Here is a 114363-nt window from a genome sequence, read left to right on the forward strand (position 1 = left end):
CCGATACCTTGAGTAAAGAGCTCTAAAACTACTACATCGGAATAGGGTTGACCAAAGATGTCTGATGACTTACTGTTTTTAGATATGAATAGAAGTTTCTCTCTATATTTCTCTATAAGCAGCGAGATGGCATAGTGATTTTCTGCAACTAATAACTTGTGCATTTTCTCCTCGCTTTCTCCCTCCTTGAGGGAAATAATATCATCAACAGTAAATACATCATCTATATCCGAAATTTTCTCAGTTACCTTATGTCTTCCTATCTTTTTTGCTAAACTTCCGTCCAATAGGATTAGGTCGGCTTTGTCCCCATTCTTTATTGCCAGTTGCAATTCCATTAATTGCATAACAAGCGATATTCTTTCCTTAGCATGATTACCGGGCCTGAAAGCATCAATTAGTGCCCTATCGTCTAATCTCTCTATATTTCTTCCATCGTACAATACAGCTTCAGCATCAACGATAAACACTACTCCTGATCTAGTCTCTTTAGACCACATTCCACCGTCAATAGCTAAAATGTTTTTTGAAGGTATGTTAGTTGGAGGTAGATATGTAATCCACTTGGTATCTAATTTTTCTTTAACCATGGCAAATAACTGATTTTTTAGTTCAGCAGTGCTTACTAGTATTCTTTGTTTGTTTTCTAGTATTTCGTTATATAACCTGCTGATCATTAGATACTACCTCCACCTTGCTTATGCCGCCTTTCTTTTCTAACTTGAGTACATAATCTCCAGCCTCCATTAACTCCTCTTCGTGAGTTACAAGAATAATTTGGTGAACTATTTCAAGAGATGATCGTATTATGTCTATTAACTCTCTCCTTCTGTACTCATCAAGATTAACCGTTGGTTCGTCCATAATCAATACTCCGGCATCTTTCATTAGAGATTTAGCTATCGCAAGCCTTAAGGCTATTGCAATAGCTGTTCTTTCCCCACCGCTCAAAGCATTTACAGGAACTTCGTCTCCTTTATCATTATACACTACTATTGCGCTAGCTTTGTTCTTTCCCTTAACTCCCTGCTCAAAATTAAGTTCTAAAGCTCTATATGTTAGATCAAATTTAGAAAGTATGGTTATGAGATTATTCTCTATGGATGTTTTTGCATTATTCTTGAGGTAAGCCTGAAGTTTCTTCTCGCTTAATATCTCCCTAAGTCCCTCTAGGTTCTTCTTTGCATCGGTCAGCTTTTTCTCTTTTTCCAATTTCTTTTTAATCTCTTCCAGCTCCTTAAGGTCGTTATCTATGGTAGACTGTAGTGCTTTTATTTCTCCCTCTAGCTTTCCCATCTCTAAAGACAATCTGTTGTATTCGTCATTCATTTTTTCCACTTTATCTTTTAATTCTTGGTAATAGGCTACATCAAACTTAATTGTACTGATTTCCTCTTCCACTTTCTTCAGTTCATTTTCTAGTGTAGTCTTTCTTAGCTTCTCGTTTTGTAGAACAGCTAGCCTAGCTTTTACATCCTCTAACTTTCTTTTCAGGTTCTGAATCTCAGTAATCTTATTCTCAATTTGTTTCTCGATCTCTAATAATTTTTTATTATCATTTGGTAATTCAAACTCTTTAAGTATTTGTGATAATTTTTCTGTGTCTTCAGCTTTTTGTTTCACCTTCTCAGCTATTTCTCTATTTAGATCCTCGATCTCGTTTTCTGACACGCGGCTTACCTTCAAATATCTGTTATGATACTCTTCGAGTTCCTTTAGTTGTTCCTTAATCCTATTGTATTCCTCATGAGCAGGCTGGTAGTTCTTAACCTTCTCTTCATAATCCGCTTTTTGTTTCTCCAATTTTTCTAACTCTTGCTTGAGGTTTTCGAACTCTCCCTTTAGCTTCTGTAAACTCAGTATTTGAGATTGAAGTTGCATTATAGTGCTTTGTAATCTGTTAATATAATCAGACAAGCTAAGGTATTGCTTGTTTAGTTCCAGTTTTTGTTTATTTAGTTGCTCAATTTTTTCGGAAAGTTCTTGATAGATTTTTGACCTCTCATGTTCACTTAAGTCTCTTCCACAAACCGGGCATTTACTTACACTTTCAAGGGAATGTAAGTTGTTCTTAATAGATACTAGCTGCTTGATTTCTCCTTCTACCTCACTTTTCCTTGAAGTAATTTCCTCTTTTTCTTTTCTTTTCCTCTCTAACTCTTCATTTAACGATTCTAACTTTATCTTTAGTTCTTCATCATTAATAATTTTAATTTCTGACAGTCTTCTTTTCTTTTCCTCAATATTTCTTTTGATATTTTCTAGTATACTAATCAGCCTAGTATACTCGTTTTCCACATTCTCTAATTCAATTTTCTTTCTGTTAAGTTCTTGATATGTCTTCTCTTTATCTTCGAGCTTCTTCTTTTCCTCTAAATCAGATTTCTTTGAATTAAGTTGTTTAATTAGATTATCAAGGAATTGTGAGGTTTGTTTGATAGAACTGATTAGCACTTTAGCTTCCTTTATGGCATTCAGTTTGTTATTTAACAGCTCCTCATCTTTAACTTTCGCTTCTAAGTCTTCTTTTTCTCTAAGGAGAGCAGGTAATTGTTTTAACTTTTCTTCTATTTCTTGAATCTCCTTTTGTATAGAGAGCTTAGTTTGAAATAAAGCCTCTACTTTTGCCTTTTTGTCTTCGAGTTGTGTTATTTCTGTTTTTTTCTTTTGTAAATCTTCTTGAATTCTCTTTACTCTTTCAATGATGTCTTGTAATTGTTTTTGGTCTTCTTCTATCCTCTTCTTGTTATTATTAATTCTTTGCTCTATAATTTTATACCTTTCTTTTTCCCCCTCTAGGTACTTTAGTTCGTTATCTATATCCTTTATTAGTTGATGAATAGGACCATTAGTCTCTCTAAGTTCATTCATCCTTTCAATTTTTAGAATTTTATTCATTATTTCAGAAATATTATCAAAAATTTCCTCTATTTTGCCTTGTGCAATAAACAAAGTAGACGAGAAGACTTCTTCATCAGCGTTTATTAACTTATATACTGTAGCATCAACTTCTTTGGCTCCTCTAGCTAAGGTCTTATACCCGTTTGGAAAGATTTCCGAAATTGTATCCGTTATACTTCCCTTGATTAAACGTCTAATTTGATAGGTCTTTCCGTTTATTTCAATATCTAATTCTACTTTTGCTTCTTTGCTTCCTTTTCTAATTAAGTCATCTTGGTTTACTTTCCTTACTGGGTCTCTAAATAAAGAAAAGTAAATGGCATCTATTATAGAACTCTTTCCAGCGCCGTTATGGCCTATAATTACGTTAATTCCAGGCTTAAACTTTACATCCGATTTTTCATGACTTAGAAAGTTTTCAACATAAATTCTTTTTATCTCCATCATTTTAATCTAACCCCGCAAATTTCCTAAGGAGCTTATATACTTCATCTTCGTTTTCTTCCTTAAGTATTGAAAGTACTAACTTCGCGTTAGACTCTGTGTATTTTGCGACCTTGACTAAATACTCCATAATCATTTCATCTAGGGACGAAGTAGGAGAAACTTTAGGGTTGTTTTTTGTCTCGTCTATATATGACGTATTATCCTTCGCTATTCTGTAATACTCTGAGACTTTAGATAATTCTCTCAACTTACTTACGATTTCACTTTTCTTTCGTGGAGTTCCCTCAAGTATAATATGTAAAATTGGTTTTTTCTTGTACTCGTTTATTAAAGACGTAAGCTTGATAACTAAAGACTTAACATCTTTTTCTAGATTATCTGTATTAATCGTAACTTCTAATTGCGGTCTAATATCGGTATTAATGTAATGTATAGAAGGTTCACTAGTGGAGTAATCGATAACGGTTACACCTTTCTTATTCTTTTGGTATCCCTCGAGTTCTGCTACACTTATAATATCTGGTGAACCAGCTATCTCTATGAGCGTTCCTCCATCTAGAACATGTTTTATTCTATCATGGAAATGTCCTATAGTTATTATTCCAAATCCCTTGGGAAGATCTGATACCTCCAGCTGATAACTGTATTGGTAAGGTAATAATGGATTTACACCTTGATGAAGCATTAAGATGCTCTTCCTAGAGGAAGGTTTCATTTTTTCTAGTTTCTCTTTTAACGCGTTGGCTCCCGTCAAGGGAACGTGGGAGATGCCAAAAATTTCAACGTCATTTAGCTTGTAATAGTTCTTTTGATGATCAAGAAGTATTAATAAACCCTCTTCTTCTAATATTCTTTGCGGGAAAATATTACTTCCTCTCTTCGGAGAATCATGGTCACCGGCAATAGCAATCAAAGGTATTTCTTTCTCTTTTAATCTCTTAAGCTCTCTTAAGGCTACCAACATAGCTTTATTAGGTGGTTCGTTCTTGTCGAAGAAATCACCTGTATGTATGACAGCGTTGACTCTTTCTTTAATACTTATATCAATTATTTGCCTGAAAGTGTCGTATATATCTTCTTCCCTGAAGTCCTTATCATATTGTCTTTTCCCTAAGTGTGTATCCGAAACGTGTAAGATCCTCATGGTTATCCCCAGAAGGCTGTATCTATGTGCTTATTTTCATCCTCTTTAACACTCTTCCATTCTGAGATTAGATCGGGGTCATTTCCAGCTAATTTTCCTTCGAACTTATCTATTTTAACTAAAGCAGGTAACTTAACGATATTACCTACTATTATAGCCTCCCCTGTATCCAAGGACGATAACTCTTCTACCAGATCTTCACTTAGATTATCACTTGTTTCCAGAACGTATTTTTTGTCTGTAGGTTCTACTATCTTAAGAATTATTTTATTTGTCATCTGGCTCAGTATATTTTCGTCAAGACCTTTAGGTCTCTGACTGACTATTATCAAGCCTACACCGAATTTCCTGCCTTCTCTGGCTATTCTACCCGCCCAATGTTTAGTTAACGTGTTTTCATCTTTCGATAATAGAACATGAGCCTCTTCTATTACAGATATGATAGGGAACTTGAGACCGCCGGTTCTCTTAATCTTATTCTCCTTTCTGGCATGTAAAATTCTTCTTAAGTAATGGGCGACTACAGCGTCTATACCATCCTCGTCTAGAGAGCTTAGGTTAACTACATTTACTCTACCCACTTTTAGTCTATTTATTACGTCTCCGAAAGTGAAGTCTATTACCTCGCTGTACCTATCCGCAAAGTCCTCTATTTTATTCAGTACTTCATCTCTACTATCTTTTCTTTTTTCATCCTTAGATACTTCATTAACTTTCTCTGTCAACAGCTGAACGAAATTTGTGTTTAGTTCAGCGAAACTAATGGTATTCTCGGTTATGCCATTTTTGACTTCCTCAACAAACTGCTTGAATGCCCTCCTTAAAATTCTATATTGAATTATAGCGTTCTCTCTCAGTTCTAGCAAGGTTGCAAACTCACTAACTGTTAGAGACAATGGATTAATCTTCGGTTCTATTTGGTTTAATCTAGGAATCTCACTATCGTAATATTCTCCGTGATAATCGAAAATCAGAACTGAGCCGCCGTTCTCGGCTATCCGGGATGAAAGCACGGCTACGGTATTGGACTTTCCAGATCCTGTTGCAGCTAAAATTGCTAAGTGTCTAGCCAGAGAGTTAAGTTTGATTTTAACTTCTACGTTAGTTCCTATCACTCTACCCAACCTTATTTCACCATTAGAAAACACACTTCTTAGCTCTTCATCTGTTGCAAGCCTTATAGGTGACCCAGCTACTGGAGGTATATCAGGTCTTGATAACGTACTGTTTAACTTGCAAAGTAATTTAATCTTGGCCTTTACAAAGTAGGGGATCGAGTTATTAAATTTCTTAATTTTTTGTATGAATTCTATATCGCTTAAATTATTATCAAGGAGTGGGCTGCCGGTAAAAGTCTGGGTGACTAAACCTAAAACTTTTTCGTCATCGTATTCTATTACAACGTAATACCCGTTTCTTATCTTCTTTTCAAGAAGGGCTGTTGCTTGTTCGGTAGTTGCTGAACCTACTATATATCCTATCGTCATATCAGAATAATAGGCTCGATAAACATTTAATAATTTTGCGAAAGTATATAGTATTACCAGATCTCAACTGATCTAGAACAAATAAAACTTATCCAAAAGAAAAATAAGAATAAAAATCAATCGTTTATGCAGCTACGTTCTTTGCTGTTTGGGCTATTTTTGCTTCTTCCTCGGCGTATGCGCAGAGCATTGCTTCTACGTCTGCGTAGCCTTCAGCTTTTGCTGTTAGGGCTACTTTGTTGTAAGTATCTACGTGTTCTTTTCCTTCTTTCTCAGCAAACTCGCTGAGTAGTGCTTTGACCTTTAAGAGCTCGCTTACGTTCTTTGCTGTTTTGGCTATTTTTGCTTCTTCCTCGGCGTATGCGCAGAGCATTGCTTCTACGTCTGCGTAGCCTTCAGCTTTTGCTGTTAGGGCTACTTTGTTGTAAGTATCTACGTGTTCTTTTCCTTCTTTCTCAGCAAACTCGTTTAATATTTTTTCGAGGGCGAGATAGACCATTTAGGTACCCGACTTATCTTTATCTTAATCGGATATATAAAGATTTGTTAAGCATTTTTCGTATATATCTAAAAAAATTTAGTGAAGTTTAGGCTATATTTACGTTAGATTCAAGAAGTTTATCGTAAATTTCCTTAGCTTTTTGATAGTAAATCTCCGCTTGTTTCGTAAGCTCTTCTTTCTCTTTTATATCACTGACTTTTTCTGACAAGAGCTTGCTTAAGAGGTATACAGTAGACGTAAGCATAAATTCCTCTTTAACATCTTCACCTTTCTTATTCTTGATTTCATTTAACCACTCTCTCATACTGTCAACTCCCATATATTTTATGAGTTTTTCAAGTATTCCCCTCGCGTGACCTAGCTCTACGAGGGACTTCTCTTTTACCATTTGAGACTCTTCCTTTTTGTTAAGTTGGTACAATTTTTCTGACGTGAATGAGAGAAGTAGGTGGTCTTCAGAATTAGCCATAAACAGCCCTTTTAGTCCCATTTGTGTTTGTGTTCCTTTCATTTAACCCTCAATAATTAAAAAGCTCTCGTGTTATAAAAATATTTGAAAAAAGGTGATGAATAACTCCAATGCTGAAGAGTGACGAGGTAACCCGAGTCTGAGAAAGAATTTTCATATATTGACGGATAATATTAATTTGCTATGATCTCCTCAAAGAAGATGAGGGCTCTGGAAATAAACAGCGAAGCCTTAGGAGTACCTACATTATTACTCATGGAGAACGCCGGCAGGAACATTAGAGATGAAATAATAAAGAGGTTTAATCCTGAAGGCCTTAAGGTCAAGGTATTTGTGGGACATGGTGGAAAAGGTGGAGATGGATTAGTAGCGGCTAGACATCTTGCAGGAGATGGGGCAGAGGTAGAGGTTTTCTTATTTGGGGAAAATAAACACAAGGATGCTGCCTTAAACCTTAATGCAATAGAAGAGATGGACTATTCCGTAAAAATAACAGAGGTAAAAGATATATCCCAACTTTCTCCAGTCCAGACTGACGTATTAATAGACGCAATGCTCGGTACTGGATTCTCTGGTAAACCCAGAGAGCCTTTTGCGACAGCAATAAAAGTTTTCAATGAAAGCAAAGGGTTCAAGGTTTCCATAGATGTACCATCTGGAGTAGATCCTGATACTGGTGGCGCACCAGGAGAATATGTAAACCCCGACTTGATAGTGACATTCCATGATCTAAAGCCCGGTCTTCAACGTTTTTCGGAGAAAACGGTCGTAAAGAAAATTGGAATTCCGAAGGAAGCAGAGATCTATGTGGGACCTGGAGACGTTGTCATAAACATAAGGAAGAGGGATTACAGAGCCAAAAAAGGCGATAACGGGAGGATTCTAATTATAGGTGGAAGTCATACTTTCAGTGGTGCTCCTACGCTATCAGCACTAGCTGCTCTGAGAACCGGAGCCGATTTGGTTTATGTCGCCTCTCCCGAAGAAACAGCAAGGATAATAGCTGGCTTCTCACCTGATTTAATATCTATAAAACTTAAGGGTAGAAACATATCAAAGGAGAATTTAGAGGAGCTTAGACCGTGGGTAGATAGAGCGGATGTTGTGGTTATAGGCCCCGGTATGGGTATGGAGCCTGAAACAGTTGAAGCCTCTAGAGTCATCGTAGACTACCTTAAGTCATTAAATAAACCAGCTGTAATTGACGCCGATGCTCTCAAAGCCAATGCTGGGAGGGAACTTTACCCAAACGTTGTAATAACTCCTCATGCTGGTGAATTCAAGATTTTCTTCGGAGAGACTGTAAAGGAATCTATAAGGGAGAGGGTTAAACAAGTTATTGACGCTGCTAAAAGGTGTAAATGCACAGTATTACTGAAAGGTTATGTGGATGTAGTAAGTAATGGTTCGGAGTTTAGGTTGAATAAAACTGGTAACCCTGCTTTGGCGATAGGAGGTACAGGTGATACACTTACGGGAATCGTGGCTACGTTTATGGCTCAAAGGATTGATCCATATACTTCAGCATATATGGGGGTCTTTGTGAACAGCTTAGCAGGTTCTATAGCATATCAAAAACTCGGTGAACACTTAGTAGCTACAGATATAGTAGATCACATACCTGAGGTGCTGAATAATCCGGTAGAGGCGTTCAAAAACAAAGTATATAAAAGGATAATCAAAGACTAGGATTTAAACGCTTTTTTATTTCCCTCTCATTTTCTTTACTATTTCTAAGGCCTTATCTGCGTGTTCTTCTGCTTTCTTTAACTTCTCAAGAACCTCTACGATTTTCCCATTTTCATCTATTATAAAAGTGACTCTTTGTGCACTTGTTCCCTTTTCATTTAATACTTGATAAGCCTCGCTTATCTTTTTCTCTTTATCTGAAACAACTGGGAATTTTGCGTTGTATTTCTCAGCGAACCTCTTTTGAGTGCTTAAAGAATCTACGCTTACTCCTATGACTTCAGCGGATAGTTCCTTGAACTGATCATACAGTTCAACAAACCTCTGTATTTCCCTAGTACAGCCTGGTGTGAATGACTTAGGGTAGAAGTAAAGAACTACTATTGATTTGCCTTTATAATCGGATAGTTTAACTTTACCAGTGGTTGCTTCAGCTTCAAAATCAGGGGCATCTATACCTTTACTTAACGGCATAAGTAATCATCTAACCCACAAGTTTTAATAATTTAAGCTTTTATATCATATTTTCACACGCGTTACTAATATGAGGAAAATACCTAAGACTATGTCAACTCAACACCCTGACAATGCCAGAGTGCCTGAGTGGAATAAGGGCGAAGTAATAAGCGGTGAAGGCGAAGTAATTGAGGCTTTTTTAGCGTATTCCCATTATGGCGTGGATGAGGTCATGTGGGACGCAGAGGGAAAAGACGTAGATACTCACGTAGTTAGAAAACTACTTTCCCAATACCCTGAGTTTTTCAAGGAAAAAGTATTAGGTAGGGACATATTCCTAACATACAGAATTCCGAACCCGAAGATTGAGGGAGCAGAAAAGAAGGTATTCGCGGAAACTCTTCAAAGTATTCCGATCACCTATGACTTGGCAGAGAAATTCTATGATACAAAACCTACCCCTCCGGTATTCGAGGTGATTCTTCCTTTCACTACTGATTACAAAGAGTTGATCTCTATCGTAAAATACTATGAGAACGTGATAGTCAATACAGAGGACGTAAAACTCGTCGATGATATTTACGTGAAAGACCTTATAGGTGAGATAAACCCTAAAAAAATCGAAATAATACCGCTCATCGAAGACAGAGATTCTATGCTGAGAATAGATGAGATACTAGGCGGTTATGTTAAAGCGCTTAGACCTCCTTATATGAGGGTGTTTCTGGCGAGGTCGGACCCTGCAATGAACTACGGGATGATATCCGCTATACTTTCGGTGAAATACGCACTTAGTAGGCTAGGGAAGATAGAGAAACAACTTAACATATCTTTCTTCCCTATGTTAGGGGTAGGAGCATTACCGTTTAGAGGTCATTTTAGTCCTGAGAATGTAGATAGGACAATGGACGAATATAGAGGTGTTTATACTTATACAGTTCAGTCGGCTTTCAAATATGATTATGAAGACGATCAAGTAGTGAGTGCCATAAGGAAAGTTAACGAGAGGGAAGTTCAGGAGAAACCTATACTGAGTGATGATGAGGAAGAGATTCTTAAAAAGATAGCTAGATTGTATACTGAGAGTTATCAACCTATAATAGAGAACTTGGCAGATGTTATAAATAAAATAGCTCTTTTACTACCAAGAAGAAGAGCCAGAAAGTTACATATAGGATTGTTTGGATATTCGAGAAGTACAGGTAAGGTAACGTTACCCAGAGCGATATCGTTTACTGGTGCGCTTTATAGCCTAGGTATACCTCCTGAAATAATTGGAATTTCCTCTTTAGGCAAACTTAACGAGAAGGAATTCGAGGTATTTTCACAGAACTACAAATACTTTAAGTATGACATTCAATGCGCTGCCAGATTCATCAGCTTAGAGTCCCTTGAACTAATCAAACAAATTTGGAACGTGGATAAGGATACACTGGATAAGATAAAAGGAGATATCGACTTCGTAGAACACCAGTTAGGGATACACATTGGGGGAAATGACTACGTAAGTAGAAAGCATAACTTAATGACAAGTCTGGCGTTATTGGCGTTGAAAGAAGGACACGTAGATGAAGCTAAGAATTACCTTTTAGAAATGGCTAAAATAAGAAGATCATTGGGATGAGAGTATTAGTAAATGGATTATTACAGTTTGACTCGGGTAAAACTACTTTTTCCTTATCTTTATTATCAACCTTAATGCAAAATGGAATAGAAATTTTTCCTCACAAACCAGTGGCTGGTCATAACGCTTGGTACAGCTTTTCGACACTCTTGAGAAGTGAGGAGTTAAACGCTCTAGTTGGGAATGATGCGCTAAAATATTATGACGAAATAATGCGATATAAAAGTGAAAAGAGCGGAATAACAAACATAATAAACGAGATTAACCCATTTGCAGTATTACTAGCACCTCCAGATTTACAAAAGATAAACTTTGATGTAAGGCTTTACAAGGAACTGATAAATGAAGGAGTTATTGTAATGTTACGTGTCTTCGACTGTGAATCGGTATTTCATTTCTCACTACAAGATTTCGAAAAGGTTATCCCAGAATCATTAACGGCAAAAATTTTACACTTACAGAAGATTTTTAAGGCTACCGAAGTTTCTAAGGAAAAACTTCGAGAGCTTGTTGATTCTTCGCCTATGATAACCGAGAAGTGTACACGGAGAGTCTTTCAGAATTACAAGAACGTATTAATCGAGTCATATAACGATGCACTTTCCCCTAACTACGCATCTTTAGATGTAGATTTAATGTTTGTAGTTACACCGGGTAAAGTATTCTTAATTGAGGAATTTAAAAAAGTTATAGGTCTCTTTACTTATCCTCCATGGATAGTTCCCGTTTCATCATTTATGAAATATGTTAGGGTGGTGAGGTCATGGAATATCGAAGTAGGTAGGTATCAATTAAATGATAACCTCTTGGATTTCGTTCTCAAATTTATTGATAAAAATGAGTAAATAAGAAAACAAAGTATAAAATTAAGGAAATAAGTTTTTAGATGATGTCAAATATTTTAAATTATGCAAGACAAATATGTCGATGTAAAAGGTGCTAAAATACACTTTATTGAAGAAGGAAGTGGAAAACCTTTTCTCCTATTTCACGGTGCGAGATTTAACGCTCATACATGGGTCGAAACTAAGACAGTAGAAAGTATATCCAATGCGGAATATAGAGCAATCTCGGTAGATTTTCCAGGCTTTGGTAAGTCTACTAATGGAGACTTTGAATCACTTTCATCTTTTATAAAGGACTTTATGGACACCTTAGGGATAAGCAAAGCATACTTATTAGGTGCTTCCATGGGTGGAGAAGCAGTATTAGGATTCGCTGTAGATAACCCGGACATGGTAGATGGATTGGTATTAGTCGGAGCTGTAGGTGTTCCCGCTTATAAGAACAAGTTGAAGAACTTAGTAGGCAAGAGAATTCTTCTGATTTGGGGTGAGAAAGATTCAGTATCTCCTAGAAGTAATGCTGAGCTTATAATGAAGACCTTAAACACGGCGAAGCTTGTGATAGTAGGCAAGCAACACGCATGTTATCTAGATGATAATGTAAGGTTTAACAACGCTATAGTCAACTTCCTGAAGGGAGAGTGAATTATGGATGAGGAGTTGAGAAAAAAACTAATGGAAGTTCTTAAGGATAAGAGACTTCTGGAGGTAATGAAACATTTAAGGAAGGCTAATGTTGACTATGGAAAGTCAATAATGTTGAATACAAAAATTCCCATTCAAGAAGTAGTCGAATTACTAGACCGGCTAGAAAGGTTGGGATTAATTGAAAGAGTTCATGGTGCTACGCTGAAAAATACAGAAGCAAAGTTTAAGCTCAGTAAAGAAGTTCATAAACACCATACTTACTACACTTTGACCAGAGAAGGAGACCACTTATTAAGACAGTTAGATGAGAAGGAATTGATAAAGGCATATATTGATTTAGTTAAAAACGACCAGTTCGCCTTGGATATTCTTAAGATAGCTGATGAGGTAAATGCAGATCACGCTCTAACTTATTCAAAGCTTTTGCATAAGCCGTTAGAAGAGATAACACATAAGTTAGAGGAATTGGAGAGAATGGGTCTACTAGAAGAGGCTCAAGCTAAAATAATAAAATTTAGGGAGAGAAGGTCTAAGCCAAAAAAGGAGACTAGAACACATCATAAGTACTACGGTCTTTCAAGGATAGGAGAGTTAGTAGTCAGGGAGCTAAAAAGGCAAGGCGTAATACCAAAGTAGAAGACTCACATAGTTTCCTTAACTAGTTTATACATTTTATTTAGAATACCTATTATATCGCGTTCCTCATTAAGCTTCTTCGATATTATCTCGTCGTTTTCCCTAATGATTTTTGTTATAACGTCGTTTACTTTCTTCCTCAATAATAACTCCATCATCTTAATTCTTCTTTCTCTTATTCTCTTATCGAAGATACCTTTTTGCTTCAAATATTCCAGATGTTCCTCAAAAATATCTACAGTTTCTTTAATCCCTACTCCTTTAGTAGCTATCGTCTTTACAAGCTTAGGCTTCCATCCGTCTCTATAATCAACTTCTGCTGTGTCGATAGCAAAGCGTAAGACGTTAAACAGCATTTCTGCTTCTACTTTATCAGCTTTATTTACTACGTATACATCCCCTATTTCCATAATTCCTGCTTTCAAAGCTTGTATTTCATCCCCAGTCCCCGGAACGTTTACTACAGCGATCGTGTGAACTCCGTTTACTACGTCTGTATCTGTCTGTCCAGCTCCTACAGTTTCAACTATAATTCTGTCGAAGCCAAGACCGTCTAATGCTTCAATAAGCATCAGTGCCTCAGAAGATATACCTCCTAGATGGCCCCTCGAGGCAATACTCCTAACGAATACATTCTTTTCCTCAACACTTGTCAATCTTATCCTATTGCCCATGAAAGATCCCATGCTAAACGGACTTGAAGGATCTATCAGTATTACACCTACTCTATGACCTCTACTTACATATTCTTTGATTAACTCTCCGATTAAGGTGCTCTTACCACTTCCGGGAGAACCTGTTATTCCCACTACATGAGCTTTTCCTGATCTCTTCATTAATTCTTGTAAACTCTCTAACCCTTCACTGGACATATATTCAATCTTTGTTAAAAGACGTGAGATTGATAGCTCGTCTCCCTCAAGCGCTCTTTCAAGAAGCAATCTTTAAGCCCCTCTTAGTAGCTACCGCTTTGGTTATTTTCTCGGTAATCTCCTTCAAACTTGATCCGGGTAAAAATACTTCGTCAACTCCAATCTCTTTCAACTTAGGTATGTCTTGTGGGGGAATAACTCCTCCTACTACCAGCACTACGTCGTTTAATCCTTTTTCTTTCATTTGTTGAACTACCAAAGGAACCAGTTCTAAGTGTGCCCCGCTTAGTATGCTAACTCCTATGACATCCACGTCTTCTTGCAAAGCTGCTTTAACTATTTGCTCAGGTGTTTGTCTTAATCCCGTGTAGACTACTTCCATACCCGCATCTTTCAAAGCCCTTGCAATTACTTTAGCCCCTCTATCATGTCCGTCTAAACCTAACTTAGCCACGAGAACCTTAATTCTTCTCTCTTGACTCATCAAATATAATACCGCTTATACTGTTTAAAATCTTTATATGCATGAACAGAAGAAAAGCCAAGTATTAAAAATAATGGGCCCGCGGGGACTTGAACCCCGGACCACCGGGTCTCTCTCTTCCAGATACCGCTCATCCCCCGTAAAGGGGTCGTTAGACCCAATGTTCTCCATATCTGGAGCCCGGCACTCTACCTTGCTGAGCTACGGGCCCATTATCGATCATGTACTAAAATCGATTTGGAGACAAAGAAAATAAACTTAACTGAAATGAAGGAAAGAAGTTTTGGGAGGATAGTAGAAAAGCAAGACTACGTAAATCAGCGCTTGCAATCTATCTTCACGGTTCCAGAGCCTGGAAGCTCATCATATATCATAAGGACAAGCCGAATCCTGTTTTAAGACTTTTCTCCTAGCGTAACTGCATAGAGGGCATAGTGAGATCACAACATCCTCGTTATCTTTCTCATTTAATAGTTTATTTACAAAGGAATTTATTAAATCGACGAAGTCTTCATCGTTTTCCAGCTCTTTCTTTATTTCTAAGTCTCCTCTCTTACCTTTAATAAGATAGTTTACCTCCGCAACAGATATACCGAGTAGTTCAGCTATATCTTTTTGAGAATAACCTCTTTTAATTAACTCCTGAGCTAAAATACTCCTAATTGCAGGTATCACGTCTTTTATAGCAGTCTCGCAAGGAGCTTGAGTCTTTTTGCTTATTAGCTTTTTTCCAGTAATGGTTGTTCACTACAATAAACATTCGTATTATAATTTAATAAAAGTTACTTTAAACTTTGTTAATTTACTCTCTCATAATTTTTAATTATTTTTAACTACAATTTAGCTTTAAATAACCAAAAACCTCATCAACATCTTCACTAATCGTAAATCCGAGCTTTTTCCCTATTCTTATCATGGGATAATTATCTGGTAGAGTGTAAAATTTCACTCCACACAATTTATCTTCTTTAGCCTTCTCTATCAATTTTCTCACAATCTCAGTTCCTATCCCTATTCTTCTATAATTTGGGTGAACGACTAGAGCGAATTCACCATCATTATATAAAGTTCCTTCTCCTATTATTTTTCCTTCAGATTCGGCTACTATAGTGTAATGATCCCCTCCGCTCACTATCTTTTTTGCTTCTTCGGGTGCAAGCCTATGATAAGAAAAGAAACGTAAATAAAGATCTTCAGGCGATAAAGAGTTATAAAGTTCTAGAACTTTTTCCCAATCTTTTTCCTCCGCTTTACGATAATTTACTTGTAGCTCCAAACTCATATTTATACTTTAGTAATCTGGTATAAAAACACTTACGATAATAAAAAAGGTGTAAAAACATGGTTATTTATAATCTACTTTTTTCTCTCTTACATGATGATTAGTAAAATAGCTGTAGTTGGAGCAGGTACAATGGGACATGGAATAGCTGAGGTAGCTGCACTTTCTGGGTTTGAAGTTGCTCTAATAGACATATCTTGGGATTTTTTAAATAAGGCTAAAGAACGCATTTCAGAGTCCCTGAACAAGCTAGCAGAAAGAAAACAGATAAGTGATGCTAAAGCTGTCTTGGATAGAATATCCTTTAACACCTCTTATGACATTGCTAAAGATGCAGATTTTGCCATTGAGGCTGTTCCTGAAAAGCTAGAGCTTAAGAGAACTGTGTTCAGGACTTTAGACACTGTTATGCCGTCACATGCAGTCTTGGCAACTAACACGTCGTCTATCCCCATTTCAGATATAGCAGAGGCGACAAATAGAAAGGAGAAAGTGATAGGGATGCACTTCTTTAATCCTCCAGTTATAATGAAACTCGTGGAAGTAATTCCAAGTAAATACACAAATCGAGAAACAATAGACTTAACAATAGACTTAGCTAAAAAAATGAATAAGATCCCCGTGAGTTTAAAATATGAAATACCAGGCTTTGTCTCTAATAGGATATTTATCAGACTACTTCAGGAAGCATGTAGGGAAGTAGAGAGCGGAGAAGCTAAAATAGAAGAAGTTGATAGTACTGCTAGGAATAAACTTAAGTTACCAATGGGCTTATTTGAACTTGCTGATTACGTAGGACTCGACGTGGTAGTAGATATTTGGAATGTACTGGTTGTCAGAGGAACTCCTGATGTAAACTGCTTAATGTTCAAAACCAAAGTAAACGAGAAAAACTTGGGGGTTAAAACAGGAAAAGGATTCTATACATACCCCGCCCCCGGTAAATACGCTAAAGTCCAACTGCCCGAATCAAGCAAGGTCGATCCTGCTAGGTTGCTCTCACTTGCCGTTAATGAAGCTAGTTGGATGATAGAAAATGGTATAGTGTCTGCTAAGGACGTAGATACGGTAATGATATATGGTTTCAACTTCCCAAAGGGGTTAATGGAGATGGCAGATGAAGTAGGTCTAGATAAGATATTGAAGAACCTCGAGGACATATATTCTAAGGGTTATCAAGCGTATAAGCCCACGGAGCTTCTTAGCAAACTTGTGTCTGAAGGTAAGATCGGGAAGAGCAAAGGAGAAGGCTTTCACAAATATTAATACTTTTTAAATAGTTTATACAATCTAAGTATATGTCAAGTGTATTAGCCGAATATGAGGCGATTCATCAAGAACTCAGGAGAGAGAATTTTATAAGAAACGTATATCCTCCAGACCCCTCTGAGAAATTGTGGAACAAAAAAGTGATGACAATGCCCAGAGAAGAGTTAGAAAAGCTGAAGACATTCAGGCTTAAGAGAATAGTCAAATGGGCTTGGGATAACATTCCGTTTTACAGAAACTATTGGAGGAGTAAAGGCTTCGAGCCAGGCATGATCAAGGGCTGGAAAGATGTTGTGAAGATACCGATTCTGAGAAAAGATGAACTGAGAAAAGATCTTCAAGCTAATCCTCCGTTCGGAACTATAATGCATCCCGAGCTTGCCAAGAGAATAAGATTTGTAGGCGCTACATCTGGTTCTACGGGTCTTCCGACCTTCCAAGGTTGGGGTGCTTTAGAACTAGACTACTTCCAAGAGGGACAAGCTAGGTACCTTTGGTCTTTTGCTGGAGTAAAACCAACAGTAGTTTATGCCAATTACCTCAACATGAGCGGCTTCTATAGTTGGGGTCCCCCAGTAGTTGAAACTGCAATGTGGAGATGTGGTGCTACAGCGATTGCTGGAGGAGGAGAGACTTTCTTCTCATGGAAAAACAGACACATGTTGATATTCAAATTGTGGAAAGTCGACGTATTCGCAACAACCCCATGGCTGCACAGACTTATTGGAGAGGAAGCTAAGCTTGAAGGATGGGAAACACCATTCAAAGTCCTACTACTCCACGGAGGGGCTGCGGCAGAAAATACAAAGAAGAAACTATTCCAAGTACACCCTAACGCTAAGTTAGCCATAAGTGTTTGGGGTACTACTGACGGCCATATGGCCATAGAGGTACCTGGTTCGGAAGGACAATTGGTAGTGTGGGAGGACATGGAGATATTCGATATAGTAGATCCTAAGACCGATGAACCAGTTTCCGAAGGGGAGAGAGGAGAGCTAATAGCAACATTGTTAAATCATTTCACCATGCCTTTGATCAGGTACAGCCTAGGTGATTATGTAAAGAACGAGTTCATAACAGATCCTGATCCAGTATATGGTATTACTCACATGAGATTCGCAGAACCTATACCTGGAAGGGTTGAATGGATGTTCAGAGTGAAAGGTAAACTATTATTCCCAATATATGTTGAAGACGCTGTAAATGAGATACCTGATACGACCGGTATGTTCAACCTTGTGATTTACGATAACGAAATGGATAAGCTGAAGATTAAGATAGAGACAAGAAAGGAATTAGTTGATCCTCAATACGACAGACAAGCTAAGGAGATTCTAGCCAGTAGATTAGGTATAAATCCTGATGACGTAGAGATAGAGTGGTTAAAACCTGGTCAGAGCGTCTGGACTGGATATAAGTTACAAGTCTTCCTTGATCAGAGAAAGAAGAAATAAACGTGTAATAGATAGAAAAAATAAAAAGATAAGGTAAAATACACTATATTCTTGCTCCTTTTTTATTTATTATATCCTATTTATAAAATTGATAATTTTGGTTATACGAAAGTTTAAAAACTTTAAACACCAATGTATACCCATGGGACTAAGAACTGGTGAGCAATATTTAGAGGCAATAAAAGTTAGGAACAAGGCTGAAATTTACGTGATGGGTAAAGAAGTAAAAGACGTAACCACTCACCCATTTCTTAAACCTTCAATAATGGCATTTAAGGCTACCTTTGATGCTCCGTGGGAAGAGGATACCAAGGAGCTTGCAAGGGCATGGAGTCCTTTCATTAACGAAGAAGTAAACAGATTTAATCATATTCACAGATCGTCAGATGACTTAGCCGCTAAGGTAAAACTCTTAAGAAAAATAAGCCATAAAACTGGAGCTTGTTTCCAGAGGTGCGTAGGTTTTGACGCACTTAACACATTGTATATCATAACGGAGTTAATGGCACAAAAGGGTAAGACTGAGCCTAAAGAAAGATTTGTTGAGTACTTGAAGACTGTTCAAAAGAAGGACTTAGCATTAGCCGGAGCGATGACAGATGCAAAAGGAGTCAGGACATTGAAGCCGAGTCAGCAAAAGAACAAAGACGCTTACGTGAGAGTTACAGAAGTAACAAAAGATGGTATATACGTTTCCGGTGCAAAAGCAAACATTACAGGTGTAGCTGCCAGCGAAGAAATAGTAGTACTCCCAACTAGGGCAATGGGTCCTGAAGATCAAGACTACGCTATAGCATTCTCTATACCTACTGACACAGAAGGGATTAAGATCATAGTTGGAAGACAATTAAACGACGCAAGGAGAATGGAAGGAGGAGACATAGATGCATTACCTTATTTCTACAATCATGAGGGGCTGGTAATATTTGACAACGTATTTGTTCCAATGGAAAGGGTGTTCTTACTAAGGGACTGGCAATACACTTCACAGCTCGTGGAAATATTCTCTGCATACCATAGGCAAGGTTACGGAGGATGTAAAGCAGGTCTGGGTGATGTAATAATCGGAGCCACATACAACTTAGCAAAGCAAGTTGGAGTTGAGAAAGCTTCTCACATTCAAGAAAAGTTAACAGAAGAGATTTTCCTCACTGAGACAATGTATGCTGCAGGAATTGCCGCAAGTCTAAATGCGGTTCAGCCTTGTCCTAACTGCTGGTGGGTAAACCCTATGCACGCAAATGTTACAAAGCACCTAGTAGCTAGGTTTCCCGCACAGATATCACAATTAGCAATAGACGTAGCAGGAGGAATTATAGGAACTGCTCCAAGCGAGTGGGATCTAAAGAACCCTAAACTAAGAGAGTATATTGCAAAATACTTACAAGGAGTAGAAGGTTATACTGCTGAAGATAGATTAAGAATGGTAAGGCTTTTAGAGAACGTGAGCATTGGTGTTGCTTTTATGATAGAGTCAGTTCATGGTGCTGGTAGTCCAGCTGCCCAGAGAATAATGTTCAGTAGGCTCTATGACTTAAACTATTCAGAAGAAGTAGCAAAGAAGTTAGCTGGAATGAAATCTAATGTGAAGTTCACTGAAAAAGCAGAACCGTGGAGAGAGAGTGAAACCGAGAAGTTAGCGAAAAGTAAGTCAATTGAAGAGAAAAAGCAACAGTAAAGTATTTTGTTTCTTTCCCTTTCTTTCTATTCAGTAGTTATTTTACTCTAACTAACAAATCAAATATGAGAAAATAATCTAAATTTTCTCTAGGGGGTTAATTTCTTTTTTACTAGTTTGAAATAAATAAGGATGTTAGACACAGTCTTCATACCCTACGAACGCGTCATAATCTATGTAAAGTAACCGACAGAGGGAAAAAGAGCATTGTTAACAAGATCAATTACATTAACCTAAAACCATAGTGGGCCATACTACCTTAAGCTCATCTACAAGAATTTATCTATTTGTACAGATATTGTGTTTTTCCGAATGCACAGTCAGAGATTACATCAATTAAATTTCCGGAATGTAAGGACTAGAAATTCATTTTTGGCTAATAGGCTGGTTTTCTCAGCTGAGCAATACAAGATACGTCAAAGAGGTAAGAAGTATTATGTTTACAAGGCAGAGAAGGTTGATGGCAGTAACATAAAGGAAACTTACATTGGCCCCTTAGTTAAGACAATTGAATCTTAATTAGCGGGGAGGGGGGTTAGGGGAGTACCGTTTGTCCCTACACTCTCATTTCACTCATTTATGTTCACTCATGATCAAGTGTAGGGACTTAGCCCTCAACCACCTACCAAGTTGGTCATGGGTCTCCTTCGAGCCCAACGGCACGGGGCTCACATCTCCGTGTACGGGGCTTGGGGCATTGCCCCCATCGGGTTGATAAACCTCCTTAGTTCTCATCATCCTCTTCACGAAATTAGTCAATAAATGAATACAAAAAGACTTCTATTGTTATGAAAAAGGATTTAGCCCCTTAATGTGGGGGCGGCGGGATTTGAACCCGCGACCACCAGGGCCCAAGCCTGGCATCCTAGTCCAAGCTAGACTACGCCCCCATACTGTTGTTTTTATTAACGCGTTATTAGTTAAAAACGTTTCGCTCTAGCCTTCTCGGACTAATAATCACTTGACTCGTAATAGATGTAAAAACAAGATTTTTATCTCAAAGTTTTAGCATGTGGCTTAGATGGTGAAGTAAGTTAGTGGTGCGATTATTTAATATATGATGCAACAGCTCAATACGTGATTACGGCTTTATTAATTTGTTCAGGTTCACAGTATACTATAACGGAATTATTCTAAACGTTTATTTGGTTGATGTGATTTGGACTATTAGGAGGCTTAAGTCTTCAATCTCTAAACATTAAACCTGAAATGCTCTTTACATTAAACGATTGTTAATACTATAATAGTCCAAAAATTTCAATTAGGTCTTTGTTTCATCTCTAATTCAAGAATTAAATTAGACAAACCAATTATTACAAATGGCTCCAAATTAAAATTCATTCCCATATTTAGGGGAAAATTATTAAGAGAATATCATAAGTATGACTCAACTTAATACCGTAAGGTTTATTTATGATAGTATCGTAAGATACCATGATAAGATATGGCGAAGGTAAAGTTCAAGTATAAGGGAGAAGAGAAAGAAGTAGATACTTCAAAGATAAAGAAGGTTTGGAGAGTAGGAAAAATGATATCCTTCACTTATGACGACAATGGCAAGACTGGCAGGGGGGCTGTAAGCGAGAAAGACGCTCCCAAAGAGCTATTAGACATGTTAGCAAAGGCTGAGAAAGGAAAGTAAATATAGAGTAAGTATATATCAATGTTTTTACTTTTTTATGTTTTCTTGTTTTTTCCGTTACTCTCCTTTATATGATACGCTGAATTGAGCACTAGGCTTATTTCTGATGTATTTAGATTATAGTGATCACACTTGAAATGGGATGAACGAAGGATAGCCATCATAGAGGAGTTGAAGAAACAAGGGATAAATCCCTATCCACAAAAATATGAAATAACCCACACTATCCCTGAGATAAGAAAATTTGAAAGGAGTGATAAACCTACTGAACCCTTCATATTCGATATTTCTACTGCTGGTAGGGTGGCTAATGTAAGGCGTCACGGAAAGATATCTTTTGTAGACATATTTGATGAGGGTGAAAGGTTACAACTACAGCTCAGAGTGAATGACCTAGGAGAGAAATACGAGAACTTCTTTAAGATCGTAGATCGTGGGGATATAATAGGTGTAAGAGGAGACTTATTCTACACAATGAAGGGAGAGCTAACACTTAGAGTAAAAGATTACGCTATGTTGGCAAAGGCACTGATAGAGCCTCCGGATTGGACTAAGATGTCCCCAGAGTTCCGTTACGCCCACAGATATGTAGATTTTCTCTACAATGACTCAGCGAGAAAGGCTATGGAAATCCGTCATACTACTATAAGAACTATTAGAGAATTTTTGTACTCTAAAGGTTTCGTGGAAGTTGAGACCCCAATTTTGCAGCCAGTATACGGCGGAGCGTTAGCAAGGCCTTTTAAGAGTCATGTTAACTATCTCAATGAGGACTGGTATCTAAGAATATCATTAGAGCTTTACCTCAAGAGGTATATTGTTGGAGGTTTCGATAAGGTCTTTGAAATAGGTAAAGTCTTCAGAAATGAGGATATAGACGTTACTCACAACCCCGAGTTCACGTTGTTAGAACTCTACTGGGCTTATGCAGATTATAATGATATTATGAAGTTAACCGAACAAATGATCCAAGAGGTTGTCAGGAAGGTTAAAAGTAACGATCTTAAGCTAACGTATACGATTACAGGAAAGGAATATACAATAGAGTTTTCCCAGTTCAGGAAAGTACCCATGTTAGATGCGGTATCGGAAGCTTTGGGCAAGAACGTTGAGGAGATGACTGATGAACAATTAAAGGAGCTTATGAAGAAGTACGAACTGAGACCCAGAGGTGACACCTACGTTAGGGGACTTATGATAGAGAAATTATTCGATAAGTTAGTAGTTCCCAATTTGATTCAGCCTACGTTCGTAATAGATTATCCGATAGAGACTACGCCCCTTTGTAAGCCTCATAGATCAAAACCGGGACTTGTTGAGAGGTTCGAGCTTTTCATAGCTGGTATGGAGTTAGCTAACGCATACACCGAGCTTAATGACCCTATCCTACAAGACCAGTTGTTCAGACAAGAGCAGGAAATGTTTAAGAGAGGGGACGAAGAGGCTCACCCCTACGATAAGGACTTTATCAGGGCGCTAAGTTACGGGATGCCACCGACTGGTGGGCTTGGTATAGGTATAGATAGGCTCGTGATGCTGCTCACAAACAATATGAGTATCAAAGAAGTTATACCCTTCCCGATGTTGAGTGCTAAGCTTATTGAGGAGGACTGAGAGATAGTAGTATCGCTCCTATCAATACTACTAAGAGAAGTCCTTGAATAGTGTAGGACACGTTCTCATTTAATCCAACTTTTTTGACCAGCTCAGTGAATATTTTTCCTCCGTCAGTAATTATTAGAGGTGCACCGTTAAGTAGCGCCAAACTAAAGTTTATTGTGAACATCCAGTACGCAAAGTCTAATATAGCATAAAGTATAGGTGGGTAATAGTAAGTTAAGTAAACTCCTATTTTGTGGTCTGGGGTCGTATTCAGAGTTTTAGTTACCACGCTACCGTTTGGAAGTAGTAAAGTTATGTTAACATGTGTTAATTGGCTCAAATAGTAGTCGAACTGCTCAGGAGTATTTACCTTATGTCCGCCAACAGCTATTATTACTGAATTAACTGGTATTGATGCATTGTAAGCTGGGTAATGAGGTATTTCAGAAACTATTTGAAGTCCTTGGGAGATTAAAGGCGGTAGGTAAAACACAAAGGGAAAAACTATTCCAGCTAATATTAGGTTCACTGCTATCCCTGCTGAGATTACTTTCAGTCGTGCAGACATTGGAGAGCCCATGAATTCGTCTTCATCTGGCTCAACGAAAGCACCAGGGAAGAAAAGAATTAGTAAGACACCCCCTCCTTTCACTTTAATTTTATTTGATGTAGCAGATATTGCATGAGCAAGTTCGTGGAGAGTCACTGATATTCCGATGGCGAGCAATAACCAAGGTACTTGATTGATCCCTATAGTTACACCCGGGATAATTGGAGTTAATCTCGGTGCTTGAGATTGTGCTATCTGACTAGGTGATATGAAATAAGCGTTAATTAAATTCAGAAACACGTATACCACTAGTGATATTCCACCCACCATTGACATAAGTCCTAAAATAAGAGCTACTTTCTCGAAAATTTTGTAGTACCCTTTATTGGCAATATTTGGAAACCACTCACTTCTCGTTCCCTTTTTCCAGAGCAAAAGGAAAGGATATATTTGGAATCCGTGTCTTTCAAGTTTATTCTTAATTAGGTATAAAGCCAACCAAAATACTACTAGCCCTACGAAAAATAACTCGGTAGTGTTCATATTTTATAACTAATTCCAGCCACTATTAAATCAGATGGAAGTAGAATATAGTGAGAGGCATTGGAAGTTGTTAGCTGAAAAGAGAGATAGGGCTTTACGTATTCTCTCTACACTACGTATGTTGGGGCAAGAAGGTTTTGCATATGGTTCCGTTGCAAGAGGAGACGTTCATGAGGATAGTGATATAGACGTGGTGGTATTTTCGCCGGACATCTTGAAACTTGACTTGTTAAATGCTGATCACAAGTTCATTGTTCAAGCTACACCTTTTTCGACTCCGAAAGCTTATATTTCTTTAGACTCCGATGAAAAAGAGGTTATCTCTTTCCCGTTATCCAAAATGTCGAGAAAGGAAGTAGAGTTTTATTATTTTGGTGGGCTGGTTTCTACTCAAGATATAGAAAAAGGAATAAGAGTTCCTGGAGTAAACAAGAAGTTAATGATAATTATCCCTACGGAAAGAGGTCACATGGAAATACCTCTCAGAGGTAACGAGGATTATGCAGCAAAAGTTTTGAAGAACGTATCTTACGACACAATTTTAGAACGTGAAAGACTATTGACTAAAAGAGAAGATAGGGGTCACTCAGGTGTATTTCTTAAATACGAATTGGACAGAGAGGAGAGTTTTGAGAACGCTATCAGGAATTTATATAAGGCTAACAAATATTTCCGTAGAGCTCTTGATGTTAAGAGGTAGGGTAGGAAATCGACTCGAGATAGAAAGTAAAGACGTTAGACCTACGCACATTAAGGAATTAAAAACATTTCTAGTGTTTATTAACGGGAAATTGTTAGGTAAAGCTTACTACTTTTCTGGAAGGGGTTATTACACTCCTTGGCTAGAGATAGATTATGATCCATGGTTGAGAGATGAAGGACTAGAAGACGAATTTTTCTCCTTTGTGTATCATTTCTTACCACCTGGTGGGAAGTTTTTCGTGACCTATTTGAAAGACCCAGAAACCAGGAAGATGCTAATTCAAGGATACAATCCTGCAGATACCCCACTGGGTTTTTCCCTAATTAAAGCGGGGTTTACTTGGTTTAAGGACTGGTATTTTCCCGAAGGCGGTAACGAAGGGATTCCTAAATTACAGGCTAATAAGGCTTACAATGAAGAGGACGAAATGAGGGAGTTAAAGGAGCTATTAGGTGAAGTTAAAAGGGAGGATGTAAGGAAATATATTGAAGAGAGAATTGCTAAAGGGAAATCCTGACATAGGTGTTTATACTGCATTACCCAAAGGTTGCGAATTATGTAGGTTAGGGGGTAAGCTCGTAGTTTATATAACCGGAGAGTGTGGAGATAGCTGCTATTATTGTCCTGTAAGTAAAGAAAGGTTCGGTAAAGATGTAATGTATGCTAATGAGGCGAAGGTAGAGACACTACGTGATTTCCTATATGAAGCTTACAGAATGAACGCCTTAGGGGCTGGGATCACTGGTGGAGATCCAATATTAGCACTCAACCGAGTTGTAAGATTGATCAGAATGTTAAAAGATGAGTTTTCTTCAGACTTTCACGTTCATCTTTACACTAGTGGTAGGTATGTAACTTACGACGTTTTAAGAGAGTTACAAGCTGTAGGTTTAGATGAGATAAGATTTCACCCAGTTAAAGATGAGTACTTTAAAGCTATTGAGAAGGCTCTTAACTTCAATTTTGACGTGGGAATAGAAATTCCCTCAATACCTCATGAAAAAGATTATCTCGAAAAAGTCATTAAGTGGGGTATTGAGAAGGGAGTCAAATTTATCAATATAAATGAATTGGAGCTTACGGAGAGGAATTTCCAACCCCTTAACGTTCAAGGGTATAAGGTTAACCACGGTCTTACGGGGGTAAAGGAGAGCGCTGAAGTAGCGTTATCACTACTCAGAAAATATGAGACGTGTAATTTAGCATTACATTACTGTAGTTCAGTCTATAAAGACGTGGTTGAGACTAGAACTAGATTTTTGCGGATAATCAAGTATTCCTCCAAACCTTACGAGCAGGGGACTCCTGAGGGAACAGTAGTAAGGGCTATTGTCAGGAGTAATATGGACTTGTCGGATTACGGAGAGAAGATAGGCGAGGGTGTATGGGCTATTTCACCTGAGTTCTCTAACCTTTTTTCGGAGGTATTATTAGTAGAAGAACACCCAGACCAGAGGAGATTAAGAATATCAGAAAAGTTAGTTTATCCTAAATCTGAGTAGTGCAACTATTCCAGTAAGGTTTTTCACTTGATAATAAATAGTTGAATCCTTTGGTACGATCATTACTCTTCCTTTTTTCCTTTCGACATCTTCCAATACTGGTTCTATTTCTTCTCTCGTATCAGCTGATAGGTAATCTTCGATTACAAGCAACGTGTCCACTGCACCATACTCTACAGCTTTTTTAACATCGTCCTTCCCATAAGCTATAAGGCCAGTGTCTTTCGACAGATTTTCCATGATCTTTTCCATAACTTTTACCTCTTCTGCTAGTTCGTAATCTCTGTAGACTTGGTTAATAACATCTCTTCTCAGGATCTCATTCAAGCCGTTTCTGGTGGCTGAAGATACGCTATCCATATAGACCTTTACGTTTTGTAAATGTTTTGCAACTATTTCCTTAAAAGGACCAGGACCGGCTAATATCACTACGTTAGTAAAGAGAGTGTTTAGGTAGCTCTTTATCTCTTCAGCGACTTCTTTAGCGTTCTCTTCTATTATTCCTTCATTCTCTTTGTTAGGAGATGGTAAACTTCTCTCTTGTAATATTCTAACCCCTTGAGCCATCGGTATTGCTATTAAATACTCGTCGAAGTCTACTAATGCAATAAGTAATTTCCCTTTTTTCTCAGCTTGTCTCTTTATTTTTTCTAATGAGAACTCAGACCACTTTTCCTTTATTATCATTATTTCGTCTCCTAGATCTAGGTTAATAGTGTGATGAGCCCCCTTTATTCCGAACTTCTCTGGTGCATCTAGGATTATTCCATGTATTCTGAGCCTTGACGTATATTGTTGAAATTCAGTATGATCTACTTGAAGTTCTACTGTCATGGGTATTCTCCTACTCTCCTTTCCTATGCTTACGTCTCTTGTAGTTCTTGCTATTACTATATCTCCTTTTTCAAGAATCAAGTGTAATATCCATAAGTCGTCCTCGTCTTCCACGTGTAATTTTATTAGGTTTTTCTTTTCGTCAATTTCTAAAATCCTCATTGCTAAATAAATTAGTGTGGAAGTTTGGTAATTATAACTAATGCGAACGAAGACGATCTTAACGAGATCTACGCAATAGAACTTGAGAGTTTTGAGAATCCTTATCCTTACTCTTTACTAAGGGCTTATTATTTTTTAGCAGGCGACTTATTCTTAGTTGCAAAGGACGAGAAAGGTAAGGTATTGGGATATTCTTTAGGCGTGATTCAATACGGTTACAGAGGTCATGTGGTATCTATTGCAGTAAAAAAGACGGAAAGGAAAAGAGGGGTGGGCTCTATGCTTTTAATGCAACTAGAGTCGAAGTTTAGATTAAAAGGTTGCTCTCACTCGTATCTTGAAGTTAATTACAGAAATAGAGCTGGAATCTCTTTCTATAATAAACTTGGATATAAAGTGGTAAAATTACAATTAAATTACTATGGTAGAAATCAACATGCATTTATTATGGTTAAAGATTTGCTAGATAGAATTGGATTTGAGTGATTGATTGCCTTTATAATACATGAGAAGTGGTATATAATTTATGATTAAAGACTTTTTCATACTTGATTTTTCATATGACGTAATTGACAATATACCAGTCATCTTTATCTGGGCAATTGACACTGAAGGACAAAGGATTGTTCTTCTAGAGAAAAGTTTTAGACCGTATTTCTATGTTGTTGTTGATGAAAAAGAAGTAGAGTATATTATAGAGGAAATAAAAAAGCTTAGTAAGTCTGGGTCTCCAATAACTAATATAATTCCGATCAAAGGAAAGAAATTATTTGGGCAACCCGTTACTGTATTAAGAATAGAAACACTGATACCCGCTTACGTTAGAATATATAGGGATGAAGTTCTTAAAGTTAAAGGAGTAAAGCAAGTGTTAGAGGCTGATATAAGGTTTTACATGAGGTACTCAATAGATAAGTACATAAAGCCATTCCATTGGATTAAAGCTGAGGTAGAGGAGGTAGAAAATATTAACTTCAGGGTTAATAAGGTCTATGAGATCAAGAACATAAAAGAACAGTACGTAGGTTCCATACCGAAGCTTAGAAAGCTTTCTTTTAGCATTCAAGTGTATTCTAAACAAGGCTCTCCTAATCCTAGAAAAGACCCTATAGTAGTAATTGCAGTTAAAACCGACGATAGTGCGAAGCAGTTCGTGGCTTCCGATTCTGACGATAAACAAATAATTAAGGAGTTTGTTGCTTTCTTTCAGGAGTATGATCCTGACATTGTTTATGGCTTTAACACTAACTCGTTTGATTTGCAGTATCTTTTGGAGAGGGCTCATTCTAAGGGCTTAAAGCTAGATATTGGTAGAAGAGTTAATGGGGAACCCTCACAAGGTGTTTACGGGCACTATTCGATGACTGGAAGATTAAACGTTGACTTAGCTGGCTTCGTGAACTCTGTATCAGAGGTAAAAATCAAGACGCTGGAGAACATATGTGATTACTTGGGGATTGTCAAAAAAGAAGATAGAGTTAACTTAGAGTGGTATGAGATACCTAAGATGTGGGAAGATAAGGATAAGAAAAACAAGGTGATTCAATATGTAGCGGATAATGCAAGGTCTGTATATCTTCTTGGCGAATCCTTCCTACCTTTTGCAATAGAGTTAACGAGGATCACTGGACTCCCACTAGACCAGCTATCTATGGCGAGTGTAGGTTACAGAGTGGAGTGGCTATTAATGAGAGAGTCGAATAAGTACAACGAGCTTATACCTAATAAGGAAGAGAGAACTGGCGAAAGTTATGAAGGGGGGTTAGTTATATCACCTATTCAAGGAATTCATGAAAATGTAATAGTCCTCGACTTTTCATCAATGTATCCCTCTATAATGATCAAATATAACGTAGGCCCCGACACGTTAGTTAAAGGTGAATGTAATGATTGTTGGGTCTCGCCCATAGGTCATAAATTTAGAAAGGAACCACCTGGTCTATACAAATTCGTATTGGAGAATTTGGTAAAGGAGAGGAGGGAGATTAAATCTAAGTTGAAAGAAACGAAGGACGAATATGAAAAACGATTGTTGGATGAAAGACAAAAGGCGTTGAAAGTTATGGCAAATGCTTTTTACGGCTATATGGGATGGATCAACGCAAGATGGTACAGTAGAGAAGGTGCTGAGGCTGTAACGGCATGGGGGAGGAGTATAATAAGTGATGCTGCTAAGATCGCTACGGAGCATGGGTTCAAAGTGATTTACGGTGATACGGACTCTATATTCATAAAAGGAAACGGGGATATAAATAAGCTCCAAGAAATAATCTCTCAGAAGTTTGGTATAGAAATTAAGATGGATAAAGTATACAAAAGGGTACTCTTTACAGAGAGTAAAAAGAGATATGCAGGAATAACAGAAGACGGAAGGATTGACATTGTAGGATTTGAAGCTATCAGAGGAGATTGGTGTGAGTTGGCTAGAGAAGTGCAAAGGAATGTAATAGAAATCATACTCAGGACGGGGAAGGTTGATGACGCTGTTAGATACGTGCGGAAGACTATTCTTTCCCTAAGACGTGGAGAGTTCAAGATAGAAGATCTCATAATTTGGAAGGGCTTGGATAAAGATGTTAATGAGTACGCAATTACAGCTCCTCACGTAGTTGCAGCAAAGAAGGCAATTAAAGCAGGATACTTGGTGACTAAGGGAAGTAAGATAGGTTACGTAATTGTTAAAGGTACTAATAAACTTTCGGAAAGGGCTGAACCTTATTTCCTTGTGAAGGATAACTCTAGAATTGATATTTCGTACTACGTAGATAATCAAATAATTCCATCAGCTATGCACGTGTTAAAAGTATTTGGTGTAAAAGAAGATTCTCTTAAAAGTGGTGGTACGGACATACTAAGCTTCTTTAAAAAATAGAAAGTGTCTTAGGATATAACATCAGAGATACTCAGCAATTCAAGGTTTTTAGGTCTCTTTGAAATACCTCCTATTCTAGCTCCTATCAGCATACTTATATTTTTGGAGGAAGCTAAGTCTACCAATCTTTGTGTTATTACCCCATCAAACACGATATATTTGATCCTGTTATCGTTTGTATTCTCCAGCTTTTGGACTATATCTCTAACCTGGATTTTTTCTATTATGTTCCAGTTCTCATCATAAAGTATACCTTCTAACGTCCCAGGCAGTTTCTTTATTTCTTCAACTACATTAGGCGGAATGTTTATGGTTATTTGTTGTTGTCCTGACTTTTGAATCTGTTCCTCTTTAATACTTACGTTAGTTACAGACACTTGTTTAGTCTCTGGAGCTATCGCCTCTCTTATGGCTTGCTGAGCCTCTTGTTGCTTCTTTAAGTATTGAGATACTGTCATCATGTTAGACAATGCTTTAGCTATCTCCTTTCCAGTTAGTTCTTCAACTTCTTTTCCTGCTGGAGCCCTAGCGACATAATCAAGTTTTATGTTGCTCATCAGTAATTGCTTAAGTATTAAGTCTCCTCCGTGATCACCGTCTAAGAAAGCTATTACTGTTTTCTTTTGTTTTGCTAGGTCTATTACGCTTTGAGGGATCTTACCAGTAGCTCCTTCAATTGCAATGGTATTTCTATACCCGTATTTGAGTAAATTTATTACATCGGCTCTTCCTTCAACTATTATGAGTTCTGGATCCTTTTCTATATCTGGGCCTGCGGGCAATTTTTCGGGACCATATTCTATTATTTCTCCGGTCTTTACGGCTGAAGATATTTCATAAATAACTTCTCTTATGTCAAGTGTTCTTATCTTAGACCAATTAGATAAAATTTCCTTTGCTCTGTCAATTATTCTCTTTATCTTTTCCTCTCTTATATCTTGAATTTCTACTAACTGGAATTTTGCATTATAGGGTCCCACTTTATCTACGTTTTCGACCATAGCGGCTATTAATGCAGTTTCAATTCGATCTAAGTTAGAAGGAATTATTATTATTCCTTCGCTTCTACCTTTAGTAGTATTTATCTCAACTGATATTCTACCTAATCTACCTTTATCTTGTAATTCTCTTAAGTCGAAGTCCTCTCCAAATAAATTCTCTGTTTGTCCGAAAACTGCTCCTATAACATCAGGCTTATCTACAATACCCTCTACTTCAAATTTAAGGACTATGTTATATTTCATTTTTCCACACCTTCTATTTATCTACTTACACTCTTTTCAAGATCTGAGATAAGGGATTCGTATTTGGTCTTCGAATAGAGTCTTTTTCTAATTGGATCTAGGATCTCATTTAGTCTTCTCGCTGTTGCAAGCTTTAAGTCTAATGGATGTAATTTGCCTTCAGCGAAAGTTCTTTCTAGTTCTTCATAAGTCTTAAACTCTATATCTCCTCCATACTTTACATCCCTTTCCACTTTCAGGGTAGCTCCCTTGTTCGCAAATATAATGTACTTATTAATTTGTAGAACTGGATTATCTTCTATAACTCCTTTTGGACAATACGCGCTTCTCAGTTTAGCTTCCACTAGTTCGGGTGGGTCATGAACGAAAATCGCAGTTTCTGGTTTGGACTTGCTCATCTTTATAGAAGCTAAATAGTCATCTTCATCCATCCCTTGAACGTTCATTCTTTGACCTCCTTGAAGTCCTACTAATAAAGGAGTGTGAATCGCTACTATCTTCTTCTTGCCCAATTTATCAGCTACATCTCTGGCAAGCATGTGAGCCTTTCTCTGGTCAGTTCCTCCTAGGGCTATATCTAGGTCTTGGTAGAAAATATCAGAAACTTGCATAGCTGGATAAATTAATTTTGAAGTATCAAGCTCAGCTTCTTCGGCTTTTCTTCCCATTATTGTAAGAGCTCTCTTCATCCTCGCAAGGCTAGTACTCTTAGCTACTTTAATTACTAGAGCCCAGTAATTCGGGTCTTTCACGAATTCATCAGCATAAACAACTTTTACTTTACTCATGTCTACTCCATAAGAGCTTAACACCTCTATTGTGTATTCTCCGGCTAAGCGAATTTTCTCTAAATCTCCTCCTAGCTTGTCATTTATCCATGCGTGCCACGTGGCAACTAATATTGACATATCAATGCCTGCCTCGATTAAGTCCTTAACCTTCTGTGCCCATATTAGCCAACCTATGTGGAATAGCCCACTAGGTTCAAAGCCAATATATCCCTTTAATCTATTTCCTTCTTCCAGTTTTTTCTTTAATTCTTCTAGTGTTACTATTTCTTCCGTATTTCTCTTTATTAGATTCAGCTTTTCGTCTACGTTCAAAGTAAGCATCCCCAAAATAAAGAGACTAAAATAAAATAAAAAATCCTATTCTTCAGTGAGTTGCTTAAGGAATAGAACGACAGGATGAGTCTTGCCCAATTTTTCAACTAAATCGTTGATTATGAAATTAAGATCTATGTCGTTTTCTATCACTTTTTCGATAAGAGCCTCTGTAAACTTATAATAATTAAAGAATTCCCTTTCATTAACCGATTCTTCTCCCTCATCAAAAAGCCTGAAGCTGTCTATTGCTTTCTCGCTTTCTTTTATCTTTCTCATCAGGGAGGTAAGATATTCGTCCACAACTTTTTCGATACATAAAGAAGTAGTACATAATTCGACTTTATCGATTATCGATAAGGGCGATGGTGGCATAACTGGAGCCCGAATAATATTGTAAAAATCAACTAAAAAAGCTATTATTCTCCCATCACTTTAACAAGAACTGTTCGAGTTCTTGGCCCATCGAACTCTAATAAGATTATTCTTTGCCAAGTTCCAAGATCCAACGTTCCTCCAGTAATTGGTACTACTCTTGAATTTCCGATTATAGAAGATACCACGTGAGCATGTCCGTTATTATCAATTATATTATGCCTGAATTCCCCCTCTGGGGGAACTAACTTTTTAGCCCATTCTATGTAATCACTCATTAATCCCCTCTCGGCTTCATTAATAGTTATTGCACAAGTTGTATGTTTTACTATAACATAGGCTATACCTTCATTCACACCTTTTATACTCTCTTGAACTAGGTCTGTTATATCTATACTTTCAAAACGACTCTTGGTCTTTACTTGAAACTCCTTTGAAAGTATTTTCATATGCTTAATATTGCAATTCCTTTTTTATATTATATGGACTTAGAAGGTATCGCTAGGAGATTATATCCTAATATAGAAGAGATAAGGAAAAAAATTATAGAGGAAGTTGAGTTCTACAAAGGGAAAGATTATCAACTCAAAGAACAGTTAACAGATGCTTTAATAGAAGAAGTTAAAAAGTCTATAATTGCATCAAAAATAGAACCACTCCTTTCCTACCCGGTAACCGGTCTCAAGGCTGGTGAGGCGGGATTAGGCTCTAGGGGGAAAGGCGACCATATAATTCATGAAAAGATCCTGAGTTTAAGTGGCTTAAATAAATTCGAAGATGCTAGAGTTAACAAGAATGTAGTAGTCTCGATTGACGGAATACATTCCCGATTAGCATACTTTCCCTTTTTAGCAGGTTTTCACGCTACAAGAGCAGCATTAAGGGACGTTATGGTAAAAGGTGCAGAACCGATAGGAGTTCTGGTTGATATACATTTGTCTGACGACAGTGATTTAGGAATGCTATTGGATTTTGAGGCTGGAGTAATGACCGTTACGGAGTTTTTAGGTATTCCTATTCTTGCGGGTAGTACGTTAAGGATAGGAGGGGATTTAGTTATAGGGGAAAGGATCAGTGGAGGTATAGGAGCCGTGGGTTTATTGAAGAGGGTCTTCTTTAGCAGGGATAAGATCGAAGAGGGCGACTATATAGTTATGACCGAGGGAAATGGAGGAGGTACTATAACTACTACTGCAATTTATAATGGTTTTTATGATGTAGTGAAGGAGACCTTATCTCTCGTAGATTTAGTTACATGTAGAGTAATTAGTGAAGAATCTATCGTCAACAAGGTTCACAGTGCTACTGACATTACTAATGGCGGAATACGTGCCACGGCTTACGAGTTGCCTGAAAACTTTGGTATTGAACTTGAAAAAGAGGTTTTTATCTCGCTTATAAACCCTAAAGTTTACGAGATGCTAAACTCTTTGGGAATAGATCCTTTGGGTTTATCCATAGATTCTATTGCGATTTTCACTAAAGAGCCTGAGGTGATACTGAAAAAACTTGCTGAGTCTGGTATAAGAGCTGGTATAATTGGCCGAATAGTGAGGGCAGATAAGGGTAAGCTTGTCGACGAAAGGGGAAACCGATTAGAAATGGGATTTAGAGAGTCCCCTTACACTCCGATTAAAAAAATTATAGGAAATAAGACAAGTTATAGCGAGGAATTAATTAGACAAAGGTTAAACGAGGCGTTAAAACTCGTAAAGGAGAAGAAAGAAAATGTATTGAAAACTTTAAAAGCAAGTTAGTAATTAGGTGTATAAGCTGATATTAATGTCGGAACAACAGCAGTTTAAATATATAGTTAGGCTTTTCGGGCAAGACGTAGATGGTACTATGAAGGTTCCTTATGCTCTTGCAATGGTTAAAGGGATAGGTTATAACACTGCAAGAGCTATTGCTAGTAAATTAGGTCTTGACAAGGACAGAAGATTAGGAGAACTTTCTGATGAGGATATAAAGAAGATCGAGAATTATTTGACTGATAAGAAAATCCCTGAGTTACCTACATGGCTGTATAATAGAAGGAAGGATTACGAAGAAGGTGTAGACTTACACTTAGTAACTTCTGATTTAATATTTTACGTCAGGAACGATATAGAGAGGGAGAAAAAGATTAGAAGTTGGAGAGGAGTAAGGCATTCTTTAGGACTTAAGGTTAGAGGGCAGAGAACAAGGACTACGGGTAGGACTGGAACTACCGTAGGTGTGAGAAGGTCAAAGGCTGCTCAGGCTCAGGCTCAAGCTCAACCTAAACCACAATCTTCCGGCGGTGGAGGTTCTTCTGGTGGTGGACAAGCTAAGAAGTGAGGTGGAATAGATGGGAGATCCAAGAAAGAGTAGAAGGAAGTGGGCAGGCCCGGGTCATCCTTGGATAAAGGTAAATCTAGACAGAGAACAAGTTTTAATAGGTAAGTACGGTCTAAGAAACAAGCGAGAGTTATGGTTAGCACAGACGATAATAAGAAACTTTAGGCATCAGGCGAGGTCTTTATTGGGTTTACCTCCAGCTGAAAGAGCTGTAAGAGAGAAACAGTTAATTGCAAAGTTATACAGAATGGGAATATTAGATAAAGAAAATGCAACAGTTGATGACGTATTGAGCTTAACAGAAGAGAGCTATCTGGAAAGAAGATTACAGACAATAGTTTACAGAAAAGGTTTAGCTAGGACAATATATCAAGCTAGACAGCTTATAGTTCACGGTCATATAGCACTAGGTGGCAAGAGAGTTACGTCTCCCGGTTACATAGTTCAAAGAGGTGAAGAGGATATGATAGATTACTATCCTACTTCACCGTTTAAACAACATCCACCAACACAAACTTCTGGAGGTGAGGTAAATGTCCAGCAGGCGTGAAATTAGGTGGGGTCAAGCAAGGATTTATGCGTCACAAAACAACACAATAATAACGATAACCGACCTTACTGGGGCGGAGATAATATCTAAAGCGTCTGGTGGCACTGTAGTAAAGGCTGATAGAGAAAAACCATCACCTTATGCAGCTATGTTAGCTGCCAACAAGGCGGCAAATGATGCGTTCGAAAAGGGAATTTCTGCAATTCACATAAAAGTAAGGGCGCCAGGTGGTTATGGCTCTAAAACACCTGGACCTGGAGCACAACCAGCTATAAGAGCGTTAGCTAGGGCTGGATTCATAATAGGAAGAATAGAAGATGTAACGCCTTTACCCCACGATACTATAAGGAGACCAGGCGGAAGGAGAGGAAGAAGAGTATAAAAAGGAGTACGAGTGTTTTACTATGTCTATTTCAGTACTTCGTAAAGATAATCTTTCTTTGTCATTAATAGTCTCAGAGTATCCTCTAGAGTTTGTAAATTCCATACGCAGAGCTTCAATGTTGTTTGTACCCACAATGGCGGTAGATGAAGTATATTTTATAGAGAATAACAGCCCCCTTTACGATGAGATTTTAGCACACAGGTTAGCTATGATTCCATTTACATCTGACGAGGCTTTAGAGCATTATCGTCCACCTGAAGAATGTGTGGACTGCAAGGAAAATTGTGATGGATGTTATTCTAGAGTATATTTACAAGTTGAAGGTAATGACCAAGGCTCTATAATGGTATATTCTAAAGACCTCAAATCCGAGGATCCTGCAGTAGTTCCTATAAACGACTCGATTCCTATAGTACTGTTAGGTCCAAAGCAGAGGATATCACTTGAAGCTAAACTTAGGCTTGGATACGGTAAAGAACACATTAAGTATAGTCCGGTTTCAGTTGCTATCCTGAGGTATTATCCTAAGGTTGAAGTCTTGGATAATTGTGAAAAAGCAGTAGAAGTTTGTCCGGAAAGAGTATTCGCGACAAAGGACGGTAGGGTTGTAGTATCAAATGAGCTTGCTTGTACCTTATGTGAAGAGTGTCTTAAGTATTGTAAGGGTAAAATAGAAGTATCAGCAGTAGAAGGAAAGTACATACTTGAGATCGAGTCAACCGGCAGTTTGAAGCCAGAGAGAATTTTAATAGAGGCAAGTAAAAGCTTAATACGTAAATTAAATGAATTAAAGGGCAAGTTAGAGGTTGGATGAAAATGGCAAGCACGAACGTTATGCTAAGAAAGCTTATATACACTCTCGAAAAGCAAAAAAAGAACCTTTGGTTAGCGGTAGCTGAAGAACTTAAAGCTCCTAGTAGAAAAAGAGCTTACATTAACTTATATAAAATAAATAAGCACACGAAACCCAATGATATTGTGGTAGTACCTGGTAAAGTATTAGGTATAGGTTCACTCGATCATCCAGTTACTGTTGTAGCATTGTCCTTTTCTAAGTCAGCCAAAGAAAAAATTGAGAAAAGTGGGGGTAAAGTTATGAGTTTGTATAAGGCAGTTCAGGAGTTAAAAGACTTTAAAGGTAAAACCGTGAGGTTGATGAAGCAATGAGTGAACAAGTTCAGAAGAACCAAAATGAAGTAATAGTTAATGCAGAGAACCAGATTCTAGGAAGAATGGCAACTCATATTGTGAAACTCCTTAAAGAAGGAAAGAAGGTAATAGTAGTTAATGCAGAAAAGGCAGTAATAAGCGGTCCTAAATCTAGAGTTATACAAGGTTACAGCCTCTTGTTCACTGTTAGGACTATGCAGAACCCTGCAAAGAACGGTATAAGAAGACCTAGAAATCCTGTAAATATAGTGAAGAGGACTGTAAGGGGTATGTTACCTAAGAACAGAATGGGTAAACAATACTATAAGAACCTAATTGTGTATATAGGTGTTCCTAAGGAGTTTGAAGGTAAGCAGACGATTAGGTTCGAGGATGCTGATGTGAGCAGATTAAAGGGTAAATATATAACTGTAGCGGAATTATCTAAAGCCATAGGAGGTTATGTAAATGGCTGAGCAACAAAAGACTGTTATAATTACGTCAGCAAGAAGAAAAATGGCAAGAGCTAGGTGTTATCTAACTTCAGGTAAAGGTAGGGTCTATATAAACGATACCCCCTTGGAAATTCTACCGATAGAGGTATTTAGAATGAAAATAATGGAGCCTTTGTTACTAGCAGGACAGAATATAGCATCCTCGATCGATGCCAGAATATATACTAGCGGTGGAGGAGTAATGGGGCAAGCGGATGCTGCTAGAATGGCTTTAGCTAGAGCTCTAGTTAAGTTTACTGGGAGCAAAGAGCTTGAGCAGATATATAAAGCCTATGATAGGACCATGCTAGCTGGCGATCCAAGACAGACTGAGTCAGAAAAGTGGATGAGATACAGTGCGAGAAGATGGAGGCAGAAGGCATATAGGTGAAGTGTTATGATTATTCCGATTAGATGTTTTACGTGTGGCTCTGTAATTGCCGATAAGTGGGAGCCCTTTATAACTCGAGTCTCAGCAGGAGAGGAACCAGGAAAAGTGTTAGATAGTTTAGGAGTGAAAAGGTATTGTTGTAGGAGAATGCTTTTATCCCACGTAGATATAATTAAGGAGGTCATACATTACACCAGGCCGATTTGAGGTGGAGAAGATGAGTGAACAAGAAAAAGGTGGTCAATTATCTGAGGAGGAGAGGGCAGAACTTCAGAAGACAGAGAAAGGTCAACTAATTGAGTTATTAGTGCCTCTAGATATGTATCTATCATCTGGAGTTCATATAGGGACGCATACGTGCACGGCTTACATGGAGAGATTTATCTATAGAGTTAGACCGGAAGGTCTTTACGTATTAGATGTCAGGAAAATCGACGAAAGATTAAGGATAGCAGCTAAATTCCTTGCTAAGTTTTCACCTCAAGGGATATTAGCCGTAGCTTCAAGACCTTATGCATATACTCCTACTCAGAAGTTTGCGCAGATAGTTAGAGGTAAGGCTATAGTAGGTAGATTCCCGCCAGGAACTTTAACTAATCCATACCTATCTAACTATATAGAGCCAGAAGTTTTAGTTATAACAGATCCAAGAACTGATTTGCAAGCAATTAAAGAAGCTTCAAAGGTAGGCATCCCTATTGTAGCCTTCTCAGATACGGATGCTAAAGTGGACTTTATAGACGTGGTTATACCCGCAAATAACAAGGGTAGGAAATCGCTGGCATTACTTTATTGGGCTTTGGCTAGACAAGTATTAAGAGAGAGGAAGGAGATACCAGCTGACGGCGATATACCAGCAAGGGTCGAAGACTTTGAGACGAGGCTGGCGGAATGATAAGAATACCAGCAGTTGCTGGTGCATTTTATGAGGCAGATCCCGAGAGACTAAAGGAACAGATCAAGGGATGTTTTTTACATCCTTTGGGTCCTGGAGAATTACCATCAATTCCTAAAGAAAAACCTCAGAGAAGAGATAATTTATTTTTCATAGTCCCCCATGCAGGTTACATGTACAGTGGACCGGTCGCAGCACATTCCTATTACTATTTAGCACGAGAGGGTAAACCGGACACAGTTATTATACTGGGCCCCAATCACACGGGCTTAGGTTCTTTTGTATCAGTTTGGCTTAAGGGACAGTGGAGGACTCCTTTAGGTGAAGTTAAAATAGACGAGGATATTGCTATGGAATTAGTGAGGCTAACGGGTATTATTGATATAGATGAGAAGGCCCATTTGTACGAGCATTCTGTGGAAGTTCAGGTTCCTTTTCTCCAATATTTGTTCGATTCAGAATTCAAAATAGTTCCGATAGTTATAATGATGCAAACGCCCGATGTTGCGGAAATGTTAGCAGATGGTATATACAAGATAATGAAGATATACGAGAAAAAGAAGGATATTGTAGTGATTGCAAGTAGTGACCTAAACCACTATGAACCTCATGATAAGACGATCGAAAAGGATAATATGGCGATAGCTGAAATTGAGAAACTTGATTATAAAGGTCTTTTCAAAGTTGTTGAAGAGAAAGACGTTACTGCTTGTGGTTATGGGCCTATAATGACTGTATTATTACTAGCCAAAAAATTCGGTAAGAAACCGTATATATTGAAACACGCAACTTCCGGTGATACTTCTGGGGATAAATCAGCAGTAGTAGGTTACTTATCAGTGAGGTTCGGTGATTAGTCTTCCTATACCCCTTTTCGGAATACCCCTTAAGGGTATAAATAATCCCATCCTAGTTGTGTTCTCTGAATTTAACGTGAACGTTACAAAAGACGGTAAGATGAAACTACCAGAGAAATTTTACGATTTATTCGAAGAGGCTACAGGGTTTAAGTGTAATATATCCTTAGCATTTGATAAACATGTTCCCTACTCTTCCTCATACATATACTTGTCGGATCTGTATTTTAGAAGGAGCGTAAAGGAATGTGAGATACCGATATCAGAGGAAGAGATCCAAGACACATTATTAATGATAGATGACGCTCTTTTTGACTCGGAACTGATCAGAGCTCTTAGGTATGCGTTTAAGGTAGGTGTTCCCGTTCTGTATAGAGATGAAGAAGAGCCCATAAGGCTATCGTTACCTAACTTCACCTCTACTTATCTCTTCAGTTATCCAGTAGACCTTTCCTCTGTGCGTTATATAGATAACTCTTTAGTTCATTTAATAGGGATGATTCCGTTAGATTTTGTAGAAACCAGAGATCTCAATTTACTGTATGTCGAGAACGGTTTGTGGGAGTCTCTATATGGAATTCCATTCGTGACCAGAAAGGGTTGGAAATTAATATGGGATTTAAATTATGTTACAGCAATAGATGTAAGGGGTGCCTGAGATTACAATAAGTAACAGAAAAATAGAGCACGTTGAGATCTGCCTTTATGAGAAAGTTGAAGGATATACTTCCACATTACTGGAAAACGTGAGGCTAGTTCATCAATCATTGCCTGGTTTTTCGCTCTCTGATGTAGATACGTCAGTAATGTTTTTAAAAAAGAGGATGTCAGCACCAATAATCGTCACCGGAATGACTGGAGGAACCCCGGAGTTGGGGAGGCTAAACGGGCTCATTGCAGAGGTTGTTGAGGAGTTCGGCTTAGGAATGGGAGTTGGTAGCCAAAGAATAGCTATTGAGAAGAAGGAAACTAGAGAGACTTTCTCTATTGCAAGAAAATTGGCACCAAGTGCCCCTATCATTGCTAATATTGGGGCTCCTCAGCTGATGAAAGGTTATGGTATAAAGGAAATAGAGGAAGCCGTTAATATGATAGAGGCTGACGCAGTAGCGATACATTTTAACCCTGCACAAGAGGTTTTTCAACCTGAGGGTGAGCCTGACTATTCTATGGAAATTCTATATAAATTAAAAGATATTTCACGTAATTTAGGGGTTCCGGTAATAATAAAAGAGACTGGTTCTGGGCTTTCAATGGAAGTTGTATCGTTATTTTACTCTAACGGTTTTAGGTATTTTGATGTGTCAGGACAAGGAGGTACAAGTTGGATTTCAGTCGAAATGTTCAGAGGTGAGAGAAAAAACAACTGGAAGACCGAAAGTGCTAGACTTTTTTCTGATTGGGGAAATCCTACAGCCGCGTCAATTGTAGAGACCAGAATTAGCGCTCCAGACGCCTATATAATAGGTAGTGGGGGAATCAGAAACGGCCTGGATGCAGCTAAAGCAATAGCCTTAGGTGCAGATATAGGGGGATTTGCATTACCAGTACTGAAAGCTGTTATGAGCGGAAAGGATTCCTTGAGAGAATTTCTGAAAAAGAGTATTTTTGAAATAAAGGCAGCAATGTTCCTAAGTGGTTCTAAGACAGTCTCCGATTTAGCTAAAGCCCCTCTAGTTATAACGGGTGAGCTGAAAGATTGGCTTGAGTCAAGAGGGATAAGCTTATCTACTTTAGAGAGTGTTAGAAAGAGAAGAAAATGATTGATGCGTACTTCAATGAGATCCTGAAGGATATTAACGCTACGATAGCTAATTACATTAAAGGTAACGTCAAAGAGTTATACGAAGCGTCTTATTATCTCTTTCAAGCTGGAGGAAAGAGATTAAGACCGTTAATGTTAGTCGCTTCTTCTGATCTCGTCGGTGGTGAAAGGATACGAGCGATCTTAGCTGGCTCTGCCGTAGAAGTATTGCACACCTTCACGCTTATCCACGATGACATAATGGATCAGGACACACTCAGAAGGGGGATGCCTACCGTTCATGTAAAATACGGAGTGCCTATGGCAATCCTTGCTGGAGACTTATTACATGCTAAGGCTTTTCAAATTCTTAACGATGCTCTCTCGGGAATGGAGTCAAATCTGATAACCAAAGCTTTCCGCATTTTCACTGACGCTATTCTGGTAATCTCTGAGGGTCAAGCCCTTGATATGCAATTCGAAGATAGAAAGAGCATAAGTGAAGGAGAATACCTAGATATGATTAACAGAAAGACCGCTAAACTGTTCTCAGCGTCTACAGCTCTAGGTGCATTGATAGGAAAGGCAAGCGATGATGTTGTAAAGAAACTGGAAGACTTCGGATTATTACTGGGAATATCATTTCAAATTGTTGATGATATATTAGGTCTTACAGCAAATGAAGAAGAATTGGGTAAACCATTATACAGTGACATTAGGGAGGGCAAGAAAACTATTCTTGTGATAAAGGCGTTAGAAATGGCTAATGAAGAAGAAAAGCGAATAATTCTACAAAACTTAGGGAATAGGAACGCCTCTAAGGAGGAATTAAAGCAAACTGCGGATATTATAAAGAAATACTCTCTTAATTATGCTTATGAATTAGCCGATAACTACTATAAGCAAGCACTAGACAAATTAGATTCAATAGAATGGAAAAACGAATTAGCGGGAAAGGCTTTAAAATATATAGCTGAATTTACCGTAAAAAGGAGAAAGTAATGGAATACATAGAAAGGTCGTTTTTCCCGATAATACTTTCAATAGTAGTAGCTTTTCTAATTACCATTATATCAACTAAGTGGGTTATTGAGGAATCCAAAAAGAAGGGTTTTGTAGGAAAAGATATCAATAAACCTAATACGAGCGAGGTACCAGTGTTGGGAGGAATTGGAATAGTAGCGGGTTTCATAGCAGGCTCTTTTACATACTTAGTTAGTGATATAGACTTTTCCGGCTATGTTTCGGAAGTGGATAGGACAGTAGTTTCAGTATTAATCTCCTCGCTGGTTATAGGGTTTTTAGGATTACTAGATGACATATTTAATTTAAGACAGTCTATAAGGGCTTTCTTACCAGTTTTCGCTTCGGTTCCACTAGCAATATACAGTATCGGGCACACAAAAATATCAATACCCTTTTTAGGAATAGTCGACTTCGGGGTTTTATTTTACGTGTTAATTCTACCGGCTACACTAACAATAACTTCAAACGCTTTCAACATGTTAGAGGGTCTTAATGGATTAGGCGCAGGAATGGGTCTTATAATGGCATCAGCATTAGCATATATCGGTCTCAGATCAACTGGTCCTTCTTTTCACTCAGGAGTATTGGCACTAATTATGGTATTTGTACTTCTAGGGTTTCTCATCTTTAATATGTACCCGGCTAAAGTATTCCCGGGAAATATCGGAACTTATTTCATAGGTTCCGTAATCGGTTCAATAGGCATCGCGGGTTTTATGTATACGGCATTATTTTTCTTATATATACCATATGTGTTTGAATTCATACTCAAAGCTAGGACCAAATTTAAAGGAGTATCCTTTGGAAAAATTTCCCGTGAAGGTTATTTATACTGGGACGGTACACCTAATTCCCTTACGCATGTAGTTATGAAAATGGGAAAATTTAAGGAATATCAAGTGGTTATAATATTATGGATTATTGAACTGATATTTGCTATATTAGCAATAGTGTTTCAAACGACAGTGATCAGGATATGAAGTATTGCTATTTGTTTAAGTGTTCTTTAATTGAATAGGTAGTCAAGTTAATGATTTTTTAGTGTGTTAAATAGGTGCCTTAGTCCATTACAACTTCATAAAGAACAATTAGTTTAAGTGTCTATTCAGCTAGAGGCTCGGAACTAAACTCTTTTATACTCTAAGGAAGATCATAATAATTGCCGGGGTCGCCTAGCATGGTAGGGCGGCGGCCTGCTAATTTGGAGAGTTGAAAGCCGCTGGGGTTACTCCCCGCGCGGGTTCAAGTCCCGCCCCCGGCGCCATTTTGGGTTCTTTTAACTCATGATTTTTACAGTTATCAAAACTTTTTACTTACTTAAAGTAGTTTATCTTATGCGTGCGGCTGTTCTCTTCAACTACAAGGAGCCGTTAACAATTCAAGATATTCAGATAGATGAACCTAAAGATAACGAGGTCTTAGTACAAATTACAGCTACCGGTATGTGTCATTCTGACGTTAATGTATTTGTAGGTGCTACTCCAGTCCCACCTCCAGTAGTGGCAGGTCATGAAATAACCGGAGTAGTCAAGAAAGTGGGAAGAGGTGTTACGAGGGTAAAGGAGGGTGATAGAGTAGTATCAGCTTTCATTCACCCGTGCGGAAAATGCAGAAATTGCATATCAGGAAAGGAAAACCTATGTGAGACACAAGCCTCAGTCAGGCTTAAGGGTGTCATGTTTGATGGCACTACGAGATTAAAGTTGAAGGACGGTAGAGAAGTTCACATATTCTTAGGTGGGGGTTTTGCCGAATATGCGATAGTTCATGAGAACGCGTTAACCGTTGTTCCTAACGATATACCCCTTGAAAAAGCTGCACCTCTAGGGTGTGCTGGAATAACTGCTTATGGTGCAGTAAATAACGCGAAAATTGAGCCCGGGGAGACAGTAGCTGTAATTGGAGTTGGTGGAGTAGGTCTTTCAGTGATACAACTGCTAAAGGCAAGCGGAGCTGGAAGAATAATTGCATTAGGTACCAAGAAATGGAAGCTTGAAAAAGCCATGGAGTTAGGAGCTACTGATGTTATTAATACTAAAGAATCTGATCCAGTAAAGACCTTAAAACAGATTACGAACGGAGGACCTGATGTAGTTATTGAAGCTGCGGGTACTCAGGAAACTATTCAAATGGCTGTGGATGGAGTGAGAATAGGTGGAAGAGTTGTCTTAGTTGGTTTACCCCCAGTTTCAGCACAAATCCCCTTAAGGATTGCCTCTATAGTTAGAGGAGGAATCACGATTATAGGTAATTACGGTGGTAGGCCTAGAGTAGATATGCCTAGGCTACTGGAGCTAGTAAGGTTAGGGAAGTATGATCCTAGCAAACTGGTAACTGGTAAGTTCAAGTTAGAAGAGATCAATGAAGCTGTGAAGGTATTAGAAGAGGGCGAAGCTATAAGGAGTTTAATTGTACCATGAGGATTTCCGCTGCCATTTTCGATCTTGATGGAACTCTTGCTAATACTGCCTTAATTCATAAAGAGGCATGGGAAATAGGGCTAAAAAAGTTAGGAATTGTTACGAATGTAAAAATCGAGTACTTGCTAGGGAGAAAGACGTCAGATATAGCTAAATTGCTTGCAGGCGAAAGATGGAAAGAACTAGTCGAAGTAAAAAATAAGGAGTATCTACATCTAGTAGAGACAAAAGCGGAAGCTACGAAATGCGCGAAAGAAGTTACTTCTTATTTAATTCAAAAATTTGTTAAAATAGCTGTTGTTACTTCATCTAACAGAATCTCAGCTACGAAAGTCCTAAGTAAAATAGGAGTAAATTACGATGTTTTAGTCACGTCTGATGATGTAATGAAAGGAAAACCTGATCCAGAGCCGATAGTAACCGCACTAAATAGTCTTGGTGTCATGCCGCATGAAAGTATCGGAGTAGGGGATACTGAAGTAGATGTAGAGGCTTACTATAATTCACGGCTTTCTCGGATATTTCTCGTGAAGTCTGGCGTACCTTTTAGCGAGGAGAAGGTCAGGTCTAAAAACGCGATAATAATAGATTCTTTGTGTGAGCTGTTTGAGTTAATTTCTTAATCTTAAGGGATAAATTAGTAGATGGTCGGGGAGGGTGGGGGGTCTAGCCAGCCCCTGTAACCCGCATGGCTTAATGCGGGCACCAGTAACTCCCATACCATAATACCTGTTACCTCCAGATCCTAGCCTAACGATGAGTGCCGCCCGATGGGGCGAGATAGTTGCGGGTCTTCCCTCTGGAGGGAGGGAAGATACCGCATTGGCCGGGGGAATCGGCCAGGTCCGGAAGGGAGCAACCGTGCCCGGCTATCCGCGTTCATCGGTCACCGGCATGAGAAGGGCTAGGGAAAGTCTGGGGTAATAAGGGTTATGGTATGGGAGAGCCGACCGCTGCATTTTATTTTCCTTTTTATCTTTTCATTATTATTATTAGAAAAATAACAAATTATTTTGAATTAAACTTAGTTAATTTAAACTTGTAGGGTTTTACATAAGTAAATTTATAAAATTTTAATATTATAATGATAGCTGAAGTGACGCATATGGGTCTAAGGAATTTTATTGTTGCACTTTTCCAGTTAGACAAGGATTGGACTACAAGAATAGTAATGGGAATGCTAGTAATGGGTGTAATATGGGGATTGTTAGGTGTAATAGACTCTTTAATGGTTAGAATCCAAGAGAGTATGTGGACTACTTTTGGTGTGTTACCATTAACTCCACAAGAATACTACGCAAGCATAACATTACATGCTGAAAGAGATCTGTTCGGATTTGCACAACAAGTAATTTACGCAATCATCATATACTTTACGATTAAACTGTTAAACCTACAACCTAGAGCAAAGTGGCTGCTAAATCTGGCATTCATAGCGCTTAATATATCTATGATGTTCATGGAAGGCCCTATTTTAATAGTAAACCAACAAGGATTTGACAACTACTTCTCCGCTACTTCTTGGTACTACTTATCTCCTATAGGAATACCAGGTTATTCTCTCTATGTAGTTAGTCCGTTCTTCTTCATAGGATGGTTACTAAACGACGCATTCGTTTATCTTGCAGGAATATGGATCGTTTATCACTACTACCTAGCATCAAAGCAAAGTAAAGAGAAATTACCAGTTCCGCTAGTATTCTTCTTGATGATTATATTACTATTCATGATAGGTTATTCTGGAGTAACTGTAGCTGATGTATGGGATATACTAGCGTTTGCTGGTCTTGTAGGCTTAAATGCAATAGCTAATCAAATCGCATTCTGGATATTTGGCCATGCTGTAGTTTACATGGCATGGCTTCCAGCAGTAGCTGCAATGTACCTATTAATACCTACACTAGCTAACAAGCCTTTATATAGCGATAAAATGGGTAGAGTGGCCGCTGTACTATACTTAATATTTTCTAACAACATTCCAATTCATCACTTATACATGGTTAACTTGCCGATTGATCTTAAAGTACTTCAGGAGATATTAACATATGCGGTAACTGTACCAACTTTCATGACATTCCTTAACCTCTTTGCTACTGTAAAGGGCGCTGATGTGAGGTGGAACGTGATAACTGCCTTTACAGTAACTGGCTGGGCTGGCTCGATATTTGCCGGTGTAACTGGAATCTCTAATGCTACAATTTCAGTTGACGCAATAATTCACAATACGGATTGGGTAGTAGGTCACTTCCATGCAATGATTTTGTTAGGTATAGTACCAGAGGCTATGGCAGTCCTATACTTCATGTTGCCAATGATGACCGGTAGGTCTTGGTATTCTATTAAAGCTGCATGGACTCATTTCTGGGGTTATTTAATAGGTTCAATATTGTTTGTCATAGGCATGGAACTTGAAGGTCTAGATGGTATATTAAGAAGAGCTGAGATAATACCCAGAGTCCCATACTTAACTGATGCTGTGAACTTAGCTACTGCAGGTGCTCTTATAGCTCAGTTAGCCACTTTAGTATGGTTCCTGAACCTCGTAATGACATTAGTTAAAGGAAAATTGCTGAGAGCTGAAGGCTTAGGCTTAGGTCAACTGATCAACACTGTAGCAATGCAATTAGATTGGTCTAATACCGGCATAAGTTTAAGAAGTCTTGAAAATAGATTAAATATGAGATTTATGAGAAAAGCTTTATCAACGTGGTGGGGTCTTGCAATATTCGGAGGAATATTGATCATAATAAGTGCTATACCTCTATTGCTGGTCGGTGATGCATCAAATCCATCTAATCCATTAGAATGGACCTGGATTTCTTTATTAACACTTGGTATCATTTTAGCTGGTGTTAGCTCATTAAAGGCAGCTAACACAGTTTAAAGGGAATAGTTACTTTTTATTATATGAAGTTTATTTTAAAAGTTGTAAAAAATTGGGGTGATTGAATGGTTAGTAAAGAACAATTCGAATGGATTTGGACTGGATTTGCTATTGTACTTCTGGCAATAGTTGTAGTTACTACATTACCTCAAGTTTTTACAGTAGGTGGAGATGCAGCAGTAGTAACTCATGATATTCCGAGTAGTATTCCTCCCTCTGATGTTATTGCCACAACTGTAAATGCAATGCAATATGTATTTACTGTTAGCGAGCACGGGGGCGGTATAAACTCTGAATTAGTATTACCTAATGGTTCAACATTATCGTTCTACTATAATTTGATGGTAGTTCATCCAGGTCAATATCTTAATATGACAATGTATGCTGTTACGGGTAAGACTGCGACGGAAAACATGTATATACCAGTATATAACGCTAAATATGTAGTTGATACCCAGATTGTTCCAGGCTTAACACAGTATGCTGTGTGGTATGCCGGAAATGTTAGCGGATATCCAATAGCCTGTGGAGCTTATGCCTTTTTGGACGGTGAATATAATGGTCCTTGGTTCTCTTATCAGGTAGGTGAAATATTAGTGATTCCACAGTCTGGTTACGCTTCTCCAGCAGCAATCCAGAGGTATATTACAGCGTCAAATATTGCTCATACAAGTGCTTTGGTTGGTGATCCTTATAATCCACCAATAATAGTTGAGAACACTCCAAACCCTATACTTACAGTTGTCTCTGATAAATATGCTGCATTTAACGACAGTATACCTGGGCCAACATTTGTAGTTAATGCAAATTCTACTGTAACAATGAACATAATAATTCCAACTCCATCTGGAGACCATAACTGGCTATATAACTATTCAACTACTGGTGTAGCTTCTCCCATGACGGACTTGTATGTTGATGTGTATGCCGTATGGTGGAATGGTACTATAACTCCAGTTGCTACTCCTCAGAACATACAGTACAATACTCCTATGACATTCACCTTCACTGCTAAGGCTCCAGCTTATGTGTATGGAATAATTTATCCAGCATTCTACAATTACGATTTAGACGGGATGTCTAATTTACTTACTGGAGAAGATATGGGTTATGTTATGTCCTTATGGGGAAGTATTATTGTTGAGGGGTGAGATAAATGGTCAGTTTCTTTAAACTCTTAACTTTAGGATATGTCTTAGCTATAGCAGGGCTAGTATGGGAGATAACTGAAATAACTTTACATGCTGCTGCAGTGCCCTATGTATTGCCGTTTACTATATCGGCGTTTATAGGGTTTATTGCTTACTATCTATTCGTTTACTTCGCTCCAACAGAGGAGAAGGAGTCTAAACACTAAGGTAAAATTTTTTCTTCAAAATTTTTCCTTATTCTTTGAATAACTTCTTTCTCTTCAATTTTCTTTAATTCGCTTATCTTTTTAATTGTTAAAGACACGTTACAAGGTTTATTTCTTATGTACTTTTCGGGACCGAGAAATGGGGAATCGGTTTCCGTTACTAGATAATCTAAGTCGATCTCTTTTACTACCTCTTGTCTGTATTTATCTCTTATTAGTACTGGAGGTACTGAAATAAGACCCCCAAGATCAACTATTCTTTTTGCGTCTCTAATGCTGCCTTCATAAGCATGAATAGCAAAACGAACCTTGTAAGATGGTAATAAAGACAATAAATCATTCATCCCTCCTCTGACATGGATTATAGCAGTTTTTCTGTGTTTTTCGGCTCTCTCTAGAAAGAGAGAAAGAATCTTAATTTGCTTCTTTCTTAATTCGCTATCCTTTATCCAATAATAATCAAGGCCTATTTCGCTTATGATTTTAGCGTTGTTTGTTAGCTCCAAACATTTCTCTATCTCATTTTCCTTATCTTTAATGAATTCAGGATGGAAACCTACAGCAGCTATAATGTTCTTATATTTCTTTTCTAGTTCTAAACTTCTAAGATTACTTTCAAGGTCTACTCCTGCATTTACAATTGTTATTTCACATTCATTTACTATCGCATCTCTATCCTGATCAAATTCCTTTGAGTCTATATGAGCATGGACATCTATGTACATAAATAGACATGTATAGGAGCAATAAAAATGATTTATGAAAAAGAATGTGTTATAAAGAATAAAGATATTACTTCCAAGGTTCCTTAAGCACTTGTATCTTTACTACGTTTTCGTTTTCGTCGTAGATCACTCTAACTAGATCTCCTTCTTTTATCTGGAATTTTTGCCTTATTTTAGCCGGTATTGTCACCTGATAGTTACGTGAAACTTTAACTATTTCCTCTACACTCATTTAATTTACCTCCGATTTATCATATTAGTGCACTCAATTTAAAACTTTACTATAGTGATGAAAAGTCAGATTTAAAAAGATCATTAATAATACCACAAACAAGAGTAGAATTAGTTTTGTATAATAACTCTATTTTAATAATCACTGGCATAATTTATGAATAGAAAGTATATTAGTCTTGTATTATGAGAAAAATTTTATTGTGAAAAAATATAAATACTTGCATGATAAGAATCATAAATTGTGATACAAATGTCTCAAACACATATTTCTGGTGCTAGAGTAAAGCTACCTTCAGGAAAAGATGCGGGGCTAGTAGATATACTATCTTTCTGCTATGGACTATCCGAAACAGACGTACAAGTACTAGTTGCCTTGGCTAAGGCTGATGCTAAAGGGACTGAGGATCTTGAGGAAGATCTAAAGCTCTCAAAGGCTTCGATCAACAGAAGTTTAAATAAATTACTCGAAATGGGTCTTGTTATGAGGATAAAGGAACCTGGAAATAAGGCCGGGAGGCCAAGATATCTGTATAAGACAAGAGGATATAAGGAACTCAAAGAGAAAATCCTTGAAGATATAAGGAATTGTGCCGAAAGTATGGCAAAGCTTGTAGATCAGGAGTTCAGTATCTCAGAGACCTCTGAAGATATAGCGAGTGCTAAAAATCAGGGATTTGTAGAGTCTAAATAGCTATTTTCGAGTAATTTTACCTTCTCAGCTAAAATTCTCAGGATATTGTCCTTATCGTGAATGATACCGTTAACTATCACCTTACTTACGTATCTGCCGTCTACATAGTAAACTAAATGAGAGAAAAGTTTGTCTTGTGAAAGAGGGTAAACAAAATGACTGTCAATCAGAACCAAGTCACCAACGTACCCTTCCTTTATTAACCCTCCTTTAATTCCCAATAATCTATAGCCGTTTATTGTACTAGACTGGAATAGGTCAATTGCTTTGGTTTCCACATTCCAATACATCTGTCTCTGAAGTAATACGCCGATTTTCATTTCCTGAAACATGTCTAGTGAATTATTACTTGCTGTACCGTCAGTTCCCAAGGTAATGTTAATACCATTTTTTAGCATTTCTTTAAACGGAAAGCTACCTCCGGTGGCGAGTTTCATGTTCGATGTAGGACAGTAAGTAACGGTGGAACCATTCCTCTTAATAGTCTCTATTTCCCAGCTCGCTACCCAGCCTAGATGAACCATCTGAAGTTTCTGGTTAACTAATCCAAGTTTAGCTAGATACTCGACGGGAAATAAGCCATTTCTCTTCTTAATAGTATAGAGTTCTTTTCTGGTTTCTGATACGTGTATATGTATCCAAGTTTGTAGCTCTTCAGCTAACTGTTTTGCAATTTTCAGAGTATTTTCCGACACAGCGTAAATGCTATGTACGTTAATTATGGGTACAAAATACTCGTTCTTTTTTAATCTCCTTTGTTTTTTATCAATCTCATATGGGTCGAATAAACTATCTAAAAAAGTGTATCCTGCAAAAGCTCTTATCTTATACTTCTCAGCTAGTTCCGCTACTTGATCTGGGTTAAAGTACATATCTACAAAAGCTGTCGTCCCATTCCCTAACATTTCGAGAATAGCGAGCTCACTTCCAATTTTCATTAGCTCTTTTGTGAATTTGGTTTTCTCAAATTCCCATATCTTGTTTAACCAATCTTCGAGTTCAGCATCATCATAATAACCTCTTAGGACTGTCATCGGAGAATGAGTATGTGAATTTACCAGACCGGGGATTACAATGTAGTCAGAGCAATCTATCTCGTCTCCTTCTAATTCCCTACCGACACTTTTAATGATACCATTCTGAATTACTATATTCTCGCTCTTTCTTATCTCACCGGTAGGGTTTACAATATACCTGCAGTTCCTTAACGTATATGTGTTATTACGAATCTCCACTCGTATTCACTTATCTTAATTTTCTCGCCTTCTATCTTTAATTCTCTCTTAAAAAGTGGGGCATACACTACGAATGTCTCGGCCTCTCCTCCCTCGAAAGCCGGATTGAAACCGTATTTTTCAGCTGCTTTAATTATAGTCTCTACGTCTTGACTTTCTATAACTTTACCAACTAGTTCAAATGGAAAGCCGTAAGCAGAGGCGGATGTTATAATAAATTTAAAACCGTTTCTTATTAACTCCCTCATATACTCCTTTTGATCTTTCCTCCACAGGGGGGAGTAGGTTTTCAGTCCAAGTTCTTCCGATATTATATTAATGTTTAGCCTTTGGTAATCCGAAAGTAATGCCCCCGTTATTATTCCATCTATCCCTTTTACCTCTTTAGCTAATTTTAAAGCTTGTTTTAGATCTTCCAATTCCTTATCTTTTTCTCCAGATGTAGGATATTGGATTATGTCCAGGCCTAGCACTTCAGCTTGATATTTAGTAAACTCAACATTAGGGACTTGAAACATCCACGAATAATCCTTTTTCGGAAGGAGAGTTATAAGACAAGTTACTTCAAAACCTTTGAATACACCCCAATGAAGTGCAAAAGTGCTATCCTTTCCACCAGAGAAGAGAGTACAAACTCTCATAGCTCATAACAATATATCGTGTGTTCTGTAGGCCCTAATATACCTTCAGCCGTAACTCTTCTTTTTTCAACTAGTCTTAAGTTCGGATATTGAAAATCATTAGAGGCAATTCTTAGTCCTTTTTTACCATTCTGAATTATTAATGGTTCTAAAAGCTCGTTTGTCCTTGTTGATAAGTAAGAGACTAGTATGTCTGCTTTTGGTAGTAAGATCGGGGCTAGAGTTAACATATCTCCGCAAATTATTTCAAATTCTCTATTGTTATTTTTGTAAGCTTCTCTGCATAGTTTTCTATCGATTTCTACTCCTACAGCTAATTTTACATTAAATTCCTCCTTAGCTATTTTCAAAATATTTCCTATTCCAGCACCTAAATCTAGGACAACGTCATTTTTACCAGCCTTTACACACCTCAACATTTCCCTAGCGACTTCGTATGGTGTTGGTACAAACGGAACTAACACAAGTAATAATAATTAGGGAACCTTAAAAAGACGAGAATATTAATCTACTTTCACTTGCCATGATATTCCTAATACTGAAGTTTAGGTCTAACCATGTGTTAACGTTTTTTACTGCTAGTAAGTTTATCTTATTTAATTCCAGCTCACGTGTTCCAACTAAGTATGTTTTCTTGCTTAAAGAGAGTAAATCCATCATCCTCTTACACTTACTCAAATTCTGGCGAAGAAAACTTGTACTGTAACAAGCCAACAAGGGCTGGGGCTCGTTAACTAGTACAATCGAGATGTCGAACTCAGTCTTACCGCATAAGAACTCAGCTAAATTGTGTGTTACGAACGGAAAATCGCATCCCGTGACGAAAACTTTTTCAGATTTGACGTATTGAATTCCAATCTCAAGCCCCCTAACTGGACCCTTCCGCACATGATCTATGATCTGCCTTCCGTTCAGATTTGCTCTTAACTTATTAGCAATAATTATGGGATTACTAAACTCTTTGCTAACTCTCTGGAGAAAAGTAATACCGTTAAACTCGTGATCGCACTTATCTTCTCCAAACCTCTTAGATTCACCACCGGCTAATATAATCACGTCAAATGAGGAATTGCTGTAACTCAACGGTTTCTCCTCTTTTATATGTTTTACCTCTAGTTAATATACCAAAAGCGTTTGCCTTAGCAAGTTCACTATAAAGACCTGTACCCCACCTCAATGGCTTTGCATATACTCCCTCAGTTCTGAATAAGAAGACGGAATCCATCTTGTGCTTTACGCTTATATCCTGATCAAGGAAATAGTAGGAGAATTTCCTCACTTCTTTTCCTATCATTCTCGATAATATATGTAAACCGTGCTCGTGGAATACTGTGATTGCAGAAACCACTTGCCCAGGAAGGTTAATTACTGGAATGTCTCCTATCACACCTACACCTCCTCTTTTTATTACGTTTACAGCAACTCCTTCAAATAACAATGAACCCATCTCCCTTATTACTTTCTTTGAGTAGTCCTTGTCTCCCATTGAAGACCCGCCAATGAGGACTATATAGCTGCATTCCTCCGAGAGTTTTTTCATAGCGTTAATGATCTCTTCTTTATTGTCCTTGATGACACCAAAGTACTTACTTTCTCCGAATTTCCCTAATAAGTACAGAAGAATAGGTGAAATAGAATCAGGGATCTTTCCATTTTCATAATAAGGTACTATCTCGTCTCCTGATGCTATGACACAACTTTTCACATTTACTACATTTATTTCTCTGATCCCTTGTATTGTTAGAATTCCTAGATGGTAAGGAGTTAAAATTTCTCCCTTACTTATTATAAGGCTCCCTTCCGATATGTCTTCTCCAACAAATTTAATGTCCTTTCCTTCGAACACTTCCTCTACAAACTTGACCCTTTCGCCCATTATTTTACTAGCTTCGATTCTTGCTACTGCGTCTGCACCTTTCGGTATGGGGGAACCGGTAGTTACATAATACGCTTCTCCTTCTTTCAGTTCTGGAATTTCAGAAGAGGAGGGGTGAAGTGAGCCTACGATTTTTAGTTCTCCATATTTCTTGTAGTCGCTAACTCTAAATGCAAAACCATCCATGGCAGAGAGGTTTGTATCCGGTATATTCTTAATTGCATATACGTCTTCACCTACTACCTCGCCTACGGCATCATATATGCTTTTTCTCTTAGTAGGAGCTTTTCTGAAGTCAGTATTATCTATAAGCTTTCTCGCTTCGCTTAACGGTATTAGCATTTATTTTAAAATATGATTGGTTGAAAATAAAAGTTAATTATGAATAAATGCATAATTCAGGTAATAGGAAAGAAGGACTCAGGTAAGACTCTAACGATAGAAAAAGCAGTTAAGGAATTAAAGAGCCTTGGGTTCTCTATTGCTGTAATTAAGCATTCTCACCACGAGATCGATCTTCAAGGCAAAGACACTTTCAGGTTTTGGGAGGCAGGATCTGATTATGTGGTATTTCTTAACCAAAAAGGCATAATAATGGGCAGGTTCAGCGTTAAGGATATATTAGAAATAATCCCCGCGGATGTCATCTTAATTGAGGGTTATAAGGATGAACAGTTTGGTAGACTCTTTGAGATCACCAAACCGGAGGAATCCGATCTTATTTCACGAAAAATAATTGATTACGTTAAAGAATGCACTACCAAAAGTTATACTCATCGGTATAAATTGGTAGGCGACAGTGGAAAGGAACTCGACTTTAAGGATCCGCGTGTATTAACGTTATATAATTTAATGAGAAGCTTAAACTTAAGTGAAGTTAGGATTGATAAAGGGTCATGATGTAATAGCGATAACAGAGGAGTCATATATTACAGATGCCATATTTTTTATGAACACAAACAGGATAAGAAGGATTGCTGTGCTACGGGATAGGGAGATAATAGGTCTGTTCACAGTAGAGGAAGCGTTATACCACATCTTATATAATGAGGCAGATGAGAGGCTTAAGGAGGCAAGGCTTAAACCTGTCATAAAGTCTAACCCATCGTTAAGTGAGATAATTAGGGACATGCTAAGTAACAAAGTAGATGCAGTATTTATAGAAGGAGATGGTGGGCTAAAGATCGTTACATATAAGGACGTAATAAAAGAGGTAAAGTGGGATAACGCACATGATAGTATATCTTCAATATCTAAACAAGCTATCGTAGTACCCCCTTATGCTAGGATCAGGACAGCAGCTAGTGTTATGATAAATAACGGAATTAGGCATGTTCCCGTATACGAGGGGGATTTGTATGGGATAGTATCTGCAAGGGATATTGTGTACGGTTATCCGGAACTGGACTTAAATAGTGATGTAAGTAAGATTATGATCCCTGAAGTTTACAATGTCTCGGGAAATACGCCAATTAATGTTGTAGTTAAGGATTTATTAAGACTAAATATAGGTAGTGCTATTGTGAATAAAAGAGAGATCGTAACTTTAAAAGATCTAATAGAATATGCCTCAAGAAATTTAATAAAGGAATAAAGGTTAATTAGATTATGCTTAATCTTTTTCGCTGTCCTATTGACGGCTCACGCTTTAAGGACAAATGGATTTGTGAGAACGGTCATTCGTTTACGGAAATAGATGGGATAATAGACTTCATGAATGACGAAAAAGTCGAGAACCCTGACATATTAGAGAAAGTAGCAGGGGTTTATGAGCAATTATGGGCTCCTATTGGTATGTTTTTAACTTCTGGTGGGAAGACATACTCGTCTATAATGAGAAGCACAGGAGAATATGTATCAGGAAATCTTGTAATTGATATAGGAACTGGTACTGGAAAATTATTCGACTATACTAAATGCGAAGTATGTATTGGAATAGATATTTCGACTAAATTTCTGAGAATTCTGAAGAGAAAAAGAAGTAATGTAATAGCAGTTAGAGCTAATGCAAATAGATTACCCTTTAATAACGAGATAGCTGACGGCATATCGGCTATGTTTGTCTTGCATATGATCCCTTCGAAAGCCGTAGTGTTAAATGAAATTTTCAGAGTGTTAAAGGGAAAAGGTAAGTTTGTCTCATCTGTATTGACTAATAATAATTCGTTCAGTAGGTTTCTTGCAAAATGGTGGAAATTAGAACTGTTTTCAGTAGACTATTATGTCAAATTATTAAAGGAGGTAGGATTTGAAAAAATAGAATATCAGAAAATCGGTGCTTGGACTTTATTTAAATGTGCCAAGCCTTAAATAGGCTCAGGGAGTACAGTAGAAAACTTACACCGTTTAGAGCATTGAGCATTATTAAGATAGGACTTGTATATAGGAGAGAGTAAGCTAATACATATATTCCGAATGTTAGGAAGAACAGAAATATCGCAATATTGGTAAATGAGGAGAACTCTCCAGACCCCGTCATTAGAGAGAAAAGTTTTGTACTACCTGTTATAGAGTAAAATAACCTTTCTATACCAAAAAACAGCCCTAAAAAGTAAAACGGATAAGGATTTAACGTATATAGAACCTCCGTAAACGAGACGTGAACTTTTATAATTAACACTAGCGATGTAATGAACATTAATGTGCCAATGAGGAGATTTAATCCTCTTTTAGTTATTCTGTCAATTGTTGGATTGGCCATGCTAATAACCCCACCGGTGTTTGACCTAACTCGATATCCAGTAACTCACCTAAAAATATTCCCCCTAAAGTTCCTAGAATTAATCCTGCAATACCAGCTAATTGATAACCTAATAACGCACCTAAACTCCCACCAGCTACTTTGCCTAAATACTGGTCTTCTATTTTGTATATTTTAGCGAAGTCATAGCCACCGCTCTTTCCTTCCTTTGATAATAAATAAGCAAAATCCATAATTGCTTCTTTCACTTCATTTATATCATTACTTCTATAGACAGCTGTATATTCTTCAATTCCTCTATCCCTCTTAAAGTAAATTGGAATAAATCCAGATTTTGAAAGTGTTTTCAATGAATTTGTAAATTTACCATTACTATTAACTTTAAAAATCACTTTATACATATACTGTATTCTACGTTTAGTAGTAAATATTTTTTCATCCCCGTTTCATTGGTACGAAAATAAAACCTTAACCTTTAATTCTTGTTATTACAAACTTAACTATGGATAGTTATGGAGACAAATGAAGAGAAGAAAAAATACTATGCTGTTACTGAGATCGAATCGGTGGAAGTTCCCTCTAAATTTAGCAGTAGCAGATATCATGAGCACATTTCATCAGCTATTGATGAGGCTTTAAAAAAGACTGTGGACTATCTAAAAGCTGAGGGTTATGAAGGTAAGTTCAGTGCAAATATCAACGTATTCGTTAGAGAGGACAAATCAGTAAGGTTAATACAAACAGTCAAGACAAAATTAATAGTGAAATAATGGAAACCGAGGAATTATCGGAACCTCTGGAAAATTATCTGAAAGAAATTTATGAGCTTGAGGAATTGAGAGGCTACGCTAGAGTCTCCGACCTGATCACTATTTTTCGGATTTCCCCCGGGACTATAAGTAAAGCTTTGAATAGGCTGGAAAAACTAGGATTAATCATCAGAAAAGATAAGAAAATTTTACTTTCAGACGATGGAAAAAGAATAGCTGAAAGGCTCATCAAAGCTCATAGGCTTTCAGAGAGACTCCTCACTGACATTTTAGGTTTGGACTGGATAAGAGCTCACCAAATAGCTCACAGGCTCGAACATATATGGCCTGACGATGTGTTGGAGAAAATAGATTCAGTATTAAACTATCCCAAGACATGTCCTCACGGACATCCGATACCAGGAAGAGGAGTTATAAAAGGAGAGATAATGACTAATATTAAACCAGGAGAGGTAGTTGAGGTTCTAATGATCGTTAAGGAGGAAGAATGGATTCTAGCTAAAGCTAGTGAAGTAGGTCTTCTTCCTGGCAGTAGGTTCAGAATTGTAGAAAAGAAAGATAATGGTGATATAGTCTTAGAGGATATGAGCGGAAAAAAGTACGAGATACCTAAAGTTCTAGCTGAACAAGTGATGGTAAATGGAAAGCCTAACGGAGCTTGAAAAGAAGATATTAGTTCATATTTATAAATACGGCCCAGATAACCCTTGGTATATGGCTAGAAGACTGCTAGGAGAGTCGGGATGGGCACCTAAATATAACGAAGACGAGATCGAGAAAGCCTGTAAAGACCTAGAGGACAAAGGTTTATTACAGAGATTTCAAGGGGCACTTAAGAGAAGCGTAACATCCTCGGTTAAACCTTGGCTTAAAGTAAAAGCTAAGGAGTTGGATCATAAGCCTAAAGGGATATATTACGACTTAACTAAAAAGGGAAAGAAACTAGCGTCTGAGCTATATAAGGACTACTTTAAGAAGGATTAGAAATGTTTTTGGACAGTAAAGTGAAAGAAATTGTGAAAAGAATACTTGATTATAGTGACTCTTATAAGGCTTTATCAAGCAAGGTAAGAATTTCCAACGGGGAAATAAACGTAGAAGGTCACTCTTTTAGAACTCAAAAGCCTCTTCTCGTGGCTGTTGGTAAGTCTGCCTTAAAAGTGACAAGATTTTTCCTCGATAAAATGAAAATAGAAAACGGTATTGTAATTACACCGAAAGGTCACACTAACGTCAAACTACCCTTAGAGGTGTTAGAATCCTCGCACCCGGATATTACAGAGAGTAGTTACGAAGCGGGTAAAAAAGTCATCAATTTGTTACTTAAGGAAGATTATGACTTGTTGATTTTCCTTATCTCTGGTGGAGCTTCAGCTCTAATGGAGTATTCAGATATTTCTTTAAATTATCTTAAAGAAATTAATAAGGCTCTGGTTACATCGGGTTTAAGTATTGAAGAAATAAATATTGTAAGGAAACATCTTTCTCTCATTAAAGGTGGTTGGTTAGCACAGTACTCAAAATCTCCTATTTTAACGTTGGTTGTCAGTGACGTACCTGGAGGTGATCTTTCGAGCGTGGGCAGTGGGCCTACAATTTTAGACTTCTCTACAAAAGAGGAGGCAGAGAGGATTATGAAAGATATAGGCTTAGAAAAATATGCGGGGTTTCTGAAAGAGACACCGAAGACGTTAAAAGTAAAAAGCTACATCTTTAAGATTCTCGACATCGAAACTGTGTTAACTAGATTAAAGTCTGATATAGAGAATTCAGAGATATTAAGTAGCGAAGTGAGAGGTGATGCGTATTCGTTTGGTGTTCAATTAGCAGGTATAGCGAATACTCAGTTCAGGGTTTCGAAAGGAAGAAAAGTCCTGTTATTTGGAGGCGAACCCGACGTAAAGATAACCGGGAAATATGGAAAAGGAGGAAGAAATGGTGAAGTTTGCTTGGGCTTTCTTAAATATATTAAAGCTAATGCAAGGCTTTATGCCATCGCCACTGACGGTATTGATGGAAATAGTGAATATGCAGGTTGTTATATGAATAACGAGCTAAAAATTAGTAGTGTAGATATCCATAATGCGTTAATAAACCATTCGTCCTATGAACTTCTTGAGAAATACGGTGTCACAATAAAAACTGGTTTTACGGGAGACAATGTTAACAATGTGTATATATTGGAAATAGGAGAGTAAACTCAACCTAATCAAAATAGAAGTTTTAACATAATTTCTACTTAATCTTTATTCGTCAGATAAGTAATATTTACCTCTGTGCTTTTTAAATCAACAGACTTTAACTACACTTTATCTATTAAAGATTTCAATTTCGACAAAGATTCAAAAAATGTTAATTATTCTTTATTTACTTTATAATATTTAACCTTTTCTCAAAGTAATATTTATTAACGGGAATATATCTATTTGGTAATATGAATAAACGTACAAAAATCTTTAAGGCAATATCTTCCTATATAATAATAGCAATAGTTGTTATAGCAGTAATAGTAATAGCAGGTGTTCTATTACTATATCATCCATCTAGCAGTTCTAGTATCTCTTCAACATCATCAATGTCATCTACGTATTCTTCTTTGATGACCACCAGTTCAACCTCCTCTAGTTCATCGGTTACAACACCTCCATCAGCTAATAATACTGTAGTAGTTTATGTTGCTGGTGCCTATTTATCGATATTTAAATATTTAGCTCAACAATTTGAGAAGCAATACGGTATTCCAGTTGATATTAACCCCGGTGGTTCTTTTGGACTAGCGGCTGAGATTGCACATGGAGCTCCTGCAGATGTCTTTGTTCCGGTAGCTTATATTCAGGCTGTTGAGTTAGAAGGGCAGAACAACCCAGGTTGGGCAATTGCCTTTATATCAGACCAGATGGCTTTAGTATATTCTAACTACACTACGATGAACCCATATTGGAACCAGCTATACAGTAACTATACAATGGCAATGAAGACTAACAGTACTAAGTACTGGTATAACTTCTTCTATCTACTAACTACTAAGTTTAGTCTAGGTATATCCAACCCTAGCTCGGATCCAGAGGGATTATACGGTTATCTGATCCTAAAAATGGCTGGCTACCTCTATGCAAATAAGTCCTTTGATTACTTTATACACTTAGCTAATGAAAGTAATGTAATTCATAGTGCACTTACTACTGCTGACTTTGTAGCCCCATTAAAGGCTGGAGAACTCGACTTTGTCTTCTCCTATAAGTCCTATGCAATATCTCAACACCTAGACTATTTGCAATTACCACCATGGCTAAGTTTCGGTTATTATCCTAATGAGACAAGCTGGTATAGCTTCTTCTTCTATAAAATAACAGTAAACGGACAAACTCTAAAGATATACGGTAACCCAGTGTATTTGTATATAACCATACCGAAGAATGCACCAAACCAACAGTTGGCACTAAAGTTTATACAATTCGTGATTACAAATGTCAATGAGTTAGCGATGTTCGGCGTTACTCCTATAGTCCACCCAGTTTTGTTCTACGAATCACAGTCAGATGTACCACCACAAATTATGAATTTGTTGAATGAGGGAGTATTAACATATGGTGGTAACTTCACGGCTGTCTAAGGTAATATCTTTTTTTCTATCCATCCTTTTAGTAATCCCAATAATATATTTAGTAATTTACGGTTATGGACCTTTTTATGTTAGATCAGTAGCCTTTGGAAAGGAGTTAATAAGTGCTATAGAACTTTCCTATTTTTCCTCCGCTATCGCTATAGGCGTTATTATTTTCTTGTTTACACCATTGGCTTACTTTCTAGCCAGAAATAGAAACCCTATAATAGAAAGTATAGTAGATATCCCAGCTTCAATACCTCACCCGCTCGTGGGAATAGCCTTAGTATTCATAGATAGTCCCACTAACATAATAGGTAAATTCTTAACTTCTCATGGTATCAATTTCTACTACTCGTATCTCGGGCTTATCCTAGCCTTAATTATAGTCTCAGCTCCCGTGTATATCCGATCGATGCAGAGTTACTTCGAGGGCTTACCGTTATCATATGAGCAATACGCTATGAGTTTGGGTTACTCTGAACTCAGTGTTTACTTTAAAATGATCTTTCCTATGTCTGTTGGAGGAATAATCTCATCAGGACTGACTTCAATGGCTAGAGCGATAAGCGAATTCGGTTCTATTGCAATCATCGCTCCGTTCGTTCAAGGATGGATCTTTAACGGAGATTGTGTAGCCTCAGTATATATTTATAACGAGTATCAGACGTATTTTAATGCGTCTATAACTGCATCAGCGACTTTGATTCTCTTCTCCTTAATATTGTTAGCTGCAGCAAGAGTATCTAGGCTACTTCTCATTAAGAAGGGATACATTTATTACTAATTAACTTAATTTCATACTAAATGAAGAACCCAACCTTATCTGAACTAGTGATGAAAGGGTTGTTCAACGGATGGCGATAAAGTTGATATGTAGAGAGATAGAATGTGTTGAAGGAGTAGTGAGAAGGATATTAGAGGAAAACGGTTATTCTCTTGATAATGTTAAGATTAACGTTTCCGATATGCCTTATAACGAGATAGTTAGATTTGACGGAAGTAATATATATATTAACTCTGTGAAATTCAGAAGTTTCGCTACAGAAGTTGGAGGGGATTCTAAGCTTGTGTCAGCGTATCTAATAATAGTGTCGCTCTACGCCGTAATAAATGACAAACAGAGAGTAAGAGAGTTAGTTAAAAAGGTATTTGGAGATGGATCTCTGGAATCTACTATTTTCAATTTGTTATTTAGCTAACCCCCAGCTAAAATCCCCTCTTATCTATTGCTTTTAAGGCTTGAGACACCAAATCGCTTACAACCTTTTCTGGGTCTTTAGCTTTCATTACAGCACTTGCTACTCCTATTCCATCAGCACCAAGCTCTATAGCCTTGTATACGTCTTCACCGCTCGTAATTCCAGCTCCCGCTATAAGGTAAACTCCCTTAACTTTCTTTATTTCGTCTACCGCCCTGGTAATAACTTCAGGTTTTGCTTTAGAGACAGCGATTCCGGTACCAATAAGTTCTGGTGGTTCGATGAGTATTGCGTCAGGGTTTAATATTCCCATAGAATGAACTAATTCGTATCTATCTACACAAACTACACTTTCCATTCCTAGTTTTCTCATCCTTATAATTGCATCATGGATTTCGTCTAATCTAATTCTCCTTTCGCTGTGGTTTAGTAACGAGCCTTTCCCTCCAGCGTCCTTTACCATTTCAGGAAGAATTGATCCAGTTTTAGCACCGTGATCTAATCCATCGACATGCTGTGCGTATACTATTAGTTCAGTTTCTTTACTGAGTCTATATATCATTGTTGCTGGAACAGAAACTATTATAGGAACTCCATACTCCTTACTTACCTTCTCGATCTTCTTAGAGATTTCCATCCCTTTTTCTCCGTAAGAATTCTCATACGCTTTGTAATTTATTAAAATAATTGGCGGTTTCATAACTTTAAATAAAGGGATTAATATTGAAGTTTTGCGGAATAGATTTAGCTGTAAAGAGACCTTCAACATTCGGAGTCCTGAGAGGAGACATAATAGAAGTTTATGAAGGAGACGAAGACCTTATTCTTCAGCTTTGTGCTACTTCTGAAATCGTAGCTATAGATTCTCCACTATCGTACAGTAAAGGATTTAGAGATGTTGACAAACAGATGATTAAGCGAGGCTATCGTGTGTTACCACCGAGTTGGATGGAGAGCCTCGTGGCCAAGGCAATCAAATTATCAAATTTGTTAAGGGGGACAGTGATTGAGACTCATCCCACTTCATCTCTTAAGAATATAGGTTTAGATTGGAGGAGATATAACGTTAAGAAAGATGTAATAGACGCCGTGGTCGCTACTCTAGTTTCATTATTTTATGCGAAGGGTGAAGCGATGGAAATCAGAGGTTTGGACGGAGCTATATATCTACTCCCTAAGAAAAAGATCGAGATATTTAAATTGTCTAAAAATATTTTTACATTCCTAGAATAATTTATCTAATTCCTCTATTAATTTATATATTTTACTATAGAAAAATATAGCTATAAGTGTGCTGACTAAGATCGAGATAATTATATCAAGTAAAGGTGAGGCGGCTATTATCCTTGCTAGTAATACAGTGTAATTAATCATTATCAGCAGAAAGATTCCCCACATGAATATTTGTATTATTGGCCTAAACTCTTGATTTTGAGTTTTTCTAGTGTAGTAAAGAATGAAGAGTATTAGTAAAAATGGAGTCAGCACTATTAAAGACAAGGAAAACAAGGCTAAGTAAGGAGAAAGAGTAGCTATTAAGTCAGCTAAGTATATTGAACTAAAAGTCAATGTTACACTTAGGATTGAGAATTTCAAGAATGACGTAAGAATTTCTGGTGATTTAAATGTTATATGACCTAAGTTTTTAATTAAGCTATCAAATCTATCTAACCTTAACCTTAAATACATTTTACTTATTGTCTTTAGGACTATCTGGTTTCTTGAAGTTAAAACGCTAGCTATTGTGGAGGATACAGCTACGAGTACTGTTGATATATTATAAATTGTAGCAACGGGAAGTCCCAGCTGTAATGCGGTAAGAGATATAACTATTCCGAATTCGCTTAATGAAGTCATAAATAATCCAGTTCCATAAGCCCTCAAGAAATCGACTCCTGAAAACCAATAGGCAGTACTAAAGGCAAAGAGTTTTGTTAAAACGAGAATTACAGAGATCAGTATGTAATACAATATAAATCCAGAAATTTTGAGATAACTTCCGGCAATAAAGAAGAAGAAAATTAGGGTAAAGTCAACTAAAGGTTTCATATACCTTATTATCTTTTCAGGATCTGTTGACGCATAAGAAGTACCTATACCCAGTAAAAAGTTAGCTAACGTTGAAGGTAAGCTCAGTATGGAACTTAGTAAGTTGAATAAAAAGACGGATGCTACGCTAGATAAAATTACAGACTCTTCAGACTTTGCATACTGTAATGTAGGGTTTATGAGAACTTTTGATACAATATAACCAAGCGCTAATGAGGAAAGAGAGGTAATGAGTAGATTGAAAATATTCACGTCTCCTGAGGTTATAATGCCTAACGCGACGAAAGCTAATGTGTCTTCAAGTGAGGCAACAGAGAGAATAAGTTTGAAGTCGTTTTCATCTAACTTACCTTCCCCGAGCTTAAATGCAATTGATGTACTGGTGTTAAAGCCTATTATGGCAAGTAAAAAAGTCTGGATTAAAGAGAGTTTGATCGCTAAACTAATTATAGAAATTACAATATAAACAAATAGAAATTCTATAATCACTATAAATAGTGCTCTTCTGAACATCTTCTTGAGATCTACGAGGTTAACGGAAACTCCCATTTCAAATGACAATAAGTTTACAGCGAGAAAAGAGATAAACTGGAATTCTGGATTATTATAATTCAACCCTAAGAGTTCTCCTATTAGACCGGACACAAGGTATGCGAGAACGGGGGATATCCTAAGCCTTCTAAGAACTAATCCGGAGAAAGTTGCTATTACTAGCGTTAGTGTAAGGATTGTATTAGTGCCTTGTATCACGAATAGTAATATTGATTTTATAAGTATATAAGTAAAAAATGGTTGATTATAATGGTTATTGTAAGAGTTGAGAATGTAGAAAGCGAGGCTTTAAGAGATAACCCTTTAAAAGACCCTAATGTAAGGAATGTCGTTCACATAGTCTCCGACAATATTTCTAAACCCTTAATAGTTATCTATCTAAGCGGTTTTCTGTCTTCTTCCATTTCACTACTGAACTATGATCCTTTGGGGGGAAATATTGTAGAAAAAGTGGAGAGGCTTTCTAAGGAGGGTAAAATAAATAATACAGTTGTAATACTTCCAGATCTCTTTACTAAGTTAGGCGGTAACCAATATATAAATTCAACTGCAGTAGGCCTATATGAAGATTTCTTAGTTAAGGAATTAATACCCTATCTAAAAGAAAAATACGACAGTGACAAGATAGTTCTCATGGGCAAATCTTCTGGAGGTTACGGTGCAATAGTGCTAGGAATGAAGTATCCCGGTCTAATTCAAGGAATAGTAGACCATTCAGGCGATGCTTACTTCGAGTATATTTACATTCCTATGTTTCCTTCTGTTATCAGAACCCTGAGAAAATTCAAGGACTATAAGGACTGGCTACAGAAGTATTGGAGTAAGGAGAATAAGAAGGAAAAAGAGGATTTAAACGCACTAACCATCGTGGCAATGGCTGCATTTTACTCACCTAAGGGGGAGTATATCGAGTTACCCTTTGAAGTGGAAACGGGTGAAATTATAGAAGAAGTCTGGAAAAAATGGATAGAGAAGGATCCAGTTAGAATGATAAACCAGTATCACGAGAATTTGCGAAAACTCAGGATGGTATACCTTGATGTAGGTCTAAGGGATGAATTCAAGATCAATTTCGGTATGAGGATTTTACACGAAAAGATGAAAAAACTAAACATCCCCCATATCTATGAAGAATTTGAAGGGGGTCATTTTAATACTAGCTTTAGATATGATATATCTTTATCTTTAGCGAGTAGAGTATTTAATGAGGAAGGTAATGAGAAGTGATAATACGCTTTCAAAGAACGGGAGACTGTTATTCATTAAGTGACGTTGTTACAGAGAGAATAGGACAGTGCGAAAGGTACGACGTAATCGTCATAGAAAAAATAGACAAAGAAGTGTTGAACAAAATAAAGGGAACTGATATCAAAATTTTCGAATGTGATAAAGGAGAGGAATAGTGCATAGAAAAAATAAGAGACTCAGTATATAGAGTTACAAAATCATGTAAATTCACATGAATTACAATGACCTCCCTTAAAATAAGTCCAGTCAGCGGAGAAGTAAAACTCACAACATACATTTTCTCCATTCAGAACCTTTGGTAACCATATTTTATCGTCAGCCCACATCTCCTCATAAATAGGTTCATTTAACCACATAGGTATAGCTTCATCAGTTTTAGTAGGAATCCCGGTGAACTTTGTAATAAGGAACACGTGCATCTTTTCTGCTTCTTCTCCGTGTATAAACAAGATCTCGGCTACCTTCCTAAAGGACTCAATATTTACTTTGATTTCTTCATTGACTTCACGAGTGATACATTGCTCGGGCGTTTCACCTTCCTCAACTTTTCCCCCAGGGAATGTTAGATATCCAGCTCCTAAGCCTCTGATTTTTCTTATAAAGAGTAAAAAATTACCATCCCTTATTATTCCTAGGCATGTCTCCTTCATTTGGCTGGAAACCCAGGTTTAACTAGTCTTTTCAAGTCAAGTATGGTATTGATTTCTTCATCCTTATATCCTAATTCTCTCAGTGCTTCCCTTATTGACATTCCCTTAGCTAATTGTTTACCTATTTGAGATGCCTTATCATATCCGATTATCGGAGATATGATAGTAACTAATGAGGGGCTACTTTCGGCGTACCTTCTCATCTTTTCTACGTTTGGAACCATACCGTTAATAACTAAATCTGACATTTTACTAAATGCCTCAGCTAATAAGGTCTCCTCCATTACGAGATCGTAACCTACTAGTGGAACACCCATAGCCAACTCAAATTCACCTAGCATTGAAGCGAACTGTATAGCATGATCTAAACCTACAACTTGAGCACTTACTAGAAGAGAAGCCTCTACAGTTACCGGGTTAGTTTTACCAGGCATTATACTGCTTCCAGCTATTTCCTCTTGGCTGGGAAGTTCAATCTCATTAAACCCTGTCATAGGTCCTGAAAACATCAATCTTATGTCTTGCCCTAGTCTATATAAGTTCACTGCAGAAGTCCTCAGGACTCCACTTAGCATTAACATATCGGTGAGAAGTTTCAAACCCCTGAATTTATTTGCGGGTTTGAAGCCCATAGAAGTGATTTTGTTTATCTCATTGACTACTCTCTCCTGAAACTCAGGATGTGCATTCAGCCCAGTACCTACAGCTGTACCTCCTATGGGAAGTTCTTTTACGTATTCCAGTATTTCCTTCAACTTTCCTAAGTCGTGTTGAAATGCATCAGCGTATGACAATAATTCTTGACCTAAAGTTACAGGTAATGCATCTCTCAAATGAGTCCTGCCTGATTTAACTATATCGTTATATTCCTGACCCTTTTTATTCAGAGACGTGATGATCTTTTCGTATGCGGGAATTAGAAGTTCATATGCTGTTTTCACTGCTGCAATGCGTATTGCAGTAGGTACGGTGTCATTAGAAGACTGCCCAAGGTTTACGTGATCGTTAGGATGAACTTTCTTCCCTGAAATTTCCGTAGCTCTCTCAGCAATAATCTCGTTTATGTTCATGTTTAACCCGGTTCCAGAACCTGTTTGAAACACGTCTACAATCACTTTAGAGTCAGATTTCCCTTCCATTACTTCTTCAGATGCTTTCATAATAGCTTGTGCTATTTGTTGATCTAATAGTCCTAATTCAGCGTTAACTTTAGCACACGAGTACTTAATAGCTCCCATAGCCCAAATAATTTGCCTAGGGAACTTTGTCCCAGTGTTCATAAAGAGTTTCGGAGCTGTTTCGGTGTATTTCATATTGATTCTATTTAAAGAAAGAGTGTTACTTAATAATTTCGATTTAATATGCGTAAAAGATGGATTACTGATAGCATGACGATAATATTATTAGATCAATCCTTAAGTTTAGAGTGATGATAGTAATAAAGAAATTCGAAGTGAGTTACCTTAACACTAATTGTTATTTAGTGACTAAAAATAATTTAGGGATATTAATCGATGCAGGAGAGAACCCAACAGAAATTATATACTACGTTAAAGATAGAGGAATAGAATTAAAGGCAATCCTTGCTACTCATGGTCACTTTGATCACATTTTGGGTGTGCCTGAGTTAAAGAAATACCTAGGCGAAGTTGTATTCTACTTACACAAGAACGATGAACCGTTGGTTAAAAACGATCCCCGAACCTCTCACATTTCCGTAGACGATTATGTTAAAGAAGGAGAGATGGAATTTGACGGTATCAGGGTTAAGGTGATCGAGACTCCGGGACACACTCTAGGTAGTGTTACGTACTTAATAGAGAATAACTTATTTACCGGTGATACTCTCTTTAATGAGAGCATCGGTAGATACGACTTAGGAGGAGATAAGGTTCTCCTAAAGAAGAGCCTAAAAAGGTTAATGGAGCTTGATGATTTACTAACAGTGTACCCAGGACATGGTTTTCTTACGACATTAGGTTACGAAAAGTTGCACAATCCGTTTTTAAACGGGGAAATAGATTGGTAAAATATGACTTAGCATGAACGTAAAGATACTTAAAGTGGAGAAGTTAAACGACGTTATAGAAGTCGAGGGTTTAGTACCTGCAAAATGTGCTGTAGGGTACTACGATGTAAGAATTAAAATACGCGGTTTTAAAATCATAGAAAGCAATTGTCAGTGTGGTCAACCAATTTGTCCGCATGCTGTAAAACTGCAGTTAGCATACCTAAGAGTCTCTAGATGACCAGTTCTGTTTCCAAAACGTGAGTAATGCATAAAATGAGGCGAAGTATTGTATTACTAACGCTATTGTACCTATTAGGAAAGTCTTAAGTTTTTCCCTCATGATTAATTTTGCCAAGGCATAGGAAAATGGTATTATGGAGATTGTAGGTAGTATGTGGGTTATTATTAATATCGCTATTAATGATGGTCTAAGTCGTAAAAAATGTTCAAAAATTTTGACTGAGATTAGTGATAAGTTAGTTCCCCCAGTTAGTAATACGTTCAAGATACCTTTCTCTACTATCCTCTCAAACAAATGCGAGTTTAATATCGAATGTATATCAAGAAATAAGAATAGAATTGACAACAAAGGTAGCATATTTAGGTAGGTTACGTTAAAGGAATATATTAATCCTCTTTTATTTATAACTCCTTCTTTTATTTCCTTTATAAAGATTAGGTAGTTAGCTCTAGTCCAACGGGTTACTTGTTTGGCGAAAGCCATAACATCATTAGGGGGTTTTGTATAAACTATAGCGTCTATAGCCTTTACGGCCTTATAACCTTTGATAATCACGTATTCTGTGAGATCTCTATCGTCTGATAGGATCATTTTTCTGCCGAATATTCTAGGGTTTCTAAATTCCTCTGATAATACATAAGGCTTTATTAAATCGGTTCTATATAGGACACACTGACCACTTAATATTATAGCACTCCCAAAGTAATTAACTGCTCTGTTTACCAATTCACTCATACTTTCGAAAAACTCCGCGTAGTAATAGGACCATTTTTTACTCTTTATCATTCTGATGTTTGCACCTACTCCCCCAACATCTTCTGTCATATAATTCAATAGTTTTTCTATACTATCCTTCGATATTATAGTATCACTATCCAGTAATAGGACTAGTTTAGTTGTCACATATTTTATCCCTTCAGATAATGCAACTCTTTTTCCTGACCTCTTTTTAAGGCTTATGAAAAGTCCTTCATGTTTCTTTACTATGCTTCTGTATGGTTCATCAACACCATCCCCTACTACTATTAACTTGAGACCTATTCGGGCTATTGATTCTATGACTTGTTCAAACAGTCTTACATCTTCTTTGTATACTGGAATTAATACTGTAATGTCGGATTTTGTAAAATTGGTATTATTACATCTCTTTGGCTTGTATTTAAGTCCGTAGTATGTGGTAAGTATAAAGTAAGTAATAGTTAATGCTGTAGATGACATTAGGAACATAACGTGAGCGCCTAAGATTAACATTCAGATATCAAATAAGATATCGCAATATAAAAATTTTAGTCAAAGAGAAAAACTTTTGTAGGTCCTAGTTTAACTATTTAACAAATAGATATACGAGAAATTTAATAATTATCTAGTTAATTAAGCTAGTAGTTTATTTTAAGACTAGTATCAACCTCGACGGAAAAGACCACCTTTTATACAATATCTTTATATGATGTAAGAAAAATTTAATTTATTTTAAGTTTGTATTTATTTTATGACAAGGTTAATCATACTAGGAAATGGAAAATTAACAATATTATATGATCAGGGCTATATATTGAGAGAACTCTACTATCCTTTACCCATAGATAATCACCTGCATCAAGCTAAATTAGGTATATGGAATAACGGGGACTTCACTTGGTTAGATCAACTTAATCCTAAGATTGGTTATGTAGAAAACTCACTATCTTCATTTGCCGAGGTTGAAGTCAACGGGAGTAAAATAAAGCTGGTAGATGCTGTAGATATTGCTTATGAGATTTTTGTAAGAGAGGTTAGTGTTACCTTATCAAAGTCTAGTGATTTGAGAATTTTCTTTCACCACGATTTTCACCTCAACGGTAATGACATAGGGGATACGGCGCTCTATGATCCGTTTACATCCTCAATTATTCATTATAAAAGAGACAAGTGGTTTCTCTTTAAGTGTGATATACCGTTTTATCAATATGCTACTGGATACAAGGAGACGGGTAGATATTTGGGTACTTGGAAAGACGCCGAAGACGGTGAGTTATCTGGAAACCCTATAGCACAAGGTTCCGTTGATTCTGTTGCCAGCATCAGACTTTTTTCGTCTAAGATCTTTTATTGTTGGTTAGTTTGCGGTTCAAGTTATGAGGATGTAGTGAGGAAAAACGATTACGTAGTTAGAAAAGGTCCAAGAGAGCTAATAAAGAGAACCCAGAACTATTGGAAAGCGTGGCTCAGTAAATTAATAGACTACGATAATATAGTGAAAAGAAGTGCATTAATAATTGCCGCTCATTGGCAAAATAACGGAGCCATCCCTGCTGCCTTGGACACTGATATATTGAGGTTTAATAAAGACACTTATAATTACGTATGGCATAGAGATGCTGCCTTCGCAGCTATAGCTCTTACACTTTTAGGATATCAAGATCAAGTTAGGAATTTACTTCTATTTACGAAACCTCTTCTCTATAACGGTTTTTTGTTTCAGAAGTACACATGTGATGGTCATTGGGGATCCACATGGCATCCTTGGACTATAAGAAGTATCCCGATACAAGAAGATGAGACAGGGTTGTTAATACATGTTGCATGGCTTCACTTTTCAAAATTTAACGATATAGATTTTATAAAACCTTTATACACACCACTTATAAAAAAGGCAGCCGACTTCCTAGTGGCTTATAGAGATGAAGAGTCTGGCCTTCCTTTACCCTCTTACGATCTATGGGAGGAGAGACTCGGTACTCATTTCTTTACGTCTCTTGCAGTCCACACTGGGTTAATTGCTGCTAGTAAGTTTGCTGAGTTCTTTGGCGAAGAGAACTTAAAAGAAAAATATCTCTTTGCAGCCAACGAAATTAAAAGAGGATTAAACCGTTTCTACGTTAGTGATCACTTTGCAAGGACGATTTACGAGGACGGTAGTGTTGATAAGACGGTTGATGCAAGTACCCTTTTCGCTTCAATATTAGGCGTTTTTGACGCAAAAGACCCTCGTGTAATAAGTAATAGGAAAATCATAGAGGATAGATTGTCTGTTAACGGAGGTATAATAAGATATGAAAACGATAGTTATCTCAAGGTAACCGATACACCCAATATCTGGTATATAGCGACCTTATGGTTAGCCCAACAATACACTCTAGAAGGCGATAAGGAAAAAGCGACCAAATATCTCAACTGGGTTCTCGGTCACATTCCCTCTACAGGGGTAATTCCGGAACAGATAGCACCAAATGGTTCATATACATCTGTTGCACCGTTGGTTTGGAGTCATGCGGAGTTAATTCGGACAATCTACATGCTAAAACATCTATGAATCGAAATTTATCTTCTTAATAATGAATTTTAGAACACTTATTTTTAATCGCTTGAAGGAAAAACAAAGTCATATGAGATTACAAATATTACCTTGGTTCATTCTTCTAATACTATTATCACCAATTCTTCTTGGCATACAAAATTATTTTGTTTACTCCGATTCACCTTTCTTGACGCCACAGTACGGTAGTGTAGTCGTAAAGCACATATTGGTCAAATACTTTAACTACTCTGAAGAAGACAACATATACGTCCTTGTCTCAGGAAACTATAGCCAAGCATTCAAGGAAGTAAATAATTCCCTTAAGTACTTGTCAGATGCGAAACTGATCACACCGTATGACTACTTAAATCAATCCAACCAAACCTACTTTAAACTCATTTCGCCTATAATTAACTCCACATACGAAAAACTTTTACCGCTTCATTCTTTATACGTAAACCTTACTAAAGAGAGAGCGTATATTTTGCAAAACTTTTCCATTTTTGAATATGAGCTAAACGTAACTTATGGTATTCCCATTCACAAGTTTTATCCAGTTGGAGCTGAAGCGGAAAAGTTCTATTACATATACTCTCAGCTAAATGGTAGTGAGCTACAAAGGGCTAGGAACGCAAGCTTAGCCGTATTCAAAGATCCGTTCGTTCTTCTATTCTCATTCTCGAACTACTCCAATACCTCACTAGTCCGTTCTACTTTATTGAATTTCTCTAATTATTCATACCTAGTAAAGATTCTGACAAGGGAGAGTGTGCCAGAGAACGCTTTGGTTGATCCTTTTAGTTACGCTACCAACCAAGTCGAGAGTGAGATTAAGCCCATGCCCATATCTTTGTCTAATTTTCATCGAGACGGGAAGTGGTTATTCATTATACAAGTCCCGAATAATGAGAGTTTAACACAAATTGAGGAGTTTATGAGTAACATTAACGCTACAGTCACCGGTCACCTTCCGATTTATGCGGAATCTGGAATAGCTACTGAAAAGGATCTAAAAGTAATTGACATAGTGACGGTGATACTCCTTTCAATTTTCTTAGTATTGTTAATTAGGGCCCTAGTACCTATTCTGATACTGATTCTAAGTGCCGTAATAGGTCTCGAAATAGCTTACGCTTTGCTATTCCTAGCTACTTTCTTCGGCTACCATATTTACTATATATCGGGGCTTGTAATTCCTCCTATAGTATTTGGAATTACAGTAGATTATTCGATACTGTTTCTATATAGGTATTTTGAGGAAGTGAGAAAAGGTACGGATAATCCAGTCTCAAAATCTTTCAGGACTGCTGGAAGAGCTCTATTATTTAGCGGTCTTAGCATAACTCTAGGGTTTTTGTCCTTCATTATATCACCGTCTCCTCTCCTGAAGAATATTGGCATAGCATTAGTAGTTGCTTCTGTGTCTTCGCTTGTACCCGCATTGTTCTTTATCCGGAGTGCACTATTGGCAATTCCACAAAAGTACATTAAGTTCCCCAGAAAAGAGCTACCAAACCCATTCGACATAAGGCAGAAATACCTTGAAACTATGAGCAGAGGGGCGATCAAATGGAGGTATGTTATATTGGGAGTAATGGTAATACTCGGCTTTTTAGGTTATAGCGCGTTTATAACCCATACTACTAACGTTGGCATAAACGAGATAGTACCACCTAATAGTGAAGTTGTAGCAGGTGAGCAAGAGTTAACCCATTTTCTCAACTATAGTGTGGACTATATAGTGATAAAGGGAAATCCCAACTCTTCCTATACTCAGATCTATAACCTATCTAAATTTATAATAGATAATAACGGATTAGTGTACGGTCCTGCTTCTATAGGGTCAACATTAATAAAGAACCAGACCTATCTAACTAATCTTTACTTTTCTCACAACTATACGTTGATTGAAGCGTACATACCGTATCCTGTTTTCAGTAACGGTGCAATTAACATCACGAAACAGCTAATAGATATGGGCTATTTGGTTGGAGGCAGTAATGCGGAGAGGATTTACATTGTTGATAATACCGTCCACGTTTACTACACTTTCGTTTTACCTCTGACAATAATTCTAATAACAGTATATTTAGGTATAGTATTAGGTTCTGTTATTGTTCCTTTGAGATTGTCTTTAACTCTTCTCTTAAGCTCCCTAGTCGGAATAGCGCTAATGTTCACTATATTTAATCAAGTTTACTGGTTATCACCTCTGATAGTCTTCGCCATAATGTATAGCTTAGGCATAGATTACGACATGTTCATTATAATTAGAATACTAGAAGAGAAGGGAGAGGAAGAAGAAAGGATCGTTAAGGCTGTGAAGAACACTGGTCTAGTCGTTACTGCAGCAGGACTAATTTTGGCAGGCGCGTTTATGTCTTTAGGATCAGCTGATATGAGATTCTTACAAGAGATCGGAATACCAGTCGGGTTAACCATACTTTTTGATACGTTCATTGTGAGACCGATAATGGTACCGGCAATCATGGCAATATTAAAGGAATATAATTGGTGGCCCGGGCTGAGAACGGTCGAGAAGTATGTCGTAGACGAAAAACAGAACTAGCAGGAGATCAGCCTTATCTTTAATTTTCTCTTTTTCCAATGTATGTATGAGGATGAGCCTTACAAGGGCTGAGAAGTGATGAAAGGATCCTGCTGAGCTCCTCGAGTGTCTAATCGACCTTGCTAATTTTAGGTATTTTAGATATATCTATTTAATTCATTGGTTAGTTTTAAATATTTTAGATATATCTATTTAATTCATGAACGGTAGGGTCACTAAACTTTTGTCAGCCATCTTTGTAATCTCAATCTTAGCAACTACTTTTTCAATAATTCCTAGTCAAGCAGTAGTATCTAGACTGTCCTTCATTACGGTTCCTCACTTAACACAATTAATAGCACCCGGGATGACGGAAGTCCCTATAACATTATCTATAACTAATCTAGGTTCTACAGTTTATAATGTCAACATAACCCCCTTAACTAAATACCCCTTTGAGACATTCTCATATTATGAAGGTACCGAGAATATAAGTATACCAATATTTCAACAAGGTGAGACGATCAACGTTACCTTCATATATAACGTATATCCCAACGTGACTGACGGGATATATAAGTTATACTATGAAATCTCTGGAACATTACCTAATGGGACTAATTTTACTAAGGAGCTTTCTGTAGATATTCCTATTTTAGGATATGTCTCAATTTCAGCAAGTTCTGTATGGGGTACAATATCATCTCCCCTACTAGTAGCTCCCGGAGAGAATAACGTACCGTTAAGTATAATCTTGATAAATTCAGGTAACGTAATAGCTAATAATGTTAGTTTAATTCTGAAGAATCAATTTCCTATTAAGTTCTCACAAAACGTAGTAAAGGTAGGATATTTGCCAATAGGACAACCCGTTACAGTTACGGTATATTCAAGCATTTACCCTAACGCAAGTGAGGGAACATACAGTATTCCCGTCGAAGTAAAATATTTTAACGGTGCGACGACTGTAGACAACTTAACAGTAGCTGTGAACGGTTATCTCAATTTCTCCGTTACAACTATATGGGGATCTCCTCAGTCTCCTATTCTAGTGTCGGCTGGCGAGTCCCAAGTACCTTTAACTTTCCTAGTGAAAAATTTAGGTGATGTCAGTGCATTAAACGTATCCTTGACGATAAAGAGTGGATATCCATTAATATCATCTCAGAATTCGGTTTACATAGGAGTAGTTCCAGCCGGCGAGGAAAACTATGGAACAATAACAGTTAGTGTATATCCTAATGCCTCTCCCGGAGTTTATTATATTCCGGTTACCATAAAATTCTTCTCTAACGCGAGTATTAAGGAGTTAGTTCCCGTTGAAATATACCAAGTAAATATAACAGTAAATACTTTAACAATTCCACCTCAAGTTTTTCCAGGATATTATGACGTAAGAGTTGTACTTCTAGTCCTGAATTACGGAGAAGGAATTGCAGAGAACGTAAGTGTTTCTCTCAGTAGCACTCTTCCGGTAGTATCTCCAGATGAAATAGAGCTAGGAGCTATACCTTCGGGTAAGATAATAAACACTACATTTTTAATTAACGTTCCTAACTCAACATCCCCTGGCTATTACTACCTTAACTTCACAATAAAGTATGATGGTGGTAAAATAACCAAGTCTTACAAACTTCAGGTGTATCCTAAAGCTGACCTCGAGATAGTTGGTGTTTACTATCCTACTATAAACCCAGGGTCTACTAAAGTTCCAATTACTTTAACGGTTAAGAACGTAGGAAATGTAACAGCTCAAAATGTGAAGGCGATATTAGGAAGTAGTGATGTAATATATCCTCATGTAAGCTCGTCAAATCCTCTGATGGGATTGACTGCTTCAGAGGCTTACTTAGGAGATTTAAAACCAGGTCAGGAGGTTAATGTCACATATGTCGTGGATGTTAGTAGTGGTGCTCAAGTAGGAAACTATGAGGTTACATTAACATTATTGTGGAACCAATCCGGTTCGCTATTTCCTTTCATACAAAACGATAGATTTACTATTCACGTTAGTCCTACAGCTTTTGATAATTTAGTAAATGAGGGCGTGACATTTCAAGTTGGGACTTCACAATATACTGTGGGCTGGCTATATGTTATTATAGGAGTTATAATAATCATTTTAGTGATAGTAGTAGCAATAAGGCTATCTATGAGGAGAAAACCTAATGCTGGAGGAGGAACTTGAAAGAGCAAAGAGAGATTATTACAGATTATTTGTTTTGATTAACTCATTAAGGTGGAGGGATTTTTTATTAAATTTCATGACAGAGTTTATAAAAAGAAGGAATAAAGGTTCGTTCACTATAGGTTATGCATTTCACCCGTGGATAGAAGGTGCTAAGGATAGGTTTCAAGATCTGAAATCGTCCCTTGCCATTAATTCGGTAATAGATATAGATTATTCTAAATACACCAAATATCTCGGGGCTACTTTTGATATAATGATATTAGACGCAATGGATGACTTTAGACCTAATTACATCTCTGCACTATCAGACTCGGTCAGAGGAGGGGGAGTAATAGTTTTATACAGCGACAATATAGAAAATAATAAGTTATTTAAGAACTCGTTAATTAAGGACGGTAAAGTGGATAACTTCTTTGAAGAGAGATTCCTGCAGTTAGCTAAAAATCATGAAGGGGTATTAGTTATTGATGAGAAAGGGGAGAGTTTTAAGCCTTTAACCCAAAAGGTTCAGAGACCGGTTAGGAACATTCCCGAAGACCCTCACGTAGATATAAGGCTCCATGAACTGTGCCAGAGTAAAGACCAAAATAAAGCCCTAGAGGAAATGAGATTTATTTTGGAGGGAGAGGACAAAAGGATACTAGCCATAACGGCTCCGAGAGGAAGGGGTAAGAGTTCAGTAACGGGCCTTTTCTTGTCTTTCCTAGTTAGTGAGCATAAGTTCGATAATATAATTGTCACTTCTCCTACTTATCTCTCTGCTCAAGAGATTTTTTTCTTTCTAGTTAAAGGGTTAGAAACTCTAGGGTTAAAATATAAGTTAACGAGATCGAAAGATGGGAAAATCCTCGGCGTAGCTTCAAAGGGGGTTATAGTAAAATGGCTTGCTCCCGATCTCGCGAAAGATTATGAGGGAGACTTGATAATTGTAGATGAAGCCGCAGCACTAGGTCTTGACACGATAAATTATATAACTAGCCGGTGGAAAAAGGTGGTTCTAGTATCTACGATTCATGGATACGAGGGAAGTGGTAAAGCCTTCGTTAAATACCTCAATTTCTTGCGAGAGAAAGTGAAGTTTAAGCATGTTACCCTTACCTTTCCTATACGCTATGCACAAGGTGACCCAGTCGAGAGGTTTTTATACGATGTTATGCTCTTAGACGCAGAGCCGAAACCTAGAAAAGTTAATGAGGTGAAAGTCACGGAGTTAGATAAACAATCTCTATTTAAGAATGAAGGGTTATTGAGGCACTATTATGGAATCCTAGTATCTGCTCATTACAGAAACTCCCCTGACGACTTGATGATACTAGGAGATCTTCATTATGAAAGAATATTTGCTATGGGAGAAATAGGAATAGCTCAAGTAGTAGAAGAAGGTAGACTATCTAAAAGTGAAATCAATACGATACTTAATGGTGGGCAGAGCTCAGGTAACTTAATTCCCCAGAGGCTAATCAAGTACGAGAGAGTATACGAGTTCGGATTTACAAAAGGTTGGAGGGTTATAAGAATTGCCATTCACCCCGATTACCAAGGAAAAGGGTACGGTTCAGCCTTACTTAGCGAAATTGTAAGGATAGCGAAAGAAGAAGGACTTGACTGGGTAGGTTCTTCGTTTACCTCTGATGTCAAAGTACTAAACTTTTGGATTAAGAACGGTTTTATACCGATATATCTCTCCACTCGAAAAAACGAGGGATTAAACGGGTACTCAATCATTATAATTAAGCCTTTGACAGATACTGCAAAAAAGCTTTCATTACATGCGTCTGAACTCTTGAGAGAGAAGGTCTTGAGGACGGCTCATCAAGTATATTTTAATGTTAATCCCTTAATTTTAGCTAATATATTACGGGTCTTACCTAAAAGGTCAGAAAAGGTCGAAGTTCCTGTGGAATATAAATCTAAATTAGAAGCTTATTTAAGCGGTTACCTTCCTTATAACGCTGTTGCAGATGCAGTACACTACATAGTTTCAAAGTATTTTTCTACTGCTGAAGATGCATTTCTTAATACAACTGAGGAAGCTGTTTTAATAGCACGGACTATTCAGGGTAAGAGTTGGTATCACACGTCATTATATCTAGATATAAAGCCCAGAGTAGCAGAAGAAATCATGAGAGGTGCTATACAAAAGATCCTCGAAAGAATATGAATTTATGTTACGAAAGCTTTTATTTATGGTTTATCTTACTGTAATCTTATGAGGCTTGTATCTAAGCTTATACTAATATACTTAATAATCGAGTTAGCAATATTCTTAGTTATAAGCTCGATACCGTCGTACAACCCGTCTGTTCTTCAGGAATATAATGGTTTAGAGAACTCAGTTCAAAACACGACTTACTTCGGTAAGGTGTTAATGATTTTTCCTCATAACCTAGCTATAGCTACTGCCGATTTCATACCTATCATAGGAATATTAGTTTTCGGTATTACAATAGCGGATACTGCATATGTAATTAGTGTAGTATCTACTCACTTAGGAATACCAGGTATAGCGGCTGCGATTTCTTTGTTACTTCTACCTCATTCAGCGGTTGAGCTCCCTTCATATGCTGTAGCAGTTGGTGCTGGAACTTATATTGTAATAAATCGGAGGGACTGGAAAAGATCTTTGCTTACATACATAGTTATTCCAGTTGAACTATTCTTTGCTGCTCTAATAGAATCTTCTTTGTTTTATGTTCCTAATCCACTTATAATGTGGGTTGCTACAATTCCCGTATTAATAGGTATCTATTTCTTATACGAGAAGATTCAAAAGTACGCTGATAAAGTTAGTGTTGCTACCCAAGTAGGTTATTTAGGATTTAGAAATACCCAGCACTATTATACTAATCAATTTTTCTCTTTGTATAAAGATGCGTGGAACAAGGGAATCATGTATGAAACCCAAGGGCAACTACAAGCTGCAATAGATAATTACTGGTCAGCGATACTTTACTTACTTGACGCTATTGCAGTTAAACTGAACTTACCATATACTACTAAGGAGGATTTATACAGAATTGTGCAAATAGCCTCAAATTACTATCCTAATGTTATGATGTTGTTTAACAAGGTGCAAACAGATTTTCAAGTAATTAGAGATCCGCTACTTATAAGCGATTTAAAATATCTAGCTACACTTCTAGAGAATTCGTATTTTAATCCGACAATTCGACCATGATGGGTAAGTGGTCTGAGCCCTCAATTTTTAAGACTTGAAAATCTACAATCTTTGGAGCTAGTTCCTCAGACACAAGACAGTAGTCTATTCTCATAGCCTTCCACTTAAACTGGTAACTTCTCCAAGTATATTCCATCTTTGATGTCTTTTCCGCAGAGTCCACGAAACCCTTTTTAATAAAGTTGTTCAACCATTCTCTTTCCTGAGGTGTTAAGCCAGGCTCAGTTTCGTCCCAAAAGCTGGAGTCCTTCTTACTTCTAACGGCATTGAAATCTCCGCAAATGATTACTGACTTGTTTTCCCTAAGCCTCAGTGCATAGTTTTCAATAGCCTTATTGAACTTAATCTTAAAATCTAGTCTAACAAGCCCGTCTCCAGCTCTCGGAAAATAAGCGTTTATTATGTAAAATTTTTGGAACTCTAACGTAAGAACTCTTCCCTCCGAATCAAATTCGTCTATTCCTAAACCTTTTATCACGGAAAGTGGTTTTGGCTTACTTATGCTCATTACTCCACTATATCCCTTCTTCTTTGAAGGAAAGGCTGAAATGTTTAATCCAGATATAAGAAGGTCCAGAGGTACGTCTTGAGAGCGTATTTCTTGAAGGAGAATTACGTCATAGTCTTTTATAATTTTTTCGAGGGCTCCCTTTCTAGTAATCGCCTTCAGGCCGTTAACGTTCCACGATACGATCTTCAACTTGTTAAAACTAAACTAATAGTGTATAAAAAGTTCTACTTCACTAGAATAAGATATTTTATCGTTTAGTTCGATAAGATTTAGTGTGAGAAGATATTATAGCAGTAACTTATCAATTATTTTCTTAATAATTGCGGTAATAACTGGTTTTGTAGGCTCTCTTTTCATGTTATTCATTTCTCCCTTTTTAGTCAGTAGGTTCATTGCCCTAGGGCTTTTTGTAGATGACATTATATCAGCACTCTTTATGATGAGGACTGAATTAAGAAGAGCGGCTATGATAATTTTTTTAGGTGCTGTTGTATCTACGGTCTTATACTCTATACTTGATCTATACAGTAATCCGTACCTCCTCGTTCTATTAGCATTTCCGGCTCTAGGCTTTATCATAAGTACCAAACAAGGCGTGTTAAAAGGAGCCATAGTTCTAAGCGCAATAACAGTACTTTTCTCAATTGCAGAGTTCCTCGCATTTTTAGGGAGCATTTTTGGACTTTCGATAATTAACTATACAGTCTTTCCTCTAACCTGGAGTGGGCTCTTCATTTTAGACAGTCTATATCCTCTTCTAGAGAAAAACTACATATATTACCCAAAAATCGGAATTAAGAAGAAGAGAGGAAGTAAGAAGGGAAGGATGAAGTCAAGTATACTAAACACTATAACTTTTGTAATAAATCCTTCGGATGTCCAGGTTATTGTTAAAATTAACGATAAACCCCACTTAGTTAAAGGTAGCATTAAGATTAATTCGGACTCCCCCGTAAAGTGGTATGTAGAAAACGTTAAGCTTCCTAACGGGGTTCTCCTAATTCCCGAGGTAAGGGAAGGTGTTGCAAATCCCTCAGACGTGGTAAGAATTAATATGATTCCCATAGACCTAAAGAACTGGGATCCCAACTATTGGGTAAACAAAAACCTCTACAACTATAAGGTACTTGATGTAGTGGGAACTGGTGGAAACTCTTACATATTAAAGGCAGAACTGAATGGAAAATATTACGCTATAAAGATACCTAAGATTTCTGATCAAACTTTTACTTTGTATTCCCCGGTTTCCTCTTTCTTGGACTTTGCGGCTGAAGCGTCTAACTTGATAAATTTGAGCAAAGACGATAGGTTGGTAAAACTTTTTGCAATTAACGTAGATTCAAACATTGTTGAAAAGATCGAAAAAGGTGACGTGGAAGCTTATCTTAACTCTCCCCCAATGATCGTTATGGAGTACTTAGAGGGAGGTACTTTGATGGACTTAATGAAAAACCCCAACTTATTTAACAGCAGGTACTGGAAATATATTGTTTACGTTATAATAAAAGAGACAATCTTAGCCTTAGATTATATTCACTCTCAGGGTTACGTCCATCTGGATGTTAAGCCGCAAAACATTTTCCTTTCTAAAAAATTAAGCGGAGGAGGTGAACAAGTTTACAATCTACTTAAGAGTTCAAAAGGAGTGGTTAAGCTAGGAGACTTGGGTAGTGCAGTGAGAGTTGGTGGAAAGATCAAACAGATCACCGTGGAATATGCACCACCAGAACAGCTTGAGTTCTCAATTAAGGGAATTGGCGCAGATCCCCGAATGGATGTGTTCTCTCTAGGAATGACCATGTATGTGGCATTAACTGGATATAACAATAGACCTGATATAAAGGTCCTGAGCGATGCAGTAGACCTTTATAATCAAGGAAAGATAAGGGAAGCGTTAATATATGTTGAGAATGCAAAAAGATTGTTATCACTTGACTGGATGAAGGTAAATGTTGAACCAGATGTTCGAGCGATTTTAAAGAGATTATTATCGCCAGACCCTCTGAATAGACCTTCATTAAATGAGTTTGCCTCTGTATTGATTAGGTATATAATTTAAACGATAGATTATACTTTCATATTAGCAGCTATAGGAGGCTTCCTTTTCCGGCTATGATAAGGCAGTAGTTGATACTCTAGACCCTAACACTATAGTTATAACGGTTTTCTATATGGATATGAAATCACCAGTACGTCAGTAGAGCTGTAATAGCTAATGATAGAGCTATAAACAAAACTGCCGTACCTATTAAGTACGAAGTTAGAATACCTATAGTAATAATCCATTGTTGCAATATTGCTAAACTTCCTCTCTTGTACTTCGGTGTCTACTCAGTTTATAGGCTGTTACAAAAGCGGAATTGCACCTAATGCTATCCCAATTATTGTCCTCATAATCAGTAACATGATCCCGTTTATGGTCGGTGCAGAAAGCATTGCAGTGATAATGTAAATTGTTGCATCTATTTATTAGTGACTTTAAGATAAGGTGCGGAAAGGAGATAGTAATAGAAGAGAATAAGCACGAAAAGGTTTAACTGGGTTAGGGCAGAAGACCTAGAAGACCTAGAACAAATATAATGGTAATACTACTCCAATATATCACGTTTTGAAGTGAGCTGCTTTTATATTCTCTCATAATTCTTGGGTTATTTGCAAGAATTCCCATAACTAAGGCAGGGCCTAGAAGAATAATTACGAAAAGTGAGAGCAAGTTCAATACTACATTTCCTAACATATCTTTTGGGACTAGTAAAGTTACTAATAGTGCCGGAACACTTTCTATCAAGTATAATTTATACGACTTATCTCTAGGGATTCCAAAGGCTTCTGCAGTACCCCATGCACTCCCTAGAGATATTACCACTAAAGCTAGGAAACCGGCTCCCAGTAAGCCTAACCCAAAGAAATAAGGGGAGTAAGGGCCTGCTATCGAGAAAAACACCTTAGCTAAGTCGCTAGGTGAGTAAATGTTTGTAGAATCTGGTATCCCAGTTGAAGCCATTTCAACCATTACCATTAGGAGCTCCGTAATTACGCTGCCGATAACTGTTTCTATTCTCATAAATTTTAACGCAAGTTTCCTCTCAAAACCTTCCAGTGAAGCCAACTTTTCTGCAGTGGCTGAAGCTTGAAAGAACAACATGAACGGCATTATTACTGCCCCAGCGTTGGCAGCCAGAAAAAAGAAATAGCTAGGAGTGGGTTCGAAATAAAAGATAGAGCATGATGGTTCTAATCCTCTTACGATTAATGTTAAAGCAAAACCTAATATTAGTGTAGTGGATATGGCAATTAGGATTTTTTCCGTCACTACATATTTTCTCTTTATGATAATTAACAAGTGAAGGATAAATGCAATAGGAATACCTATAATTAGCGGTACTCCTAGCATAGCCATGCCTATGCCTATCCCTATATACTCTACAATATAGGTGATTATGTCCGTCAAAAACATGGGCAATGCTATTAATGTTGAAACCTTTTTATTGTAATTTTCTCTCACCAGTTCACCTAAGCCTTTTCCGGTAGCTATACCTATCCTTCCAGAGACCTCCTGAATTATGAAAAGAGGAACGGAAAGCAAGAGAAGGAACCATACAAGTTTATAACCGTAGGACATACCAGTCTCTACAGCCCCGATAGTACTACTCGCGTCCATGTCAGCCATCATCACCAGCCAAGCTGGTCCGAAGAACTTCAGGAAGTTTATAAAATTACGACTTGTCGTAATTGATTTACGACCCATCGTAAGTAAATTAATTCTAAGGAATAAAAAGGTTTTGGTGATACGCTAAATAACTAGCTCAAAAAGAGTTACAAGGGTTAGAAGATGGACCAAGAATTTAGAAGTGAAAAAGAAATATTTATCTAGTTTTAATATAAAATCAAATCCCAGCTTCCTTCTTCAGCTGATTCAACTTCTCTATATCTGCTAATATATCATTTAATTTGTCTGATAATTCAGGCATTGATTTCATTTGATCTACTAACTGTAATAGTTGATCCCAAACCTCTTTCATGAAGACTTGAGGATAGTATCTGTGTAATGTCATTATCGACAATACGACACTAAGTTTCCTAGCTATCCCCTTCTGGCTCAATAATGCTCCGTTCTCCGCCAGAAGAGTATTAAGATTGTCTATCAAATCCATAATGTAAGGTATCATGTCATCAAACTGCCTCTCCCCAGGCTTCATGAGCTCCTCTGACATTTCGTATCACAAATTGATTTTATTAAAAAAGATTTAAATTATTTTCCATTTAACATAGACTTTGATGCTTCTGGTGAGAGTGTCTTTAAGAGGGCATCTCCTCTCTGATTCTTCTAAAACTTTCTGTAATAATTCCTTATTATTGGCACTAACTTCTATTTCGTAATTGATCTCCAAGAAGCCCGGAGGAATATTAGGATCTCCTTGAAAACCTTTAGGATCCAAAGTTCCTTCTATATACCCCTTTAAACTATTGAGCTTTAGATTTTTCTCCCTTGCTATGTAGTATACTGTTAACATTAAACAAGATAATGCTGATGATAGCAATATCTCCTCAGGCGTTGGATAATCTGAGCTGAAAAGCCCTATTTTTAGCTCTGTGTTATTGCTGGTGATTTTTACGTGGTCTTCTTCTAGCTCCCCTTCAGCTGTAAAGGTCATCATGATAAGATCCCCAAGTCCTTAAGTATAGCAAGGTCGATCGAGTAGTCTAAGTACATTTGAGTTTTTTCCTCAGGGGTTAAGGTTCTGCCGAGTGCTTCTTCCTGCTTCTCGATTTCTTGTGTTATCACGGTGCTTATATTCACCTCGAGGGGCGGTTTATTGACCTTAAACGTGTAGTAAATATTCACTAAGAGTTCGTACATCCTTTTTGACATATATAGCACGTAATCATCAATTACAGGGATTAGCCTCCCTTCTTCCTCAATCATCTTTCCACGGAAGTAAGGTCTCCATGTTAGCATAGATTTTTTCACTGTTTCCCAAGAAGGGGGAAACCCCTTGTATTCGGAAGAATCAGGTACCTCTACTACCTTGTAAGTCTTTCCTCCTATGTCTATCTCTCCAACGATCTCTAATTCAAGATTTCCAACTTTTACTTTCATAGGAGTAAATTTTTTTTCCTTTTTTAATATAATTTATGATTGATGGCTATGATGGTTACGCAAGAAAAGGTTGAAGAAGAAAATAATGCAATGGAGTGTTATAAACCGGAGGCTATGTGGAAATACATTACAGTAGAGGAGTGTTTTAAGGCTCATGGTGTGAACCCACAGAGGGCTAAATGATGTTAGTAAAAGACATAATGACTACTTCGGTAGTCAAGGTTTCGAAGGATACGACTATTGAAAAAGCTCTTCAAATAATGCTTGAAAATAACATAAGGAGGTTACTTGTTGACGAGGACGGAATAATAACAATCAGGGATTTAATATATAACTGGAAAGATCTAAAGACCCCCGTTGAAAAAATAATGTCAAGAGACCTCCTTTTTATTACACCTACTTCTCCAATAAAAGAGGCTTGCAGGATAGTTACGTCCGAAGGTGTAGGATCGTTAATAGTTGGAGATGGTGCTAGAATAGTGGGAATAGTCACTGAGAGGGATCTAATCAGGCATTGCAAAGTTGAGTCTAACGCAAAGGTGGGGGACATAATGAATGTTGACCCAGTGATCGCTACACCAGATAGTGAGTTATCGGAGATAGTAGAGGTCATGCAATCCTACTGGAAGAGACACGCTGTAGTAGTGGATGGTAAAAAACCCGTAGGAGTAATCTCCGCTAAGGATATAGGTAGGGCATTACTAGCTAAGAAAACATTGAAGGGAGTGAAAGCTTACGATTTTATGTCGATAACAGTTTACAAAGTTACTCCCGATTCTAGTGCGGAAACAGCAAGGCTCTTAATGGCTGAAAAAAACATAGGCTTCTTACCAGTTGTGGATCCAGTTTCTCTCTTGGGAAGTCTAAGTGAAAGAGAATTATTGGCCATTATGTCAATTTAATTTTTTAATCTTTTTTAATCATATTACTTCTTGGGCTTCAGGTTTTCTAATTAGTTCCTCCATTGCGTTTATCAGGTCGTCAATTGTAAACCCGAAAATTACTGGTTTTTTCTCCTCAAACATTTTCCTTATCACCTCTTGATATTTGGTCACTTCTACACCCTTGAGCTTGTCCTCTAACTCCTCAATGAACCCTTTAGGTGACATGACGAAGAAATCTCCAGATATCGATATTTCATCTATCTTCTTGTTCACTATTTTTACTGTTAACCTGATCAGTTTCCTTGCCTTATAGTCTACGTGACAGAGAGCTACAGAGTTGTTTATCTTAACACACCTTTCGGTCTTAAGCTCTGGATGTCTATTGTCCTTGTAGTATATCCACTCCTCGTTCATCTTTTCTCTTGCAAGTTTTTCCCATAACTGTATTTCCTCAGGTGTCAAAGTAGCGTCTTCGAATTTTATGTTAAGCCATTTTTCGAACTCCTCTTTTAACCTCTTATTTATTTCATCCCTTGGAGGAATATAACCAATTTCCTTCTCTACACTAGTAAGCCATTCGCTCATTTCCTTTGCCATCTTATCCCTGAATTTCTCTGAAGGCACTTTTACACACTTGCTGATCAGGTCTACATCGAGGTGTAGCAATATATTGCCAGTGACTACTACCGCCTTATCGTAAGTCATAGCACCGTTCCCGCTTATCTTTTTCCCATTTACAACAATATCCTGATCTTTTAACTCAGCCTTTATACCGTAAGACCTTAATACGTTCAATACGGGGGTTAGATATTTTTCATAAAGAGCTTTTGGCGTACTCGGTGCTTCTTCAGCTCTCACTACTATAAAGTAGTCGTGTTCACCTGGTGTTATTACTACTGTGCCTCCTCCAAGGTCTCTCCTTATTACTGGTATTCCCATCTTCTTAGTGAACTCAAGGTTAACTTCTAACCATACTTCCTGATGAACTCCAACATTAACGAAGGGTTTATCGGCATAAAAAACAAGGAGTGTATTTTTTCCTCCTTTAGAGACATAATCAGCTACCGATACAAAGGATGTAACCATGTGGTAGCCGTCTTGGGGAGGTAATACTATGAACCTCCAACTCATTTCACAGCCTCTTGCATTGCAATTTTTCGGAGTTTATCAACTCAGTTAATTTGCTTACAGCAGCAGAGCCAGTAACTAGCTGTTTTAACTCCTCAGGATTATTTATCTTCATCTTAACCAGCCAACCTTTGCCGTAAGGATCTTGATTAACGAGCACTGGATTCTTTTCAACTTCTTGGTTTACGTCTATGATCTCTCCGGATACTGGAGCTGGTACTGGACCGGCCCACTTTCCGCTCTCCATAGTAGCAACTGGTTTACCTTTTTCAATTTTGGTGCCCTTCTTCTTTAGCCTGACTTTCACTACTTTTCCTGCCATGGTCTGGGCAATGTCAGTTATACCTACAACAATTGTGTCTGTTCCTTCTTGTTTAGCCCAAACGGTGTTTTTTCCTTCAATATAATAAAGTAGGTTCTCAGGTATCTCACAGTTCGAAACGTTTGCCATTTAAGACCCTCTTTATTATCTTTCGTGGAAATAATAAAAATGTTTTGCTTTAGATAAAGGAAAAGTAATTTAAGTCAAAAATTGATAAAAATTATCTTTATCTCACGACTCTAGTGGTCTCAGCTTCAAATAATTTAGACACTTCTTGTAATTTCTTGAATTTCTTTTCGTCGTATTTTCCCTTGATCTTAATTATCCAAGCTTCATATGGCTTCTCGTTTAATAGAGCAGGGTTTTTCACAACAGATTCATTAACCTCAACTATCTCTCCCTCAACCGGAAGCCTGAATTTACCTACCCATTTTGCTGACTCTAACGTGAACACTACTGTTCTTGGATTAACCTTTTCTCCTTTACTCTTTGTAGACACTTCGAATATCTTACCCGCCATATATTGTCCTAGAGACGTTATACCTACTGTAATCACGTCACCTTCTGTTTTAATCCATACATGTTCCTCTGGGTAATAAAGTAGGTCTTCGGGGAACTCAAAACCGTTTATATTCATACCAAATAAAAACAAAAATATTAACTTATTAACTTTCATTAATACAAGTTATGAACTTCGTTATATGGCTTGACGGGGTAGTTCTTAAAGTCGATTTGACAGATGTCTTGTATCGCAAGTATAAGGGAGAAAAAATAGAAGGGTTAGAGGTTACTACGGAAGTTTTCCCCGACTGGTCTCCCTTTTTAGAGAAGTTAAGGCAAAAAGTTAGTAATGATAAAATAGTATTTCTTTCCCCTTACGACAAAGAGACGACTAAGAAGGTTATGGAAAGTCTAGCCATTGCTAACTTTAGCTATGTAAGTAACGACGATGGAATAACTAAACCAAGCAAGATCCCCTATAAGGCATTGTTTGATATGACAAGATGGGATCCGGTGGAGACGATGACGATAGGTTCATCACCCCTAGACCTTTTATCGGCTAGGTTCTTCGACTCAAGGATAAAAGTAGCCTGTGTTAAAAGATTTCAAGACTGTTCAAGATATAGTCCTTATATAATGGCTGATAATTTAGAAAAGTTATATGAGATTCTGATGAGGTTAAGGAAGCTATGATAGATAAACTGTAGGGTCTTTTATCTTGAGTATCTTGAAAGCCTCTATTCTCTTCCTGCATTGACTGCATTGCCCGCAGTGGTATTTGTGTCCTAAGAGGCAGGAGTAAGTTAGTTGTGGATCTAAGCCCGACTGAATCCCTATTTTCAATAGTAACCACTTGGGGAAACCGGCGAAAGGGGTAGAGAGCTCTACGCCGAGAATTTCAGCTAATTCTTTAAGCTTTTTAATCACGTAAAATCTTTCTCTTTCAAATTCACAGTCTTCTTTTACTGTACAGAGTATTACCTCCTCATATCCCCTTTCTTTTGCTAGTGCCAATGCTATTGGAATTATGACAAGATTTCTGTGAACTATGGGCTCATGGGGTTTAAGCCAGAGTCCCTCTACGAAGGGTCTCCTTACTTGTTTTATGTTTATTTTTATTAACTTCTTGTTCAATTTTCTACAAATCTCTTTACTGGCTTTTAATTGCATTCTCGCTGATTTCTGCCCGTAGTTAAATATTATACAATCAAAGTCTATACCTTTTTTAGAAAGGTAAAAGGCTACGGAAGAAGAGTCTAAGCCTCCGCTCATTAACAGTAGTGATTTTCCCATATGTTTTAAATAAGCCCATGAGGAATTAAACATATGTCGCTTGAGAATGAAGCTAAAAAATTAGCTGCAACTTATGCAAGGTGGTTGAGAAAGCCTGAAGACGCTCTCTTTGGAAAGCAAGGAAGGGGTGTTGTAATGATCATTTATGAGAAATTAAAAAGTGCAAAAACTGTTGACGAGATAAAGTCTATGCTGGATCTTCGTCAATACGAAAGCATGATGGACAAAGCCACCTATAACGATTTACAGAGGTTCATAAACGATCTTTTGACTAAAATCTCAGGAATGCAAGACGAGCAAGCTAGAAATTTTGTTGTAGAAGTCTTTAGGTATTTCCAGATTTCTCTATACACTAAGATTGAGGATATTAATAGGGGGATTTGGGGTTAAGTTTGGTTTTTTTGATAAAATTTAAATATATCTATTAATAGATATTAAATCATGGAAGTGGAAAGTGAGAAAGTAGTATTACCATCGGGCAAAGAAGTAAAGTTGCTTGACGCTTTATCATTCTGTTACGACATATCTGACACTGAGTACAAAGTACTCCAGGCTGTAATCGAAAGAAAGACAGTTACAGAGGATGAATTAGTAGAGTCACTGAAGTTATCTAAAGCATCTATCAATAGAAGCCTAAACAAGCTCGTATCTCTTGGGTTTATTATCAGGGAAAAAATGCAGTCCTCTAAAGGCGGTAGACCAAAATATGTCTATAAGGCTGTTGAGACACAGCAACTAGTGGAGCGTATTAGGGAGGATTTCAAAAAATGTTCCCAGATGTTTATAAATATTTTGCCTAAGGTTCTGCTTTCTTCTCTTGGCACTTGAATATAAATTTTTCAGGGCTACTTCTAAAAGCTAGCAAACACATTTCCGTGTCGAAATAATATACTATCTCATTATAAGTCTCTTTATAAGGAGAACATTCGGCCTCGAACAGTCTGTTACAAACCGGACAAATGACTTTCATGGGGTTTAGTTAGTTCGACAATATTTTTAAGTTTTTAACTCAATCTTACAAACTATGGAGATAATAGACGCTACTTCAGCTGAATGCCCCGAGCCTTTCATGAAAACCGTGGCTAAGCTAATGGGGATGAAAGAAGGTGCAGTAAAAGTAATGTTTAAAGATCCAAAATGCGTGGACATGATAACCGAAGCCGTTAAGTTAATGGATTGTAAGATTGTGGAAAACACCAATAAGGATGGAGTATATACGATGATCATTGAGAAGAGTAGTAGCAGTAAAGAATTAAAGGACGTTAAAGTCGGAGGTTGCTAAAGGTTTACAATTCTTTTCACTTTAGAACAATATAAATAGCCGTTTTTTCTATTTGAAGAAATATTTAAATAAATTAAAAAAGTTATTTTCCTAAGCATGGATTCTTTTAGGTTCATCGTAGAGAGAGGACCGCAAGACCTAATACTCGCTGGCGAAGAGGCGTTATTAGAGTCAGTAAGTAATGGTGCTCCCCCAATACTACGCTTCGTCATATTCGATCCTACAGCCGTGCTTATAGGCTACCATCAAGCGGTAGAGCAAGAAGTGAATGTTGATGAGGTGAAAAAAAGAGGTTGGGACATAGGGAGAAGACCTACCGGTGGAGGAGCTATAATAATGGGAAAAGACCAACTGGGCTGGGAGATTTATGCTGATGGTTCGCTATTAGGAGGTTCCCCAGAAAATGCGATAAAAAAAGGCGCTGAAGGAGTAATAAAAACACTTCAGAAGTTAGGGATTGACGCAAATTTCAGGCCTAAGAATGACGTAGAAGTCAAGGGGAAAAAGATATCTGGGATAGGTGCATTCTCAATAGGTAAATATATTGCAGTAACAGGGACAATACTCTTAGACTTCGACGCAGAAGCTCTTGTATCTACGTTAAGGCTCACTTCCGAGAAACTGAAAGACAAGCTAGCTAAAGATTTCAAAGAGAGATTGACGTGGGTATCAAAGGAACTGGGACGTAGTATCGAAATGAGCGAGTTAATAAGTATAGCAAAGGATAGCTTCTCCGAAGCGTTAGGGGTAAAGTTGATGGAAGGTCAGTATACTGAGGAAGAGAAGAAGTTAATTTCACAACTCAGGTTGAAGTATTCTTCTCCGGATTGGATATATAACCTCAGAAAACCCTTAAGTGGGGATGTGAAGTTTATAGAGAGAAAGTTCCCAGGTGGGCTAGTCAGGTTACAAGTCAAGCTTGCAGGTGAGTCAATAATTGAAAGTGTTTTACTAACCGGAGACTTCTTCGTAGAACCCCGAAGGGCAATCTACGATTTAGAGTCCAGACTTAAGTGGAGTAGAGTGGATGAACTTGAGGAGAACATCAGGGAGTGGTATAAGGGTATAAAGATTATCGGAATAAGCGAAAACGACCTAATCTCCTTGTTTAATGAGGTGTTGAAAAAGTGAGACCCCTATTCTTATATGCACCTGCGCTGAAGAAGTATGAAACCGAGTATATGTCCTCTGAGCAAGGGTGGAGGATCGTCTCTGTAACTGGAAACGCTTGTGCGTTTAACTGCAAACATTGTAATAAAAGGATCCTCGAGAGCATGGAGGATGCATCCTCACCTCTAAAGCTTGAAATACAAATCAAAAAATCGTTAAGTGAAGGGCACAAGGGGCTTATACTCTCTGGAGGTTCTACTATTAGGGGAGAAGTTCCCATCTGGAAGTTCTCTTCAGTGCTTCAGAAGTACAAAGATAAAATGACTTTTATCGCCCATACAGGAGTCGTAAAAAGCGAAGAAATAGCTCTAAAGTTTAAGGAGGCAGGAGTTAAAATAGCTTTACTTGATATGGTCGCTGATGACGATACTATAAAGGACACACTTGGTCAACCTTTTACGGTTGACGATTACTTGAATTCGTTTAGGTATCTGAAAAAGGCAGGGCTAATGGTAGTCCCTCATGTCATAGTAGGCTTAAGTAAAAAGGGGGTAGAAAGCGAACTAAACGCTCTGGATATGTTAAAGTCCGTAAACCCAGACGCTGTTATAGTCGTTGGACTTATGCCTCTTTCCTCATCTTTCTCTTTACGACAGCCTGAACCCGACGAGATGATTCGAGTTATGAAGAAGGCAAGAGATAACTTCTCCATTCCGGTCATGCTCGGGTGTGCAAGACCCAGAGGTAGGAGGTATTTGGAGGTGGAAAAATTTGCGGTAGATTACGAGTTGGACGGAATAGCCTTCCCAGAGGAGGAGACTATAAATTATGCGTTAAGTAAAAGACAAGTTATTTTTAATAATTCATGTTGTGCGAATGTAGTTTTTGATATTTTAGGGGTGGTATGATATGTTAAGAATGGTAAGTAGTCCAGATTGGGTAAGGTTAAGTTTCGGAGCAGATATGGTATTAGGTTTTAGTCCAGGTATTTTTTTAAACAATGCTCTAAACACAACAATAAACCTCTTGCAGTATTACCCAGACGGCTGTAAGGCTAACTGTGCCTACTGTGGACAAGCCAGAGAAGTATCTCAAGGTCCTGAGTGCAAGACACTGATAAGAGTCGAATGGCCTTTAAGGAAACTAGATGACGTTATAAAGAAGATAAAGGAGAGACAAGGTGATCCTAGGTTCGGATTACAGAGAATATGCGTGGGGCAGTTAGCCCACCCTAGGGCAGCACAAGACTCAATAGAGATCACGAGGAGAATTAGAGAGGCCGGAATAGAGCTATCAATATCAGAATTAGTAACCCCGACCTACACGTTCAAGCGTCACATGGAGGAGATGAGGAAGGCAGGAGGGGATATGATAGATGTAGCAATCGACGCTGCAAGCAAGAGAGTTTTTGACATGACAAGAGGGAAGGAAGTCAGAAGTATGCATAGTTGGGATAGGTATCTTAAGGGTATTGATGAGGCTGTAGAAGTATTCGGTAAAGGAAATGCAGGGATACATCTGATAATAGGATTAGGTGAGACTGAAAAGGAAGCTGTTGATATAATGTGGTATGCTCATCAAAGAGGGGCAAAGATTACATTATTCGCCTTTTACCCAGAACAAAATACGTTAATGGAGAAGAGAAAACCTGTACCAGTGAACGTGTATAGAAGGATACAACTTGCAAGATGGCTTATCGAAAACGATCTCGTAACGTATTCTGACTTTGTATTCGACGAAAACGAGAGGTTGATAGATATCAATATACCTTCCGACTTGAGTATTGATGATATAGCACCAGCCTTCATGACTTCAGGTTGTCCAGGCTGTAATAGACCTTATTCTAATGAGAGACCCACGATGGAGTTCAGAAACATTCCTTGGTATCCGTCAAGAGAGATGGCAATTAAAGCTTTAAGGCAGTCTAAGCTAGACAACGTAATAAAAGCACTAGAACGAAAGTAGAATGTACATAAAAAGGGGTTCTTTAATCAGTTTTTTCTCAAGCGGTTTCCCTTCTCATGTTAGGGGTAAAGCTATAGACTTGAGTTCACCGGATCAAAGAACTTTTTTCTCACCGTTCAATGGGAAGCTCCTTAGAGTCGAAAAATTCTTTATAGGGAGACCAAACAAATACGTTAAGTCCAATTACGATTATATGCTCACTTTCTCGATTGAGGACAAGAAGATTAAGGTATTACACGTAGAGCCCATAATAAATGAGGGAGAGGAAGTTAAGGAAGGACAAGAAATAGGGTATTTTATTAACTCCCCTTACACTGGAGGAGATTTTTTACACGCCCATATCGAGGGGTTAACATTTAAGTTCCGCAAGGTGTCCGATTACAAAGAGTCGAGATGTGGAAAAGTCGTGTTAATTACTGAGAATTATTTCGATGTGGAGGTAGAAGATTACGCGTCAGCGGGAAATCTTCACGGTGTAGGTTGTTGCGGAGGACTACTTAACACCAGCTACCCATATGCTTGTTACGGGGGTATTATAGGCGGTTTTAATGGTCAACTCTCATTTTTCGATATAAATCTAGGCAGACCCGTGAACTTTAGGAAAAGGAATGTAGTTCTCTTTGAAGGAAAGAGAGGGTTGATCAAAACGTGGGAACAAAAGGCATCGTTTAAGATCCTAGCTAATCAGCCTGTCTGTGGTAAAGCGTTTTTTGAAGCTGTGTTATCCTACGGTGGAAAACCGAGGATAAGGTTTTTTAGAAAATATAACGGAGATTTAGGGGATAAAATTGACCTCGGAGAAATTATTAGGTATTATATGGGATGATAGGTTCAGGGACATATCGTTTTCTCACCACATGATAAGGGATATTTCTAAAGAGAGAATTAGGAGGTTCATAGAAATAGCGAGAAGAAAACTCCAGTTCGTAGAAATTAAACCTGAGTTAGCTAGCCTAGACGATCTCCTCGAGATACACTCGAAGGATTACGTCAATAGGCTTAAAGAAGTCAGTGCTTTGCCCTATTCTGGATATTTGGATGGAGGGGACACTATTCATTATCCCGGTATATTTGAGGACGTATTACTTGTGCTTGGTGCCTCGAAGACTGCGTTAAAGTTTTCCTCATATTTAGATTTTATTTACGTCCCACTAGGCGGGTTCCATCATGCTACGTACTCTAGACCAATGGGTTTCTGTCCTATAAACGACGTGGCGTATCTTGTTTTTCAACTACTTAAAAGAAAGGAAAAAGTGGCAATAATAGACGTTGATGCACACCACGGTAATGGGCTTCAGGAGTATTTGTATGATAAGCCCGTGTTAAAAATAAACATCTTTGCCTATGATGGCAAGTTTTTCCCTGGCACCGGAAGGGTTGAGGAGAGAGGAGAGGGAGAGGGGAAGTGGCTTAATTATAATTTTCCGTTACCTCTTAGTTCGGGAGACGATGTATTCGAAATAGCGTTGAGAATTCTCGACATAGTTGAGGAATATGATCCATCCTATATTGTTGTGATCTCTGGGGTAGACGGTCATAAGGATGACGGACTTAAGTCTCTGGAGTTAACTTGTAACTCGTATAACCTTTTGGGCTTGAAAGTGAGAAGGTTGGCTAAAAGTGCTAAAGTTATTGGATATGGTGGAGGGGGATATGGGAAGATGTCCTCCGAATGTATGGTGAGTTTCTTAGTTGGTCTCAGTGGTAAGAAAGAAGAGTTAGAAACTCCTACAATCTCGAATACTGAGAATATAAAAAAAGCTAAAGAGACTTTATCTCTCCTCTTATCCTTCCCTCAGCACTTTACCTAAATCTTCAGCAAGTTTTAACATTGCACCTAAAGCGTAACTTGTGTCCTTGTTACCTAAGGCACCTACCAATCCGAACGTTCCTACAGGTTTCACATGCGGTAAGTCTTGTACCCACATCTTCATTGCTATGCCCATCTTCTGCATTAAAGCTACCATAGCGTCTACGAATTGCGGATCACCGAACACCTCAAATAACTTCATCATCTTATCGATAACTCCTGCCTTTTGTAACTCAGCCATCCTTTCAAGCAACGACAACATTGAGGTGAAATCGACTTGTGTGAGTAGTTTGACAGTTTTTTCGCTCGTTAATTGTTTCATAACTGGGGATAGGGCTATTAAAGCATTAAGTGTTGCATCAATATCAATCGTCTCTAATAGTTTGAGGGTCTTCTCACCTGTTAGTTTTTGTAATAATGGGATCGATCTCTCGGCTACTGTGAGTAGTGCGTCTATGTCCATGGTTTGTAGTACTTTTAGTGCTTTTTCGCTCGTCATTTTTTGCATCAACGGTAGGAGTTTTTCTGTTGCGTCAAGTAGTGCGTCAACATCGAGTGATTGTAGGAGGGATAGGGCTTTATCGCTTGTTAGTTTTTCTATTATTGGCCATAGTGCTTGTATTTTTGTTACTTGGTCCATTCCGAATGAGATGAGTGCGTTTATTAAGTCAGCCTTCTGTACAGCATCAATTATAGAAACAGTTTGGTCAAGTAATCCCATCATTAAGTCTAACTGGCCTTGTTTATCCATTTCAGCTAATTTAGTAGTCACTTTTTCAAGTGCAGGTAAAGCATCTATTAACTTAGAGAGCCTTTGTATATTTTCAGGGTTAGTGAGTTTTTCGAGAGGGTCTTCGAATGTCTGAGCCACTTTTATCTCCTCTTAACTTTATTATAGTTTGTATTTTATATACTTTAATATGACAAAGTACGCAGTTATAACGACAAACTTGGTAACCAGAATCCCTGAACTGAGGCAAGCCCTAGCAGGTAAGAAGATCGTTGTCACAACTCTCACGTTCTCTAAAGCACTTAAAATGGGGGTAAACCCATCAAATCTTCTTGATAACGATGTGTGGATAAGGGCTTACTCCCATAAACCCATCAAAATTTCAGGTCTAGACGAAGCTGATTCTGAATCGGTCTTGGTAGCACAAGAGTTATCTGCCGAATTGTTTACAGACAACGAGAATGTGGAAAAAATCGCTAGGAAGATGGGGATTGCTGTTTTTCACTACCCTTGACCAACATCTTAAGAATTATATGGGGAGGAAATCCACCGGGTATCTCCACGTTCTCGTTAAGAACAATCTTAGGGACGTTCAACACTCTGTATTTTTTTCCCAATTCCTCATATTCCGTAACGTCTATTATCTCTAAGCTGACACTTTCATTTACTATAGGTATCTGATACAATAGTTCAGCAGCTATAGGACATTTTGTACAATCAGGTGTCACGAAAAGCTTTATGTTACCCCTTACTTTTACCGCTTCTGCCTTTTCCTTTTCGTCAAGCTGCACTGCATTGTTCGCAACTCTGATTAGTGAGTTAAGAAAGGGCCACAACTCGTTAGCTGTGGGAATACCGTAGTAAGTAAAGAAGAGTCTGTTGTTTTTTAAAACTTTTACGTAAGGCTTATCACAATTATTCTTTTCTATTATATTATTGCCTTCAGTGAGCTTGTCTACTACTTCGTTCGCTTTACATTGCTCAATGGTAAGCCCTTTTATGAACTTGGAGTACTGGGAGATAATTGGGTCGTAACTCATAAGAAATACCTCAAGCTCTCTATACCATCCAAAGCCTTAATTAATTTCTGTTCTAATTCTTGCACGTTTGAGAACTTTCTTTTTATCAGTATCATGTTATTGTTAAGCTCGTAAGTAACTGGCTCTCCTAAGCCTTGTGTTATTCTTGCAGCCCTAGCATACCTTATGCCCATTTCAACTAAATCATCAAGACTTTCTTTACCGGTAGGTAAGGGGATGGGTAATACTATTTCGTTTGATGATTTATCTATATAAAACGAGTATCCTTCCATCTTTATTATGAGCTTATTTTCAGCCTCCTCTAGCTCAAATCCCCTTTTCTTAACGTAATCGGCTAATGACATACAAATTATCTTTACTCTATGAATTATAAAATTTGGCTAAGTCGGTTAATTCCACAATTTTAGAAATTTTAGTTTAATTCGTTAGTTCTATTAAATTAAAAATTGAATAGTATGTATTTAACCAAAGGAATCATTTTAAAATGTTTAAATAACAATAACTATTTACCGATTTATTTATAAAATTTCAAATTTACTATATATTACAAAGCGTGATATAATAACGTTATTATTTTACCATCTAGTAAGACAAATAAGTCACAAATCTAGTTCACTTACAGTTAGTATCACTTATAGTTGTCTACGTCCAAATCGAATTCGTCCCTAGCTGCGTTTAGTACGACCTCACTTAAGGATGGATGAGCAAATATCGAGAAAGCTAGGTCCCTAATTGTTAATCTCTTCCTAACTGCTAATGCTAACAAGTTAACTAACTCCTCGGCAGAGTCCCCTACAATTTCTGAGTAAACTACTGTTCCGTTCTTGTCTATTCCTATGGCGGAGAACCCCTCCCTAAAACCTCTAATTATGGCTCTAGTGTTTGCAGCATAAGGGAATTTCACGAACTTTTCAACCTTTCTTTTATCACCTACAATCCCTATTTGAGGATCAGTGTAAATTACTTGTGGTGTCCCCTCATAATCCATTTCCTCGCAAGACCCCAGAATATTTAGGGAAGCTACTATGGCTTCCATATATGCTAAGTGGGCAACCCTATTTTCCTTATCAATTACGTCACCGATAGCGTATATGCCTTTAATTGAGGTCTCCAGTCTTCTGTTCACAATAATCCCGTTTCTCGTAGTCTCAATTCCTATTTTTTGTGTACCCTTAGGTATTGACGGCATCCTTCCGGTAGCGTATACTATTATCTCTCCTTCATATTCACCTTTGTCTGTTATCACTTTACCGTCCTTAATTTTCTTCGGTGTGACACCCTCTACAACGTTAACGCCGTCAAAGTCCAATCCGTTCATTAAAACGTGTCTTGTTTCCTCTTCAATTTCCTTGAGGACTTTACCCCTAGATAATAGTGTTACTGAAGAACCAAGTTTCGCAAATATTTGGGCTATCTCGGTTCCTGCCACGCCCCCTCCTATAACAACCATAGAGGAGGGGACTCTATCTAATCTTACGGCTTCGTCCTCGCTTATGGCATTTTCAACTCCCTCAATCGATGGAGTATTAGGTTTCGAACCGGATGCGATAATTATATTACGAGCCGATATTTTTTCACCGTTCACACTCAGCTCGTTCTTACCCAGTATCTCCGCCTCTCCTCTTATAATCTCTCCACCAGAAGACTTGATTAGTCCTTCTCCTGCGCTCCGTAAGTATTCTATGATTTCGTCCCTCTTACGGAAAAAAGTGGATCCGTCTAATGACACTGAAATAATAATTCCCTTATAATCTCCGATCTCCTTGAGTCTAGAATATAAAAAAGATAACTCAGATAAAAAAATACTGGGTACACAGCCGTAATTTACGCATGTACCTCCTATGTTTTCCTTCTCTATTACAACTACCCTTTTCCCCCTTCTCCCGAGCAGTACTCCGGCAGTATACCCTGCAGTTCCACCACCTATTATCGCGACATCAAAATCCATACTTACTCAGAAGAATAATGATCTGTCAGCATCAAATAATAAGTCTATTAGTGTCGAACCACCCACTATTTCTACTCCATCCACTACATCACTTTCGTTCATGTGACACATGTCCTTTAGGCTTTGGACACATACGTACATCTTCACACCGTTGTCTTTAGCCATATCGAAGAAGTGTATGAACGGGTTTCCTCCTTTCCTCCTTTCTTCTTCTTGCCATTTCTTGCTTAATAATAGTGGTCCTTTTATCATAAAGAAGACTTGTGCTTCATATTCCATTGATGCTGCTATTGACGCCATAAAAAGTGGCGCATACGTCCTATCTAGGTCTTCTGGACCATGTGTTACTACTATTAATACCTTTTTCTTTTGTTCTTCGCTCATCGAGCACCCCTCAACTAATAATTAAAAAAGCTTACTTAAATTTTTTATCAAACAAATTAACAGAAGACACTATATTTATTTCGTATATTTGATATCAATTAAATAAAAAAGATATATTTTTCATTAATTTCGATATCAGGAAAGCTTATATAATTTTAATTAAAAAATAGTAATTGGGAATACAAATGGGAGAGCAGAAAAAACTCTCAATAATTGTCTTCTCAGGCACAATAGATAAGCTAATGCCCGTTGGTATTTTAGCATCTGGAGCAGCTGCAGCGGGATATGAAGTGAATCTATTCTTCACTTTCTGGGGATTAACAAATATAACTAAACAAGGTTTACAGAATCAACCAGCCCCTATTGACAAGAACTATGAAAAGTTCGGTCCGATGATGATGCAAAAAATGCAAGAAATGAAGTACCCAATGTGGTATCAACTAATTGAACAAGCAAAAGAGGTAGGAGAAGTCAAAGTATACGCTTGTAGCACCACCATGGAGTTCTTCGGAATAAAGAGGGAAGACCTAGCTAGCTTTGTTGACGATGTTGTAGGTGTTGCAACTTTCCTAGATAGAGCAGAAGGAGGAACTGTATTATTCATTTAAGGTGAATAAAATGACAGAAGTTAAAATAGCCAAAACCTTAGACGCAAGGGGAATGTATTGTCCCGGTCCAGTAATGGAAACGGCTAAAGCTATAAAGCAAATTCAAGTTGGAGAAGTGCTTGAGGTCTTAGCTACAGACCCCGCAGCCAAACCAGACATTGAAGCGTGGGCTAGGAGGACGGGGCAACAAATATTAGACGTGCAACAGCAAGGTGGAGTAACTAGAATTCTAATTAAGAGAGTAAAGTAAAGGTAATATAATAATTTATTTTTTTAACAAAATTTATAAGTAACTTTTCGATTAATTTATTTGATTAGGTATGTCTAAAGTTATACCACTACCAGATGATCCAAGAGTAATGGATATGGCTTACACAGATCAAGCAATTGAACCTGAAGAGATGAGGAATTTCCATAGCTTATTATCTGAAGAAGAGGCTGAACTTGCAAAGAAATTCTGGGAAGCCGTAAAATCAGATTTTAGATTTAACGAGTATTTGAGGGGATGCTTAAACTGCGGCGTATGTACTTCTGGATGCCCGGCTGCAAAATTCTATGATTTTGGACCTAGAGAAATGATACAGTATATGATGAGAGATGCAGTTGATAAGATATGGGAATTTACCAACAAGAAAGTATGGGCGTGCGTTCAATGCTATACTTGTTCTATGAGATGTCCATTTAATAACGAAATAGCTGGATTAATAATGCTTCTAAGGGAATATGCAGTCCAATTTGGACTTCCATCCGCAAAAGAAATATTAGCCCCATATAGAAGAGTCTTATACACTGTAATCACGACAGGTAACCAAGTAACTCCAAATATGATTCAACCTGATGCGTTCCCAGATTGGGGTCCACAAGCGGTCGAAGAGTCAAAGAATATGGATGTGTATAGAAAGGCAGTTCCAGTCGATCTAATGCAGAGGACTGATATAGGTTGGCAATCTTCTTTACAAACTGCGGTTGAATTAATGACAATTTTCATTGAATCAGGTGTGATGGATTCAATAAAGAAGGTGGATGAAGATCTATACGAAATGATCATGGACATATATGAAGAGAGGAAACAACAACTAGAGGAAATAAGAGAAAAATGGGAAAAAGGAGAATTAAACGAAGATGAATTGCCTGACAACTGGATGGACTTATAAAGGAAAAGATTCAATATTTGTGTAAATTTATGTATTTTTTGCTTATTTAGTATCTATGAATAAATGTTTTAAATGAAAGTTTATATATTATAAACTACATAAATTGATGTAAAGGTGTAAGTCATGACAAGTCAAGAAGAAAAAAAGATGCAAGAAGCAATAAAAGAAGCTTTTCCTTATGCAGATGACGTAGATTGGAATGAAGTATATCAGAGAATTATATATAAATATAGTACTCCTCACGGTATTCAACACATTAAAGAGGAATTATATAAATTAGAAGACGAGGGAGAAGTAATAGTTCATCATATAAAGCCCTACAATAATCCGGTAGAAGTTCAGACTATTAATGGATTACCTAAGAAAATACCCACAAACAAACTATGGAACCACAAGAGTTGTGGACAATGTGGGCATATTCCAGGTTATCCCACTTCGGTTTTCTGGATGATGAATAAGGCCGAGATAGACTATTTAGATGAGCCACACCAGACTTCATGCACTGGCTGGAACTACCACGCTTCCGGTGCTTCTAACCCTGTAGCCTTAGCTGGAGTTTATGTAAGAAACATGTGGAGAGCTTATGAAACTGACTACTTCCCGTTAATACACTGTGGTACGTCTTTCGGTCATTATAAAGAAATTAGAAACATGTTAGTCTTACATAAAGAGATAAGAGACAAGTTAAGGCCAATAATGAGAAAGCTAGGAATGGACATCGTGATCCCTGAAGAAGTAGTACATTACTCAGAGTGGCTATTCGTAATGAGCAAGCAGTTAGCACAGCAGAAGAAATACGATCTAAGTAATGTCAAAGCCGCAGTTCATACACCATGCCATGTTTATAAGCTAGTTCCCGATGATACCGTATACGATCCGAAAGTCTTCGAAGGTAGGAGACCCGCAGCGCCTACTGGTACTGTAATGAACTTCGGTGCTAAAATCGTTGATTATTCTACTTGGTGGGACTGCTGTGGATTCGGTTTCAGGCATATATTAACAGAGAGAGAATTCAGCAGGAGCTTCGCATTATTTAAGAAGGTAATTCCTGCAGTAGAGGAAGGACATGCAGACGTATTTGTAACATCTGATACTGGATGTGTAACGACACTAGACAAAAGCCAGTGGGCTGGAAAAGCTCATGGTTTTAACTATAACTTACCAGTTCTAGCAGACGCGCAGTTTGCAGCAATTGCAATGGGTGCAGATCCATACAAGATTGCTCAAATACATTGGCACGCAACTGATGTTGAAGGTTTCTTAAGGAAAATAGGTGTACCAGTTGATGACTACAAGGAGAAGTTCCTACAGTATCTAGCTGATTTAAGAGAAGGCAAAGCCCAGCCCGAATACTTGTATACTCCTCACAGAAAGATTGATTTCTACCTAACATTACCTGATAGAGTGAAGTGGTATAAGGGAGAAAAAGCTGTACAAAAGTGAAAAGCAAAATTTTTTAAATTAATTTTATTTAATAAATGTTAGGATTAGGTGATTAAATGGCCGGAGAAAAAGTTCTAGTTATTGGTGCAGGGCCAGCTGGTCTTTCAGCAGCGAAGGAGTTGGCTAATTTAGGAGTTAATGTGGTATTGGTAGAAAGGGAATCATACTTAGGTGGTACTCCTAAAAAGCTTAAGTATAGTCTCTTGTTCCCTAACCTAGTTCCTTCTGAGCAAGTTATTGATCCCCTGATTAAGGCTGTAGAAGGGAGTAAGAATATAAAGATCTATAAGGAGAGTATTGTAGATAGTGTAAAGCAGGAAGGAAGCGGTTTTGTTGTAGGTATAAAAGATAAAACTGGTAAAGTGATTAACGAGAAAGTTAATGCAATTATAGCTGCATCTGGTTTTGAACACTTCGATTCAAGGAGGAAATACGAATATGGTTACGGTATAGTCCCCAATATTTATCAGATATCAGACATAGAGAAAATGTTATCTGAGAATAAGCTAGTAACTACGAAAGGGACACCGCCAAAGAGGGTTGCTATATTATTGTGTGTAGGTTCAAGAGACGCTACTGTAGGTAATACGTATTGTTCTAGGGTATGCTGTGCAGTATCAATCAAACAAGCAATGGAGATAAAACAGAGAATACCTGATGCAGTTGTTCATATTTACTATATGGATATAAGAACATATGGTCTAATGGAAGATAGATTATATTGGAAGGCTCAATTAGATTATAGAGTAGGGTTTATAAGAGGTAGGATATCAGAGTTTATGAGAGGACCTAACGATACTGTAATAATTAAGGGAGAAGATACAATGAACTTAAACAGAGCGCTAGTAGTTCCATATGATATGGTGATATTAGCTAACGGTATGGAGTTAGGTTTAGGTTCAAAACAAGTAGCTAAAGTATTAGGCTTAGAGCTAGAACAGCATGGGTTTGTAAAGCCGCTTGACGAGCATACCTTACCAGTTCAGTCTACTAAGAAGGGTATATTCTTAGCTGGTGCGATAACTGGTCCTAAGACGATATCTGATTCAATAACAGAAGGTTATGCAGCTTCAATGAAAGCTTATGAATATATAACTAAAGGTATATGGGAGGAGCCCGTACAGGTAGAGGTGGCTCATCATTAACACTATTTTTTTAAATCCTGATTATGTAAGAGATATTTTTAATGCAATGTTAGATAAGGATGTAAATAATACTTATAGTGATCCTAAGAAATCTTTCTCTATAATTTTGGATGCTATGAAAATGAAATCTGATTTCCTCATGAACTTAGAAATTAGGACTGAGGAAGATCGTAAAAAACTATTTGAGGTATTTTTCCATCACAAGAAGTTTTATTCTCAAGTGGCTGAAAGTACTCCCTTGTCTGAATTTTCCGCCTTGTACTCCAAGATGAAGGATACTTCTCTACCTTATGATGATAGAGTTAACATATTTATAAACTCCGTAAAGGGGATGGAATTAAAAGATTCGAGGGATATGGCTAGGGAGCTTTTACATTATCTTCAGCCTACAGATTTCCCCCTATGGAATAGATGGGTGTGGAATGAAGAGAAGAATTCGGGTTCAATAACTTATGTCCTTAAGGATAACGTGACCTTAAAGAACAAGAATGATTTTATATCTGCAGTGAATGAGCTAAAAAGTATTTTATCAATTTTTGGTTTAGATACCTCAAATTATTATCCCACTACACTTTTTTTGGTCTATTCGTACGTAAGGTATTTAGATTACACTACACACCTTGCAATAGATAAAAAGGCGGCGGGGTTACTCCCCACTCATCTTTCCACAACCGCCTTGGTTTTAGGGTTAAAACCCTTCTTAAAGGTGGTGAAATATGCCCATTCCTGAGTTGGAAAAATCTATAATAAAAGGTGTAATTCAAAAAGATAAAGTAATAGTGGATGGAGTAGAAATAGACGGTACATGGAACGCATTTTTAGTAGAGAGAACACAAACGGGTTATGACCCTAGTGTATGGGACGAGATCGCTAACACTCTAGAAGGATATACAATCAGCGCTTGTTGGCAATGCGGTACTTGTACTTCAGGTTGTACTATGAGAGAATACGATCCTAACTACGGTCCGCGAAAATTCATAGACCTCGCTAGAAAAGGTGATAAACAAGCATTGATAGAACTACAGAACAGTATATGGAGATGTGTGTCTTGTCAGAAGTGTACCCACAGATGTCCTAAAGGTGTTCTAGTTGAGGAAGTAGTTCATGCAATCCATAATTATTTGCTAAAGCACGGGCTAGTTAAGAAGGATCCTGGTACAATATTCGACGAGTTATTCCTTGAGACAGTTATGAATAATGGAGGAAGAATATCGGAATTAACTCTCGGAGCAGCATCAGCTAAGGCTGGATTCGTATCATTGGGAATAAAAGATCTTATAATGATGAGTGGAGCTATGTTGAGGTCTGGTCTGTTTAAGGAGTTAATGAAACCAAGTAAAGTTAAGAACTGGGATAGGGTAAAGAAAGTATTAGAGGAAGCAATGAAGGAGGAGGTGAGAGCAGAATGACCATGAGACTAAATAATCCTTACGGTAAAGTAGCATTCTACCCAGGCTGTTCACTAGACGGAATGGGTAAGTCCTACGAAGTATCTTTAGCGTTAGTAGCTAAGGATCTTGGGCTTCAGTACGAGAAAATAGAGGATTACAACTGTTGTGGTGCACTAGAGGTTAAGAACGTAAATACTATGGCAGGATTACTGCTTCCAGCTAGGAACTTATCTTTAGCAAGACAAATGGGAGCAGATGCTGTAATGTCTGCATGCCCAGGCTGTCATTATTCACTATCGAGAACTCACTATTACATGACTAAGTATCCTAAGTTGAGAGAAAAAGTAAATATGTACTTAGAGAAAATGGGTGAGAAGCCTTATGATCTACAATTGTTAATGATACATGCCGTAGAGTTTATATACAATACTGCAGGTCCTGAAGGTGTAAAGAGCCTTGTAAAGAGACCACTTAATGGTCTAAAGGTAGCTCCATATTATGGCTGTCTATACGCAAGACCGAAGCAGTTCATCTTAACTGGATACATGAAGATCAAGGATGACCCTGAAAGACCGTTCTTCATGGACGAGTTATTAAAGGCTACTGGAGCCGAGGTAGTGCCGTTTGAAGCAAAGACAATGTGTTGTGGAGGTCCACATGTATATTCTGATCCAGACGTAGCTCTGAACTTAGAAGCAAGAATATTGAAGGAAGCAAGAAGGAACGGTGCCGAACTCCTAGTGGTGGATTGCCCATTAGGTGGTGTTGCTTTAGAGACTAATATGAACAAGATTGCCGCAAGATACGGTGAAGATCTGAGAATGCCTATAGTGTACTTCAGCCAGTTATTAGCGTTCGCATTTGGTCATTCACCTGACGAAGCGTTACTGACGGCTAATGTTACAAATCCGATGCAAGTTTTGAAGAGATTTGTTTAAAGAGTTAACTTCTTTTTCCTTTTCTTCTTCACTTAGCTCTTATTTTTCAGGAATTCTCTCAACCACCCTAAAACCGCATCGTCGTTATTTTCATGAAGGTATTTGAAAAAATTCTGTAGGAATTCCTGAGAAGATTTAGAAGTTATATAAGTCTTCCTTAAGCCCTCTAATGCGGTCGCTCTGTTTATCCTAAATGAATGTGTTATGCTTTTTCTTCCCGTGAACATAACCACTGTCGTTATCTTTTCTGTTATTATGATTCTAGTTATAGTGGAAGAGAGGAGTAGGAGTCTGAAAATTATTTCTTCTTTGTCGCAGACTAGGCTAGTTTTATCCTCTTCAAAAGTGGTGATTATGTTTTCGTTTCCCTTTTTCTTTACTATCTTAAACCCTTCTCTTTCAAGTTTTTTTCTTATTTCATCACTAATCTTGCCTGTTCTTAACAAGTCTTCCTCTTCAATGAGGATACCTTTAAACTCCACAACTTTTAATCTATTTGTTTGAATATGAAGATTTCGATTATCGGTATTATAGTCATTTTGGTATCCCTATTGACTTTGGCTAACGTTTCAGTAGGTTCTCAAGGAAGAATGATAAGTTTTGTTAAGCAATGTGGGAGTAATATACTAATAGTATATTCAAATGGAAGTGTTATGCTAGAAAATCCTTTTAGAGAAATCTTATTTATCACCCAAATAAACTTTACGAGGATAATTGGACTCTCTCAGCCGATAGTGTATCCTTGGGGTGTAAAACAATATCCTGAGAGCTTCGAGCACAACGTACTTATATTTCTTAACCAGTCTGGGTATTATGGACTAATATTACCCTCTTTTTATCCAGCATTATTAGTCCTTAATTCGACTAATATTACTTATATTCCTCCAATGTCTTTTCCTCTGACCGTAAAGATGGTAATATATGTCTCGCCCTATTTTCCTAATATGAACGCTGAAATAATAAACAATTATTTAGTTCAATATAATAACTCGGAGGTCATAATATCGAGTTTATCGAACGCAGTGATAAATTCATTGAACCTTTCCATTAACGATCTGAAGGTGTTCGAGAACGCCACAGTGGTTAATAATGTAATCTTGGATCGACAAGGTAACGTAATATACCCCTCTATATATAACCTGGGCTACTCTAACGTGACCTCTGTTTATTTCTATCAAGGCAACTATTTCTATGAGTGGAACTGTACTTTATATGAAGATGGTACCGTAATTTATAGACTCAACTTCTCGTCCGGTATAACTAAAATTTACTCCTACAACGGTTCTCTATATGTTTTCTTCTCCAATGGATACTTATTGGATAATAAGCATCTAATCTTTATAGGTAAATACTATAATTTTCTTGATAATCAATACGTGATCATTAACAATACGGTCTACGGCCTTAACTTAGAAAAGTTAAGTCCTCAATATAATTTTACTCCTATTTACTATTATGACGGGATCGTAATGGGCAATAATCTCTCCATATTAGTGCCGAATAATATGACATTTGTAAGGGTTAGAGAAGTGGGTTTACCCCCTGAATCCATTTGGATAATCAATGACAGTGGTATATTATACTATACTGATAAACCCTCTGTGGAAGTTTTTAACCTTTCTAAGATGTCGTTTTATTCAGTACTACCTTTCTATGTCAAATCTTATGGTAACTATACTGTATTATTTAGCCCCGTATATCAGCGCCTTAGCCTAGAGGCCTCGGTAGTCCCCTTAAACCTTACAATCACATTATTTTACACTCCATTAGACAATTATCGACTAACAGTACACGCTGATATTACATCATCATATACTATAATTATACTCCCGGCAGGGTACTATACAGTAACCTACGGAAATAATAAGGTAGTGGTAAAGCTGACAAACGGAAGTACCACCTTGGTTTTGACTGAGACTACATATCATACTACACGGGGGAGTCCCCACAGAAGTTTAGACGCCTCTGCATTTGTATTAGCTTTAGTAGGAATAGCAGTAATTATCATATTAATTTTGAGAAATATAATCAAAAGGTAATTATCACTCTGTCAGCTATTAACTTAAAATACAAAGATTTAAATATGTGTATTTTAATTATATAATGTGATTAACTATGGAATTGGAAATAAGTAGGGTCAGATTACCTTCGGGAAAAGAAGTCGGTCTAGTAGAAGCCTTGAGTTTCTGTTATGACCTCTCGGATACTGATTTTCAAGTCCTTAAAGCACTACTAAATAGCGACGGGAAAAACGAGGATATGTTAGCTGAGCAGCTGAAAATATCTAAGGCTTCCATAAATAGGAGCGTAAACAAGTTAGTATCTTTAGGTTTTGTCGAGAGGATGAAAGACTCCTCCTCTAAAGGAGGTAGGCCCAGATACATTTACAAATCAATTCCCGTGGAGAGATTAATCGAAAAGATCACAAATGATTTTAGGAGATGTGCTGAACTTTTCAGTAATATTATACCTAAGGATTTAGAAAGTTAAGAATAAATTAATTTATTCATCGCATCTATTTTTACTTCTATGAAGAGTATTCTGATAACGGGTTTAGGTTTTTTGGCTACTAATGTAGCTTATTACCTTTCTCAGAACTATAAGGTGACAGTAACTTATAGGAATTTGAATCCCGTGAAAGAAGTATACGTTAAGACGTTAAAGGAAAAAGGCGTTGAAGTAATCCAGTTAGACGTATTGAAAGACATGGACAAGTTGAATAATGCTGTTAAAGAGCACGATCTCGTAGTTAACTTCATAGGGGAAATCAGCGGTAAACCTGAGGATTTGAGGCGATCTAATTATGAAGTCCCTACAAGAATAGCAGAAGTAGCTAGGCAGTTTGGAAAGTTAATGATCCACACTAGTGCATCTACTTACGGTATTACGGGGTTTGTGAAAGTTGAAGAAAAGTTAGGAGATGGTTTGAAACCTCAGTCTACTTTCGAGAAAACTAAGTTAGAGGGAGAGCTCTCCGTATATAAAATTCTAGGAGACAAGGGGTTTATATTCAGGCCTACACTGGTTTACGGACGATTTGCGGCCCACGTCCAATTCGTGACTATATATAAGTTAGTTAAAAGAGGGCTTCTTCCTGATATTAACATATCTTTTATGCCGATAAGTGCTAGATATATGGCTCAAGGAATTGCAGCTATAACTGAAGGTAAAAGTCCGTCAAAGAATTACTTTTATGTAACTGAATGCGAACCAATAAATATCACTAGGTTATTCGAAATCTATGCTGAAGCATTAAATAGGAAGGTTGTAAAGATTAAAATCCCAACGTTTATAGCTAAGGCCTCTCTTCCCTCAGATGTAAGACAGTTATTAAAGTACTCAGGGACTATCTTTGACTGTTCTATATTTAAAGAAATTGTACCGAATTTACAGTTTGATAAGCCTGAGCTTGTAGAGAACGCTAAGTTCTTGTCTGAACTTGATAGGGAGGGAAGGTTAATTCCAACGTGACTTAGCTAAAAATTTATAATCTTCTTCTTTCGAGATTATGATAATTAAAATGCCTCACATATACAGACATCAAATAGACAAGGACATAAGTTTAACATTCCAACCTAAGGGAGCTAATCCTACGTTGGCTCTCAACCTGGGAGGGATGTTCTTACACATTCCAGTGAAGGGTAAGAAAAGACCCTATTTGTCCTATGCTAGTTCGAGTGTAATGTTAGAACAAGGATTTAATTTAGAACATCACCATTTCTTAACTAGGTCGAGAGAAAATGAAGAAGAGGAAGAGAGTGAAATAAATGAAGAAAAGAGTGAATAAGAGAAGATTGTTAATTTAAGTTAAGCAGGGACTAAAGAAGGCCAAAAAGCTAGAATTCCTAAAGCTTAAAATATTCTAAGTACTCTTCTGGAAGACTACAACATGCGTCATACATAGGAAGATTAAATTCTTTCACAACCCTCGGTGATGGGTTAGCTATCCTTTGAACTAAACCCTTTTCTACTGAAATCTTGTCCAATTTATCTTTTATAGCATGAGGTCTCATACAACCCAAACTCACTCTGCCTTGCATTAGTCTGTTCCCCAACTCTATCATCTTTACCGTTTCTTCTACCTCAGGGACTTTAAATACCTGAGAAGGTGTACCCTTCGTGGGTATAAACACTAGGAAGTTAAGTAGATAAGGCTTAAAGGAGGAAGCTACCTTTATACTTTCAGCTACGTCATCGTTAGGTAGTCCAAGCATTATGTGAGGTACGATATACTTAGGTCCGTAATCTATCAGCATCTCTAAGACTTTCAGATAATCTTCTCTGCTTCTCCCAGAGAGTCCTTTGGACTGGAAGGCTTTAGGAGAATAGGCGAACTCGTAGTCAACTATGTCAACTACATCTTTTAACTCTTCTATTGTGCTCTTGTCAAGGAGTCCAGGGTGAATGTTAAATATTATATCCGGGTTCTCCTTCTTTAACCTTTTCAGAACTGGTAAATAAGGTCTTATTGGTAGTTCTCCTCTCTTATTAAAACCACCACTTATTAGAAAGCCTTTAACCCCCATCTCGTATCTCTTCTTAACGTATTTGTGCATGGTTTCTGGAGTCATGACCCCTTCCATGGAGCTTATGTACTTAGAAGTGCAGTAAAAGCAATTGAGAGAACAACTCCCCCCAGTTATGCTTATGACAGCGAACTTCCTGAATGTGATGAAGCCAAGAACCATTTGTAATCCCTCAACGGTATATTATATAATTCTTTATCCAAAGGACTTTCATTATAATAAGGTCTATCACAAGAAGGACAACCGGAGGTAAGGAATGCTTCCTCACCATCTTTACCAGTGGATAGTTTATACCTCAAGGCTTGTATCCTGCGGTAGTACTCCAGTGAAGGTCTCTCCTTTTTTTCATACGGCGTCCCCTTTACTGGGGTGAAGGCGAAAAGGGCTACTTCAGCCCCAAGAGCGTAAAGTTCTTTCATAGTGTTGACTATTTCTTCCTCACTCTCACCAAGACCTACTATGAGGTGCACGTAAACATGTTTACGGCCGAAGACGTCGATAGCATCCTTTATAAACTTAATATATTTCTCGTAAGAATAAGGCTTCCCAACTTCTCTCCACATTGATTTAACTGTGTCTAAGCCGACGCCCAGATAATCAACCCCTACTTCTTTTAATTTAATTAAGTACTGTTTGTCTACGGGGGTTATTGTAACGGACTTGTGTTTAGAGTCTATTTTTGACATTATCTCGATAACCTCGTCTTCGAACTTCTCCTTAATCACCGTTTGTAAACAAACTCTAGTAAAGCTATTCAACGAGTCTTTAATCTCTTCCAGTTCCACGGGGTACCACTTCACCTTGGAAAGGTAAGTCTTGTCAGCATTGCTTAACACTGACTGAGTGCAGAATTTACATGAGGCATTGCATCCACTGCTCTGAAGTAAGTATGCAGTATTACTTATTTTAATGCCCTTCTTTATGAAGTAATAAGTCCCAGCAGAGACTAGTACTTTCATTCAGACACTCTCCTCCTGATTTCATTTGCATCCTCATCACTTAAGTCGAACTTTAAGACTTCGGCTATTTCGTCAATATGTTTTTTGTTTGCCGATTTAGGTATTGGAATAGCATTTTTCTTCAAATATGCTAATGCTATTTGAACCACGGTTTTTCCGTATTTCTGTGCTATGTCATACAATCTGTTCTCAGTTGTTATTCGCCCTTGACCTAGTGGAGAATAAGCTATTATCTCGATACCGTTCTTTTTAGCGAATGGTATTATGTCTCTTTCTGGGGAGAGGTTATATATGCTATATTCTATTTCGTCGGCAACTATCTCGTATTTCCTAGTTAACGTTATAGCCTCCTTTAGTAATTTTAGGTCGAAATTACTCACTCCTATACATCTAACTATTCCCCTATCAACTAACTCTTCCATTGCGGCGAGGGTTTCTGAGAGCTTAACTGAAGGGTTGGGCCAATGGATGAGGTATAGGTCGATGTATTTAGTGTTCAGACGTTTAAGGCTATTGGTAGCGGACTTGATTACGTCGTCGTATTTTAAGTGGTTGTTCCAGACTTTAGTTATTATGAAAACGTCGTCCCTTTGAAAGTTTAAAACTGCCTTCCCCACCAGTTCCTCGGTATGTCCTCCTCCGTACATCTCTGCAGTATCTATGACGTTAATTCCCTTTGATATAGCATAGGAAATAGCTTCAATGTATTTATCGTCGTTTGAGTAATCGGCAGTCCAGAAGCCTCCCCCCATCTTCCACGTACCTAGACCAATTTCGCTTACCTTCTTATCACATAATTCCTTCAAAAGTCCTCACTAATTCCCATATTGCCTCTAGATATGAGGGATGAGGGAACTGAAAGTCTAGGAGAGAACTTATACTTACTCCGAATTTCATCGCAATCCCTATAATTGTTATGATTTCTTCGGCTCTCTCAGAAAACGCAACAGCACCGACTATTTTTCCTCCTTCCTCACAAATCTTCAAAAACCCCTCTGTTTCCTTCTCAGCAATAGCTCTAGGTAATGTGACCATATCAATTTTCTTACAATTCCCAGTTGTTTTTCCAATATATG

At 37.6% G+C, this 114363-nt stretch carries 134 protein-coding genes, 3 tRNA genes and 1 other RNA gene (2 of these 138 running past the window's edge); 85 read left to right on the forward strand and 53 right to left on the reverse strand.

Annotated elements, in window-relative coordinates:
* From nurA to D1868_RS09400, 6 genes are all read right to left on the reverse strand, one after another.
* Positions 1-677 carry the 5' portion of a DNA double-strand break repair nuclease NurA gene (nurA, locus tag D1868_RS09375; RefSeq protein WP_156007630.1) on the reverse strand. The gene continues 325 nt to the left of window position 1, outside the view, so the window shows 677 of its 1002 coding nt (coding positions 1-677); it begins with the start codon at positions 675-677; its stop codon lies beyond the left edge, outside the window.
* Positions 658-3348, reverse strand: a complete 2691-nt coding sequence (gene rad50, locus D1868_RS09380) for a DNA double-strand break repair ATPase Rad50 (protein WP_156007631.1) — start codon at positions 3346-3348, stop codon at positions 658-660. Before rad50 ends, nurA begins: the two co-directional genes overlap by 20 nt.
* Before the next feature lies 1 nt (position 3349).
* Positions 3350-4492, reverse strand: a complete 1143-nt coding sequence (gene mre11 / locus D1868_RS09385; protein ID WP_156007632.1) for a DNA double-strand break repair protein Mre11 — start codon at positions 4490-4492, stop codon at positions 3350-3352.
* A gap of 2 nt (positions 4493-4494) precedes the next feature.
* Complete coding sequence (herA, locus tag D1868_RS09390; protein WP_156007633.1) at positions 4495-5979, reverse strand: DNA double-strand break repair helicase HerA; 1485 nt, start codon at positions 5977-5979, stop codon at positions 4495-4497.
* Between the two features lie 124 nt (positions 5980-6103).
* Positions 6104-6478: a hypothetical protein gene (locus D1868_RS09395; protein ID WP_156007634.1), complete on the reverse strand. Its 375-nt coding sequence runs from the start codon at positions 6476-6478 to the stop codon at positions 6104-6106.
* Between the two features lie 88 nt (positions 6479-6566).
* Positions 6567-6992, reverse strand: a complete 426-nt coding sequence (locus D1868_RS09400) for a hypothetical protein (RefSeq protein WP_156007635.1) — start codon at positions 6990-6992, stop codon at positions 6567-6569.
* Positions 6993-7133: 141 nt separating this feature from the next.
* On the opposite strand from D1868_RS09400, the gene D1868_RS09405 reads away from it, so the two are divergent.
* Positions 7134-8639, forward strand: coding sequence for an NAD(P)H-hydrate dehydratase (locus D1868_RS09405; RefSeq protein WP_156007636.1), 1506 nt, complete (start codon positions 7134-7136; stop codon positions 8637-8639).
* Between the two features lie 15 nt (positions 8640-8654).
* Here D1868_RS09405 and D1868_RS09410 read toward each other — a convergent pair whose 3' ends face one another.
* Entirely contained in the window at positions 8655-9113 is a 459-nt protein-coding gene (locus D1868_RS09410) for a peroxiredoxin (RefSeq protein ID WP_156007637.1), read from the reverse strand.
* A 70-nt stretch (positions 9114-9183) separates the two neighbouring features.
* On the opposite strand from D1868_RS09410, the gene ppcA reads away from it, so the two are divergent.
* From ppcA to D1868_RS09430, 4 genes are all read left to right on the forward strand, one after another.
* Positions 9184-10719 carry a phosphoenolpyruvate carboxylase gene (ppcA, locus tag D1868_RS09415; protein ID WP_156007638.1) on the forward strand — a complete coding sequence of 512 codons (1536 nt, stop codon included), beginning with the start codon at positions 9184-9186 and terminating at the stop codon, positions 10717-10719.
* Entirely contained in the window at positions 10716-11564 is an 849-nt protein-coding gene (locus tag D1868_RS09420; RefSeq protein WP_156007639.1) for a hypothetical protein, read from the forward strand. Before ppcA ends, D1868_RS09420 begins: the two co-directional genes overlap by 4 nt.
* Before the next feature lie 63 nt (positions 11565-11627).
* Positions 11628-12209 carry an alpha/beta fold hydrolase gene (locus D1868_RS09425; protein ID WP_156007640.1) on the forward strand — a complete coding sequence of 194 codons (582 nt, stop codon included), beginning with the start codon at positions 11628-11630 and terminating at the stop codon, positions 12207-12209.
* 3 nt (positions 12210-12212) lie between these two features.
* Entirely contained in the window at positions 12213-12848 is a 636-nt protein-coding gene (locus D1868_RS09430) for a DUF2250 domain-containing protein (protein ID WP_420824472.1), read from the forward strand.
* 5 nt (positions 12849-12853) lie between these two features.
* Here the strand turns inward: D1868_RS09430 and meaB are convergent, their stop codons facing one another.
* The 5 genes from meaB to D1868_RS09455 all read right to left on the reverse strand — a co-directional run bounded on the left by meaB (position 12854) and on the right by D1868_RS09455 (position 15486).
* Positions 12854-13789, reverse strand: coding sequence for a methylmalonyl Co-A mutase-associated GTPase MeaB (meaB, locus tag D1868_RS09435; RefSeq protein WP_231112370.1), 936 nt, complete (start codon positions 13787-13789; stop codon positions 12854-12856).
* The gene (locus D1868_RS09440; protein WP_156007642.1) at positions 13779-14207 is read right to left on the reverse strand and encodes a cobalamin B12-binding domain-containing protein; all 429 of its coding nucleotides are present in this window, start codon (positions 14205-14207) and stop codon (positions 13779-13781) included. The genes meaB and D1868_RS09440 overlap by 11 nt, the downstream gene beginning before the upstream one ends.
* 71 nt (positions 14208-14278) lie before the next feature.
* Positions 14279-14415 (reverse strand) — tRNA-Trp (locus D1868_RS09445).
* A gap of 152 nt (positions 14416-14567) precedes the next feature.
* Positions 14568-14879, reverse strand: coding sequence for a transcriptional regulator (locus tag D1868_RS09450; protein ID WP_231112371.1), 312 nt, complete (start codon positions 14877-14879; stop codon positions 14568-14570).
* Positions 14880-15033: 154 nt separating this feature from the next.
* A complete protein-coding gene (locus tag D1868_RS09455) occupies positions 15034-15486 on the reverse strand; it encodes a GNAT family N-acetyltransferase (RefSeq protein WP_420824473.1) in 453 nt (150 codons plus the stop codon).
* A 93-nt stretch (positions 15487-15579) separates the two neighbouring features.
* Between D1868_RS09455 and D1868_RS09460 the strand changes: the two genes are divergently transcribed.
* The 4 genes from D1868_RS09460 to D1868_RS09475 all read left to right on the forward strand — a co-directional run bounded on the left by D1868_RS09460 (position 15580) and on the right by D1868_RS09475 (position 20406).
* Positions 15580-16752: a 3-hydroxyacyl-CoA dehydrogenase gene (locus D1868_RS09460; RefSeq protein WP_156007643.1), complete on the forward strand. Its 1173-nt coding sequence runs from the start codon at positions 15580-15582 to the stop codon at positions 16750-16752.
* A 32-nt stretch (positions 16753-16784) separates the two neighbouring features.
* Positions 16785-18209 (forward strand): acyl-CoA synthetase family protein, encoded by a 1425-nt coding sequence (locus D1868_RS09465; RefSeq protein ID WP_156007644.1) that lies wholly within the window; start codon positions 16785-16787, stop codon positions 18207-18209.
* A 142-nt stretch (positions 18210-18351) separates the two neighbouring features.
* Positions 18352-19887, forward strand: a complete 1536-nt coding sequence (locus tag D1868_RS09470) for a 4-hydroxyphenylacetate 3-hydroxylase family protein (protein WP_156007645.1) — start codon at positions 18352-18354, stop codon at positions 19885-19887.
* A gap of 372 nt (positions 19888-20259) precedes the next feature.
* Positions 20260-20406: a putative integrase gene (locus tag D1868_RS09475; RefSeq protein ID WP_231112372.1), complete on the forward strand. Its 147-nt coding sequence runs from the start codon at positions 20260-20262 to the stop codon at positions 20404-20406.
* A gap of 54 nt (positions 20407-20460) precedes the next feature.
* Here the strand turns inward: D1868_RS09475 and D1868_RS10950 are convergent, their stop codons facing one another.
* On the reverse strand, positions 20461-20622 hold the full coding sequence (locus tag D1868_RS10950; protein ID WP_196770239.1) for a hypothetical protein: 162 nt from the start codon (positions 20620-20622) through the stop codon (positions 20461-20463).
* Positions 20623-20701: 79 nt separating this feature from the next.
* A tRNA-Pro gene (locus tag D1868_RS09480) sits at positions 20702-20777 on the reverse strand.
* Between the two features lie 554 nt (positions 20778-21331).
* Here D1868_RS09480 and sul7d point away from each other — a divergent pair.
* Both sul7d and lysS read left to right on the forward strand, forming a co-directional pair.
* Positions 21332-21529, forward strand: a complete 198-nt coding sequence (sul7d, locus tag D1868_RS09485; RefSeq protein WP_156007647.1) for a Sul7d family chromatin protein — start codon at positions 21332-21334, stop codon at positions 21527-21529.
* A gap of 132 nt (positions 21530-21661) precedes the next feature.
* Positions 21662-23143, forward strand: a complete 1482-nt coding sequence (gene lysS, locus D1868_RS09490) for a lysine--tRNA ligase (protein ID WP_156007648.1) — start codon at positions 21662-21664, stop codon at positions 23141-23143.
* Here the strand turns inward: lysS and D1868_RS09495 are convergent.
* Positions 23127-24224, reverse strand: coding sequence for a site-2 protease family protein (locus D1868_RS09495; protein WP_156007649.1), 1098 nt, complete (start codon positions 24222-24224; stop codon positions 23127-23129). The two genes, lysS and D1868_RS09495, sit on opposite strands and share 17 nt — an antisense overlap.
* A gap of 34 nt (positions 24225-24258) precedes the next feature.
* On the opposite strand from D1868_RS09495, the gene D1868_RS09500 reads away from it, so the two are divergent.
* From D1868_RS09500 to D1868_RS09510, 3 genes are read left to right on the forward strand one after another with little or no spacing between them, the layout of a single operon-like run.
* Complete coding sequence (locus D1868_RS09500) at positions 24259-24924, forward strand: nucleotidyltransferase domain-containing protein (RefSeq protein WP_156007650.1); 666 nt, start codon at positions 24259-24261, stop codon at positions 24922-24924.
* Positions 24911-25444, forward strand: a complete 534-nt coding sequence (locus D1868_RS09505; RefSeq protein ID WP_156007651.1) for a DUF1122 family protein — start codon at positions 24911-24913, stop codon at positions 25442-25444. Before D1868_RS09500 ends, D1868_RS09505 begins: the two co-directional genes overlap by 14 nt.
* A complete protein-coding gene (locus D1868_RS09510) occupies positions 25413-26429 on the forward strand; it encodes a radical SAM protein (protein WP_420824474.1) in 1017 nt (338 codons plus the stop codon). Before D1868_RS09505 ends, D1868_RS09510 begins: the two co-directional genes overlap by 32 nt.
* Here the strand turns inward: D1868_RS09510 and D1868_RS09515 are convergent.
* Positions 26406-27425, reverse strand: coding sequence for an mRNA surveillance protein pelota (locus D1868_RS09515; protein ID WP_156007652.1), 1020 nt, complete (start codon positions 27423-27425; stop codon positions 26406-26408). The genes D1868_RS09510 and D1868_RS09515 overlap by 24 nt on opposite strands.
* 24 nt (positions 27426-27449) lie before the next feature.
* On the opposite strand from D1868_RS09515, the gene D1868_RS09520 reads away from it, so the two are divergent.
* The gene (locus D1868_RS09520) at positions 27450-27911 is read left to right on the forward strand and encodes a GNAT family N-acetyltransferase (protein WP_156007653.1); all 462 of its coding nucleotides are present in this window, start codon (positions 27450-27452) and stop codon (positions 27909-27911) included.
* Between the two features lie 40 nt (positions 27912-27951).
* Positions 27952-30297, forward strand: coding sequence for a DNA-directed DNA polymerase (locus D1868_RS09525; protein WP_156007654.1), 2346 nt, complete (start codon positions 27952-27954; stop codon positions 30295-30297).
* Positions 30298-30305: 8 nt separating this feature from the next.
* Here the strand turns inward: D1868_RS09525 and dnaG are convergent, their stop codons facing one another.
* From dnaG to D1868_RS09545, 4 genes are read right to left on the reverse strand one after another with little or no spacing between them, the layout of a single operon-like run.
* Complete coding sequence (gene dnaG / locus D1868_RS09530; RefSeq protein WP_156007655.1) at positions 30306-31541, reverse strand: DNA primase DnaG; 1236 nt, start codon at positions 31539-31541, stop codon at positions 30306-30308.
* A 17-nt stretch (positions 31542-31558) separates the two neighbouring features.
* Positions 31559-32644, reverse strand: a complete 1086-nt coding sequence (locus D1868_RS09535; protein ID WP_156007656.1) for a tyrosine--tRNA ligase — start codon at positions 32642-32644, stop codon at positions 31559-31561.
* Between the two features lie 45 nt (positions 32645-32689).
* Positions 32690-33019 carry a hypothetical protein gene (locus D1868_RS09540; RefSeq protein ID WP_156007657.1) on the reverse strand — a complete coding sequence of 110 codons (330 nt, stop codon included), beginning with the start codon at positions 33017-33019 and terminating at the stop codon, positions 32690-32692.
* Positions 33020-33063: 44 nt separating this feature from the next.
* Positions 33064-33468, reverse strand: a complete 405-nt coding sequence (locus D1868_RS09545) for a secondary thiamine-phosphate synthase enzyme YjbQ (protein ID WP_156007658.1) — start codon at positions 33466-33468, stop codon at positions 33064-33066.
* A gap of 33 nt (positions 33469-33501) precedes the next feature.
* Between D1868_RS09545 and D1868_RS09550 the strand changes: the two genes are divergently transcribed.
* The 22 genes from D1868_RS09550 (at position 33502) to D1868_RS09655 (ending at position 49490) form a co-directional block, all read left to right on the forward strand.
* Positions 33502-34776 (forward strand): AIR synthase-related protein, encoded by a 1275-nt coding sequence (locus D1868_RS09550; protein WP_156007659.1) that lies wholly within the window; start codon positions 33502-33504, stop codon positions 34774-34776.
* 25 nt (positions 34777-34801) lie between these two features.
* Positions 34802-35338, forward strand: a complete 537-nt coding sequence (locus tag D1868_RS09555; protein ID WP_156007660.1) for a 30S ribosomal protein S13 — start codon at positions 34802-34804, stop codon at positions 35336-35338.
* Between the two features lie 10 nt (positions 35339-35348).
* Positions 35349-35888, forward strand: coding sequence for a 30S ribosomal protein S4 (locus tag D1868_RS09560; RefSeq protein WP_156007661.1), 540 nt, complete (start codon positions 35349-35351; stop codon positions 35886-35888).
* On the forward strand, positions 35872-36270 hold the full coding sequence (locus tag D1868_RS09565) for a 30S ribosomal protein S11 (protein ID WP_156007662.1): 399 nt from the start codon (positions 35872-35874) through the stop codon (positions 36268-36270). Before D1868_RS09560 ends, D1868_RS09565 begins: the two co-directional genes overlap by 17 nt.
* Before the next feature lie 22 nt (positions 36271-36292).
* The gene (locus D1868_RS09570; protein WP_156007663.1) at positions 36293-37087 is read left to right on the forward strand and encodes a DNA-directed RNA polymerase subunit D; all 795 of its coding nucleotides are present in this window, start codon (positions 36293-36295) and stop codon (positions 37085-37087) included.
* Positions 37084-37440: a 50S ribosomal protein L18e gene (locus D1868_RS09575; RefSeq protein WP_156007664.1), complete on the forward strand. Its 357-nt coding sequence runs from the start codon at positions 37084-37086 to the stop codon at positions 37438-37440. The genes D1868_RS09570 and D1868_RS09575 overlap by 4 nt, the downstream gene beginning before the upstream one ends.
* Positions 37437-37898, forward strand: a complete 462-nt coding sequence (locus tag D1868_RS09580; RefSeq protein WP_156007665.1) for a 50S ribosomal protein L13 — start codon at positions 37437-37439, stop codon at positions 37896-37898. The genes D1868_RS09575 and D1868_RS09580 overlap by 4 nt, the downstream gene beginning before the upstream one ends.
* A complete protein-coding gene (locus D1868_RS09585) occupies positions 37891-38307 on the forward strand; it encodes a 30S ribosomal protein S9 (protein ID WP_156007666.1) in 417 nt (138 codons plus the stop codon). The genes D1868_RS09580 and D1868_RS09585 overlap by 8 nt, the downstream gene beginning before the upstream one ends.
* A 6-nt stretch (positions 38308-38313) precedes the next feature.
* Entirely contained in the window at positions 38314-38514 is a 201-nt protein-coding gene (locus D1868_RS09590; RefSeq protein WP_156007667.1) for a DNA-directed RNA polymerase subunit N, read from the forward strand.
* 10 nt (positions 38515-38524) lie between these two features.
* Complete coding sequence (gene rpsB / locus D1868_RS09595) at positions 38525-39202, forward strand: 30S ribosomal protein S2 (RefSeq protein WP_156007668.1); 678 nt, start codon at positions 38525-38527, stop codon at positions 39200-39202.
* Positions 39199-40059 carry an AmmeMemoRadiSam system protein B gene (gene amrB, locus D1868_RS09600; RefSeq protein WP_156007669.1) on the forward strand — a complete coding sequence of 287 codons (861 nt, stop codon included), beginning with the start codon at positions 39199-39201 and terminating at the stop codon, positions 40057-40059. The genes rpsB and amrB overlap by 4 nt, the downstream gene beginning before the upstream one ends.
* Complete coding sequence (locus tag D1868_RS09605; protein WP_156007670.1) at positions 40052-40717, forward strand: hypothetical protein; 666 nt, start codon at positions 40052-40054, stop codon at positions 40715-40717. The genes amrB and D1868_RS09605 overlap by 8 nt, the downstream gene beginning before the upstream one ends.
* Complete coding sequence (fni, locus tag D1868_RS09610; protein WP_156007671.1) at positions 40710-41822, forward strand: type 2 isopentenyl-diphosphate Delta-isomerase; 1113 nt, start codon at positions 40710-40712, stop codon at positions 41820-41822. The genes D1868_RS09605 and fni overlap by 8 nt, the downstream gene beginning before the upstream one ends.
* The gene (gene gds, locus D1868_RS09615) at positions 41819-42805 is read left to right on the forward strand and encodes a geranylgeranyl diphosphate synthase (protein ID WP_156007672.1); all 987 of its coding nucleotides are present in this window, start codon (positions 41819-41821) and stop codon (positions 42803-42805) included. Before fni ends, gds begins: the two co-directional genes overlap by 4 nt.
* On the forward strand, positions 42805-43809 hold the full coding sequence (locus tag D1868_RS09620; protein WP_156007673.1) for an MraY family glycosyltransferase: 1005 nt from the start codon (positions 42805-42807) through the stop codon (positions 43807-43809). Before gds ends, D1868_RS09620 begins: the two co-directional genes overlap by 1 nt.
* Positions 43810-43990: 181 nt before the next feature.
* Positions 43991-44093: transfer RNA gene (locus D1868_RS09625), tRNA-Ser, on the forward strand.
* A gap of 70 nt (positions 44094-44163) precedes the next feature.
* Positions 44164-45249 (forward strand): zinc-binding dehydrogenase, encoded by a 1086-nt coding sequence (locus D1868_RS09630; RefSeq protein WP_156007674.1) that lies wholly within the window; start codon positions 44164-44166, stop codon positions 45247-45249.
* Positions 45246-45872 (forward strand): HAD family hydrolase, encoded by a 627-nt coding sequence (locus D1868_RS09635; RefSeq protein WP_156007675.1) that lies wholly within the window; start codon positions 45246-45248, stop codon positions 45870-45872. Before D1868_RS09630 ends, D1868_RS09635 begins: the two co-directional genes overlap by 4 nt.
* 22 nt (positions 45873-45894) lie before the next feature.
* Positions 45895-46202: signal recognition particle sRNA (gene ffs / locus D1868_RS09640), an RNA gene on the forward strand.
* A gap of 152 nt (positions 46203-46354) precedes the next feature.
* Positions 46355-48133, forward strand: coding sequence for a cbb3-type cytochrome c oxidase subunit I (locus D1868_RS09645; RefSeq protein ID WP_156007676.1), 1779 nt, complete (start codon positions 46355-46357; stop codon positions 48131-48133).
* A 65-nt stretch (positions 48134-48198) separates the two neighbouring features.
* A complete protein-coding gene (locus tag D1868_RS09650) occupies positions 48199-49284 on the forward strand; it encodes an oxidase (RefSeq protein ID WP_156007677.1) in 1086 nt (361 codons plus the stop codon).
* A 5-nt stretch (positions 49285-49289) separates the two neighbouring features.
* The gene (locus D1868_RS09655) at positions 49290-49490 is read left to right on the forward strand and encodes a hypothetical protein (RefSeq protein ID WP_156007678.1); all 201 of its coding nucleotides are present in this window, start codon (positions 49290-49292) and stop codon (positions 49488-49490) included.
* On the opposite strand, the gene D1868_RS09660 is transcribed toward D1868_RS09655, so the two are convergent.
* Entirely contained in the window at positions 49487-50215 is a 729-nt protein-coding gene (locus D1868_RS09660; RefSeq protein WP_156007679.1) for a TatD family hydrolase, read from the reverse strand. The genes D1868_RS09655 and D1868_RS09660 overlap by 4 nt on opposite strands.
* Positions 50216-50282: 67 nt before the next feature.
* Positions 50283-50447, reverse strand: a complete 165-nt coding sequence (locus D1868_RS09665; protein WP_156007680.1) for an AbrB/MazE/SpoVT family DNA-binding domain-containing protein — start codon at positions 50445-50447, stop codon at positions 50283-50285.
* Positions 50448-50699: 252 nt separating this feature from the next.
* On the opposite strand from D1868_RS09665, the gene lrs14 (D1868_RS09670) reads away from it, so the two are divergent.
* Positions 50700-51140: an Lrs14 family HTH-type transcriptional regulator gene (gene lrs14 / locus D1868_RS09670; protein ID WP_156008010.1), complete on the forward strand. Its 441-nt coding sequence runs from the start codon at positions 50700-50702 to the stop codon at positions 51138-51140.
* Here lrs14 (D1868_RS09670) and D1868_RS09675 read toward each other — a convergent pair.
* From D1868_RS09675 to D1868_RS09695, 5 genes are read right to left on the reverse strand one after another with little or no spacing between them, the layout of a single operon-like run.
* Complete coding sequence (locus D1868_RS09675) at positions 51116-52375, reverse strand: amidohydrolase (RefSeq protein ID WP_156007681.1); 1260 nt, start codon at positions 52373-52375, stop codon at positions 51116-51118. The two genes, lrs14 (D1868_RS09670) and D1868_RS09675, sit on opposite strands and share 25 nt — an antisense overlap.
* Entirely contained in the window at positions 52345-53016 is a 672-nt protein-coding gene (locus D1868_RS09680; protein WP_156007682.1) for a diphthine--ammonia ligase, read from the reverse strand. The genes D1868_RS09675 and D1868_RS09680 overlap by 31 nt, the downstream gene beginning before the upstream one ends.
* The gene (locus tag D1868_RS09685; RefSeq protein ID WP_156007683.1) at positions 53013-53480 is read right to left on the reverse strand and encodes a class I SAM-dependent methyltransferase; all 468 of its coding nucleotides are present in this window, start codon (positions 53478-53480) and stop codon (positions 53013-53015) included. Before D1868_RS09685 ends, D1868_RS09680 begins: the two co-directional genes overlap by 4 nt.
* Positions 53481-53502: 22 nt before the next feature.
* Positions 53503-54099, reverse strand: a complete 597-nt coding sequence (mobA, locus tag D1868_RS09690; RefSeq protein WP_156007684.1) for a molybdenum cofactor guanylyltransferase — start codon at positions 54097-54099, stop codon at positions 53503-53505.
* Positions 54074-55234, reverse strand: coding sequence for a molybdopterin molybdotransferase MoeA (locus tag D1868_RS09695; protein WP_156007685.1), 1161 nt, complete (start codon positions 55232-55234; stop codon positions 54074-54076). Before D1868_RS09695 ends, mobA begins: the two co-directional genes overlap by 26 nt.
* Before the next feature lie 39 nt (positions 55235-55273).
* Here D1868_RS09695 and mobB point away from each other — a divergent pair, with 39 nt between their 5' ends.
* Genes mobB through D1868_RS09710 form a run of 3 tightly spaced genes read left to right on the forward strand, consistent with a single transcriptional unit; the run spans position 55274 to position 57202 of the window.
* A complete protein-coding gene (gene mobB / locus D1868_RS09700) occupies positions 55274-55792 on the forward strand; it encodes a molybdopterin-guanine dinucleotide biosynthesis protein B (RefSeq protein WP_156007686.1) in 519 nt (172 codons plus the stop codon).
* Positions 55764-56486 (forward strand): CBS domain-containing protein, encoded by a 723-nt coding sequence (locus D1868_RS09705; protein WP_156007687.1) that lies wholly within the window; start codon positions 55764-55766, stop codon positions 56484-56486. Before mobB ends, D1868_RS09705 begins: the two co-directional genes overlap by 29 nt.
* 14 nt (positions 56487-56500) lie before the next feature.
* Entirely contained in the window at positions 56501-57202 is a 702-nt protein-coding gene (locus D1868_RS09710; protein ID WP_156007688.1) for a class I SAM-dependent methyltransferase, read from the forward strand.
* Here D1868_RS09710 and D1868_RS09715 read toward each other — a convergent pair.
* Together D1868_RS09715 and D1868_RS09720 are read right to left on the reverse strand one after the other, a co-directional pair.
* Positions 57183-57593 (reverse strand): hypothetical protein, encoded by a 411-nt coding sequence (locus D1868_RS09715; protein WP_156007689.1) that lies wholly within the window; start codon positions 57591-57593, stop codon positions 57183-57185. The genes D1868_RS09710 and D1868_RS09715 overlap by 20 nt on opposite strands.
* The gene (locus D1868_RS09720; protein WP_156007690.1) at positions 57566-57994 is read right to left on the reverse strand and encodes a hypothetical protein; all 429 of its coding nucleotides are present in this window, start codon (positions 57992-57994) and stop codon (positions 57566-57568) included. Before D1868_RS09720 ends, D1868_RS09715 begins: the two co-directional genes overlap by 28 nt.
* A gap of 111 nt (positions 57995-58105) precedes the next feature.
* On the opposite strand from D1868_RS09720, the gene D1868_RS09725 reads away from it, so the two are divergent.
* From D1868_RS09725 to D1868_RS09755, 7 genes are all read left to right on the forward strand, one after another.
* Positions 58106-58363, forward strand: a complete 258-nt coding sequence (locus D1868_RS09725) for a hypothetical protein (protein ID WP_156007691.1) — start codon at positions 58106-58108, stop codon at positions 58361-58363.
* Positions 58363-59025, forward strand: coding sequence for a metal-dependent transcriptional regulator (locus D1868_RS09730; protein WP_156007692.1), 663 nt, complete (start codon positions 58363-58365; stop codon positions 59023-59025). The genes D1868_RS09725 and D1868_RS09730 overlap by 1 nt, the downstream gene beginning before the upstream one ends.
* On the forward strand, positions 59003-59347 hold the full coding sequence (locus tag D1868_RS09735; RefSeq protein ID WP_156007693.1) for a DUF2250 domain-containing protein: 345 nt from the start codon (positions 59003-59005) through the stop codon (positions 59345-59347). The genes D1868_RS09730 and D1868_RS09735 overlap by 23 nt, the downstream gene beginning before the upstream one ends.
* Positions 59348-59349: 2 nt before the next feature.
* Positions 59350-60561: a glycerate 2-kinase gene (locus D1868_RS09740; protein ID WP_156007694.1), complete on the forward strand. Its 1212-nt coding sequence runs from the start codon at positions 59350-59352 to the stop codon at positions 60559-60561.
* Positions 60562-60797: 236 nt separating this feature from the next.
* Positions 60798-61976 (forward strand): extracellular solute-binding protein, encoded by a 1179-nt coding sequence (locus tag D1868_RS09745; RefSeq protein ID WP_156007695.1) that lies wholly within the window; start codon positions 60798-60800, stop codon positions 61974-61976.
* The gene (locus D1868_RS09750; protein WP_156007696.1) at positions 61951-62754 is read left to right on the forward strand and encodes an ABC transporter permease; all 804 of its coding nucleotides are present in this window, start codon (positions 61951-61953) and stop codon (positions 62752-62754) included. The genes D1868_RS09745 and D1868_RS09750 overlap by 26 nt, the downstream gene beginning before the upstream one ends.
* Positions 62755-62824: 70 nt before the next feature.
* Entirely contained in the window at positions 62825-63169 is a 345-nt protein-coding gene (locus tag D1868_RS09755; RefSeq protein ID WP_156007697.1) for a hypothetical protein, read from the forward strand.
* A 7-nt stretch (positions 63170-63176) separates the two neighbouring features.
* Here D1868_RS09755 and tpiA read toward each other — a convergent pair whose 3' ends face one another.
* The gene (gene tpiA / locus D1868_RS09760) at positions 63177-63869 is read right to left on the reverse strand and encodes a triose-phosphate isomerase (RefSeq protein WP_156007698.1); all 693 of its coding nucleotides are present in this window, start codon (positions 63867-63869) and stop codon (positions 63177-63179) included.
* Between the two features lie 23 nt (positions 63870-63892).
* On the opposite strand from tpiA, the gene D1868_RS09765 reads away from it, so the two are divergent.
* Positions 63893-64402 (forward strand): DUF429 domain-containing protein, encoded by a 510-nt coding sequence (locus D1868_RS09765; protein ID WP_231112374.1) that lies wholly within the window; start codon positions 63893-63895, stop codon positions 64400-64402.
* Here D1868_RS09765 and D1868_RS09770 read toward each other — a convergent pair.
* Positions 64394-65968 (reverse strand): cation:proton antiporter, encoded by a 1575-nt coding sequence (locus D1868_RS09770; RefSeq protein WP_196770240.1) that lies wholly within the window; start codon positions 65966-65968, stop codon positions 64394-64396. The two genes, D1868_RS09765 and D1868_RS09770, sit on opposite strands and share 9 nt — an antisense overlap.
* A gap of 51 nt (positions 65969-66019) precedes the next feature.
* Here D1868_RS09770 and D1868_RS09775 point away from each other — a divergent pair, with 51 nt between their 5' ends.
* Both D1868_RS09775 and D1868_RS09780 read left to right on the forward strand, forming a co-directional pair.
* Positions 66020-66997: an alpha/beta hydrolase-fold protein gene (locus tag D1868_RS09775; protein ID WP_156007701.1), complete on the forward strand. Its 978-nt coding sequence runs from the start codon at positions 66020-66022 to the stop codon at positions 66995-66997.
* Positions 66994-67173 (forward strand): hypothetical protein, encoded by a 180-nt coding sequence (locus D1868_RS09780; RefSeq protein WP_156007702.1) that lies wholly within the window; start codon positions 66994-66996, stop codon positions 67171-67173. The genes D1868_RS09775 and D1868_RS09780 overlap by 4 nt, the downstream gene beginning before the upstream one ends.
* A 42-nt stretch (positions 67174-67215) precedes the next feature.
* Here the strand turns inward: D1868_RS09780 and D1868_RS09785 are convergent, their stop codons facing one another.
* Both D1868_RS09785 and D1868_RS09790 read right to left on the reverse strand, forming a co-directional pair.
* On the reverse strand, positions 67216-67668 hold the full coding sequence (locus D1868_RS09785; RefSeq protein WP_156007703.1) for an 8-oxo-dGTP diphosphatase: 453 nt from the start codon (positions 67666-67668) through the stop codon (positions 67216-67218).
* Positions 67665-68981, reverse strand: a complete 1317-nt coding sequence (locus D1868_RS09790; RefSeq protein ID WP_156007704.1) for a class II fumarate hydratase — start codon at positions 68979-68981, stop codon at positions 67665-67667. Before D1868_RS09790 ends, D1868_RS09785 begins: the two co-directional genes overlap by 4 nt.
* Before the next feature lie 116 nt (positions 68982-69097).
* Between D1868_RS09790 and D1868_RS09795 the strand changes: the two genes are divergently transcribed.
* Positions 69098-69697: an MBL fold metallo-hydrolase gene (locus D1868_RS09795; RefSeq protein WP_156007705.1), complete on the forward strand. Its 600-nt coding sequence runs from the start codon at positions 69098-69100 to the stop codon at positions 69695-69697.
* A gap of 13 nt (positions 69698-69710) precedes the next feature.
* A complete protein-coding gene (locus tag D1868_RS09800) occupies positions 69711-69917 on the forward strand; it encodes a hypothetical protein (RefSeq protein WP_231112375.1) in 207 nt (68 codons plus the stop codon).
* Here the strand turns inward: D1868_RS09800 and D1868_RS09805 are convergent.
* Positions 69900-71171, reverse strand: a complete 1272-nt coding sequence (locus D1868_RS09805; protein WP_156007706.1) for a glycosyltransferase family 2 protein — start codon at positions 71169-71171, stop codon at positions 69900-69902. The two genes, D1868_RS09800 and D1868_RS09805, sit on opposite strands and share 18 nt — an antisense overlap.
* Before the next feature lie 238 nt (positions 71172-71409).
* On the opposite strand from D1868_RS09805, the gene D1868_RS09810 reads away from it, so the two are divergent.
* From D1868_RS09810 to D1868_RS09830, 5 genes are all read left to right on the forward strand, one after another.
* On the forward strand, positions 71410-73212 hold the full coding sequence (locus D1868_RS09810; RefSeq protein ID WP_156007707.1) for a glycoside hydrolase family 15 protein: 1803 nt from the start codon (positions 71410-71412) through the stop codon (positions 73210-73212).
* Between the two features lie 73 nt (positions 73213-73285).
* Entirely contained in the window at positions 73286-75766 is a 2481-nt protein-coding gene (locus D1868_RS09815) for an MMPL family transporter (RefSeq protein WP_156007708.1), read from the forward strand.
* Positions 75767-75965: 199 nt separating this feature from the next.
* On the forward strand, positions 75966-77933 hold the full coding sequence (locus D1868_RS09820; protein ID WP_156007709.1) for a COG1361 S-layer family protein: 1968 nt from the start codon (positions 75966-75968) through the stop codon (positions 77931-77933).
* Positions 77914-80097 (forward strand): tRNA(Met) cytidine acetyltransferase TmcA, encoded by a 2184-nt coding sequence (locus tag D1868_RS09825; RefSeq protein ID WP_231112376.1) that lies wholly within the window; start codon positions 77914-77916, stop codon positions 80095-80097. Before D1868_RS09820 ends, D1868_RS09825 begins: the two co-directional genes overlap by 20 nt.
* A 48-nt stretch (positions 80098-80145) precedes the next feature.
* A complete protein-coding gene (locus tag D1868_RS09830) occupies positions 80146-81114 on the forward strand; it encodes a stage II sporulation protein M (protein ID WP_156007710.1) in 969 nt (322 codons plus the stop codon).
* Here the strand turns inward: D1868_RS09830 and D1868_RS09835 are convergent.
* A complete protein-coding gene (locus D1868_RS09835) occupies positions 81092-81814 on the reverse strand; it encodes an exodeoxyribonuclease III (RefSeq protein ID WP_156007711.1) in 723 nt (240 codons plus the stop codon). The two genes, D1868_RS09830 and D1868_RS09835, sit on opposite strands and share 23 nt — an antisense overlap.
* 85 nt (positions 81815-81899) lie before the next feature.
* Between D1868_RS09835 and D1868_RS09840 the strand changes: the two genes are divergently transcribed.
* Together D1868_RS09840 and D1868_RS11260 are read left to right on the forward strand one after the other, a co-directional pair.
* Positions 81900-83684: a serine/threonine-protein kinase gene (locus tag D1868_RS09840; RefSeq protein WP_156007712.1), complete on the forward strand. Its 1785-nt coding sequence runs from the start codon at positions 81900-81902 to the stop codon at positions 83682-83684.
* 264 nt (positions 83685-83948) lie between these two features.
* On the forward strand, positions 83949-84077 hold the full coding sequence (locus D1868_RS11260; RefSeq protein WP_269194904.1) for a hypothetical protein: 129 nt from the start codon (positions 83949-83951) through the stop codon (positions 84075-84077).
* 90 nt (positions 84078-84167) lie between these two features.
* On the opposite strand, the gene D1868_RS09850 is transcribed toward D1868_RS11260, so the two are convergent.
* The 4 genes from D1868_RS09850 to D1868_RS09865 all read right to left on the reverse strand — a co-directional run bounded on the left by D1868_RS09850 (position 84168) and on the right by D1868_RS09865 (position 86726).
* Positions 84168-85373 (reverse strand): NRAMP family divalent metal transporter, encoded by a 1206-nt coding sequence (locus tag D1868_RS09850; protein WP_156007713.1) that lies wholly within the window; start codon positions 85371-85373, stop codon positions 84168-84170.
* Positions 85374-85512: 139 nt separating this feature from the next.
* The gene (locus tag D1868_RS09855) at positions 85513-85839 is read right to left on the reverse strand and encodes a hypothetical protein (protein WP_156007714.1); all 327 of its coding nucleotides are present in this window, start codon (positions 85837-85839) and stop codon (positions 85513-85515) included.
* Positions 85840-85872: 33 nt separating this feature from the next.
* A complete protein-coding gene (locus D1868_RS09860; RefSeq protein ID WP_156007715.1) occupies positions 85873-86283 on the reverse strand; it encodes an OsmC family protein in 411 nt (136 codons plus the stop codon).
* Positions 86280-86726 (reverse strand): hypothetical protein, encoded by a 447-nt coding sequence (locus D1868_RS09865; protein WP_156007716.1) that lies wholly within the window; start codon positions 86724-86726, stop codon positions 86280-86282. Before D1868_RS09865 ends, D1868_RS09860 begins: the two co-directional genes overlap by 4 nt.
* 42 nt (positions 86727-86768) lie before the next feature.
* Between D1868_RS09865 and D1868_RS09870 the strand changes: the two genes are divergently transcribed.
* Complete coding sequence (locus tag D1868_RS09870) at positions 86769-86909, forward strand: hypothetical protein (protein ID WP_156007717.1); 141 nt, start codon at positions 86769-86771, stop codon at positions 86907-86909.
* Positions 86906-87628, forward strand: a complete 723-nt coding sequence (locus tag D1868_RS09875) for a CBS domain-containing protein (RefSeq protein WP_231112377.1) — start codon at positions 86906-86908, stop codon at positions 87626-87628. The genes D1868_RS09870 and D1868_RS09875 overlap by 4 nt, the downstream gene beginning before the upstream one ends.
* A gap of 18 nt (positions 87629-87646) precedes the next feature.
* On the opposite strand, the gene D1868_RS09880 is transcribed toward D1868_RS09875, so the two are convergent.
* The 3 genes from D1868_RS09880 to D1868_RS09890 all read right to left on the reverse strand — a co-directional run bounded on the left by D1868_RS09880 (position 87647) and on the right by D1868_RS09890 (position 89697).
* Positions 87647-88741, reverse strand: a complete 1095-nt coding sequence (locus tag D1868_RS09880) for a lipoate--protein ligase (RefSeq protein WP_156007718.1) — start codon at positions 88739-88741, stop codon at positions 87647-87649.
* 1 nt (position 88742) lies between these two features.
* Positions 88743-89189 (reverse strand): glycine cleavage system protein H, encoded by a 447-nt coding sequence (gene gcvH / locus D1868_RS09885; RefSeq protein WP_156007719.1) that lies wholly within the window; start codon positions 89187-89189, stop codon positions 88743-88745.
* A gap of 97 nt (positions 89190-89286) precedes the next feature.
* Complete coding sequence (locus tag D1868_RS09890) at positions 89287-89697, reverse strand: glycine cleavage system protein H (RefSeq protein WP_156007720.1); 411 nt, start codon at positions 89695-89697, stop codon at positions 89287-89289.
* Positions 89698-89747: 50 nt separating this feature from the next.
* On the opposite strand from D1868_RS09890, the gene D1868_RS09895 reads away from it, so the two are divergent.
* Positions 89748-90254: an HAD family hydrolase gene (locus D1868_RS09895; RefSeq protein WP_156007721.1), complete on the forward strand. Its 507-nt coding sequence runs from the start codon at positions 89748-89750 to the stop codon at positions 90252-90254.
* On the opposite strand, the gene D1868_RS09900 is transcribed toward D1868_RS09895, so the two are convergent.
* On the reverse strand, positions 90249-90854 hold the full coding sequence (locus tag D1868_RS09900; RefSeq protein WP_231112378.1) for a 7-cyano-7-deazaguanine synthase: 606 nt from the start codon (positions 90852-90854) through the stop codon (positions 90249-90251). The genes D1868_RS09895 and D1868_RS09900 overlap by 6 nt on opposite strands.
* 33 nt (positions 90855-90887) lie before the next feature.
* On the opposite strand from D1868_RS09900, the gene D1868_RS09905 reads away from it, so the two are divergent.
* The 8 genes from D1868_RS09905 (at position 90888) to D1868_RS09940 (ending at position 97022) form a co-directional block, all read left to right on the forward strand.
* Positions 90888-91244, forward strand: coding sequence for a hypothetical protein (locus tag D1868_RS09905; protein ID WP_156007723.1), 357 nt, complete (start codon positions 90888-90890; stop codon positions 91242-91244).
* Positions 91245-91295: 51 nt separating this feature from the next.
* On the forward strand, positions 91296-91682 hold the full coding sequence (gene lrs14, locus D1868_RS09910; RefSeq protein ID WP_156007724.1) for an Lrs14 family HTH-type transcriptional regulator: 387 nt from the start codon (positions 91296-91298) through the stop codon (positions 91680-91682).
* Positions 91683-91878: 196 nt separating this feature from the next.
* Positions 91879-92136, forward strand: a complete 258-nt coding sequence (locus D1868_RS09915; RefSeq protein WP_156007725.1) for a sulfurtransferase TusA family protein — start codon at positions 91879-91881, stop codon at positions 92134-92136.
* A 96-nt stretch (positions 92137-92232) separates the two neighbouring features.
* Positions 92233-93267: a lipoate--protein ligase family protein gene (locus tag D1868_RS09920; protein ID WP_156007726.1), complete on the forward strand. Its 1035-nt coding sequence runs from the start codon at positions 92233-92235 to the stop codon at positions 93265-93267.
* Complete coding sequence (locus tag D1868_RS09925; RefSeq protein ID WP_156007727.1) at positions 93264-94154, forward strand: radical SAM protein; 891 nt, start codon at positions 93264-93266, stop codon at positions 94152-94154. Before D1868_RS09920 ends, D1868_RS09925 begins: the two co-directional genes overlap by 4 nt.
* Position 94155: 1 nt before the next feature.
* Positions 94156-95211: a radical SAM protein gene (locus D1868_RS09930; protein WP_156007728.1), complete on the forward strand. Its 1056-nt coding sequence runs from the start codon at positions 94156-94158 to the stop codon at positions 95209-95211.
* A gap of 1 nt (position 95212) precedes the next feature.
* Complete coding sequence (locus D1868_RS09935; protein WP_156007729.1) at positions 95213-96037, forward strand: DUF8155 domain-containing protein; 825 nt, start codon at positions 95213-95215, stop codon at positions 96035-96037.
* Entirely contained in the window at positions 95994-97022 is a 1029-nt protein-coding gene (locus tag D1868_RS09940) for a histone deacetylase family protein (protein ID WP_156007730.1), read from the forward strand. Before D1868_RS09935 ends, D1868_RS09940 begins: the two co-directional genes overlap by 44 nt.
* Here D1868_RS09940 and D1868_RS09945 read toward each other — a convergent pair.
* A complete protein-coding gene (locus tag D1868_RS09945) occupies positions 96996-97892 on the reverse strand; it encodes a DUF1641 domain-containing protein (protein WP_156007731.1) in 897 nt (298 codons plus the stop codon). The two genes, D1868_RS09940 and D1868_RS09945, sit on opposite strands and share 27 nt — an antisense overlap.
* Before the next feature lie 49 nt (positions 97893-97941).
* On the opposite strand from D1868_RS09945, the gene D1868_RS09950 reads away from it, so the two are divergent.
* The gene (locus D1868_RS09950; RefSeq protein WP_156007732.1) at positions 97942-98265 is read left to right on the forward strand and encodes a PIN domain-containing protein; all 324 of its coding nucleotides are present in this window, start codon (positions 97942-97944) and stop codon (positions 98263-98265) included.
* On the opposite strand, the gene D1868_RS09955 is transcribed toward D1868_RS09950, so the two are convergent.
* The 4 genes from D1868_RS09955 to D1868_RS09970 all read right to left on the reverse strand — a co-directional run bounded on the left by D1868_RS09955 (position 98228) and on the right by D1868_RS09970 (position 101123).
* Positions 98228-98791 carry a thioredoxin family protein gene (locus tag D1868_RS09955; protein ID WP_156007733.1) on the reverse strand — a complete coding sequence of 188 codons (564 nt, stop codon included), beginning with the start codon at positions 98789-98791 and terminating at the stop codon, positions 98228-98230. The two genes, D1868_RS09950 and D1868_RS09955, sit on opposite strands and share 38 nt — an antisense overlap.
* Positions 98788-99135: a hypothetical protein gene (locus tag D1868_RS09960; protein ID WP_156007734.1), complete on the reverse strand. Its 348-nt coding sequence runs from the start codon at positions 99133-99135 to the stop codon at positions 98788-98790. Before D1868_RS09960 ends, D1868_RS09955 begins: the two co-directional genes overlap by 4 nt.
* Before the next feature lie 284 nt (positions 99136-99419).
* Positions 99420-100739 (reverse strand): dihydrolipoyl dehydrogenase family protein, encoded by a 1320-nt coding sequence (locus D1868_RS09965; RefSeq protein WP_156007735.1) that lies wholly within the window; start codon positions 100737-100739, stop codon positions 99420-99422.
* Positions 100740-100745: 6 nt separating this feature from the next.
* Entirely contained in the window at positions 100746-101123 is a 378-nt protein-coding gene (locus tag D1868_RS09970; protein WP_156007736.1) for a DsrE family protein, read from the reverse strand.
* 185 nt (positions 101124-101308) lie between these two features.
* Here D1868_RS09970 and D1868_RS09975 point away from each other — a divergent pair, with 185 nt between their 5' ends.
* The 8 genes from D1868_RS09975 (at position 101309) to D1868_RS10010 (ending at position 107802) form a co-directional block, all read left to right on the forward strand.
* Positions 101309-101731 (forward strand): DsrE/DsrF/DrsH-like family protein, encoded by a 423-nt coding sequence (locus D1868_RS09975; RefSeq protein WP_156008014.1) that lies wholly within the window; start codon positions 101309-101311, stop codon positions 101729-101731.
* A 10-nt stretch (positions 101732-101741) separates the two neighbouring features.
* Positions 101742-101981 (forward strand): sulfurtransferase TusA family protein, encoded by a 240-nt coding sequence (locus D1868_RS09980; protein ID WP_156007737.1) that lies wholly within the window; start codon positions 101742-101744, stop codon positions 101979-101981.
* 70 nt (positions 101982-102051) lie between these two features.
* The gene (locus D1868_RS09985) at positions 102052-102885 is read left to right on the forward strand and encodes a 4Fe-4S dicluster domain-containing protein (protein WP_156007738.1); all 834 of its coding nucleotides are present in this window, start codon (positions 102052-102054) and stop codon (positions 102883-102885) included.
* Between the two features lie 123 nt (positions 102886-103008).
* Positions 103009-104328, forward strand: coding sequence for a CoB--CoM heterodisulfide reductase iron-sulfur subunit B family protein (locus D1868_RS09990; protein WP_156007739.1), 1320 nt, complete (start codon positions 103009-103011; stop codon positions 104326-104328).
* 56 nt (positions 104329-104384) lie between these two features.
* A complete protein-coding gene (locus tag D1868_RS09995; RefSeq protein ID WP_156007740.1) occupies positions 104385-105473 on the forward strand; it encodes a CoB--CoM heterodisulfide reductase iron-sulfur subunit A family protein in 1089 nt (362 codons plus the stop codon).
* A gap of 46 nt (positions 105474-105519) precedes the next feature.
* Positions 105520-106203, forward strand: a complete 684-nt coding sequence (locus D1868_RS10000; RefSeq protein ID WP_156007741.1) for a hypothetical protein — start codon at positions 105520-105522, stop codon at positions 106201-106203.
* Positions 106190-106882, forward strand: coding sequence for a 4Fe-4S dicluster domain-containing protein (locus D1868_RS10005; protein WP_156007742.1), 693 nt, complete (start codon positions 106190-106192; stop codon positions 106880-106882). Before D1868_RS10000 ends, D1868_RS10005 begins: the two co-directional genes overlap by 14 nt.
* A gap of 2 nt (positions 106883-106884) precedes the next feature.
* The gene (locus D1868_RS10010; RefSeq protein ID WP_156008015.1) at positions 106885-107802 is read left to right on the forward strand and encodes a CoB--CoM heterodisulfide reductase iron-sulfur subunit B family protein; all 918 of its coding nucleotides are present in this window, start codon (positions 106885-106887) and stop codon (positions 107800-107802) included.
* A gap of 32 nt (positions 107803-107834) precedes the next feature.
* On the opposite strand, the gene D1868_RS10015 is transcribed toward D1868_RS10010, so the two are convergent.
* Entirely contained in the window at positions 107835-108284 is a 450-nt protein-coding gene (locus D1868_RS10015) for a hypothetical protein (protein WP_156007743.1), read from the reverse strand.
* A 24-nt stretch (positions 108285-108308) separates the two neighbouring features.
* Between D1868_RS10015 and D1868_RS10020 the strand changes: the two genes are divergently transcribed.
* The 4 genes from D1868_RS10020 (at position 108309) to D1868_RS10035 (ending at position 111589) form a co-directional block, all read left to right on the forward strand.
* Positions 108309-109841 (forward strand): hypothetical protein, encoded by a 1533-nt coding sequence (locus D1868_RS10020; protein WP_156007744.1) that lies wholly within the window; start codon positions 108309-108311, stop codon positions 109839-109841.
* Positions 109842-109917: 76 nt separating this feature from the next.
* Positions 109918-110292, forward strand: coding sequence for an Lrs14 family HTH-type transcriptional regulator (lrs14, locus tag D1868_RS10025; RefSeq protein WP_156007745.1), 375 nt, complete (start codon positions 109918-109920; stop codon positions 110290-110292).
* 39 nt (positions 110293-110331) lie between these two features.
* Positions 110332-111273, forward strand: a complete 942-nt coding sequence (locus tag D1868_RS10030) for an NAD-dependent epimerase/dehydratase family protein (RefSeq protein ID WP_156007746.1) — start codon at positions 110332-110334, stop codon at positions 111271-111273.
* Between the two features lie 49 nt (positions 111274-111322).
* Positions 111323-111589 (forward strand): hypothetical protein, encoded by a 267-nt coding sequence (locus tag D1868_RS10035; protein WP_156007747.1) that lies wholly within the window; start codon positions 111323-111325, stop codon positions 111587-111589.
* Positions 111590-111647: 58 nt separating this feature from the next.
* On the opposite strand, the gene D1868_RS10040 is transcribed toward D1868_RS10035, so the two are convergent.
* The 4 genes in view from D1868_RS10040 to D1868_RS10055 are tightly spaced (each overlapping or abutting the next) and all read right to left on the reverse strand, a layout consistent with a single transcriptional unit that may run on beyond the window.
* Positions 111648-112490 carry a LipS1 family lipoyl synthase gene (locus tag D1868_RS10040; protein WP_156007748.1) on the reverse strand — a complete coding sequence of 281 codons (843 nt, stop codon included), beginning with the start codon at positions 112488-112490 and terminating at the stop codon, positions 111648-111650.
* On the reverse strand, positions 112448-113287 hold the full coding sequence (locus D1868_RS10045) for a radical SAM protein (RefSeq protein ID WP_156007749.1): 840 nt from the start codon (positions 113285-113287) through the stop codon (positions 112448-112450). The genes D1868_RS10040 and D1868_RS10045 overlap by 43 nt, the downstream gene beginning before the upstream one ends.
* Entirely contained in the window at positions 113284-114093 is an 810-nt protein-coding gene (locus D1868_RS10050; RefSeq protein WP_269194905.1) for an aldo/keto reductase, read from the reverse strand. The genes D1868_RS10045 and D1868_RS10050 overlap by 4 nt, the downstream gene beginning before the upstream one ends.
* A protein-coding gene (locus tag D1868_RS10055) for a dihydrolipoyl dehydrogenase family protein (RefSeq protein ID WP_156007750.1) crosses the window boundary here: on the reverse strand, positions 114077-114363 show its final stretch. Its footprint extends 946 nt past the window's final position; the window shows 287 of its 1233 coding nt (coding positions 947-1233); its start codon lies off the right edge, out of view; the stop codon is at positions 114077-114079. The genes D1868_RS10050 and D1868_RS10055 overlap by 17 nt, the downstream gene beginning before the upstream one ends.

The sequence above is a fragment of the Stygiolobus azoricus genome (genome assembly GCF_009729035.1).
GTDB classification, from domain to species: domain Archaea; phylum Thermoproteota; class Thermoprotei_A; order Sulfolobales; family Sulfolobaceae; genus Stygiolobus; species Stygiolobus azoricus.

Coding starts and splice junctions, on each gene's coding strand:
- D1868_RS10020 (WP_156007744.1), top strand. CDS start 108,309: ATGAAGATTTCGATTATCGGTATTATAGTCATTTTGGTATCCCTATTG.
- D1868_RS09575 (WP_156007664.1), top strand. CDS start 37,084: ATGAAAATGGCAAGCACGAACGTTATGCTAAGAAAGCTTATATACACT.
- D1868_RS09650 (WP_156007677.1), top strand. CDS start 48,199: ATGGTTAGTAAAGAACAATTCGAATGGATTTGGACTGGATTTGCTATT.
- D1868_RS09895 (WP_156007721.1), top strand. CDS start 89,748: ATGAACTTCGTTATATGGCTTGACGGGGTAGTTCTTAAAGTCGATTTG.
- dnaG (WP_156007655.1), bottom strand. CDS start 31,541: ATGAAATATAACATAGTCCTTAAATTTGAAGTAGAGGGTATTGTAGAT.
- D1868_RS09745 (WP_156007695.1), top strand. CDS start 60,798: ATGAATAAACGTACAAAAATCTTTAAGGCAATATCTTCCTATATAATA.
- D1868_RS09645 (WP_156007676.1), top strand. CDS start 46,355: ATGGGTCTAAGGAATTTTATTGTTGCACTTTTCCAGTTAGACAAGGAT.
- D1868_RS09660 (WP_156007679.1), bottom strand. CDS start 50,215: ATGTACATAGATGTCCATGCTCATATAGACTCAAAGGAATTTGATCAG.
- D1868_RS09570 (WP_156007663.1), top strand. CDS start 36,293: ATGTCTATTTCAGTACTTCGTAAAGATAATCTTTCTTTGTCATTAATA.
- D1868_RS09790 (WP_156007704.1), bottom strand. CDS start 68,981: ATGAAATACACCGAAACAGCTCCGAAACTCTTTATGAACACTGGGACA.
- gcvH (WP_156007719.1), bottom strand. CDS start 89,189: ATGGCAAACGTTTCGAACTGTGAGATACCTGAGAACCTACTTTATTAT.
- D1868_RS09420 (WP_156007639.1), top strand. CDS start 10,716: ATGAGAGTATTAGTAAATGGATTATTACAGTTTGACTCGGGTAAAACT.
- D1868_RS09965 (WP_156007735.1), bottom strand. CDS start 100,739: ATGGATTTTGATGTCGCGATAATAGGTGGTGGAACTGCAGGGTATACT.
- amrB (WP_156007669.1), top strand. CDS start 39,199: ATGATAAGAATACCAGCAGTTGCTGGTGCATTTTATGAGGCAGATCCC.
- lrs14 (WP_156007745.1), top strand. CDS start 109,918: ATGGAATTGGAAATAAGTAGGGTCAGATTACCTTCGGGAAAAGAAGTC.
- D1868_RS09465 (WP_156007644.1), top strand. CDS start 16,785: ATGTCAAGTGTATTAGCCGAATATGAGGCGATTCATCAAGAACTCAGG.
- tpiA (WP_156007698.1), bottom strand. CDS start 63,869: ATGAAACCGCCAATTATTTTAATAAATTACAAAGCGTATGAGAATTCT.
- D1868_RS09815 (WP_156007708.1), top strand. CDS start 73,286: ATGAGATTACAAATATTACCTTGGTTCATTCTTCTAATACTATTATCA.
- D1868_RS09550 (WP_156007659.1), top strand. CDS start 33,502: ATGGACTTAGAAGGTATCGCTAGGAGATTATATCCTAATATAGAAGAG.
- D1868_RS10005 (WP_156007742.1), top strand. CDS start 106,190: ATGCCCATTCCTGAGTTGGAAAAATCTATAATAAAAGGTGTAATTCAA.
- D1868_RS10040 (WP_156007748.1), bottom strand. CDS start 112,490: ATGGTTCTTGGCTTCATCACATTCAGGAAGTTCGCTGTCATAAGCATA.
- D1868_RS09710 (WP_156007688.1), top strand. CDS start 56,501: ATGCTTAATCTTTTTCGCTGTCCTATTGACGGCTCACGCTTTAAGGAC.
- herA (WP_156007633.1), bottom strand. CDS start 5,979: ATGACGATAGGATATATAGTAGGTTCAGCAACTACCGAACAAGCAACA.
- D1868_RS09950 (WP_156007732.1), top strand. CDS start 97,942: ATGACAAAGTACGCAGTTATAACGACAAACTTGGTAACCAGAATCCCT.
- D1868_RS09830 (WP_156007710.1), top strand. CDS start 80,146: ATGAGGCTTGTATCTAAGCTTATACTAATATACTTAATAATCGAGTTA.
- D1868_RS09400 (WP_156007635.1), bottom strand. CDS start 6,992: ATGAAAGGAACACAAACACAAATGGGACTAAAAGGGCTGTTTATGGCT.
- D1868_RS09425 (WP_156007640.1), top strand. CDS start 11,628: ATGCAAGACAAATATGTCGATGTAAAAGGTGCTAAAATACACTTTATT.
- D1868_RS09775 (WP_156007701.1), top strand. CDS start 66,020: ATGGTTATTGTAAGAGTTGAGAATGTAGAAAGCGAGGCTTTAAGAGAT.
- D1868_RS09915 (WP_156007725.1), top strand. CDS start 91,879: ATGGAGATAATAGACGCTACTTCAGCTGAATGCCCCGAGCCTTTCATG.
- D1868_RS09460 (WP_156007643.1), top strand. CDS start 15,580: ATGATGATTAGTAAAATAGCTGTAGTTGGAGCAGGTACAATGGGACAT.
- D1868_RS09865 (WP_156007716.1), bottom strand. CDS start 86,726: ATGAAAGTAAAAGTTGGAAATCTTGAATTAGAGATCGTTGGAGAGATA.
- D1868_RS09975 (WP_156008014.1), top strand. CDS start 101,309: ATGGGAGAGCAGAAAAAACTCTCAATAATTGTCTTCTCAGGCACAATA.
- D1868_RS09875 (WP_231112377.1), top strand. CDS start 86,906: ATGATGTTAGTAAAAGACATAATGACTACTTCGGTAGTCAAGGTTTCG.
- D1868_RS09930 (WP_156007728.1), top strand. CDS start 94,156: ATGTTAAGAATGGTAAGTAGTCCAGATTGGGTAAGGTTAAGTTTCGGA.
- D1868_RS09750 (WP_156007696.1), top strand. CDS start 61,951: ATGGTGGTAACTTCACGGCTGTCTAAGGTAATATCTTTTTTTCTATCC.
- rad50 (WP_156007631.1), bottom strand. CDS start 3,348: ATGATGGAGATAAAAAGAATTTATGTTGAAAACTTTCTAAGTCATGAA.
- D1868_RS10035 (WP_156007747.1), top strand. CDS start 111,323: ATGCCTCACATATACAGACATCAAATAGACAAGGACATAAGTTTAACA.
- D1868_RS09785 (WP_156007703.1), bottom strand. CDS start 67,668: ATGAAGGAGACATGCCTAGGAATAATAAGGGATGGTAATTTTTTACTC.
- D1868_RS09455 (WP_420824473.1), bottom strand. CDS start 15,486: ATGAGTTTGGAGCTACAAGTAAATTATCGTAAAGCGGAGGAAAAAGAT.
- D1868_RS09715 (WP_156007689.1), bottom strand. CDS start 57,593: ATGGCCAATCCAACAATTGACAGAATAACTAAAAGAGGATTAAATCTC.
- D1868_RS09620 (WP_156007673.1), top strand. CDS start 42,805: ATGGAATACATAGAAAGGTCGTTTTTCCCGATAATACTTTCAATAGTA.
- D1868_RS09585 (WP_156007666.1), top strand. CDS start 37,891: ATGGCTGAGCAACAAAAGACTGTTATAATTACGTCAGCAAGAAGAAAA.
- lrs14 (WP_156008010.1), top strand. CDS start 50,700: ATGTCTCAAACACATATTTCTGGTGCTAGAGTAAAGCTACCTTCAGGA.
- sul7d (WP_156007647.1), top strand. CDS start 21,332: ATGGCGAAGGTAAAGTTCAAGTATAAGGGAGAAGAGAAAGAAGTAGAT.
- D1868_RS09655 (WP_156007678.1), top strand. CDS start 49,290: ATGGTCAGTTTCTTTAAACTCTTAACTTTAGGATATGTCTTAGCTATA.
- D1868_RS09755 (WP_156007697.1), top strand. CDS start 62,825: ATGGCGATAAAGTTGATATGTAGAGAGATAGAATGTGTTGAAGGAGTA.
- gds (WP_156007672.1), top strand. CDS start 41,819: ATGATTGATGCGTACTTCAATGAGATCCTGAAGGATATTAACGCTACG.
- D1868_RS09580 (WP_156007665.1), top strand. CDS start 37,437: ATGAGTGAACAAGTTCAGAAGAACCAAAATGAAGTAATAGTTAATGCA.
- ppcA (WP_156007638.1), top strand. CDS start 9,184: ATGAGGAAAATACCTAAGACTATGTCAACTCAACACCCTGACAATGCC.
- D1868_RS09540 (WP_156007657.1), bottom strand. CDS start 33,019: ATGCCACCATCGCCCTTATCGATAATCGATAAAGTCGAATTATGTACT.
- D1868_RS09725 (WP_156007691.1), top strand. CDS start 58,106: ATGGAGACAAATGAAGAGAAGAAAAAATACTATGCTGTTACTGAGATC.
- D1868_RS09730 (WP_156007692.1), top strand. CDS start 58,363: ATGGAAACCGAGGAATTATCGGAACCTCTGGAAAATTATCTGAAAGAA.
- D1868_RS10950 (WP_196770239.1), bottom strand. CDS start 20,622: ATGAGAACTAAGGAGGTTTATCAACCCGATGGGGGCAATGCCCCAAGC.
- D1868_RS09740 (WP_156007694.1), top strand. CDS start 59,350: ATGTTTTTGGACAGTAAAGTGAAAGAAATTGTGAAAAGAATACTTGAT.
- D1868_RS09905 (WP_156007723.1), top strand. CDS start 90,888: ATGTCGCTTGAGAATGAAGCTAAAAAATTAGCTGCAACTTATGCAAGG.
- D1868_RS09680 (WP_156007682.1), bottom strand. CDS start 53,016: ATGAGAGTTTGTACTCTCTTCTCTGGTGGAAAGGATAGCACTTTTGCA.
- D1868_RS09395 (WP_156007634.1), bottom strand. CDS start 6,478: ATGGTCTATCTCGCCCTCGAAAAAATATTAAACGAGTTTGCTGAGAAA.
- D1868_RS09800 (WP_231112375.1), top strand. CDS start 69,711: ATGAACGTAAAGATACTTAAAGTGGAGAAGTTAAACGACGTTATAGAA.
- rpsB (WP_156007668.1), top strand. CDS start 38,525: ATGAGTGAACAAGAAAAAGGTGGTCAATTATCTGAGGAGGAGAGGGCA.
- D1868_RS09980 (WP_156007737.1), top strand. CDS start 101,742: ATGACAGAAGTTAAAATAGCCAAAACCTTAGACGCAAGGGGAATGTAT.
- D1868_RS09995 (WP_156007740.1), top strand. CDS start 104,385: ATGGCCGGAGAAAAAGTTCTAGTTATTGGTGCAGGGCCAGCTGGTCTT.
- D1868_RS10000 (WP_156007741.1), top strand. CDS start 105,520: ATGTTAGATAAGGATGTAAATAATACTTATAGTGATCCTAAGAAATCT.
- D1868_RS09850 (WP_156007713.1), bottom strand. CDS start 85,373: ATGGGTCGTAAATCAATTACGACAAGTCGTAATTTTATAAACTTCCTG.
- lrs14 (WP_156007724.1), top strand. CDS start 91,296: ATGGAAGTGGAAAGTGAGAAAGTAGTATTACCATCGGGCAAAGAAGTA.
- D1868_RS09920 (WP_156007726.1), top strand. CDS start 92,233: ATGGATTCTTTTAGGTTCATCGTAGAGAGAGGACCGCAAGACCTAATA.
- D1868_RS09935 (WP_156007729.1), top strand. CDS start 95,213: ATGTACATAAAAAGGGGTTCTTTAATCAGTTTTTTCTCAAGCGGTTTC.
- D1868_RS09430 (WP_420824472.1), top strand. CDS start 12,213: ATGGATGAGGAGTTGAGAAAAAAACTAATGGAAGTTCTTAAGGATAAG.
- D1868_RS09555 (WP_156007660.1), top strand. CDS start 34,802: ATGTCGGAACAACAGCAGTTTAAATATATAGTTAGGCTTTTCGGGCAA.
- D1868_RS09795 (WP_156007705.1), top strand. CDS start 69,098: ATGATAGTAATAAAGAAATTCGAAGTGAGTTACCTTAACACTAATTGT.
- D1868_RS09985 (WP_156007738.1), top strand. CDS start 102,052: ATGTCTAAAGTTATACCACTACCAGATGATCCAAGAGTAATGGATATG.
- D1868_RS09855 (WP_156007714.1), bottom strand. CDS start 85,839: ATGTCAGAGGAGCTCATGAAGCCTGGGGAGAGGCAGTTTGATGACATG.
- D1868_RS09900 (WP_231112378.1), bottom strand. CDS start 90,854: ATGGGAAAATCACTACTGTTAATGAGCGGAGGCTTAGACTCTTCTTCC.
- D1868_RS09880 (WP_156007718.1), bottom strand. CDS start 88,741: ATGAGTTGGAGGTTCATAGTATTACCTCCCCAAGACGGCTACCACATG.
- D1868_RS09515 (WP_156007652.1), bottom strand. CDS start 27,425: ATGAGGATTTTAGAAATTGACGAAAAGAAAAACCTAATAAAATTACAC.
- D1868_RS09590 (WP_156007667.1), top strand. CDS start 38,314: ATGATTATTCCGATTAGATGTTTTACGTGTGGCTCTGTAATTGCCGAT.
- D1868_RS09405 (WP_156007636.1), top strand. CDS start 7,134: ATGATCTCCTCAAAGAAGATGAGGGCTCTGGAAATAAACAGCGAAGCC.
- D1868_RS09500 (WP_156007650.1), top strand. CDS start 24,259: ATGGAAGTAGAATATAGTGAGAGGCATTGGAAGTTGTTAGCTGAAAAG.
- D1868_RS09470 (WP_156007645.1), top strand. CDS start 18,352: ATGGGACTAAGAACTGGTGAGCAATATTTAGAGGCAATAAAAGTTAGG.
- D1868_RS10030 (WP_156007746.1), top strand. CDS start 110,332: ATGAAGAGTATTCTGATAACGGGTTTAGGTTTTTTGGCTACTAATGTA.
- D1868_RS09635 (WP_156007675.1), top strand. CDS start 45,246: ATGAGGATTTCCGCTGCCATTTTCGATCTTGATGGAACTCTTGCTAAT.
- D1868_RS09820 (WP_156007709.1), top strand. CDS start 75,966: ATGAACGGTAGGGTCACTAAACTTTTGTCAGCCATCTTTGTAATCTCA.
- mobB (WP_156007686.1), top strand. CDS start 55,274: ATGAATAAATGCATAATTCAGGTAATAGGAAAGAAGGACTCAGGTAAG.
- D1868_RS09810 (WP_156007707.1), top strand. CDS start 71,410: ATGACAAGGTTAATCATACTAGGAAATGGAAAATTAACAATATTATAT.
- D1868_RS09545 (WP_156007658.1), bottom strand. CDS start 33,468: ATGAAAATACTTTCAAAGGAGTTTCAAGTAAAGACCAAGAGTCGTTTT.
- D1868_RS09565 (WP_156007662.1), top strand. CDS start 35,872: ATGTCCAGCAGGCGTGAAATTAGGTGGGGTCAAGCAAGGATTTATGCG.
- D1868_RS09825 (WP_231112376.1), top strand. CDS start 77,914: ATGCTGGAGGAGGAACTTGAAAGAGCAAAGAGAGATTATTACAGATTA.
- D1868_RS09410 (WP_156007637.1), bottom strand. CDS start 9,113: ATGCCGTTAAGTAAAGGTATAGATGCCCCTGATTTTGAAGCTGAAGCA.
- D1868_RS10010 (WP_156008015.1), top strand. CDS start 106,885: ATGAGACTAAATAATCCTTACGGTAAAGTAGCATTCTACCCAGGCTGT.
- D1868_RS09665 (WP_156007680.1), bottom strand. CDS start 50,447: ATGAGTGTAGAGGAAATAGTTAAAGTTTCACGTAACTATCAGGTGACA.
- D1868_RS09870 (WP_156007717.1), top strand. CDS start 86,769: ATGGCTATGATGGTTACGCAAGAAAAGGTTGAAGAAGAAAATAATGCA.
- D1868_RS09735 (WP_156007693.1), top strand. CDS start 59,003: ATGGAAAGCCTAACGGAGCTTGAAAAGAAGATATTAGTTCATATTTAT.
- D1868_RS09630 (WP_156007674.1), top strand. CDS start 44,164: ATGCGTGCGGCTGTTCTCTTCAACTACAAGGAGCCGTTAACAATTCAA.
- D1868_RS09955 (WP_156007733.1), bottom strand. CDS start 98,791: ATGAGTTACGACCCAATTATCTCCCAGTACTCCAAGTTCATAAAAGGG.
- D1868_RS09805 (WP_156007706.1), bottom strand. CDS start 71,171: ATGTTAATCTTAGGCGCTCACGTTATGTTCCTAATGTCATCTACAGCA.
- D1868_RS09525 (WP_156007654.1), top strand. CDS start 27,952: ATGATTAAAGACTTTTTCATACTTGATTTTTCATATGACGTAATTGAC.
- D1868_RS09860 (WP_156007715.1), bottom strand. CDS start 86,283: ATGATGACCTTTACAGCTGAAGGGGAGCTAGAAGAAGACCACGTAAAA.
- D1868_RS09695 (WP_156007685.1), bottom strand. CDS start 55,234: ATGCTAATACCGTTAAGCGAAGCGAGAAAGCTTATAGATAATACTGAC.
- D1868_RS09560 (WP_156007661.1), top strand. CDS start 35,349: ATGGGAGATCCAAGAAAGAGTAGAAGGAAGTGGGCAGGCCCGGGTCAT.
- D1868_RS09990 (WP_156007739.1), top strand. CDS start 103,009: ATGACAAGTCAAGAAGAAAAAAAGATGCAAGAAGCAATAAAAGAAGCT.
- D1868_RS10045 (WP_156007749.1), bottom strand. CDS start 113,287: ATGAAAGTACTAGTCTCTGCTGGGACTTATTACTTCATAAAGAAGGGC.
- D1868_RS09970 (WP_156007736.1), bottom strand. CDS start 101,123: ATGAGCGAAGAACAAAAGAAAAAGGTATTAATAGTAGTAACACATGGT.
- D1868_RS09505 (WP_156007651.1), top strand. CDS start 24,911: ATGTTAAGAGGTAGGGTAGGAAATCGACTCGAGATAGAAAGTAAAGAC.
- D1868_RS09720 (WP_156007690.1), bottom strand. CDS start 57,994: ATGTATAAAGTGATTTTTAAAGTTAATAGTAATGGTAAATTTACAAAT.
- D1868_RS09960 (WP_156007734.1), bottom strand. CDS start 99,135: ATGTCATTAGCCGATTACGTTAAGAAAAGGGGATTTGAGCTAGAGGAG.
- D1868_RS09890 (WP_156007720.1), bottom strand. CDS start 89,697: ATGAATATAAACGGTTTTGAGTTCCCCGAAGACCTACTTTATTACCCA.
- mre11 (WP_156007632.1), bottom strand. CDS start 4,492: ATGAGGATCTTACACGTTTCGGATACACACTTAGGGAAAAGACAATAT.
- D1868_RS09495 (WP_156007649.1), bottom strand. CDS start 24,224: ATGAACACTACCGAGTTATTTTTCGTAGGGCTAGTAGTATTTTGGTTG.